At 58.7% G+C, this 113149-nt stretch carries 111 protein-coding genes, 1 tRNA gene, 2 pseudogenes and 1 riboswitch (1 of these 115 only partly in view); of the genes and pseudogenes, 55 read left to right on the top strand and 59 right to left on the bottom strand.

Annotated elements, in window-relative coordinates:
• Positions 1–435: the start of a malate synthase G gene (locus LA304_RS17175; protein WP_224504410.1), read on the bottom strand. The gene continues 1707 nt to the left of window position 1, outside the view; the window shows 435 of its 2142 coding nt (coding positions 1–435); it begins with the start codon at positions 433–435; its stop codon lies beyond the left edge, outside the window.
• Positions 436–556: 121 nt separating this feature from the next.
• The gene (locus LA304_RS17170) at positions 557–745 is read right to left on the bottom strand and encodes a hypothetical protein (RefSeq protein WP_224504409.1); all 189 of its coding nucleotides are present in this window, start codon (positions 743–745) and stop codon (positions 557–559) included.
• Between the two features lie 110 nt (positions 746–855).
• Between LA304_RS17170 and pepN the strand changes: the two genes are divergently transcribed.
• From pepN to LA304_RS17155, 3 genes are all read left to right on the top strand, one after another.
• Positions 856–3405 (top strand): aminopeptidase N, encoded by a 2550-nt coding sequence (gene pepN, locus LA304_RS17165; RefSeq protein WP_224504408.1) that lies wholly within the window; start codon positions 856–858, stop codon positions 3403–3405.
• Between the two features lie 197 nt (positions 3406–3602).
• Positions 3603–4061, top strand: a complete 459-nt coding sequence (locus tag LA304_RS17160) for a c-type cytochrome (protein WP_224504407.1) — start codon at positions 3603–3605, stop codon at positions 4059–4061.
• 22 nt (positions 4062–4083) lie between these two features.
• Positions 4084–4680 carry a cytochrome b/b6 domain-containing protein gene (locus LA304_RS17155; protein WP_224504406.1) on the top strand — a complete coding sequence of 199 codons (597 nt, stop codon included), beginning with the start codon at positions 4084–4086 and terminating at the stop codon, positions 4678–4680.
• Positions 4681–4722: 42 nt separating this feature from the next.
• On the opposite strand, the gene LA304_RS17150 is transcribed toward LA304_RS17155, so the two are convergent.
• From LA304_RS17150 to LA304_RS17140, 3 genes are all read right to left on the bottom strand, one after another.
• On the bottom strand, positions 4723–5502 hold the full coding sequence (locus tag LA304_RS17150) for a dioxygenase family protein (protein ID WP_224504405.1): 780 nt from the start codon (positions 5500–5502) through the stop codon (positions 4723–4725).
• 88 nt (positions 5503–5590) lie between these two features.
• Positions 5591–6046: an Lrp/AsnC family transcriptional regulator gene (locus LA304_RS17145; protein ID WP_224504404.1), complete on the bottom strand. Its 456-nt coding sequence runs from the start codon at positions 6044–6046 to the stop codon at positions 5591–5593.
• Positions 6043–6498, bottom strand: a complete 456-nt coding sequence (locus tag LA304_RS17140; protein ID WP_224504403.1) for an Lrp/AsnC family transcriptional regulator — start codon at positions 6496–6498, stop codon at positions 6043–6045. The genes LA304_RS17145 and LA304_RS17140 overlap by 4 nt, the downstream gene beginning before the upstream one ends.
• A 238-nt stretch (positions 6499–6736) precedes the next feature.
• Between LA304_RS17140 and LA304_RS17135 the strand changes: the two genes are divergently transcribed.
• From LA304_RS17135 to LA304_RS17120, 4 genes are all read left to right on the top strand, one after another.
• Positions 6737–7867 carry a Hint domain-containing protein gene (locus LA304_RS17135; protein WP_224504402.1) on the top strand — a complete coding sequence of 377 codons (1131 nt, stop codon included), beginning with the start codon at positions 6737–6739 and terminating at the stop codon, positions 7865–7867.
• 155 nt (positions 7868–8022) lie between these two features.
• Positions 8023–9045 carry a ketol-acid reductoisomerase gene (gene ilvC, locus LA304_RS17130; protein ID WP_224504401.1) on the top strand — a complete coding sequence of 341 codons (1023 nt, stop codon included), beginning with the start codon at positions 8023–8025 and terminating at the stop codon, positions 9043–9045.
• Positions 9046–9114: 69 nt separating this feature from the next.
• Positions 9115–10038: a DMT family transporter gene (locus LA304_RS17125; protein ID WP_224504400.1), complete on the top strand. Its 924-nt coding sequence runs from the start codon at positions 9115–9117 to the stop codon at positions 10036–10038.
• 56 nt (positions 10039–10094) lie between these two features.
• On the top strand, positions 10095–10493 hold the full coding sequence (locus tag LA304_RS17120; RefSeq protein ID WP_224504399.1) for a hypothetical protein: 399 nt from the start codon (positions 10095–10097) through the stop codon (positions 10491–10493).
• Between the two features lie 51 nt (positions 10494–10544).
• Here the strand turns inward: LA304_RS17120 and glmM are convergent, their stop codons facing one another.
• From glmM to LA304_RS17080, 8 genes are all read right to left on the bottom strand, one after another.
• Entirely contained in the window at positions 10545–11894 is a 1350-nt protein-coding gene (gene glmM, locus LA304_RS17115) for a phosphoglucosamine mutase (RefSeq protein WP_224504398.1), read from the bottom strand.
• On the bottom strand, positions 11884–12912 hold the full coding sequence (gene folP / locus LA304_RS17110; RefSeq protein WP_224504397.1) for a dihydropteroate synthase: 1029 nt from the start codon (positions 12910–12912) through the stop codon (positions 11884–11886). Before folP ends, glmM begins: the two co-directional genes overlap by 11 nt.
• A gap of 3 nt (positions 12913–12915) precedes the next feature.
• On the bottom strand, positions 12916–13824 hold the full coding sequence (locus tag LA304_RS17105) for a dihydroneopterin aldolase (RefSeq protein WP_224504396.1): 909 nt from the start codon (positions 13822–13824) through the stop codon (positions 12916–12918).
• 153 nt (positions 13825–13977) lie between these two features.
• Positions 13978–14655, bottom strand: coding sequence for a cell wall hydrolase (locus tag LA304_RS17100; protein WP_224504395.1), 678 nt, complete (start codon positions 14653–14655; stop codon positions 13978–13980).
• A gap of 210 nt (positions 14656–14865) precedes the next feature.
• A complete protein-coding gene (locus LA304_RS17095) occupies positions 14866–17409 on the bottom strand; it encodes a putative PEP-binding protein (protein ID WP_224504394.1) in 2544 nt (847 codons plus the stop codon).
• A 109-nt stretch (positions 17410–17518) separates the two neighbouring features.
• The gene (gene glyS / locus LA304_RS17090; protein WP_224504393.1) at positions 17519–19747 is read right to left on the bottom strand and encodes a glycine--tRNA ligase subunit beta; all 2229 of its coding nucleotides are present in this window, start codon (positions 19745–19747) and stop codon (positions 17519–17521) included.
• A gap of 2 nt (positions 19748–19749) precedes the next feature.
• Positions 19750–20277 carry a DUF6446 family protein gene (locus tag LA304_RS17085; RefSeq protein WP_224504392.1) on the bottom strand — a complete coding sequence of 176 codons (528 nt, stop codon included), beginning with the start codon at positions 20275–20277 and terminating at the stop codon, positions 19750–19752.
• Positions 20277–21218 (bottom strand): glycine--tRNA ligase subunit alpha, encoded by a 942-nt coding sequence (locus LA304_RS17080; protein ID WP_224504391.1) that lies wholly within the window; start codon positions 21216–21218, stop codon positions 20277–20279. Before LA304_RS17080 ends, LA304_RS17085 begins: the two co-directional genes overlap by 1 nt.
• A gap of 229 nt (positions 21219–21447) precedes the next feature.
• Between LA304_RS17080 and LA304_RS17075 the strand changes: the two genes are divergently transcribed.
• A complete protein-coding gene (locus LA304_RS17075) occupies positions 21448–23187 on the top strand; it encodes a trypsin-like peptidase domain-containing protein (RefSeq protein ID WP_224504390.1) in 1740 nt (579 codons plus the stop codon).
• 70 nt (positions 23188–23257) lie between these two features.
• Here the strand turns inward: LA304_RS17075 and LA304_RS17070 are convergent, their stop codons facing one another.
• The 3 genes from LA304_RS17070 to metZ all read right to left on the bottom strand — a co-directional run bounded on the left by LA304_RS17070 (position 23258) and on the right by metZ (position 27131).
• Positions 23258–24706, bottom strand: a complete 1449-nt coding sequence (locus LA304_RS17070; RefSeq protein ID WP_224504389.1) for a TrkH family potassium uptake protein — start codon at positions 24704–24706, stop codon at positions 23258–23260.
• A 56-nt stretch (positions 24707–24762) separates the two neighbouring features.
• The gene (gene folE2 / locus LA304_RS17065) at positions 24763–25866 is read right to left on the bottom strand and encodes a GTP cyclohydrolase FolE2 (protein ID WP_224504388.1); all 1104 of its coding nucleotides are present in this window, start codon (positions 25864–25866) and stop codon (positions 24763–24765) included.
• 80 nt (positions 25867–25946) lie between these two features.
• Positions 25947–27131, bottom strand: a complete 1185-nt coding sequence (metZ, locus tag LA304_RS17060) for an O-succinylhomoserine sulfhydrylase (RefSeq protein WP_224504387.1) — start codon at positions 27129–27131, stop codon at positions 25947–25949.
• A gap of 73 nt (positions 27132–27204) precedes the next feature.
• A riboswitch (SAM riboswitch) is annotated at positions 27205–27284 on the bottom strand.
• Between the two features lie 185 nt (positions 27285–27469).
• Here metZ and LA304_RS17055 point away from each other — a divergent pair.
• The gene (locus LA304_RS17055) at positions 27470–28180 is read left to right on the top strand and encodes a glutathione S-transferase N-terminal domain-containing protein (RefSeq protein WP_224504386.1); all 711 of its coding nucleotides are present in this window, start codon (positions 27470–27472) and stop codon (positions 28178–28180) included.
• A gap of 21 nt (positions 28181–28201) precedes the next feature.
• Here the strand turns inward: LA304_RS17055 and LA304_RS17050 are convergent, their stop codons facing one another.
• The 4 genes from LA304_RS17050 to ftsY form a co-directional block, all read right to left on the bottom strand.
• Positions 28202–28831: an inner membrane-spanning protein YciB gene (locus LA304_RS17050; RefSeq protein ID WP_224504385.1), complete on the bottom strand. Its 630-nt coding sequence runs from the start codon at positions 28829–28831 to the stop codon at positions 28202–28204.
• A gap of 11 nt (positions 28832–28842) precedes the next feature.
• Positions 28843–29745, bottom strand: coding sequence for a DMT family transporter (locus LA304_RS17045; RefSeq protein ID WP_224504384.1), 903 nt, complete (start codon positions 29743–29745; stop codon positions 28843–28845).
• Positions 29746–29832: 87 nt separating this feature from the next.
• On the bottom strand, positions 29833–30264 hold the full coding sequence (locus LA304_RS17040) for a hypothetical protein (RefSeq protein ID WP_224504383.1): 432 nt from the start codon (positions 30262–30264) through the stop codon (positions 29833–29835).
• Positions 30264–31478 carry a signal recognition particle-docking protein FtsY gene (gene ftsY, locus LA304_RS17035; protein WP_224504382.1) on the bottom strand — a complete coding sequence of 405 codons (1215 nt, stop codon included), beginning with the start codon at positions 31476–31478 and terminating at the stop codon, positions 30264–30266. The genes LA304_RS17040 and ftsY overlap by 1 nt, the downstream gene beginning before the upstream one ends.
• 347 nt (positions 31479–31825) lie before the next feature.
• Between ftsY and LA304_RS17030 the strand changes: the two genes are divergently transcribed.
• Positions 31826–32875 carry an alkane 1-monooxygenase gene (locus LA304_RS17030; protein ID WP_224504381.1) on the top strand — a complete coding sequence of 350 codons (1050 nt, stop codon included), beginning with the start codon at positions 31826–31828 and terminating at the stop codon, positions 32873–32875.
• Positions 32876–32930: 55 nt separating this feature from the next.
• On the top strand, positions 32931–33323 hold the full coding sequence (locus tag LA304_RS17025) for a hypothetical protein (protein WP_224504380.1): 393 nt from the start codon (positions 32931–32933) through the stop codon (positions 33321–33323).
• Between the two features lie 10 nt (positions 33324–33333).
• Here LA304_RS17025 and xseA read toward each other — a convergent pair whose 3' ends face one another.
• A complete protein-coding gene (xseA, locus tag LA304_RS17020; RefSeq protein WP_224504379.1) occupies positions 33334–34926 on the bottom strand; it encodes an exodeoxyribonuclease VII large subunit in 1593 nt (530 codons plus the stop codon).
• A gap of 76 nt (positions 34927–35002) precedes the next feature.
• On the opposite strand from xseA, the gene purD reads away from it, so the two are divergent.
• Together purD and LA304_RS17010 are read left to right on the top strand one after the other, a co-directional pair.
• Positions 35003–36265, top strand: coding sequence for a phosphoribosylamine--glycine ligase (purD, locus tag LA304_RS17015; RefSeq protein ID WP_224504378.1), 1263 nt, complete (start codon positions 35003–35005; stop codon positions 36263–36265).
• Between the two features lie 14 nt (positions 36266–36279).
• Positions 36280–36696 (top strand): hypothetical protein, encoded by a 417-nt coding sequence (locus tag LA304_RS17010; RefSeq protein WP_224504377.1) that lies wholly within the window; start codon positions 36280–36282, stop codon positions 36694–36696.
• Between the two features lie 418 nt (positions 36697–37114).
• Here the strand turns inward: LA304_RS17010 and LA304_RS17005 are convergent, their stop codons facing one another.
• The 7 genes from LA304_RS17005 to rpiA form a co-directional block, all read right to left on the bottom strand.
• The gene (locus LA304_RS17005; RefSeq protein ID WP_224504376.1) at positions 37115–37828 is read right to left on the bottom strand and encodes an FG-GAP repeat domain-containing protein; all 714 of its coding nucleotides are present in this window, start codon (positions 37826–37828) and stop codon (positions 37115–37117) included.
• Position 37829: 1 nt separating this feature from the next.
• Complete coding sequence (locus LA304_RS17000) at positions 37830–38153, bottom strand: 2Fe-2S iron-sulfur cluster-binding protein (RefSeq protein ID WP_224504375.1); 324 nt, start codon at positions 38151–38153, stop codon at positions 37830–37832.
• A 206-nt stretch (positions 38154–38359) separates the two neighbouring features.
• Positions 38360–39832, bottom strand: coding sequence for a Do family serine endopeptidase (locus LA304_RS16995; RefSeq protein ID WP_396022207.1), 1473 nt, complete (start codon positions 39830–39832; stop codon positions 38360–38362).
• Between the two features lie 290 nt (positions 39833–40122).
• Positions 40123–40998, bottom strand: coding sequence for a protease modulator HflC (gene hflC / locus LA304_RS16990; RefSeq protein ID WP_224504374.1), 876 nt, complete (start codon positions 40996–40998; stop codon positions 40123–40125).
• Positions 40998–42146, bottom strand: a complete 1149-nt coding sequence (hflK, locus tag LA304_RS16985; RefSeq protein ID WP_224504373.1) for an FtsH protease activity modulator HflK — start codon at positions 42144–42146, stop codon at positions 40998–41000. The genes hflC and hflK overlap by 1 nt, the downstream gene beginning before the upstream one ends.
• Before the next feature lie 142 nt (positions 42147–42288).
• Complete coding sequence (gene gor, locus LA304_RS16980) at positions 42289–43650, bottom strand: glutathione-disulfide reductase (protein WP_224504372.1); 1362 nt, start codon at positions 43648–43650, stop codon at positions 42289–42291.
• 131 nt (positions 43651–43781) lie between these two features.
• The gene (gene rpiA / locus LA304_RS16975; protein ID WP_224504371.1) at positions 43782–44567 is read right to left on the bottom strand and encodes a ribose-5-phosphate isomerase RpiA; all 786 of its coding nucleotides are present in this window, start codon (positions 44565–44567) and stop codon (positions 43782–43784) included.
• Positions 44568–44760: 193 nt separating this feature from the next.
• Here rpiA and LA304_RS16970 point away from each other — a divergent pair, with 193 nt between their 5' ends.
• Entirely contained in the window at positions 44761–45126 is a 366-nt protein-coding gene (locus LA304_RS16970) for a YbaN family protein (RefSeq protein WP_224504370.1), read from the top strand.
• A 52-nt stretch (positions 45127–45178) separates the two neighbouring features.
• Positions 45179–46096: a DMT family transporter gene (locus LA304_RS16965; protein WP_224504369.1), complete on the top strand. Its 918-nt coding sequence runs from the start codon at positions 45179–45181 to the stop codon at positions 46094–46096.
• Here LA304_RS16965 and LA304_RS16960 read toward each other — a convergent pair.
• The gene (locus LA304_RS16960; RefSeq protein ID WP_224504368.1) at positions 46093–46755 is read right to left on the bottom strand and encodes a thiamine diphosphokinase; all 663 of its coding nucleotides are present in this window, start codon (positions 46753–46755) and stop codon (positions 46093–46095) included. The genes LA304_RS16965 and LA304_RS16960 overlap by 4 nt on opposite strands.
• 137 nt (positions 46756–46892) lie before the next feature.
• Between LA304_RS16960 and LA304_RS16955 the strand changes: the two genes are divergently transcribed.
• Positions 46893–47492, top strand: a complete 600-nt coding sequence (locus LA304_RS16955) for a hypothetical protein (RefSeq protein ID WP_224504367.1) — start codon at positions 46893–46895, stop codon at positions 47490–47492.
• A gap of 4 nt (positions 47493–47496) precedes the next feature.
• Here the strand turns inward: LA304_RS16955 and LA304_RS16950 are convergent, their stop codons facing one another.
• Both LA304_RS16950 and LA304_RS16945 read right to left on the bottom strand, forming a co-directional pair.
• Positions 47497–47730: a DUF2842 domain-containing protein gene (locus LA304_RS16950; RefSeq protein WP_224504366.1), complete on the bottom strand. Its 234-nt coding sequence runs from the start codon at positions 47728–47730 to the stop codon at positions 47497–47499.
• A gap of 4 nt (positions 47731–47734) precedes the next feature.
• Positions 47735–49030: an adenylosuccinate synthase gene (locus tag LA304_RS16945; RefSeq protein ID WP_224504365.1), complete on the bottom strand. Its 1296-nt coding sequence runs from the start codon at positions 49028–49030 to the stop codon at positions 47735–47737.
• Positions 49031–49217: 187 nt separating this feature from the next.
• On the opposite strand from LA304_RS16945, the gene secG reads away from it, so the two are divergent.
• Both secG and LA304_RS16935 read left to right on the top strand, forming a co-directional pair.
• On the top strand, positions 49218–49580 hold the full coding sequence (secG, locus tag LA304_RS16940) for a preprotein translocase subunit SecG (protein ID WP_224504364.1): 363 nt from the start codon (positions 49218–49220) through the stop codon (positions 49578–49580).
• 170 nt (positions 49581–49750) lie between these two features.
• Positions 49751–51394 (top strand): CTP synthase, encoded by a 1644-nt coding sequence (locus tag LA304_RS16935; protein ID WP_224504363.1) that lies wholly within the window; start codon positions 49751–49753, stop codon positions 51392–51394.
• 65 nt (positions 51395–51459) lie between these two features.
• Here the strand turns inward: LA304_RS16935 and LA304_RS16930 are convergent, their stop codons facing one another.
• Entirely contained in the window at positions 51460–52092 is a 633-nt protein-coding gene (locus tag LA304_RS16930) for an FMN-binding negative transcriptional regulator (protein WP_224504362.1), read from the bottom strand.
• Positions 52093–52391: 299 nt separating this feature from the next.
• Here LA304_RS16930 and ppk2 point away from each other — a divergent pair, with 299 nt between their 5' ends.
• The 11 genes from ppk2 (at position 52392) to LA304_RS16875 (ending at position 62901) form a co-directional block, all read left to right on the top strand.
• Complete coding sequence (ppk2, locus tag LA304_RS16925; protein ID WP_224504361.1) at positions 52392–53303, top strand: polyphosphate kinase 2; 912 nt, start codon at positions 52392–52394, stop codon at positions 53301–53303.
• Between the two features lie 67 nt (positions 53304–53370).
• The gene (locus tag LA304_RS16920; protein ID WP_224504360.1) at positions 53371–53811 is read left to right on the top strand and encodes a tellurite resistance TerB family protein; all 441 of its coding nucleotides are present in this window, start codon (positions 53371–53373) and stop codon (positions 53809–53811) included.
• Between the two features lie 9 nt (positions 53812–53820).
• Positions 53821–54603, top strand: a complete 783-nt coding sequence (locus LA304_RS16915; protein WP_224504359.1) for a phosphate/phosphite/phosphonate ABC transporter substrate-binding protein — start codon at positions 53821–53823, stop codon at positions 54601–54603.
• 131 nt (positions 54604–54734) lie between these two features.
• Complete coding sequence (locus tag LA304_RS16910; RefSeq protein ID WP_224504358.1) at positions 54735–55526, top strand: ABC transporter ATP-binding protein; 792 nt, start codon at positions 54735–54737, stop codon at positions 55524–55526.
• 30 nt (positions 55527–55556) lie between these two features.
• The gene (locus LA304_RS16905) at positions 55557–56276 is read left to right on the top strand and encodes a transporter substrate-binding domain-containing protein (protein WP_224504357.1); all 720 of its coding nucleotides are present in this window, start codon (positions 55557–55559) and stop codon (positions 56274–56276) included.
• A gap of 67 nt (positions 56277–56343) precedes the next feature.
• Positions 56344–57234, top strand: a complete 891-nt coding sequence (locus tag LA304_RS16900; RefSeq protein WP_224504522.1) for an ABC transporter permease — start codon at positions 56344–56346, stop codon at positions 57232–57234.
• Positions 57231–58037, top strand: coding sequence for an ABC transporter permease (locus LA304_RS16895; RefSeq protein ID WP_224504356.1), 807 nt, complete (start codon positions 57231–57233; stop codon positions 58035–58037). The genes LA304_RS16900 and LA304_RS16895 overlap by 4 nt, the downstream gene beginning before the upstream one ends.
• Positions 58034–59377, top strand: a complete 1344-nt coding sequence (locus LA304_RS16890) for a glutamine synthetase family protein (protein ID WP_224504355.1) — start codon at positions 58034–58036, stop codon at positions 59375–59377. The genes LA304_RS16895 and LA304_RS16890 overlap by 4 nt, the downstream gene beginning before the upstream one ends.
• Before the next feature lie 97 nt (positions 59378–59474).
• On the top strand, positions 59475–60170 hold the full coding sequence (locus LA304_RS16885; protein ID WP_224504354.1) for a type 1 glutamine amidotransferase: 696 nt from the start codon (positions 59475–59477) through the stop codon (positions 60168–60170).
• Positions 60167–61522 carry a glutamine synthetase family protein gene (locus LA304_RS16880; RefSeq protein ID WP_224504353.1) on the top strand — a complete coding sequence of 452 codons (1356 nt, stop codon included), beginning with the start codon at positions 60167–60169 and terminating at the stop codon, positions 61520–61522. Before LA304_RS16885 ends, LA304_RS16880 begins: the two co-directional genes overlap by 4 nt.
• A gap of 176 nt (positions 61523–61698) precedes the next feature.
• On the top strand, positions 61699–62901 hold the full coding sequence (locus tag LA304_RS16875; RefSeq protein ID WP_224504352.1) for a DegT/DnrJ/EryC1/StrS family aminotransferase: 1203 nt from the start codon (positions 61699–61701) through the stop codon (positions 62899–62901).
• Positions 62902–62956: 55 nt separating this feature from the next.
• On the opposite strand, the gene LA304_RS16870 is transcribed toward LA304_RS16875, so the two are convergent.
• The 4 genes from LA304_RS16870 to LA304_RS16855 form a co-directional block, all read right to left on the bottom strand.
• Positions 62957–63901: a LysR family transcriptional regulator gene (locus LA304_RS16870; protein ID WP_224504351.1), complete on the bottom strand. Its 945-nt coding sequence runs from the start codon at positions 63899–63901 to the stop codon at positions 62957–62959.
• Between the two features lie 99 nt (positions 63902–64000).
• Positions 64001–64531 (bottom strand): polyhydroxyalkanoate synthesis repressor PhaR, encoded by a 531-nt coding sequence (gene phaR, locus LA304_RS16865; protein WP_224504350.1) that lies wholly within the window; start codon positions 64529–64531, stop codon positions 64001–64003.
• A 296-nt stretch (positions 64532–64827) separates the two neighbouring features.
• The gene (locus LA304_RS16860) at positions 64828–65271 is read right to left on the bottom strand and encodes a phasin family protein (protein ID WP_224504349.1); all 444 of its coding nucleotides are present in this window, start codon (positions 65269–65271) and stop codon (positions 64828–64830) included.
• A 190-nt stretch (positions 65272–65461) separates the two neighbouring features.
• A complete protein-coding gene (locus LA304_RS16855) occupies positions 65462–67264 on the bottom strand; it encodes a PHA/PHB synthase family protein (protein ID WP_224504348.1) in 1803 nt (600 codons plus the stop codon).
• Between the two features lie 143 nt (positions 67265–67407).
• Here LA304_RS16855 and phaZ point away from each other — a divergent pair, with 143 nt between their 5' ends.
• On the top strand, positions 67408–68691 hold the full coding sequence (phaZ, locus tag LA304_RS16850; protein ID WP_224504521.1) for a polyhydroxyalkanoate depolymerase: 1284 nt from the start codon (positions 67408–67410) through the stop codon (positions 68689–68691).
• Positions 68692–68750: 59 nt separating this feature from the next.
• Here the strand turns inward: phaZ and LA304_RS16845 are convergent, their stop codons facing one another.
• From LA304_RS16845 to LA304_RS16830, 4 genes are all read right to left on the bottom strand, one after another.
• Positions 68751–69449, bottom strand: a complete 699-nt coding sequence (locus LA304_RS16845; RefSeq protein ID WP_224504347.1) for an alpha/beta fold hydrolase — start codon at positions 69447–69449, stop codon at positions 68751–68753.
• Between the two features lie 85 nt (positions 69450–69534).
• Positions 69535–70278 (bottom strand): alpha/beta hydrolase, encoded by a 744-nt coding sequence (locus LA304_RS16840; RefSeq protein ID WP_224504346.1) that lies wholly within the window; start codon positions 70276–70278, stop codon positions 69535–69537.
• Between the two features lie 85 nt (positions 70279–70363).
• Positions 70364–71035 carry a DNA-3-methyladenine glycosylase I gene (locus tag LA304_RS16835; RefSeq protein ID WP_224504345.1) on the bottom strand — a complete coding sequence of 224 codons (672 nt, stop codon included), beginning with the start codon at positions 71033–71035 and terminating at the stop codon, positions 70364–70366.
• Between the two features lie 154 nt (positions 71036–71189).
• Positions 71190–72494: an MFS transporter gene (locus LA304_RS16830; protein WP_224504344.1), complete on the bottom strand. Its 1305-nt coding sequence runs from the start codon at positions 72492–72494 to the stop codon at positions 71190–71192.
• A gap of 107 nt (positions 72495–72601) precedes the next feature.
• Between LA304_RS16830 and thrS the strand changes: the two genes are divergently transcribed.
• The 5 genes from thrS (at position 72602) to LA304_RS16805 (ending at position 77345) form a co-directional block, all read left to right on the top strand.
• Complete coding sequence (gene thrS, locus LA304_RS16825) at positions 72602–74548, top strand: threonine--tRNA ligase (RefSeq protein WP_224504343.1); 1947 nt, start codon at positions 72602–72604, stop codon at positions 74546–74548.
• Between the two features lie 343 nt (positions 74549–74891).
• Positions 74892–75197: a BufA1 family periplasmic bufferin-type metallophore gene (locus tag LA304_RS16820; RefSeq protein WP_224504342.1), complete on the top strand. Its 306-nt coding sequence runs from the start codon at positions 74892–74894 to the stop codon at positions 75195–75197.
• 60 nt (positions 75198–75257) lie between these two features.
• Positions 75258–76106, top strand: a complete 849-nt coding sequence (bufB, locus tag LA304_RS16815; protein WP_224504341.1) for an MNIO family bufferin maturase — start codon at positions 75258–75260, stop codon at positions 76104–76106.
• A complete protein-coding gene (locus LA304_RS16810; RefSeq protein WP_224504340.1) occupies positions 76103–76825 on the top strand; it encodes an HvfC/BufC N-terminal domain-containing protein in 723 nt (240 codons plus the stop codon). The genes bufB and LA304_RS16810 overlap by 4 nt, the downstream gene beginning before the upstream one ends.
• 1 nt (position 76826) lies before the next feature.
• A complete protein-coding gene (locus tag LA304_RS16805; RefSeq protein WP_224504339.1) occupies positions 76827–77345 on the top strand; it encodes a DoxX family membrane protein in 519 nt (172 codons plus the stop codon).
• Here LA304_RS16805 and LA304_RS16800 read toward each other — a convergent pair.
• A complete protein-coding gene (locus LA304_RS16800; RefSeq protein ID WP_224504338.1) occupies positions 77337–77651 on the bottom strand; it encodes an arsenate reductase family protein in 315 nt (104 codons plus the stop codon). The genes LA304_RS16805 and LA304_RS16800 overlap by 9 nt on opposite strands.
• A gap of 229 nt (positions 77652–77880) precedes the next feature.
• Here LA304_RS16800 and LA304_RS16795 point away from each other — a divergent pair, with 229 nt between their 5' ends.
• Both LA304_RS16795 and LA304_RS16790 read left to right on the top strand, forming a co-directional pair.
• Complete coding sequence (locus LA304_RS16795) at positions 77881–78087, top strand: cold-shock protein (RefSeq protein ID WP_224504337.1); 207 nt, start codon at positions 77881–77883, stop codon at positions 78085–78087.
• Between the two features lie 70 nt (positions 78088–78157).
• Positions 78158–78793, top strand: a complete 636-nt coding sequence (locus LA304_RS16790; protein WP_224504336.1) for a GDSL-type esterase/lipase family protein — start codon at positions 78158–78160, stop codon at positions 78791–78793.
• A 7-nt stretch (positions 78794–78800) separates the two neighbouring features.
• Here the strand turns inward: LA304_RS16790 and LA304_RS16785 are convergent, their stop codons facing one another.
• Positions 78801–79274, bottom strand: a complete 474-nt coding sequence (locus LA304_RS16785; RefSeq protein ID WP_224504335.1) for a dihydrofolate reductase — start codon at positions 79272–79274, stop codon at positions 78801–78803.
• 9 nt (positions 79275–79283) lie between these two features.
• Entirely contained in the window at positions 79284–80078 is a 795-nt protein-coding gene (locus LA304_RS16780; RefSeq protein WP_224504334.1) for a thymidylate synthase, read from the bottom strand.
• 139 nt (positions 80079–80217) lie between these two features.
• Between LA304_RS16780 and LA304_RS16775 the strand changes: the two genes are divergently transcribed.
• Complete coding sequence (locus LA304_RS16775; protein WP_224504333.1) at positions 80218–80640, top strand: VOC family protein; 423 nt, start codon at positions 80218–80220, stop codon at positions 80638–80640.
• Between the two features lie 13 nt (positions 80641–80653).
• Here LA304_RS16775 and LA304_RS16770 read toward each other — a convergent pair whose 3' ends face one another.
• Both LA304_RS16770 and LA304_RS16765 read right to left on the bottom strand, forming a co-directional pair.
• Entirely contained in the window at positions 80654–81151 is a 498-nt protein-coding gene (locus LA304_RS16770; RefSeq protein ID WP_224504332.1) for a MarR family winged helix-turn-helix transcriptional regulator, read from the bottom strand.
• Positions 81152–81239: 88 nt separating this feature from the next.
• The gene (locus tag LA304_RS16765; protein ID WP_224504331.1) at positions 81240–81518 is read right to left on the bottom strand and encodes a succinate dehydrogenase assembly factor 2; all 279 of its coding nucleotides are present in this window, start codon (positions 81516–81518) and stop codon (positions 81240–81242) included.
• 123 nt (positions 81519–81641) lie between these two features.
• Here LA304_RS16765 and LA304_RS16760 point away from each other — a divergent pair, with 123 nt between their 5' ends.
• The gene (locus LA304_RS16760) at positions 81642–82844 is read left to right on the top strand and encodes a pyridoxal phosphate-dependent aminotransferase (RefSeq protein WP_224504330.1); all 1203 of its coding nucleotides are present in this window, start codon (positions 81642–81644) and stop codon (positions 82842–82844) included.
• On the top strand, positions 82841–83251 hold the full coding sequence (locus tag LA304_RS16755) for a hypothetical protein (RefSeq protein ID WP_224504329.1): 411 nt from the start codon (positions 82841–82843) through the stop codon (positions 83249–83251). The genes LA304_RS16760 and LA304_RS16755 overlap by 4 nt, the downstream gene beginning before the upstream one ends.
• 20 nt (positions 83252–83271) lie before the next feature.
• On the opposite strand, the gene LA304_RS16750 is transcribed toward LA304_RS16755, so the two are convergent.
• From LA304_RS16750 to LA304_RS16735, 4 genes are all read right to left on the bottom strand, one after another.
• Positions 83272–84630, bottom strand: coding sequence for an MATE family efflux transporter (locus LA304_RS16750; protein ID WP_224504328.1), 1359 nt, complete (start codon positions 84628–84630; stop codon positions 83272–83274).
• 82 nt (positions 84631–84712) lie between these two features.
• The gene (locus LA304_RS16745; protein ID WP_224504327.1) at positions 84713–85207 is read right to left on the bottom strand and encodes a lipocalin family protein; all 495 of its coding nucleotides are present in this window, start codon (positions 85205–85207) and stop codon (positions 84713–84715) included.
• Entirely contained in the window at positions 85195–85545 is a 351-nt protein-coding gene (locus tag LA304_RS16740) for a hypothetical protein (protein WP_224504326.1), read from the bottom strand. The genes LA304_RS16745 and LA304_RS16740 overlap by 13 nt, the downstream gene beginning before the upstream one ends.
• 11 nt (positions 85546–85556) lie before the next feature.
• Entirely contained in the window at positions 85557–86597 is a 1041-nt protein-coding gene (locus LA304_RS16735) for an aldo/keto reductase (RefSeq protein WP_224504325.1), read from the bottom strand.
• A 210-nt stretch (positions 86598–86807) separates the two neighbouring features.
• On the opposite strand from LA304_RS16735, the gene metG reads away from it, so the two are divergent.
• Positions 86808–88526: a methionine--tRNA ligase gene (gene metG / locus LA304_RS16730; RefSeq protein WP_224504324.1), complete on the top strand. Its 1719-nt coding sequence runs from the start codon at positions 86808–86810 to the stop codon at positions 88524–88526.
• A gap of 188 nt (positions 88527–88714) precedes the next feature.
• On the opposite strand, the gene LA304_RS16725 is transcribed toward metG, so the two are convergent.
• A tRNA-Leu gene (locus LA304_RS16725) sits at positions 88715–88801 on the bottom strand.
• A gap of 88 nt (positions 88802–88889) precedes the next feature.
• Between LA304_RS16725 and LA304_RS16720 the strand changes: the two genes are divergently transcribed.
• The gene (locus tag LA304_RS16720; RefSeq protein ID WP_224504323.1) at positions 88890–89636 is read left to right on the top strand and encodes a rhomboid family intramembrane serine protease; all 747 of its coding nucleotides are present in this window, start codon (positions 88890–88892) and stop codon (positions 89634–89636) included.
• 58 nt (positions 89637–89694) lie between these two features.
• Here LA304_RS16720 and LA304_RS16715 read toward each other — a convergent pair whose 3' ends face one another.
• From LA304_RS16715 to LA304_RS16705, 3 genes are all read right to left on the bottom strand, one after another.
• On the bottom strand, positions 89695–89883 hold the full coding sequence (locus LA304_RS16715) for a hypothetical protein (protein WP_224504520.1): 189 nt from the start codon (positions 89881–89883) through the stop codon (positions 89695–89697).
• A gap of 221 nt (positions 89884–90104) precedes the next feature.
• Entirely contained in the window at positions 90105–90893 is a 789-nt protein-coding gene (locus LA304_RS16710; protein ID WP_224504322.1) for an inositol monophosphatase family protein, read from the bottom strand.
• 130 nt (positions 90894–91023) lie between these two features.
• Positions 91024–91929, bottom strand: a complete 906-nt coding sequence (locus LA304_RS16705; protein WP_224504321.1) for a LysR family transcriptional regulator — start codon at positions 91927–91929, stop codon at positions 91024–91026.
• Positions 91930–92022: 93 nt separating this feature from the next.
• Here LA304_RS16705 and metF point away from each other — a divergent pair, with 93 nt between their 5' ends.
• Positions 92023–92856, top strand: coding sequence for a methylenetetrahydrofolate reductase [NAD(P)H] (gene metF / locus LA304_RS16700; protein ID WP_224504320.1), 834 nt, complete (start codon positions 92023–92025; stop codon positions 92854–92856).
• Here metF and LA304_RS16695 read toward each other — a convergent pair.
• Together LA304_RS16695 and LA304_RS16690 are read right to left on the bottom strand one after the other, a co-directional pair.
• Entirely contained in the window at positions 92853–93890 is a 1038-nt protein-coding gene (locus tag LA304_RS16695; RefSeq protein WP_224504319.1) for a DUF2235 domain-containing protein, read from the bottom strand. The two genes, metF and LA304_RS16695, sit on opposite strands and share 4 nt — an antisense overlap.
• A gap of 138 nt (positions 93891–94028) precedes the next feature.
• Positions 94029–95171: a type III PLP-dependent enzyme gene (locus LA304_RS16690; RefSeq protein WP_224504318.1), complete on the bottom strand. Its 1143-nt coding sequence runs from the start codon at positions 95169–95171 to the stop codon at positions 94029–94031.
• Between the two features lie 297 nt (positions 95172–95468).
• On the opposite strand from LA304_RS16690, the gene LA304_RS16685 reads away from it, so the two are divergent.
• The 3 genes from LA304_RS16685 (at position 95469) to LA304_RS16675 (ending at position 100376) form a co-directional block, all read left to right on the top strand.
• Positions 95469–95900 carry an Lrp/AsnC family transcriptional regulator gene (locus LA304_RS16685; protein WP_224504317.1) on the top strand — a complete coding sequence of 144 codons (432 nt, stop codon included), beginning with the start codon at positions 95469–95471 and terminating at the stop codon, positions 95898–95900.
• Between the two features lie 134 nt (positions 95901–96034).
• Positions 96035–99163 carry a valine--tRNA ligase gene (locus LA304_RS16680; protein WP_224504316.1) on the top strand — a complete coding sequence of 1043 codons (3129 nt, stop codon included), beginning with the start codon at positions 96035–96037 and terminating at the stop codon, positions 99161–99163.
• A gap of 109 nt (positions 99164–99272) precedes the next feature.
• Complete coding sequence (locus LA304_RS16675; RefSeq protein WP_224504315.1) at positions 99273–100376, top strand: pyridoxal phosphate-dependent aminotransferase; 1104 nt, start codon at positions 99273–99275, stop codon at positions 100374–100376.
• 46 nt (positions 100377–100422) lie between these two features.
• Here LA304_RS16675 and LA304_RS16670 read toward each other — a convergent pair whose 3' ends face one another.
• Complete coding sequence (locus LA304_RS16670; protein ID WP_224504314.1) at positions 100423–101622, bottom strand: pyridoxal-phosphate-dependent aminotransferase family protein; 1200 nt, start codon at positions 101620–101622, stop codon at positions 100423–100425.
• A gap of 231 nt (positions 101623–101853) precedes the next feature.
• Between LA304_RS16670 and LA304_RS16665 the strand changes: the two genes are divergently transcribed.
• Positions 101854–103785 (top strand): ABC transporter ATP-binding protein, encoded by a 1932-nt coding sequence (locus LA304_RS16665; protein ID WP_396022206.1) that lies wholly within the window; start codon positions 101854–101856, stop codon positions 103783–103785.
• Here LA304_RS16665 and LA304_RS16660 read toward each other — a convergent pair.
• Positions 103712–104329: pseudogene (locus tag LA304_RS16660) on the bottom strand (glycosyltransferase); the annotation flags it as partial. The gene LA304_RS16665 and the pseudogene LA304_RS16660 sit on opposite strands and share 74 nt — an antisense overlap.
• Positions 104330–104408: 79 nt before the next feature.
• Here LA304_RS16660 and ygfZ point away from each other — a divergent pair.
• The 5 genes from ygfZ (at position 104409) to LA304_RS16635 (ending at position 108760) form a co-directional block, all read left to right on the top strand.
• Entirely contained in the window at positions 104409–105143 is a 735-nt protein-coding gene (gene ygfZ / locus LA304_RS16655; protein WP_224504312.1) for a CAF17-like 4Fe-4S cluster assembly/insertion protein YgfZ, read from the top strand.
• A gap of 102 nt (positions 105144–105245) precedes the next feature.
• Positions 105246–106091: a BKACE family enzyme gene (locus LA304_RS16650; RefSeq protein WP_224504311.1), complete on the top strand. Its 846-nt coding sequence runs from the start codon at positions 105246–105248 to the stop codon at positions 106089–106091.
• 1 nt (position 106092) lies between these two features.
• A complete protein-coding gene (locus LA304_RS16645) occupies positions 106093–106887 on the top strand; it encodes a fructosamine kinase family protein (RefSeq protein WP_224504310.1) in 795 nt (264 codons plus the stop codon).
• Positions 106888–106980: 93 nt separating this feature from the next.
• Positions 106981–108084, top strand: a complete 1104-nt coding sequence (locus tag LA304_RS16640; RefSeq protein WP_224504309.1) for a GSCFA domain-containing protein — start codon at positions 106981–106983, stop codon at positions 108082–108084.
• Positions 108074–108760 (top strand): hypothetical protein, encoded by a 687-nt coding sequence (locus tag LA304_RS16635; RefSeq protein ID WP_224504308.1) that lies wholly within the window; start codon positions 108074–108076, stop codon positions 108758–108760. Before LA304_RS16640 ends, LA304_RS16635 begins: the two co-directional genes overlap by 11 nt.
• A 72-nt stretch (positions 108761–108832) precedes the next feature.
• On the opposite strand, the gene efp is transcribed toward LA304_RS16635, so the two are convergent.
• Positions 108833–109396 (bottom strand): elongation factor P, encoded by a 564-nt coding sequence (gene efp, locus LA304_RS16630; protein ID WP_224504307.1) that lies wholly within the window; start codon positions 109394–109396, stop codon positions 108833–108835.
• A 235-nt stretch (positions 109397–109631) separates the two neighbouring features.
• Between efp and LA304_RS16625 the strand changes: the two genes are divergently transcribed.
• From LA304_RS16625 to LA304_RS16615, 3 genes are all read left to right on the top strand, one after another.
• Positions 109632–109952 (top strand): DUF6280 family protein, encoded by a 321-nt coding sequence (locus tag LA304_RS16625; RefSeq protein ID WP_224504306.1) that lies wholly within the window; start codon positions 109632–109634, stop codon positions 109950–109952.
• 92 nt (positions 109953–110044) lie between these two features.
• The gene (locus tag LA304_RS16620; protein WP_224504305.1) at positions 110045–110536 is read left to right on the top strand and encodes a cupin domain-containing protein; all 492 of its coding nucleotides are present in this window, start codon (positions 110045–110047) and stop codon (positions 110534–110536) included.
• A 60-nt stretch (positions 110537–110596) separates the two neighbouring features.
• The gene (locus LA304_RS16615) at positions 110597–112045 is read left to right on the top strand and encodes a cobyric acid synthase (RefSeq protein ID WP_224504304.1); all 1449 of its coding nucleotides are present in this window, start codon (positions 110597–110599) and stop codon (positions 112043–112045) included.
• A 2-nt stretch (positions 112046–112047) separates the two neighbouring features.
• On the opposite strand, the pseudogene LA304_RS16610 reads toward LA304_RS16615, so the two are convergent.
• Positions 112048–113149 (bottom strand): annotated as a pseudogene (locus LA304_RS16610) (hypothetical protein); the annotation flags it as partial.

Raw genomic sequence — 113149 nt, 5'->3', positions numbered from 1 at the left:
ATCCGTGCCGTAGAGCGCATCGTAAAGAGACCCCCACCGCGCATTGGCGGCGTTGAGGGCGTAGCGTGCATTCGTAATCGGCACCACGAGCTGCGGGCCCGGTTTGGTGGCGAATTCCGGATCGATGTTCGAGGTCTCGACAGTGAAGTCGGGGCCCTCTTCAACGAGGTAGCCAATCTCACGCAGGAACGCGGCGTAGGCCTCGGGATCATGATCCTGCCCCTTGCGGGCGAGGTGCCATTCGTCGATCTGGCTCTGGATCGCGTCGCGTTTAGCGAGGAGCGCGCGGTTCTTCGGGCCAAGCTCATGCACGAGCGCCGACAAACCCTCCCAAAACGCCCCGACATCCACACCCGTGCCCGGAAGGGCCTCGGTCTCGATGAATTGGGCAATCTCGGGGGCGACCTGGAGGCCGAATTTGTCGATACGCGTCATATGGGAATCACCTTCTAAGGGCTGTATTTCAGAAGGACTTTAATCAGTTTCCTATCGGAAACCAAACGCCCCGTCCTGATGCCCCCTGCAAAGGCCTGCCGCACATCTGCGCGGGTCCCGATTATTCCGCGATCGGGCTCGCGTCACCTTCGGTTACGACGGGCGACGGCTCCGTGGACTCGTCGTCAAATGCGAGGTTCATAACACCAAAGAGCATCAACAGACCGACGAGCACCGCGGAAATAATCCCGATCAGGGGAACTTTGTGCTGCTTTTCTTGCGTTTCAAGATTTGTGTCAGGAGCGGACATGGTCTCTTCCTTTCATCTCTATTTCTCATCACGGGGGCATGAGTTGCAGCCCCCTGCTCAGAGGACTAACGTCCGAGACGAATACAGGTTCCAATTCCAAAGGGTCACCAATGAAAGACAGCGCACCGCAAACCATCTACCTCGCGGATTACACCCCGTTCGGGTATGAGATCGAAAGCGTCCACCTCACATTTCAACTTGCCCCGACCGCGACGCGCGTCCTGTCGAAAATTGCCTTCACACCAAACCCTGCCGCCACCGACAAACGGTTCTTCCTGCACGGCGAAGAACTCAAACTGATCTCGGCCAAAATCGACGGCGCAGAGATCACGCCACGCATGGTCGAAGGCGGGCTTGAGGCCGATGTGCCCGACGCGCCGTTCGTGTGGGAGGCCGAGGTCGAAATCTCGCCCGAAACCAACACCGCGCTCGAAGGGCTCTATATGTCCAACGGCATGTATTGCACCCAGTGTGAGGCCGAAGGCTTCCGCAAGATCACTTTCTACCCCGACCGCCCCGACGTCATGGCAACCTTCACCGTCCGCATCGAGGGCGACCTGCCCGTCATGATGTCGAACGGCAACCCGCTCACCAAAGGGGAGGGTTTTGTCGAATGGCAAGACCCGTGGCCAAAGCCCGCCTATCTCTTCGCCCTCGTCGCGGGCGATCTGATCAACCACCCCGGCACCTTCACCACCAAATCCGGCAAGGACGTCGAACTGAACATCTGGGTCCGTCCCGGAGATGAAGGCAAATGCGCCTTCGGGATGCAGGCGCTCAAGGACTCGATGAAGTGGGACGAGGACACCTACGGACGCGAGTACGATTTGGACATTTTCAACATCGTCGCCGTCGATGACTTCAACATGGGCGCAATGGAGAACAAGGGTTTGAACGTCTTCAACTCGTCCTGTGTTCTCGCCTCTCAGGAAACTTCCACCGACGCGAACTTCGAACGGGTCGAGGGCATCATCGCCCACGAGTATTTCCACAACTGGACCGGCAACCGCATCACCTGCCGCGACTGGTTCCAACTCTGCCTCAAAGAGGGCCTGACCGTCTACCGCGACCAGATGTTCTCCGGCGACATGCGCAGCCATGCGGTCAAACGCATCGAAGAGGTGATGATCCTCCGCGCCCGCCAGTTCCGTGAGGACAACGGCCCCCTCGCCCACCCTGTGCGCCCCGAGAGCTTTGTGGAGATCAACAACTTCTACACCGCGACCGTCTATGAGAAAGGCGCAGAGATCATCGGCATGCTCCGCCGCCTGATCGGGGATGAGGCCTATTCGAAAGGCTGCGATCTCTACTTTGACCGCCACGACGGTCAGGCCGTCACGATTGAGGACTGGCTGACCGTGTTCGAGGACGTGACTGGCCGCGACCTGTCCCAGTTCAAGCAATGGTATAGTCAGGCCGGCACCCCGCGCCTCAAGATGACCGAGACATGGGAAGATGGCACCCTCACGCTCACCTTTACGCAGACGACGCCCGCAACCCCCGGCCAGACAGAGAAGAACCCGCAGGTGATCCCGATTGCCGTCGGCCTGATCGGTCCGAATGGCGACGAAGTGGTGCCGACCACCGTGCTCGAAATGACCGAAGCGGAGCAGAGCTTTACCTTCGACGGTCTCGGCGCGCGTCCGGTGGCCTCTGTGCTGCGCGACTTCTCCGCGCCTGTGATTTTGGAGCGCGAGATGGACGCGGAGACTCGGGCCTTCCTTCTGGCCCACGACACCGATCCGTTCCAGACATGGGAGATGGGTCGGATGCTCGCGAAGGACACACTCATCGCGCTGATCACCGAGGGCACGGAGCCCGCCGCTGCCTATCTCGACGCAATCAAGTCGGTTGTCGCAGACGACACCCAAGACCCTGCCTTCCGCGCTCTGGTCCTCGGGCTGCCATCGCAGGACGATCTGGCGCAGACGCTGTTCGACGCGGGCGTGACGCCTGATCCGATGAAAATTTACGAGGCCCGCGAGAGCCTGCGCCGACACCTTGCCCGACACTTGTCCCACGTTTTGCCGACAGTGTTCCGACCCACCGAACCGGGCACTTATAAGCCCGACGCAGAGGGCTCCGGTCGTCGCTCTTTGAGCCTCGCCGCGCTGTCTCTTTTGACGCTCAATGACGGTGGAGAGGCCGCGAAACAACTCTTCGCGCAGGCCGACAATATGACCGAACAGGCGGGTGCCTTGCAGGCGCTTTTGTCCGCTGATCTGGGCACAGAGGAGCTCCAAGCTTTTGAAACGCAATGGAAAGAGGACCGTCTCGTCATGGACAAATGGTTCATGATGCAGGTCGCCTCCGCCGCCCCTGAGAAGGCGGTGCAGGTTGCAAATGATCTGACGCAGCATCCAGCGTTTACAAACAAGAACCCGAACCGCTTCCGCGCAGTCTTCGGCGCGCTGACGGCGAACCATGCGGGCTTCCACCACGCGAGCGGCGCGGCCTATAAATTGCTTGCAGATCAATTGATTAGCCTCGACGCACTGAACCCGCAAACGACCGCCCGCATGTCCGGCGCGTTCGAGACGTGGAAGCGCTACGACGCCGATCGTCAGGCCATGATCAAGGCGGAACTGGAGCGCATCCTCGCCACGCCGAAGCTCTCTCGAGATACCACAGAGATGGTCACACGCATCCTGTCGGCCTGATAGAAAAGAGAGCGCCGCACAGGCCCGCCTGAGCAGGTTTGCGCAACCATAACAAAGATTTGACCGCCTTCGGGCGGTCAAATGCGTGTCATCGCCAGATTGTCACATTCAATTTTCCATATCCTATGGCACACTCAAGGAACCGCGTGAGCGACAAGCCATTTCTTTTTGTGTGACCAGACAGGGAAACCTCTCAAATGCGTAAACTTCTTATTTCCACCGTAATTGCGGCAACCGCCGCCACCGGCGCTTTTGCCCAATCGCCCTCCGACACCGCCAAAGCCCGCCGCGCCTTCTTCACCCTCGTCGGTTTCGAGATGAGCACCCTCGGCGGCATGGCGCAGGGGAAAATCGACTATGACGCGGAACTCGCCTCACAAACCGCGCAAGACCTGATGACGCTGGGCGGATACACCATCACTGATCTCTTCGCACCGGGCACGTCCAACGACGACCTGATGGGTGAAACGCGTGCAGAAGCGGCCATCTGGGAAGACATGGACGGCTTTCAGGAGAAAGGGATGGCATTCTATGAGGCTGTCGTGGCCCTCAATGAGGTCGCCGGAGACGGCCTCGACGCCCTTCGCCCTGCCGTTGGCCAACTCGGCGGGACTTGCAAAGCGTGCCACGACGATTACCGTGCCTCCGATTTCTGAACTGGGCACGAGCACGTAATTCATGTCTGACCATCTCGAAAATACCTACGTGTGGGACCCGGTTGTACGGGTCCTTCACTGGGCGCTTGTGATCTCTTTCGCCACCGCGTGGGGTCTCGGGAAATTCGGCCCGAACCAGATGACCCTGCACTTTTACGCAGGCTATACGGTGGCGGGGATTGTGGTGCTCCGTGTCCTATGGGGACTCTTCGGATTTCACACTGCGAAGTTTGTGAATTTCGTCCGGGGGCCAAAACAGGTCATCTCCTACGCAAAAACGCTCCCGCTGAAAGAGCCCTCGCGCAGCTTCGGCCACAATCCTGTCGGTGCGCTCTTTGTTGTTGGCGTTCTGGTCGTCCTCGCGATGCAAATTGCAAGTGGCCTGCTCGCCGATCCGGAAGACTACATCAACGTCGGACCGCTCGCTCAGTATGTGTCGGCGAGCACCGCACGTAAGGCCCTCTCGCTACACGAACCGCTTTCGACCCTCTTGCTCCTGATGGTCGTCGCGCACATTGGCGCGATCTTCTGGTATAAGAAACGAAAAGGCGAAAATCTCGTGAAACCGATGGTCACGGGATATGCGGATCTCCCTCAGAGCAAGACTGCGGGAGAATGAATAGAAGGGCGCCAACCAACGGCGCCCTTTTCTTTCATGGACTTACGCTACGGGGATTGTCACGCGACCGCTAATTTCGCCGACCGCACCCTCAGTCAAAGTCATGGTCTGCTGTTTCAGTTCTTCGGCACTGTTGTTCCGGAAAATGCCGTCACGTTCGAGCGGGATATTCGCCAAGTTCTGGATCGAACGCGCGTAGACCGTCCCGTAGGCCTCGTAGATGTCCCCGATCTCAGCTTCTGGAAGAGCGATCTGCGACGTGAGCATCGGACGCGCACCGGAGATCGCCGCTTCGACATTCTCGAACACTTCGAAATGGATATGCGGCCAACGCCCTCGGTAGCACCCGGGGACAGTCGTCTCGAAGGTCACGACCCCGTTCTCATCCGCAACACCCAATCCGCGAAGCCAGTTTGCCCCAGCGACGTTATACATCGAATAGGCCCCATCCGCGTCACAGTGCCAGATGTAAATCGCAGCCCCCGCGAGCGGCATGCACCCCGGATAATCTTGCAACTCTATGTCCAGCGTCACCTTGCTCCCGCCAGCGGTGCCACTGTAGGGGCCGAAAGACGTGGTGATATCGCGACGGATCACCCCCTCTTGGCGCAAGATATCGACGATTTGACCATCCTTGCGGTTGGTTCCATCGGCCGGAAATGGCCCCGCAGTCTCACGCGGCACGGCAACACAGTCGAGCGCAGCCGCAGGAAGACCCGATCCGACGGCTACCCCCAAGCCGCCAAACAGCCCCATAAAACGGCGGCGGCCGAGCAGGTTCGGAAGGTCATGTTGAAACCCGTGATCGTCGGAATGTGGCATCTGCAATTCTCCATTGAATGTCGTTACTCATGTAACGCATGGAGATGAAAAGCCGTCGTCATACCGCATAAACTCTGCGTGAGGCCGTTTAGAGAGGCCCCGGCAAGAGTTCTTCAGACAAAACCACGTTAGCCTCGACGTTGCCCACCCCGGGGAGTGTCATAATCCGCCGACGCAACACGCGCTCGAAATCGGGCAAGTCCTGCGCCACCACGCGAAGCCGATAGTCAAAAAGCCCAAGAACGTGCTGCACTGTCTGCACTTCGGGGATCGCGCGCACAGCGCGCTCAAAGTCTTCAAGCGACACACGGCCTTTTGTGGCAAGCTTCACACCGAGAAATACCGTGACGCCAAACCCGAGGGCCTCAAGGTTCAGATCAACACGACGCGGCCCGAACACGCCCGCGTCCTTCAGGCGCTTGATCCGTCGCCACGTCGCGGGCTGGCTGAGCCCCAATTCACGACCAAGCGCACCTGCGGATTGCGTCGCATCCTTGCACAGCGCGAGCACAAGTTGGCGGTCGATATCATCAAGTTCGATCATAGCGGCACCGATTGTGCATCTTTGATGGTCGCGACCTGCATCAGGGCCTCAATATCTGTCATGTGTGGCAGAGTCAGGATATGTTCGCGGTAGATCCGTTGGTAATCCGGCAAGTCCCGCGCGATGACGAGCAAACGGGCATCTACACGCCCGAGGAACGTCCCGATCGAGATCACCTCCGGCACCTCACGCGCCGCTGCGATGAATTCGTCAAAGGCGCGCGGCTCGGTCTTGTCGAGGGTCACACGCAGGGACACCTCGACACTATACCCGAGCGCTTGCCAGTCGACCTCTTCGCGAATGGCTTTGACGACACCCGCCTTTCGCAGGCGTTCCAGCCGACGAATGAACGTCGAATGCGTCATCCCCGCACGTTCCGCCAGATCTGCGACAGAGTCCTCTGGCGCCGCCTGAAGTTGGCGCAGCAGGCGCCTATCCGCATCGTCTACCATAAAATTTCCAGTTATTTTGCCCTCTCTGCATAATTAATAAATTGATTGATCCAATTCAAAGAAAATCATTCACCAGCCTGCACGGATGAAACCGCAAAAGACGACGTCGCGTAAACGAGCGAGAACGACGCAACTAAACCAGTCGGGCGCCATTAAATGGTCGAATTTCACACCCAAAAGTCCCGCAAAACAAGAACGCACGCGACAGGAAAACAGGCAACCCACTGAGAGCGGTCCGATGAGCGAAACCACGATCTACGTATATGAGGTCGATGACATCACTGTGGAAACCACAGACGGCAAAGCCGTGAAGGATGTTCTCGAAGACTCTCTGTGGGGGGACGCTTTCAGCTGGGAAAATCCGGACGATCTCGTGCTGACACTGCCCGACACGCCAACCGCTGTGACCTACGAGGACTCCGACGGCTTTTTGCAAGACGACCCGTATTCGGGCAGCAACGTCACAGATCAGATGCTGACCAGCGAAGTCCGGCTCAACAACACGAAATACAGGCCGAGCACCGGAACTGTGAGATGGGACAAGCCGACACCGGTGACCGTCGAGAGTGAATATAGCGTCGACCTCATCGGGTCGGACGGCATTACCTACACACTTGTCGGCATTTCGATCACCGAAGGCTACGACACAGAGATTGTCGGCGTTGCCTTTGACGGCGCGCAACCGCCTCTGGGGGTCACGCTCACCTACTTTCAAGGCAATACGACCTATAATTCCTCGGGTCCGTCTCTTGATCCGGCGCCGACCGTTCCCTGCTTTGCCGCAGGGACCAAAATCCAGACGCCCAGCGGCGAGGTACCTATTCAACACCTGAAAGCCGGCGATCTTGTCTCGACGCTCGACCACGGCCCTCGCCCGATCCTGTGGATCGGCCGCAGCACCGTCGACGGTCGCGCAAACCTCGCCCCGATCGAGATCGCGAAAGGCGCACTCGGAAACCGGAACAGCCTGAAGGTCTCTCCGAACCACCGCTTCCTCCTCCAAGGCGCAGAGATCGAAATCCTGTTTGCAGAGGATAGCGTCTTCGCACCCGCGAAGGCCCTCGTGAACGATCATTCCATTCGCCCCGCCCCCTGCCCACGAGTGACATACTTCCACATCTTGCTGAGCGGCCATGAGGTGATCTTTGCCGAGGGGATCGCCACGGAGAGCCTATTCACCGGGCCGATGGCGATGGAAGCGCTGGACGATGATGCGCGCACCGAGATTCACAAGATTTTCGAGGGCAACCACGCGAGCAAACACATCTTGAGCCGCCCCGAAATCACGATGACAGAGGCCGCCGCGCTCCAGCACAACTTCAATTACGCTCCCGGGCATCAGCCAGCGCGATTCACCTGCCTTGCGTAACGGCGCCGGGGCGAACCTCGCCGGAATGATTTTTTCACATTAGTTCGAATTGAATTATAAATTATTCGAAAAATTTGAAATTTGTATTCCTTTTGCGTTCCAATTCAGGCGCTAACGCGTATTTTCCCCTCAACACAAACGAGAAGGAATGCGAAATGCGCGTTTATTACGATCGCGATTGCGATGTGAACATCATCAAAGACAAAAAAGTCGCCATCCTCGGCTACGGCTCCCAGGGTCACGCCCACGCGCTCAACCTGCGCGACTCCGGTGCGAAAAACCTCGTCGTTGCTCTGCGCGAAGGTTCCCCGTCCGCGAAAAAAGCTGAAGCTGAAGGCCTGCAAGTCATGGGTATCGCCGAAGCCGCTGCTTGGTGTGACGTAATCATGTTCACCATGCCCGACGAACTTCAGGCAGAAACCTACAAAAAATACGTTCACGACAACCTCAAGCCGGGCTCCGCAATCGCGTTCGCCCACGGCCTGAACGTGCACTTCGGCCTCATCGAGCCGAAAGAAGGCGTTGACGTGATCATGATGGCTCCGAAAGGCCCGGGTCACACCGTGCGTGGCGAGTACACCAAAGGCGGCGGCGTGCCGTGCCTCGTGGCTGTTGACACCGACGCAACCGGCAAAGCCCTCGAAATCGGCCTGTCCTACTGCTCCGCCATCGGCGGCGGCCGCTCCGGCATCATCGAAACCAACTTCCGTGAAGAGTGTGAAACCGACCTCTTCGGCGAACAGGCTGTTCTCTGCGGCGGTCTCGTCGAACTGATCCGTTGCGGTTTCGAAACCCTCGTCGAAGCTGGCTACGCTCCGGAAATGGCCTATTTCGAGTGTCTGCACGAAGTGAAGCTCATCGTGGACCTGATCTACGAAGGCGGCATCGCGAACATGGACTACTCCATCTCCAACACCGCTGAGTACGGCCAGTACGTCACCGGCCCGCGCATCCTGCCGTACGAGCAGACCAAGAAAGCCATGAAAGAAGTCCTCACCGACATCCAGCAGGGCAAATTCGTGCGCGACTTCATGCTCGAGAACTCCGTTGGCCAGCCGACGCTCAAAGCGTCCCGCCGTGCAAACGACGAGCACCTCATCGAAGAAACCGGCAACAAGCTGCGCGGCATGATGCCGTGGATCACCGCCGGCAAAATGGTGGACAAAGAGCGCAACTAATTTGCGCCACATGTTGTAAAATCAAAGCAGGGTCGGCACAGTCGGCCCTGTTTTCTTTTGAGGCCTTTGATGCGCGACGCCCTGCCTGACATTACGCCCGCGAGTTGGATCATGGTTGGCATCCTCGGTTTTGTCTGGGGATCGACCTTTATGGTCATCGAAATTGCCCTCGAAGGCATCACGCCCTTCTGGCTCGCCACTTTCCGATTGGCGATTGCCGCGATGGTCATGACGGCGCTTTGGGCACGCGAAGGGTTTCGCATGGGAACCGACCCCGACAATCCGCCAACAGCCCTCGCCCTGATCTGGACCGGCGCGGTGTCTTCGGCCATTCCCTTTCTCCTGCTCAATTGGGGGCAACAGTATGTGACGTCCGGCTTCGCAGGCACGGCGATGGCCGCCGTTCCGCTTGTCGTTCTTCCAATGGCGCATTTCATGGTGGCCGGTGAACGGCTGACGATCCGCTCTATCATCGGAGTCACGGTGGGGTTCGGCGGGGTCTTCCTCCTCGTGGGGGATGGCGCGTTTGACAGCTCCGGCGCCGATCTGGAGCTGTGGGGGCGTCTCGCCTGTCTGACCGTTGCGTTTTGCTACGCCTTCAACTCCATCACGATCCGCCGCCTGCCCCGCATTCATCCGACGGCCCTAACGACGATCATGATGATTACAGCGACGGTCATCACCCTGCCCTTCTCGCTGATCCGCGAGGGCATCCCCGATGTTCCACCGACAAAAGCCTTCTTCGCGCTGATCTTCCTCGGTGTCGTCTCGACCGCTGCGATGAACCAATTGCGCGTGCTCGTGATCCGCTCGGCGGGGCCGACCTTTATGACCCTCGTGAACTATCAGGTCCCGGTCTGGTCGGTGACGCTCGGCGCGTTGATTTTAAGAGAGCAACTTCCGCCCACGCTCCTCATCGCTTTGCTCATGATTTTGTCAGGTGTCGCGATTTCGCAATGGCCTGCGGTGAAGCGACTCTTTGTCCGCCCTTGAGAACTTGCGCAGCTTTGCAGGATCGCGCTAACTGCCAACGCAAAGGAGCCACAAATATGACAGAGCAGCACGACGAGCACCTGCCGAAGGACATGACGCCGGTCAATGAGGCCAGCATCCGCGAAGAACGCGCGCGTATGTTCACGTTGGGCTTCTGGAAAAGCCTTCTGGCCGGAAAAGAGGGCTTGGGAGACACGTTCTGGGCAGGCAACTATCTCGCAGCACTTTTCTTTATTCCGGTTTACGTCATCCTACTGGCGATCCCGCCGCTCTATGGGCTTTTCCCCTATGTTTTTGGCGCGTTCGGGATTTACCTGCTCTTCGTTGCGCGTGCGGTCGCAAAGGCCAAACCGAAGGGCAATTCCGGTTTGGGGCTGAAAATCGTCGGTGTTCTATGGACCTTGATGAACGCAACCATGTGTTTGACAATGTCGCCCTTCACCGGCGGGGTCTAAAACAAAAAGCGGCCACTTGGGCCGCTTTTCTTTTAGGTTCTCGCGCCGCGCTTACGCAGTCGCCTCCTCGACCGCAGACACGACGCTATCGACCGCATCGACCATCGTGGCCTCGGACACACTCTCCGCCATCACGCGAATGAGCGGCTCCGTCCCGGATTTACGAATTAGCAAACGCCCGTTGCCATTCAGCTTCTCTTCCGCCGCCGAAATAGCCGCTTTGACCCGAGCGTCCTCAAGCGGGGTCTGCCCAGTCACGTAACGCACGTTCTTCAACAGCTGTGGCACGGGCTCGAAGACCTTCGTCAGCTCCGACGCTTTCTTACCCGTCTCGACCATAGCCGCTAGGAATTGCAGACCCGCGAGCAGACCATCGCCCGTGGTGGCATAATCGGTCATCACGATATGGCCGGACTGCTCACCGCCGAGATTGAAGCCGCCTTGACGCATCCGCTCGACAACATATCGGTCGCCGACGGTGGTACGTTCGAGGCGCAGACCTTCTGCCTCCAAAAACCGCTCAAGGCCGAGATTGGACATCACCGTCGCAACCAGCGCGCCGCCGGCCAGACGACCCTGATCGGCCCAGGACTTTGCCATCAGCCCCATGAGCTGATCCCCGTCCGCCACGGCACCCGTTTCATCGAGGATCATCACACGGTCCGCGTCACCGTCGAGACAAATCCCGACATGCGCACCATGGGCGACAACCGCCTCGGCGGCGGTCTGGACATAGGTCGATCCGCAGTGATCATTGATATTGCGGCCGTTTGGGGCGGTGCCGACCTGAATGACCTCTGCACCCAGTTCCCAAAGCACCTCCGGCGCGGTCCGGTAGGCGGCGCCATTGGCGCAATCGATGACGACCTTGAGACCCTGTAGGTTCATCCCGCGCGGCAGTGTAGACTTCACGCGCTCATTATAACGGAAACGCCCGTCATCAATCCGTTTTGCGCGACCGATCTTCGTCGCCTGCGCGGGTTCGACACCCTCTTCCATCAAGCGCTCGATCTCGGCCTCGGCCTCATCTGAAAGCTTGAACCCGTCCGGCCCGAAAAACTTGATCCCATTGTCCTCTGCCGGATTGTGCGAGGCAGAGATCATCACGCCGACATCCGCGCGCATTGAGGTCGTGAGCATCCCAACTGCAGGGGTCGGCACAGGGCCGAGAAGGAATACATTCATCCCCGTGGAGGTGAAGCCAGCCGTCATGGCGGTTTCGAACATGTAGCCTGACAAGCGCGTGTCCTTGCCGATCACGACGCGGTGCTCAGTCCCGCCATCCTTGCGGCGGAAATAGCGACCGGCGGCGGCTCCGAGTTTGAGCGCCATTTCCGCAGTCATTGGATAGGTGTTCGCGCGCCCGCGCACGCCGTCCGTTCCAAAGAATTTACGCGTCATAACTGCTCTCCTCACCATGAACCGCCTGCCAAAGCGCAAGCGCTTGTCGTGTTTCTTTTATGTCGTGCACACGGGTGATCTGCATTCCCTGCGCGATGCCGCCAAGTGCGACTGCAATAGACCCGGGCGCGCGGTCCTGCGCATCGGGGACTTGCCCGATTGTTCCAATGAACCTTTTGCGCGACGCCCCGAGCAGCACGGGACAACCGAGCGCGTGGAACAGCGATAGGCGCTCAAGCAGCGAAAGATTGTGCGCAACGGTTTTCCCGAAGCCGATACCCGGATCGACGATGATCTTCTCCCGCGCAATTCCCTGCGCCACGGCAAAGGCGACGCGCTCTTCGAGGAAGTCATACACGTCGAGCAGGACATTCTCGTAATTCGGATTTTCCTGCATCACTTCCGGATCACCCTGCGCATGCATCAGACACACACGCGCACAGGTTTCCTTCGCCACCGCGACGAGTTTCGGATCATGGGTGAACGCATAGACATCGTTGATGAGCGTGGCACCGGCGGCGACAGCCTGATCCGCAACGCGGGCCTTGCGCGTATCAATCGAGATCGGGACGGAAGAACCATTACGGATCGCCGCGATCACGGGGGCCGTCCGCCGGATTTCCTCATCTTCGATCACATAAGCCGCCCCGGGACGTGTGCTTTCGCCGCCAACGTCAATGATATCCGCGCCATCGGCCACCATGCCAAGCGCATGTTCCAGCGCCGCCTCCGGTCGCTCGAACTGTCCACCGTCGGAAAAGCTATCCGGCGTTGTATTCAGGATGCCCATTAGATTGGGGCGCGCCATATCCAGTCCGGCGACGATACCACGCGGGGCCGTCAGTCGCGTGAGGACCTCCGCAGGCACCTCAGATACAGGGATGATGCGCGGAGCGTCGTCTCGAGAGAGCACTTCGACGCTGTCAAACCACAGCCAGCCACCTGCGAGAGACAACGCGGTCTCAGGTCGCGCCGGATCAGAACACGGGATGGGACGGAAATAGAGTTTCTCAGACATGGATTACCCGAGCGTCACTGGTCCAGACAGATCGAGCACCTTCGCGCCTTCGATCCCGGCTTCACCAAGGCTCAGCACCTCTGTTGCGGACAATTCCTTTCCCAACCACGCAACCATATCGGCAACGTCATCGTTCGGGCCGTGCACTGCATCGAGGACGAGCTTTGACGGCGCCCAGAGCGAGATTTGCCCCTGCTTCATTGCCCAGTCTAGTTCCGTGCGCGTCGCGCGGACCACGCAGCGTGCGTCGCGAGCGGCGAGGCACCATGCGTTCTGTTCAATCGCCAAGAGATCAATCCGACGCTGCGCTGCCGGATGATCGGCCTTCGGCCACTCGCCCTCCGGCAATCCCACGGTCAGGATCACAGGGCGCGGATCGTCGGCCAGCACATCAATCCATTGCGAGAGGTTCGGCGCGGCCAACGCCGCTGGCGTCAGGTGCACGATCAGCGGGTGCGGAACCGGTGCCTCAAGGGCCTTCGCCTGCGCGCCGGCCTGACCGAGGCTGCGCACGATCTCGACACCCAAGGCACCGGGGCCGCGGTCCAGCTTTTCGACGCGCACAAACACGCGGAAGGCCCGCGGCTCGGACAGAATACGCTCCGCGATACGCTCCGCGAGCGTTTCGAGCAGGTTGAGGCGCTCTGCCGCCAGCTCGATTTGAATGGCTTCGGTCAGGCGATCATAGGACAGGATCCGGTCCACATCGTCGTCAATCGGGCCGGTGAGCGGGGTCAGTTCAACAACGATATTGAACGACACGCGCTGTCGCACTCCGCGCTCCGCCTGAAATGCGCCGATTTCCACCTCAACGATATGATCGCGGAGGGAGATGCGGTCCAACGGCATCGCGTCCGCTGTTGCCGCGGCGCGCTCTTCCGGATGCTCGAATGCTTGGCGGATTTCCGACATATCGTCCCTCACTAGAATTGGTTGGCCATTGCTAGCCTCTTGACGCATCGGGGCCAAGACCAATTTGGGATGAACGCAGGCGCCCCTCAAGAACGGCAAAACCCTGCCGTTTCCGCAGCAGGGTTTGCAACAATCTCGTGATCAGAGGTGCGATCAGGCCTGCGGCATCCGATAGAACTTGTGCACACCGATCTGAGCCGTGCGCGCAAATTGGCGCGCCCAACGCGGATTCACAGCGTTCGTGTGGTAGTGCGTTGCGCCTTGCGTCAGAGTGCGCGGCGCTCCGTCGATCATCAGCTTTGCCACCTTGCCGACCTGCTCATAGGCGGAGGGCTCGCGGATCACCTCAGCGTGGCCGTCACAGGTATAGGTGAACTGGCACTGGTATTTCTTGCCGGTGCCCTGATTGACGACACCGCAAATGGTGTTCGGAAAGCGGGAAGAGCTCACACGGTTGAGGATCACTTCGGCAACAGCAAACTGGCCTTTGACGCTCTCGCCACGGGCCTCGAAGTAGAGCGCCTCGGACAGGCATGCCCACTGCTCATCACCTTCTGCAACCGGGAGATCAGCGAGGAAGGCTTTGGTGTAGGAGATCGTCGGAACCGTCGGTTTCGGAGCGAAGCTTTGTAGAAGGCGTTCGATCGCCTCGGAACCGTTCTCCATCCCGCTGCGTTCCTGTTTCAGAAGCGCGTTCAGTTCAAGACCGAGCGCCTGAGACGGATCGTTCGAGTGGCTCAGCGTCACTTCAGCGTGCGACGGGCCTGCGACAGCAGAAACGCACAACGAAGCCGCAAGGGCAAAAGCCTCGAGCCGGTTAAAGGGTGTCATTCTCTATTTCCTTCCATTGCGCCCCTATGCGCAGGGGCCTCACGGGCGGTATTTCGAGCGGGGAGATAGGACAAAATGCCCAAAGCGTCCACCCTTGGGCGTTCCGAGCGGTTTACGACACGTCAAGAGAAGAGCGAAATAACGCTCAGTCAAACCCACACATAAGCCACAAGCCGCCTTTAATTTCAGCAGCTTGTCATATTTCTGTGATTATTTTGCATCTGCAGCAACAAGTTGCGCAGCCGCGAGGCGCGCAACGGGCACCCGGAAGGGCGAACAGGACACATAATCGAATCCCGCGGCCCGACAGAACGCGATTGATTCGGGGTTGCCGCCATGCTCACCGCAGACTGCCACAGTGAGATCGGGGCGTGTTTTGCGACCCCGTTCCGCGCCGATTTGGAGCAACTCACCGACCCCCTCGAAGTCGAGCATATGGAACGGATCTTCCGGATAGACGCCTTGCTGAACGTAGGCCCCCATGAAGCGCCCGGCATCATCTCGGGACAGACCGTAGGCCATTTGGGTCAGGTCGTTTGTGCCGAACGACAGGAAAGCCGCATTGTTCGCAATATCTCCCGCGCGCAAGGCCGCGCGCGGCGTTTCGACCATGACGCCGAGGCGGTAGGTGAAATCTTTCCCCGTCTCGTTCCGCACAGCCGCAGCAACGGCGTCGATGCGCGTTTTCACGAGCTCGACCTCGCGCTGCGCAGACACCAGCGGGATCATCACCTCAGGCACAACAGCATCCCCAAGTTTCGACGCCTCAATCGTGGCCTCGAAAATGGCGCGGGCCTGCATCTCGTAGATTTCCGGGAATGTAATCCCGAGCCGCACGCCACGCATCCCAAGCATCGGGTTGTATTCGGACAGCCAGTCAATCCGCCGCGTCACATCAGACAGCGGCAAGTCGAGCGCCTCCGCGAGTTCCTTCACCCCTTCGCGGTGCGCGGGCAGGAATTCGTGAAGGGGCGGGTCAAGCAGACGGATGCAGACCGGCAGGCCCTCCATGATGCGGAACAGTTCGATAAAGTCGGAGCGCTGCATCGGCAATAGACGCGCGAGCGCCTCTGCGCGGTCTTCGTGCTGAGAGGCGAAGATCATTTCACGCATCACGGTCAGACGATCACCTTCGAAGAACATATGCTCTGTCCGGCAAAGGCCGATGCCTTGCGCTTTGAAGTTCCGAGCGAGCGCTGCATCCGCAGGCGTGTCGGCATTCGCGCGCACACCGATGTCGCGAATTGCGTCAGCCCACTCCATCAACTGCAGATACCAGTGATCCTTCACAGGCGGCATCAGTTTGACCTCACCGAGGAGCGCCTCACCGTTGGACCCGTCCAGGGTCAGGAGTTCGCCCTCCGAGAGCCGACGCCCATCCGGCAGGCTCAAACGTTTGGCGCGCGAGTCGATGCGGATGGATGCGCCCACAACACATGGCACCCCCATCCCGCGGGCGATCACGGCTGCGTGCGACGTCACACCACCTCGTTCGGTCAAAATCCCGACCGAGGAATGCATGCCGCGAATATCTTCCGGCGTGGTCTCGCGACGCACAAGAATGCAGGGCTCGCCGCGCGCTTCATAGGTTTGCGCGACAGAGGAGCTAAAGACGATGCGACCAACCGCACCGCCCGGCGAGGCGGCGATCCCTTTGGCGATGACCTGGCGCTTCGCGGACGGGTCGACCTGCTGGTGCAAAAGCTCGGTCAGCGCACGTGCAGGCACGCGACAGATCGCTTCTTCGCGCGAGATGACACCCTCTTCGGCCAATTGCACGGCAGCACGAAGTCCCGCACGTGTCGATCGAGGCACACGAACGGCGTCGAGGATCGAAAGTTTGCCATTGGCGACTGTGAACTCGACCTGCATCTCCTCACGTAGGCGCGCACGACACAGGCGGGTCATTTCGAGGACCTTCGCAAAAAGCTCCGGCTGCTCGTCTTCAAGGGACAGACCGCGCGGATCTTTCGTCAGGAACATCGCCTTGGAAGACATGTCGAGTGCAGCGCGGCCTTGTGACTGGCGCAGATAGCGCCCCTTGATTGTCGGCTCACCCGTTCCGGCGTCAATGAGCTGCATGACACCAGCTCCGCTTTCCCCCGGCCCGAGGCCGAGAGACATCGCTTGAACGATCAAACCTAGGCCAGCATCTGCAGGGGCGCCCTTGGCCTGCCGCAGCAATCTTGCCGTCGTCCCCTCCCAAGCCCGCGCCATGGAGCGTAGCACCTGACCGAGTTGCACATGCGCCTCTTGCGGGAAGGGCTCTCCGGTCTCGTCCTCATGCGCATCAAGCGCGGATTTCAGCGCCTGTGCGGCCGGCACATCGGCATCAAATTCGAAAAGTTCGGGATCGAGGCGCTCGACATGCACCGCATAGGTTTGGACAAAGCGCAGATAGAGTTTGTCTGCCGTATCAGGCCCGTGGGTATTGGTCAGCTCTGCATGCCGCTGATCGTTCATCCCGATATTGAGCACGGCGCCGGGGCCGCCCCAATCGGGATCCTCCGAGGACGGGCGCACGGATAGGAGCGTCCCATCAGGGAAAACGCGCAGGAGAGACTTCATATCAAAAGACTGCCCCTCGGCGAGCCTGTGAACAGCATCAAAGGAGAGAGCAACGGTTTCAGGTACCGGCAGATCAAGACGGATCAAGCGCTGCAAACATTTTGCCCGCCCGCCATGGGTCTCTACGGCAATTGGCGCCACGCGCCGGATTCGGGTAAACCCGAGGATATCGCTCTCTTGCTGCACTGCGGCACTCCCTTTGGTGCAGATTACTTCCCTGCCCTATGAGAGCGCAACCGTTAACCTTAACGCGCGCTAAATTGAAGCGGGGCCCGCCAACCTGGCAGGCCCTCAATCAGCTTTCAATCTTCGTCAGGTCGGCGACCGACAGACAAATGTCCCGAATGCGGCCCAAGAGGTTAAGGCGGTTCCGACGCACGATATCGTTGTCTGCGTTCACCTGAACGGCCTCAAAGAACGCATCGACTGCAGGGCGCATCTCGGCCATTGCAGCCATCGCGTCGGTGAAGTTCTCGTCTGCCATCGCCGGAGAAATCTTCGCCTCTGCTGCGTCGAGTGCTGCAAAGAGAGCTTTCTCTTCTTCGGTTTCTGCAAACTTGATATCCGCACCGAAGCTGTATTCAACGCCGTCCTTTTCCTCAGCCTGCGTGAGGATGTTGTTCGCGCGTTTGAAGCCTTGGATGAGGTTGGTGCCGTCTTCGGTATCAAGCATCGCCTGAAGCGCAGTCGCACGCTTGACCAGTAGCGTGATGTCATCGGACGACGGCATTGCGAGGCAGGCGTCGATCACGTCGTGGCGGACACCCTGATCACGGAGGAAGACCTTCAGACGGTCGTGGAAGAACGAAAGCAAGTCCGCAGACGCGCTCGGCAGATCGCCTGCTGCTGCATTCACGGCGTCGACGGAGTTCTCGTCGAGCTTGTCGGAAATGGCCTCAAGCGCGGCCCCGAACACACCATGCTCTGCAATCTCGTCGAGGATTTCTTTCAACGTATCGATCACACCATCGTTCTCATCCGCGACAGCAATCTTGTGCGCGAGGAGTTGGGTGTCGAAGAAACGGCTCAGAGACACGCGCACGTCGTTGGTGATCAGGAGACGGATCACACCGAGCGCGGCACGGCGAAGGGCAAACGGGTCTTTGGAGCCCGTCGGTTTTTCGTCGATGGCCCAGAAACCGGTGAGCGTGTCGAGTTTGTCCGCCAGAGCGACGGAAACAGAGACCGCTTCGGTCGGCACATCGTCGCTCGGACCGAGCGGCGAGTAGTGATCGCGGCAAGCGTCGGCGACGGCATCGGACAGACCGGCTTTCTTGGCGTAGTAGCGGCCCATGATGCCTTGCAGCTCGGGGAACTCATAAACCATCTCGGAGGAAAGGTCGGCTTTCGCCACTTTCGCGGCGAGCGTGGCCTCCTTCGCGTCCGCACCCACGACCGGCGCGAGTTGTGCAGCCAGCGTTGCGATGCGGGAAATACGCGCACCTTGCGAGCCAAGCTTGTTGTGGAAGGTCACGTTGGCGAGCGGAGCCGACATAGCTTCGAGGCCATGGCGCTCAACGGTGCGAATGTCGTTTTCCCAGAAGAACTTGGCGTCCGAGAGACGTGCGGAGAGCACTTTCTGGTTCCCCGCGAGGATCGTCGCGCCGTGGTCCGCAGTTTCGCGGTTGGCAACGGTGACGAATTTCTCGATGCGGCCCGTTTTCGGGTTCTTCACGGAGAAGAACTTCTGGTGCTCTTTCATGGAGGTCTGGAGCACCTCTGGCGGCAGTTCGAGGAAGTCGGCACCGATATCGCCCATGAGAACGACCGGCCACTCAACAAGCCCTGCAACCTCGGCCAACAGACCTTTGTCCTCAACGACTTCGAGACCCTGCGCAAACGCTTGGTTCGTCGCGTCATGCCAGATGTGATCCGCGCGTTCGGCGGGATCGAGGACGACGTAGTTCTTTTTGAGCTTCGCCGCGTAGTCGTCAAACGAGTTCACGGTGAATGTCACTGGCGACATAAAGCGGTGCCCGAACGCGGTGTTGCCCGATGTGATCCCGTCGATATCGACAGGAACGACCTCAACACCATCCTCAGCGGAGAGGATGCAGAGGATCGAGTGCAGCGGACGCACCCATTTCAGGCTACCGGAGCCCCAGCGCATGGATTTCGGCCACGGGAAGTTACGGACGTTTTTTTCGAGCACTTCGGAAATGATCTCTGCGGCGGGGCGGCCCGGCTTGGTGATCTTTGCGAAGTAGACCTGACCTTTTTTCTCGTCGCGGATTTCGAGGTCGTCTTTAGACACGCCAGCACCACGCAGGAAGCCTTCGAGCGCTTTTTCCGGTGCATCGACGCGGGGACCTTTGCGTTCTTCGACCGTGGTCGGAGATTCTGCGAGCAGTCCTTCGACAGACAGAGCCAGACGGCGCGGGGTCGCGAAGGCGCCTGCGGAGGCATAGGTCAGACCGGCCTCGACCAAACCGTCGGTGATGAGTTTTTTCAGGTCCTCGGACGCGCGTTTTTGCATGCGCGCCGGGATTTCTTCGGAGAAGAGCTCAATCAGCAAATCGGGCATGGTCAGTTTCCTTCAGGAGCGGGCGGACAGCCCACGGGGGCGGGATCGCCGTCAAATACGGCCTCGCCACAAGAGTTAATCTGGTTCCAGGCATACCCGCGGCCATCCGGATAAACGGCGATCACGCGGTCAATGCCATAGGTGAAATTCTCAGCGCCCATGAAGGCGACGGCTTTGCCTGCCTCCAGATCGGCACCAATCGCTTTGGCGTCGAAACATTCGAACCAGTTCGGCGCGATCAGCGGCGCGGGCTTGTCATAGGGCACGAAGGTTTCGGTCATCATTGCCAAAGAGAGCGGCGTTTCAAAACAGGCGCGGTATTTGATCGGGCTGCTGGAGCCGTCGATGCCGGTGAGAGCTTCGGCCAACAGGTCTTCTTCGAGACCTTCGAACGTGGTCACAGTGATCCGCGAGGACTCCAGAGAGGCGTCCAGCGGCTCATAATGGGCATAGACCGTGCTGTAATATAGCCCGATCCCGAAGACGGTGGCTAACACGACGATCCCTCCTGCGACCAGCTTGCCGTTCATTACTCGGCTGCCTCGGCGGTGAACCCGCCCGCTTCGGTCTGAACGAACGCATCCGCGCAGGCTTTCGCGAGCGCGCGCACGCGACCGATGTAGGCCTGTCGCTCGGTCACGGAGATCACACCGCGCGCGTCGAGCAGGTTGAACAGGTGGCTGGCCTTGATGCACTGGTCATAGGCCGGGTGCGCCATGATGATGCGCTTGCCGGTTTTCGGATCGTCCGCTGGTTCGGACAGAAGCGCATGACACTCTGCCTCGGCGCGTTCGAACTCGGTCAGCAGCTTTTCAGTGTTGGCCGCATCGAAGTTATGGCGCGAATATTCTTCTTCGGTCTGCTTGAACACGTCCCCGTAGGTGAGCGCGATCGGCGCATCCGGATCGTTGAACGGCATGTCCATCACGTGGTCAATGCCGAGCACATACATGGCCAGACGTTCGAGACCGTAGGTCAGCTCGCCGGAGACCGGTTTACAGTCATGACCGCCGACCTGCTGGAAGTAGGTGAACTGGCTGACTTCCATCCCGTCGCACCAAACCTCCCAACCGAGACCCCATGCGCCGAGCGTCGGGCTCTCCCAGTCGTCTTCGACGAAACGGATGTCGTGCAGATCGGTGTCGATCCCGATGGCTTTGAGCGAGCCAAGATAGAGCTCCTGAAGATCCGGCGGCGACGGTTTGATGAGCACTTGATACTGATAATAGTGCTGAAGACGGTTCGGGTTTTCCCCATAGCGCCCGTCCGTCGGACGGCGCGACGGCTGCACATAGGCTGCGGCCCACGGGGTCGAGCCCAAAGAACGCAGGGTCGTGGCAGGGTGAAAGGTCCCGGCCCCCACTTCCATGTCATAGGGTTGAAGGACAGCGCAGCCTTTTGAGGCCCAATAGGTCATCAGGCGAAGGATGATCTCCTGAAAGGAGCGCGGTTTGTCGACGATCTCGGACATGACGGGCCTTCGAATGGGGGCGTGAATTGCGGGGCTATCCCTATCCAAGCCCGACGGGAGCGTCAATCACAACAGGGCGCCTGCGACAGAAATGCGGCACCGCTGCGAAACCCTGACGTCGATCCTGCGCAAATATTGACCTGATCCTCAAATCTGTATTGTTTGCTTTTTAGAAACGAACAATGGGCCACCATATGTTGAGGTGTGCCGAATAATTTAAAGGGTATACATGAAAAGGTCTTTTCACGTCGCCACGCTGGGTCTGAGTGCCTCGCTTCTTCTGTCGACCGCACTGCACGCAGAACAGTGGATTCAAATTGAAGCCCAACCGAGCCTGACAGCGGCAACCGAGGCCGCGCGTCGCTATGCGACCGAACTCCCGAATGTTGTCGGCTTTGAGCTCCCAGGTCGTTGGCACGCCATCGCGGTTGGCCCCTACGCGACCGAAGTAGAAGCCGAGGCCGCCCGTCAGCAGTTGCGCATCCAACAATTGATCCCGGGTGACGCCTACCTCACAGATGGCGAACGTTTTGGTGACGCCTATTGGCCTGTTGGCGCGAACATCGGAACACTTGTCACTCCTGCGCCGGAAACGCCGAGCGTTGCCACAACCGCACCTGTTGAAGAAGTTGTCCAAGAGGCCATCATCGTTCCTGACGAAACTCCGGCAGAAGCACGTCGGTCCGAGCGTGAGCTTGATCGCCCAGCGCGAGAGGCGCTTCAGGTCGCGTTGCAATTCGAAGGGTTCTACACATCCGCCATCGACGGCGCATTCGGCCCCGGAACGCGCCGCTCCATGTCGGATTGGCAAACCGCGAATGGCTATGAGCCGACGGGCGTTCTGACAACGCGTCAACGCGGTGAACTCCTCGCGGCCTACAATTCCGTGATGGAAAGCCTCTCTCTCAGCCCGATTTCCGACGAGACGGCGGGCATCGACATCACTTTGCCGATGGGTATGATTGCGTTTGACGCCTACAACCCTCCATTCGCGAAATACGCGGCGAAGGACGGATCTGGCGTTCAAGTGATGCTGATTTCCCAAACCGGAGACGCCGCGACGCTCGGCGGACTCTACGAAATCATGCAGACGCTCGAAATCGTGCCCATGAACGGCCCGCGTGGTCGTAACAGCGATAGCTTTTCGCTGACCGGCACCAACGCGGAGTTCACCTCCCACACCGAAGCACGTCTGGTGAACGGCGCAGTCAAAGGCTGGACACTCATCTGGCCAACAGGTGACGAAAAGCGGCACCAGATCGCGCTCAACGCGATGAAAGCCTCTTTCACACCGACGGATGGTGTCCTGCCGGATGCCTATGGGAACGGCGCCGCACAGGACATCGACCTGATGGCCGGCCTTGAAATCCGCCGTCCGGAAAAGGCTGGCACAGGTTTCTATGTCGATGCGAAAGGCTCCGTTCTGACGGATGCGTCGCTGGTCGATAGCTGTGAGAAGATCACGCTGGATGACGGTGTAGAGGCGACTGTCACGATGGCTGACGGCGGCATGGCCCTCCTGACCCCCTCTGCGTCGTTGGCCCCGATGGCCTACGCTAAATTCGACAGCGCCCTGCCGCGTCTTCAGTCCGAAATCGCCGTCGCTGGCTACGCCTACGAGGGCCGCCTCGGCGCACCGACACTCAACTACGGGCTGATGGCAGAGCATGAGGGCCTCGCAGGCGAGCAGGATGTGCTGCGTCTCGCAATGACGGTGCTGCCGGGCGAAGCTGGCGGTCCTCTCCTCAACGGGGCAGGCTCTGTGATCGGAATGCTTGCACAGGCTGACGACACCGCACGCACCCTGCCAGAAGATGTGGCCTTTGCCTACGACATGGAGAAGATTGCGGAATTCCTCTCTGCGAATGGCATCGTCATGACCGCGACCGAAGGCATGTCCGAAATGTCCGACGAGGAGCTTGTCTCCGTTGGCCGCGACCTCGCTGTTCTCGTGAACTGCTGGAACTGAGATCGCGCTCTGAGATCGTCATCTTTATAAGATCAAAGCCCTGCCTTTCGGCGGGGCTTTTTTGTGCGCCTTAGCCGCGCCAGAACCGGATCGTGAACAGCGCGAAAACGGACATGACCTCAAGTCGCCCGACCAGCATCGCAATCGCCAGAATCCATTTGGCCGGATCGTTAATGGTCTCGAAATTGCCAGCGGGGCCAATAATATCGCCAAGCCCTGGCCCCACACAGGCGAGAGCCGTGGCAGCCCCCGAAATCGCCGTCACCACATCAAGACCCGTGGCCGCGAGCAGCACAGAGGTGACGCCGAGGCTCACAATGAAGAGCGAGAAGAAGGCCATCACGGAGGAGAGAACATCCTCTGTCACAGGGCGCCCCTGATAGCGGGGCGTAAAGACACCATGGGGGCTGTGGATTTTGCGGATCTGTGCCCGCATGGAGGCCCAGAGGAGCTGGTAGCGGAACACCTTCACCGAGCAGGCCGTCGACCCCGCGCAGCCGCCGATCAAGCCGATGAAGAAGAAGGCAACCGCGGGAAACGCGCCCCAGAGCTGATAATCGACGGAGGCGTAGCCTGTGCCGGAGATGATGGACGTGACGTTGAACAGCCCTTCGCGGAAGGAGTGTTCAAAATGGTCGTCATTCACGATGAGGCGGTAAATCGCGAATGCGATGGTCAGCGCAAAGATGATCCCGAGATAGGCGTGAATTTGCGTATCGCGCCAGAACGGCTTGGCCGTCCCCGCCAAGAGCTGGACGTAGCGCACGAAAGGCAGGCTGGCGAGGATCATAAAGAAGGCGGACACATACTCCGCCGGCCCTTGAAATGCGCCGAAGGACGCATCGCGCGTCGAGAAGCCGCCCGTCGAAAGCGTCGTGAGCGCGTGGTTGATCGCATCGAATACGCCCATCCCTACAAGGAGATAGGCGAGAAAACACAGCACAGTCAGCGCCACATAGATCACGGAAATCCGCGAGGCGATCTCGGCTGCGCGCGGGAGGACTTTGCCATCCGTATCGAACGCCTCGGAGCGGAACACCTGCATCCCGCCGATCTTGAGTTCCGGCAAGAACACCATCGCCACAACAATGATCCCGACCCCGCCAAACCACTGCAACATTGAGCGCCAGAGCAGCAAACCCTCCGGCAAATCATCGAGACCGGAGAACACCGTGGAGCCTGTCGTGGTCATCCCGGACATAGCCTCGAAAAAGGCATCCGTTACAGAGGCTTCGGTAGCGCCGAGGATAAAGGGGATGCCGCCGAACATCGGCAGCACGAGCCAGATCACGGATGTCAGGATGAACATCTGCTGGATCGACAGACCTTTTTGGTGCGCGTTCTGCGTCGCGAGTGCGAGAGCGGCACCGAACATGAAGGTAAAGATGCCCGCCTCAAAAAAGACGTGCCACTCGTCAGTGCCGTAAAGCAGATCGATGCCCAACGGGATGATCATTGTCATCCCGAGAAAGGCGACAAGAACACCGATCACATATCCGATTGGGCGAAAGTCTGTCATGGCGCCAAGGCTTGGCTGCGTGAGCACATCAAGTCAAGCGCACCTTTTCAATACGATCAGCCGACGTGGAAAAGCGTTGCAAAAAGCTTCGGATCAAAGCTTTGCGCCGCAAAGGTAGACCCTTCAGTCAGGACAGACACCGCGTCGTGGGAGTGCAAGCTTTCCTGATGCGACGCGATCACGCGGAAATCGCCAACACGCGGATCACGCTCCAGCCCTTCTGCAAAGAGGCGGGCGGCATCTTCGACAAAGATCGGGTTCGCCGCGTTGAGTTCCGCAAACGCCTGCTCATCCTCGCGTTTCACCATAACTTGCGTCTCGGTCGGCACGGCCTCGCGGCACAGATCGATCAGGTCTTCGAACCACAATGTGTCTGCGGAGCGATCCACCACGACGGAGATGCGCGCAACAGACCGCTGGGAGTGCGGGGTTGCCAGTTGGTGACGGGTGCGCCGCGCGTGTTCGGACAGTTCGAGAGAGCACGGGCACGTCGAGCTATAGACATAGTCGAGATGCATGATCTCTTTCATCTCTCTCGCCTGATCCACAAGCTCCAGCGCGATGTCGTAATACTGATATCCCTCGAGGCCCGAACGCAGCGACTGACGCTTCACCGGGAAGGAAAAGCGCATCTGGATGCGTGCATCGAAGCTTTCGAGATCGCTTTGATAGTCGCGCAGAGCGGCTTCGATCACCTCGAACGAAAAGCTCGCCTCGGCGTGTTTATAGAAAGAGCGCATGATCCGAGACATGTTGATGCCCTTCTTCTCCGCCTCCAAAGACACCGTGCCGGTCACAGAAGTTTCGAGAGAGAGATCGCCATTGTCGCGCGTCTTAAAGCGGATCGGCAGACGGAAATTCGAGATGCCGACATGCTGAATCTGACGTTTCGCGCCTTTGATGAGGCTTTCCGGTCCGTTTTGCAGATCCGGCAGGCCTTCTTTGTATTCCGGAGATACCTCGAAGTCCTCGGGATAGGCGCGGCGCAGTGCAGGATAGTTGGCAAAGCTGTCCGCTTCGGGAAGCAGGCGCGCAATCGCCGGATCGAGCTCGGCCACCTCGGTTGGCGTGGCCGTCTCTGCCCACGCGCGCAATGTAGCCAGAGCCGCCTCGGCAGCAGCTCTGTCATTCTTTTCCATATCACTCGGGTGCATGTTCATCGCACTCTCCCGTTGTTCGGACTCAATATAGGCCTAACCGCGCCTTTTCCCAAGTGATACGGCCCGCGTTCCGGCTTGGATCAAAGCTGATCAAGCGCCTGTTTGATGTCCGCAATGATATCTGCCGGATCCTCAAGACCCATCGACAGACGCACGAGACCATCGGTAAGACCGACTTCCGGACGCTTCTCAACCGGCACGTTTTTGTGCGTAGTGGTGCACGGGTGGGTCGCGATGGACTTGGCATCGGCGAAGTTGTTGGAGATCCTGAAGACCTCCAAAGCATTCAGGAACTTGAACGCCGCATCTTTGCCGTCCTTCAGATCAATGGTGATCACGGTGCCCGCCGCCTCGGATTGCGATAGTGCAAGTTCGTGCTGCGGGTGAGATTTGTAAGACGGGTAGCGCACGGAAGCGAGCGCAGGGTGCCCGTCAAGCGCCTCACACAGCGCCATCGCGGTGCGCGCCTGTTGTCGCACGCGCAGATCGAGCGTTTCGAGGGATTTGAGCTGAACCCACGCGTTGAACGGAGAAATCGCGCCGCCGGTGTGCTTGATATACATCTCGATCGGGCCGCGGATGAGCTCTTTGGAGCCACAGATGATACCGCCGAGGCAACGCCCCTGCCCGTCAACGTGTTTCGTGGTCGAGTAGACCGAGAGATCAACACCGCACTCTTTGGCGTAGGAGAAGATCGGCGTGCACATTGCGTTGTCCACGATCACGAGCGCGCCGACGGCGTGGGCCATCTCAACGACGGCTTTCAGGTCGATCACTTCAAGCGTCGGGTTCGAGATGCTCTCGAGGAACACAGCTTTGGTATCCGGGCGGATCGCTTCCTTCCACGCGTTCAGGTCGCGCCCGTCGATCATCGTGGTCTCGACACCGAACTTTGGCAGCACTTCGGCCACGATGTAGTTACAGGAGCCAAAGAGTGCTCGGGACGACACGAGGTGATCACCCGCCTTCAACAGTGAGAGCAGCGCGCCGGACACAGCGGCCATACCGGAGGCCGTCGCAAACGCGTCCTCATAGCCCTCGATCTCGGCCATGCGGTCTTCGAACATGCGGGTCGTCGGGTTGCCGTAGCGGGCATAGATGAACTCGTCATCGCCCTGATTGACGAAACGCGCCTCTGCGTCTTCCGCCGTTTCATAGACAAACCCCTGCGTGAGGAACAACGCTTCGGACACTTCGCCATACTGGCTGCGACGTGTGCCGTGGTGGATCAGTTTGGTTTGTGCTTTCCAGTTATCTTTGCTCATCTGATCAGCCCTTTCGCCAACAAAAAACCCCGTCTCGATCAAGAGCCGGGGCGCTGGGGCGGGTCCAATGACCCTGCGTCTCGTCCTGACCTCTTTAGCGGCATATTTATATCGTGGCCCGCAATCCGGAGACAAATCGCCACGCCCGCTTGGCTACAAACCGAATCCGGCACTGTCAATGCCGTGCTGTCGCCTCCACGTCGAATTCAAGGATATGCATGAGACAGCGCTCCCCATTCACGAAACGGGGATGTGCGCGGCTTGCCCTTGTTATCACTCCCGAAAACCGCATTCTTTTTCCAAACGGTTCACGGTTCCACAGGAAGAGGCGATATTCGATGAGCGACGCACCCATTTCTCTCTATTACTGGCCCACGCCGAACGGCTGGAAAATCTCCATCGCGCTTGAAGAAATGGAGCTGCCGTATGAGGTCAATCTCGTGAATATCGGTGCAGGGGAACAATATGACCCCGACTCTCTCAAGATCGCCCCAAACAACCGGATGCCAGCCATTGTGGATCCCGAGGGGCCTGACGGCGCGCCGATTTCAATCTTTGAATCCGGCGCGATCCTGCAATACCTCGCGCGCAAGACCGGCAAATTCTACGGCGAGACGGAGCGTGACCGCATCATTGTCGATCAGTGGCTGATGTGGCAGATGGGTGGAGTCGGCCCGATGGCCGGACAGGCGCACCATTTCCTGTCCTATGCCCCGACGATGGACCCGCCGCAGGTGCTCCCCTATGCGCAGGACCGCTACCGCAACGAAACGGGCCGCCTCTACCGCGTGCTCGACAAACAGCTCTCCGAGAACGAATTCGTCGCGGGCGATTTCTTTTCCATTGCGGATATGGCGATCTGGCCCTGGGCGTCGTCTTGGGAAAAGCAGGAACAGACGCTCGACGACAAACCCAATCTGAAACGCTGGCTCGCAGCGGTCGGTGCCCGTCCCGCTGTGCAGCGCGGCCGTGCACTCGCCGCGGAAAAGCGCCGGACCGGTCCGATGGCGAAGGAAGAGCAGGCCGTGCTCTTCGGCAAAAAAGACTAATACGAAAAGCCGTGGGCGGGGTTATTCCCCGTCTTTTTCTTCAGTCGAATGCCGGCTCATCAAACCCGACTGCGCCATGAAGAAGGCGAGCATCGCGATCGGCAGGCCGAAGGTTTTGAACTTCACCCATGTATCCGTGGTCATGGTCCGCCAGATCAGCTCATTCGCGACCGCGAGGCCGAAGAAGAACAGCATCATCCGGAATTCCATCTTCCGCCAGCCTTCAGCATCGAGAGGCATGACCTCCCCCAAAACAAGCGACAGATAGCTTTTGCTCCGGAGCAGCCCGACGCCCAGAATGCCGCCGAACATCACGTAGATCATCGTCGGCTTCATCTTGAAGAACCGCTCGTCATTGAGCCAGATCGTCAAGCCGCCGAAGACGACCACCAAGACGAGCGTCATGATCTGCATCGCAGAGAGCTTGCCCGTCAAACGCCACAGCGCGAGCGTGGACAGCGCAAGGATCGGAATGAAGAGCGCCGTCATCACGATGAAGCCGGAATACTCCGAGCCAGCGATCTCGAAGGTGCGATCCTTCAGCAAGACATAGCCCGCAAAGAACGCAAGGATCGGCCCCATTTCCAAAGCCGTCTTCACAGCCGGATTGAGCTTTTTCTCTTGAACGGTGATGGGGGTATCTTCTGGCATCTGTTTTCCTTCTATCCGCCCATCTCAACTATGACCGCGCCAAGCGCAATCAAGGCCATGAGGGACAATCGGCGCGGTCCGACCTTTTCACCCAAAACGATCCAGCCAATCAAGGCCGCAAATACGGTCGATGTTTCGCGCAAGACTGCGGCCTCACCGACATTGTCGAGGCGGGTCGCCAACATGATGCACCCAAAGGAGAAATAGGCGACGATCCCGCCGAAGAAACCGCGCACGGCCAAGGGGCCGAGGTCGGGTTTGAATTCCATATTTCGGTAGCGGAGAAAGGCGACCACCGGCATCACAAGGCCGTCAAGAAAGAAGAACCATGCCAAAAAGGTAAACGGATCCGCCGTCGCGCGGATGCCATAGGCGTCATAGGTCGTGTAGAGCGCCACGAACCCGCCTGTGATAACGGCGAGCATCAGCGCAGGCACCATCGTCTCGCGTCCGACCGTGATCGTGCGTAGATTGTAGACCGCGAGGCCGAAAATACCGGAAATCAGGACAAGCACACCAAGCCACTGGACCAGCGTGAAATGTTCGCCGAAGACGAGTCCCGCACCAATGACCGCAAATAGCGGACCGGAGCCACGCACAACGGGGTAAACGACGGTGTAAGCGCCTTTGGTGTAGGTATACCCCTGCGCGGCCTTATAGGCCGTGTGGATCACGAACATGCCGAGGAAGATGATCCACATATGCGGCTCTGGCCACGGCACAACGAAGAGTGCGAATGGCGCCGCCATCAGACCATAGAAAAAATCCATGGCGCCGCGCGAGAGCCATGGATCATGCCGCCCCTTTTGCAACGCTCCGAACAGCGCATGCAAAAACGCAGCCATCAAAGCTAGGATGAGGGCGGCGTGATGGCCCGCTTCGGTGCCTTCAAGGGAGATCAGATATTCGCTCATGGCATCCTGCTACAGATCACCCGTTGAAAGGTCCAGTGAGACGAAACGCACACCCCACACAGCAAATGGGCCGTCATACGTGGCCGATTACGCCGTCCGGGGGAATTCAGAACGCAGATAATCTCCGAAATCCGCATTCGGATTCGGCACCAACATCCCGTCGGTCGCCTCGACAAACGGATAGGCCGCATCGAGACAGGCGGCACGGATCAGCGCCTCTTCGAGAGAGCGGATCAGGAATTCCGTCTCGTAGCCCGGCAGGACACCCATGCCCCAGATACGGGCCGGACGGTCCTCGCGCTCCGGGTCCACGACCAACATGGCGGACGCTACGAGCAGATCGCCGTCGACGATCACCATCTCGGCGTAGAGTTCACGATCTTCGGGCCAATCCTCACCTGTTTCTTCAGGGCAGATAGGGTGATCGAAAAAGAGATCCTGTATGGCTTCGCGCCGCGCAATAGCGTGTTCGCCCGACACCCAACTGTCAGGACCGATTGCATACTGAATTTCGAGCATCAAACCTCCAGACCCGTCAGGGCCGCGGCAAATTCTTCTGGATCGAACGGCGCGAGGTCGTCGATCTGTTCTCCCACACCGATGGCGTGGATCGGCAGACCAAACTTGTCTGCCAAGCTGACGAGCACACCGCCACGGGCCGTGCCGTCGAGTTTCGTCATCACAAGGCCGGAGACATCCGCGAGTTTCTGGAACGTCTCGACCTGAGAAATCGCGTTCTGCCCTGTTGTGGCGTCGAGCACAAGCAGAGTGTTGTGCGGCGCGCTCTCATCCTTCTTGCGGATGACGCGGACGATTTTGGCGAGTTCTTCCATGAGATCCTGACGGTTCTGCAATCGTCCGGCCGTGTCGATCATCAAGAGATCAGCACCGCTTTCCTGCGCCTTCGTCATCGCATCGAACGCGAGAGACGCGGGATCGGAGCCCTCGGGCGCCGTCAGTACTGGCACACCCGCGCGTTCGCCCCACACCTGAAGTTGCTCAACAGCCGCCGCGCGGAATGTATCGCCAGCTGCGATTACAACGGATTTTCCCGCTGCTTTGAACTGAGACGCCAGTTTGCCGATGGTCGTCGTCTTGCCGGAGCCGTTTACACCGACCACGAGCACCACCTGCGGCGTCTTCGCATAGATTGGCATCGGCTTTGCCACCGGTTCCATGATCCGGGCAATTTCCCGCGCCATAAGGCGTTTGATCTCTTCGACAGAAAGCTTTTTGCCGAACCGCCCCTCGGCCATCGCCGCCGTCACACGCATGGAGGTCTCGACGCCCATATCTGCGGTGATCAACAGTTCTTCGAGCTGCTCGAGCATATCGTCATCGAGCACGCGGCGCGTGACGGTTTTCGTCTCTTTGCGACCGATCAGACGTCCGAGAAAGCCCGGCTTTGTGGTCTCAGGAGCCGCCTCGACGACCTCTTCGATCTGGCTCGTCGGAATCTCGATCGGTGCAACCGTCTCCTGCGGCATCTCGGCCGGAATGTTTTCCGGAATTTCCGTCGGGGTCGGGGCAGGCATCGGTTCCTGCATCACAGGCGCTTCGATCGGCGTCGTCGCGGGAATTTCATCCGGCACATCCGGCGTCGTCACCTCTTCCGCAAAGGCCTCATCCGCGCCACTCTCTTGCCCACCATCCTCGACAATAGCTTCGAGACCCTGATCGAGTTTCGAAGAGGATTTGGTCAGGCGGGATTTGAGTTTTGAAAATAGCGACATTGGGCCTCCGTTTCCCGTGACTTAATGACTCTTGATCGAAGAAGAAAGCCCCCAGCGCCCGCTCATACGACGAAGGGCCTAAGGATCAGCCCCTGCCCTACAAAATATAGCGCCCAATGCGCATATCCGACCGATTTGGCGAGCGCGGTTGCGGGGCAAATACTGAAGATTTGAAGCGTGAGAATCAGAGCAGAAAGGTCGTCGAACTCAGCAACATCGGGAGATAGGCCACACCGAAACTAGCCGAAATGCATGCTAGTCCGATCAAAACCTTTCTCGCCCCGCTCCTATCGCTTGCCCCGCCGGACGTGCTCCGTATAGTCCGAGCGAAAGGCAGGAAGTCGCCCATGTCCATGAAAATCCCGCATATCATCCGGTATTTCGCCGTTTCCACACTCGTGCCGGTCGCTCTCTTGGCCCTTGGCGCGGTGTTTGGCGGAGTTTGGGCGGTGTGTGCGTTTCTCTATATGACCGCACTGGCCTATTCGCTCGACCAACTCGTCGATCTCGCGCGCGACCCTTCCAATCCGGAGGCAGAATTCCCTGACGCCAACGCCCTTTCCGTCGTGCTCGCCGTGTCACACTTCGGCCTAATGCTGCTTGCCGTTTGGGCGCTTTCGGTGAATGTCCTCGCGGTTTGGGAGCGGGTTTTCATCTTCCTCGGCATGGGCATGTTTTTTGGGCAGGTCTCGAACTCAAACGCCCATGAGCTTGTCCACCGCTCCGACGCGACACTGCGCCGGTTGGGAACGTGGGTCTATATCACGCTCCTGTTCGGGCACCATGCGACGGCGCATGTGAAGGTCCACCATACCTATGCGGCGACAGGGAAAGACCCCAATTCCGCCCCGCTCGGGATGAGCTACTACCGTTTCCTGCCCCGCGCATGGATCGGGTCTTTCAAGTCCGGACTACGCGCCGAAAATGCGATGCGGGCGCGGCGTAAAACAACCGATATCCACCCCTATCTGATCTATGTCGGGGGCGCGTTTGCCTGTCTTCTCGCAGCCTTCGCGATTGGCGGTTTTGTCGGGGTTTTCAAGTACATCCTGCTCGCAGGCTATGCGACGTCGCAACTATTGCTTGCGGATTATGTCCAGCACTACGGATTGCGTCGCAAATCGACCGCGGACGGCAAATACGAACCCGTCGGCCCAAAGCACAGTTGGAACAGCCCTCAGTGGTTCACCTCTTTCCTGATGCTCAACGCGCCACGTCATTCAGATCACCACAGCCACCCGATGAAGCCCTACCCAGCGCTCACGATTTCCGACGACATGGCGCAACTGCCGCGCTCGCTCCCCGCAATGGCGACCCTCGCCCTCATCCCACCACTTTGGCGCAAGGTCATGGACCCCCGCGTGGCACGTTTGAGCGCCTCGGATGCGTCATCTTAACCAAATCTTAAGATTGTGAGTGGAGCGACTCACTCGAAAATGACATGGTGCGCGCATGATGAAGACCGCTCTGATATCCGCCCTGTGCTTGTTCGCCACGCCACTGGTCTCCGCCCCCCTCTCGGGCGAAGAATTTGACGACTATGCGACGGGAAAGACGCTCACATTTGCCGAAAACGGAGAGCCATACGGCGCAGAGCAGTATCTCCCCGGACAGCGCGTTCGCTGGGCCTTTGATCAGGACACCTGCCGCGAAGGCGTCTGGTTCGAGCGGGAAGACAACATCTGCTTCCTCTACGAAGATGGCATGACGCCGCAGTGCTGGCAGTTCTTTGTCGAAGAAGACAAACTCCGTGCTGTGTTCCAAGGCGACAGCGGCACGGAGCTCTATGAAGCTTGGGCCTCTGAAGGCCCTCTGAGCTGTACCGGACCGTATGTCGGCGTCTAACCAGACCCTCTTAGAAGAGACTGCCCTGCCCCGATCCGCTGTCTTTTGGCGCGGCCGTTTTTTGTGACTTTGCCTTCTTGGGTTTCACCGCGCCTTTTGGCAGAGCCACGCCCCCGCTCATTTGAACGTCGCCGTCCTTGAACTCAATCCGGTGGATTGACGCCGCGCCCTCGACAGAGGTCACGATGCCACCCGCCGCGTCATGCACGACAGCATAACCGCGTTCGAGCGTCTTACGGTACGACATCGCCTCCAACATCCCCGCACTGCGTTCGAGCGCCGCCGTCCGACGTTCCTGCTGTGTGAGAGCAGCGCGGGACAACCGCGCGGTTAGGGCGTCGAGCCGCTCGCGCGATTGCGCGACCCCGCGCGATACACGCTCAGGCGCAAGGCGTCTGGACAGCTTGTCAAGATCGCGCCGCTTCTCAGCGGTGCCGCGAGACAGGGCGGAAGGCAGACGGTCGGACACCATCGAAATCCGTTCCCGCCCGCGCCCGATCCGGTCTCGTAGAAGTGTTGGACGCAGCACAGATGCCGCCTCCGAGAGGTGAAGCCTCCGATTCCGCACACCGTTGATCAACGCTTGGTTCAGTCGGGCGTCAGCCTGATCGACACGCTGACGCGGCCCGTCCAAAAGTTGCTCGGGACGGGGCAACGCACGAGACAGGTCCGTCAGGCGCTGCCTACGTTGATCCATGCGACCGGATAGAGCCCGATCGATCCGCGCACGCATATCCTGAATTGTGACCCAAAGCTCGCGCCGCACAGGCACCGCCATCTCGGCCGCAGCCGTGGGTGTCGGCGCGCGTCGGTCAGATGCGAAGTCAATGAGCGTCGTATCTGTTTCGTGCCCGACTGCGGAAATCAGCGGGATGTCAGACGCCGCAGCTGCCCGCACGACGATCTCCTCGTTGAACCCCCACAAGTCTTCAACCGAGCCGCCACCACGGGCGACGATGATCAGGTCGGGTCGCGGGATTGGCCCGCCCTTGGGAAGGGCGTTGAATCCTTTGATCCCCGCAGCGACCTCAGCCGCACAATTCTGGCCCTGAACAGCGACCGGCCACAACAGCACATGACGCGGGAAACGGTCCCGCAAACGATGCAAGATATCGCGGATCACAGCGCCCGAGGGCGATGTCACGACCCCGATCACCTCCGGCAGCCACGGAATCTGCCTTTTGCGCCCCGCATCAAAGAGCCCCTCTGCCGCGAGCGCCTTTTTGCGCTTCTCCAACATCGCCATGAGCGCGCCCGCGCCCGCGACCTCGATCTCGTCGACATTGAGGTTGTATTTCGACTGTGGACCAAAGGTGGACAAACGGCCCGTGACAATCACCTCCATGCCTTCTTCCGGTTGCACGGAAAGCTTGGAGGCCTGCCCCTTCCACGTGTTGCAGGCGATGACGTTCTTGTCGTCCTTCAGGTCATAGTAATAGTGACCTGAGCGCGCATGCATCACACGCCCGATCTCCCCACGCACACGCACACGACCGAAGGCCCCTTCAAGCGTGCGCTTGATGGATCCAGTGAGATCGGACACGGAAAATTCCGGCGCGTTGGAGCTACCCTGTGGCTCATCATCCTCGAAGAGTTCCGACATTATCCTGCTCGTGCTTGTGTCAAAGTCGAAGTGACCTTAGAACGCCCGCAAGCAAAGGTGAAGCGGGAGAGCTTTGATGAATATTCTGATCCTCGGCAGCGGCGGACGTGAACATGCTCTGGCATGGGCCGTGATGCAAAACCCCAAATGCGACAAACTCATCGTCGCGCCGGGCAACGCCGGGATCGCGGCCATCGCAGAATGCGCCACCTTTGACATCAATGACGGTGCGACGGTCGTGTCCTTCGTCGAAGAAAACGCGATCGACTTTGTGATCATCGGGCCGGAAGCCCCGCTCGCCGCCGGTGTTGCCGACGATCTGCGTGCCGCTGGCGTTCTGACCTTTGGCCCGTCCAAAGCGGCCGCCCAACTCGAAGCCTCGAAAAGCTTTACCAAAGAAATCTGCGACGCCTCCGGCGCACCGACTGCCGGATACGCCCACTTCACCGATCCCGAGGCCGCGAAAGCTTACATCCGCGAACAGGGTGCCCCGATTGTGGTGAAAGCCGATGGCCTCGCCGCAGGTAAAGGCGTGATCGTTGCCATGGACCTCGACACCGCCCTCGCCGCCATCGACGACATGTTCGGCGGTGAGTTCGGCGCGGCAGGTGCAGAAGTCGTGATCGAAGAATTCATGGACGGTGAAGAAGCCTCCTGGTTCATTCTCTGCGACGGCGAAAACGTGCTGCCAGTCGGCACCGCGCAAGACCACAAACGCGTGGGCGATGGCGACACCGGCCTCAACACCGGCGGCATGGGCGCCTACTCTCCCGCCCCTGTGATGACCGACAGCGTGGTCCAGAAAGCCATGGACGAAATCGTAAAACCAACGGTCGCGGAAATGGCAAAACGCGGGATGCCCTATCAGGGGGTGCTCTATGCTGGCTTCATGATCAAGGACGGCCAACCGCGCCTCGTGGAATACAACTGTCGCTTCGGCGATCCGGAATGTCAGGTGCTGATGATGCGCCTCGGCGCGCAGGCGCTCGACCTGATGCTCGCCACGGCTGATGGCACGCTCGATCAGGCGCAGGTCAACTGGGCCGACGATCACGCCATGACCGTGGTGATGGCCGCAAACGGTTATCCTGGCGCCTATGAAAAAGGCTCCGCCATCCGCGGCCTCGACGCCCTTCCGGAAGACAGTAAGAACATGGTGTTCCACGCAGGCACCGCCGAGAAAGACGGCCAAATCGTCGCCGTTGGCGGACGTGTTCTGAACGTCACCGCACGCGGCGATAGCCTTCAGGAAGCCCGTGACCGTGCCTATGCCATGATCGACCAAATTGACTGGCCCGAAGGCTTCAATCGGTCAGACATCGGCTGGCGCGCGCTGTAATGGGCAGGAGGGGCGTGCCCCGCCTCTCGCTGCTCTACTGCGGCAGTCTTGCAATTGTCGTCGCCAATACAATCCTCTGGCCATTGGACGGGACCGGCTTCATCGCTGGCCGGGTGAATCCCGCGTCCTACTGTTCCGTTCTCATGAGCTCGGGCGGTGATGACGATGCGATGATATTCGCCCTGGTCATCTTTGCTCTTCCCATGGCACTGAGGATTGCGCGATTTCATAGACCCTGGACGCGGATTGAAAGCGTGCTTTATGGCTTCAGCTGGCTTGGGGCGATATTTGCGTATTTCCTCGCAACAATGGACTGTGCGGCTCCTGTCGCAACTGCCGTCATCGATCACGATCTGCAACTCATTGCGATTTTCACGGCTCTTGGCCTCAACTGCGTCGCTGCCGCCTCGCTATTCCGAGGCGCAACTTAATCGGATGTTAACCTTACGCATGCGATAACCAACGCGCGAAAAGCAGTTCAGGCTCGAAAGGCCGCCGGGTTCAGAATCTCATGCTCTATCGCGATATGCATAGAGGCGCGCTCGAACGGCGCGCCTTTTTCAATTTCGCTCCGAAACTTGAACGCGCGACGCACGGGGGCCAGCCCCGCACCCCCGGGATATTTCTGGACAAAAGAAGGCGCGTTAGGAACACGTTAATCGAAATACGGAATGATCGAAGCACGGTACAGGCGGGAACGCCGATGACCGTGACGGAAGAAACCCTCTGTTCCGGTTTTCGGGGCAGAGGGACATTCGGTCGTGCCCAAGCGGCAGGCATTCTTTTGTCGAAAAATATCCCGGGGTGAATGGCCTAAGGCCAGAGGGGCAGCGCCCCTCCTTCTAGCTCCTAGGAACAGGTCAAGAATGGCAAGAAAGAGGCCGCGCCTTCATACGTTGCCAACGTTTTTGTGACGAGAGCCCCGTTTTGCCAGCGGGTTTCCAAAATGTTTTGCCAGTTGGTGTCCGCAGTCAGAATGACGGGTGCGTCACCTTTACAGGTTCTTACTCCACCCTCGATCTCGGGGGCACCGAGGTGATGGTTGGTAAGCCCTTCAAGACGGGCAGTAGGAACCAGCATGCCTTCTTCCCCCAAAGCGACGGGCATCAGGAGCAAAGTTTTGGCGAGATGCGGACGATCAACATAGGCGATCTCATCGATGCCATCCCCGTCAAAATCCGCGATCCCGGCAATGGACAGCCATCTGTGCCGCTGTCCGATCGGCGCGGAAGCTCTGGCTGGAACCAGACGATCCTCAAAATCCAGTGTCCAGACCTGCACCCAAGCGCCCGTGTTGAAACCACTCACGACGGTGACAATCTCGGGCGCGCCGTCGCCGTCAAAATCGTGCAGGCGCGGGGCGGTGTCCTCAAAGACGCTTTTCTTGAAAGACGCTGACAAAGAGCGCCCGTCATCCAGAGTCACTTTCAAACGCGCGTACTCGCCGTTCGCGATCGCACCATGTCCGTAGACGGAAGTCGGCTCTTCATAGGTCGCAGAAACGATCTCGGCCGCGGCTAGAGGGCTGGCCGCCAGCACACATGCAGCAACCAGCGCCTTCATCTTAGATCTGCTTCTCAGGCATGTTGACGACGAGGCCATCAAGCGCCTCGGTCACTTTGATCTGGCAGGTCAGACGCGAGCGCACAGGGTCGGGTTCGAAGGCGAAGTCGAGCATATCCTCTTCCATGTCGTCCTTTTCAGGAATCTTGTCGAGCCACTCGGGCGCGACATAGACGTGGCATGTCGAACAGGCGCATGCGCCACCACAGTCCGCATCAATACCCGGGATACCGTTGTCACGCGCACCTTCCATGACGGTCCGCCCCAAGGGCACGTCCACGACGTGCTCGGTGCCGCCGAATTCGATATAGGTGATCTTGACCATGGGGTATTCCTTCTTTCGCGAGCTTTTGTCGGCAAAATGCTTAGCCCGCTGGTCGCGCCGTGAAAAGGGCGATTTCGTCACAGTTGAGCGACACCCGCGCACAGCGATGCAAATTTGTGCGACGCGTGGCGGCTTGGGCATCGGGGATGTCTTAAATAAAAAAGGCGGCCACGAGAGCCGCCTTCTTTAGCGTTCTTAAAGTCACATTACTCGGCGACGCCGAGCGCGACGAACCTTGGTTCACCTGCGCGACGTACGAGCAACAGAACTGTCTTGCGACCGGCCTCTTGCGCCTCAGCAATGCGCGCTTCGAGATCGGAAACGTCTGCGACCGGCTGTTGCCCGGCTTCGGTGATCACGTCACCTGCGCGCAGGCCTTTCATGAAGGCTTCGGAGGTTTCGTCCACTTCAACGACGGCCAAGCCGTCCATCGCTGCAGAGACGCCAAGTTGTTCACGAAGCGCATCATCAAGCGGCTGGAGCGTCAGCCCCATCAGTTCGCGGGTTTGCGGCATTGCGTCCATCGGAGCGTCTTCCGTCGGGAAGGCCACGTTTTCCGCCTCTTCGCGACGACCGAGCGTCACCATGAGAGTTTGTGTCTTGCCGTCACGGAACACAATGACGCGCACCGCTTTGCCGACCTCGGTTTCACCAACGGTGCGCACAAGCGAACGGGTGTCGGTCACTTCGGTGCCGTCGAACGAGAGGATGACGTCACCGCTCTCGATCCCGGCGTCCTTGGACGGACCATCAGGTACATCTGTGACCAGCGCACCTTTTGCTGCGTCGAGGCCCATTGCCTCAGCCACATCATCGGTGACATCCTGAATGCGCACGCCGAGCCAACCGCGGCGGGTTTCGCCGAATTCCTTGAGCTGTCCTACAACTTTCGACACAACGTTCGAGGCCATCGAGAACCCGATGCCGATTGAGCCGCCGTTTGGTGACAGGATCGCGGTGTTCACGCCAATGACTTCGCCGTCCATATTGAAGAGCGGGCCACCGGAGTTACCACGGTTGATGGCTGCGTCAGTCTGGATGTAATCGTCATAGGCACCAGAGAGGGCGCGGCCGCGTTGCGACACGATACCGGCAGACACAGAGAAGCCCTGACCAAGCGGGTTCCCCATTGCCATCACCCAATCGCCGATGCGCATCTCGTCGCTGTCACCGAAGGCGACAAACTTGAGCGGGGTGTCGCTCTCGACTTTCAGCACAGCAACATCGGTTTTCGGATCGGTCCCGATCAATGTGGCCGGAAGGGTGAAACCTTCGAAGAATTCAATTTCAATTTCGTCGGCCCCTTCAATCACGTGGTTGTTCGTGACGATGTAACCATCCTCAGAGATCACAAAACCGGAGCCAAGCGCGGACGAGCGACGCGGCCCCTGTGGCCCTTGGCCGTTGCGGTCCATGAAGTCGCGAAAGAAATCTTCGAACGGGGAGCCCTCTGGCACCACAGGTTGCTGATCTGTGGAGGCCTCCACGACAGTGGTGGTCGTGATGTTCACCACGGCAGGAGAGACCTTTTCCGCGAGATCCGCGAAGCTTTCGGGCGCGGCGCGCGCTTGTGCGGCGACTGTGGTCAGCATGACGGCGAGTGCGCCCAAAAGGGCGACGACCATCGCACGAAAATCAACACTCCGGGCGGAAAGGGTGACGGCGCGAGCCTGTGTCATGAGTTTGATATCCTCCGTGTGAAGCGCCTTTTGGTCGGCAAGGCAGCCGACGGGGCGCGGGTGTGCTCTTTGGTTACAAATAGGAACGAAAAGGCACAACTCAATGTCAGTCGCGTTCAGTCAACAGCATGTGAGGGGGGTGTGACAAGCGCAAAGCCCCCTCACATGACGCGGAAGTGAAAGGGAAAACTCGCTTTGAAACAAATGGCATCCGATGAAACAGCGGAGGCACAAAAGAAAAAGGGCCAGTCAACGACCGGCCCTTTCAAATGAGTTTCTTTCGTTGGCGCTTAGCGGCCAGCGTCAGACTTCAAGTAGTCGAAGAATTCACTGTCCGGCGTGAGCACCATCGTCGTGTTGGAGCCTTTCAAGCCCTCACGATAGGCGTCCAGCGACCGATAGAATTCAAAGAACTCCGGATCGGCACCGTAGGCTTCTGCAAAGATGCGGTTTTTCTCAGCGTCGGCTTCACCGCGGGTGATCTCCGCCTGACGCTGTGCGTCAGATTCAAGCTCGACAACCGTACGATCCGCTTGCGCGCGAACACGTTGCGCAGCTTCTGCACCACGCGCCCGTTCGTCTGCCGCCTCGCGTTCACGCTCTGCGCGCATACGGTCAAAGGTTGCATCAAGGTTCTGATCCGGCAGGTTGGTCTGTTTAAGACGCACGTCGACCACTTCGATACCAAGCTGTTGCGCCTGAGCGTTCGAAGCAACGGTGATACGATCCATCAGAGCGGAGCGTTCCGAGGACAGGATCGTGTTCGACGTCACACCGTCAGAACCAAGCACGGCACGGATGTTCGGGTTGATGAAGCCAGCAAGACGGCTTTCTGCGACTGCGATACCGCCAGCACCAACAGCCTGACGGAAGCGCACGACATCGGTGATGCGGTAGCGCGCAAAGGCGTCGACAACGAGACGACGGTCATCAGAGGGCGTAACCTCGATCTCCGGCGTATCCAGCGACAGAATACGGTCATCATAATAGATCACGTTCTGGATAACCGGCAATTTAAAGGCGAGACCCGGCTCTTCTTTCACGGCCTTGATCTGACCGAATTGCAGCACGAGCGCCTTTTGACGTTCGTCGACAATGTAGATCGAAGAGAGAACGCCGATCACGACAAGGAACAGAAGTCCTGCAAGGATAGGAAGTTTTTTCATCAGTTCGCCTCCTGATCCGAATTGCGGCGCAGTTCATTGAGCGGCAGATACGGCACAACGCCCTGCCCGCTACCGGAGCCATTCTCGTCAAGGATGATCTTGTCGAGGCCACCATAGACCTCTTCGAGAGTCTCGAGATAAAGACGTTTGCGCGTCACTTCCGGAGCGACTTGATACTCGGTCAAAACCGCGGAGAAGCGGCTGGCCTGACCTTCCGCGTCGTTCACGACCTGAGCACGGTAAGCTTCGGCTTCTTCGAGAATCTGGGCCGCGGAACCGCGTGCGCCAGCGACAACCGTGTTCGCGTATGCGTCCGCCTGACGCTGCAAGCGGTCGCGTTCCTGTTCAGCGGCCTGAACGTCGCGGAAGGCATCAATCACTTCACGCGGCGGGTCGGCCTTGTCGAGGTTGAGACGCACAATGTTGATGCCGCTGTCATAGCTATCAAGTGTCGACTGGATAGACGCACCGGCGAGATCGCGGATTTCTTCACGATCACGGTTGAGGATCGGTGCGAGTTCACGCGCTGCGATGATCTCGCGCATGGAGGCCTCGGACACGGCCTGAACCGTCTGCCGCGGATCGGCGAGGTTAAACAGGAATTTCGCAGGATCGTTGATGTTCCAGACAACCTGGAAATCGATGTCGACGATGTTTTCATCTGTGGTGAGCATCAGACCGGATTGGGTCGATCCCACACCGATGTTTTCCGTCCGCTCGGTCGTCGTCTGCACAACTTCGGCGCGGATGAACGGCCACCATGCAAAGTGCGGCCCGTCGTCAGTGGTGCGGTGATACGCGCCGAGGAAGGTCTCAACCCCGCGCTCATCCGGTTGCACGGTGTAGAAGGATGCAAAGAAATACGCGCCAACGGCCAACAGACCGCCAAGCACGAACACGCCCTTGCCCGGTCCTTCGCCGCCATCAGGGCCGCTCGGACGGCCAGTGCCGCCGCCTTTTCCACCCATCAGAACCTTGAGATATTCGTTGCCCTTGTTGAGCATCTCTTCGATTTCAGGGATCTGCGGCTGGTCACCCGGACGACGTCCGTTGTTTCCATTATTGCCGCCGCGATTGTCTCCTCCGGAGGGTCCTGTCGGGCGATTGCCACCGCCTCCGCCCCAGGGTCCGCCACTATTGCTGGCCATTCAGGTCATATCCTCTTTCGCGTATAGGTCTGGCCCGACAAACGTGCGTTGTCAGGCCAAGGCTCGGGTGTAACCTGTTCATTTCGGCCCCGCTTTTCAAGGGCCGAGGGCAGGTCTGTCCCGCTTTTCGTCGATATCACGCTCAGTTATGAACGCGCACGGGCTCTTTCATGAGAACGATCTCTTCGGCCATCGTCGGGTGCACCGCGACGGTCGCATCGAAATCTTCCTTGGTTGCACCCATTTTTACGGCCACACCGGCGAGTTGGATCATTTCGCCTGCATGCGGCGCGATGATGTGACAGCCGAGAACTTTGCGCGTCTTGGCGCAGACGATCAGTTTGAACATCACACGCTCGTTCTTCTCGATAAAGCTGTTCTGCATCGGACGGAAGGCGGCGGAGTAGACCTCGATCGGGCGCTCATCGCGGGCCTGTTCTTCGGTGAGGCCAACGGCGCCATATTCCGGCTGGGTGAAGATCGCGGACGGCACATTTGCGTGGTCCGGCTTCATCGGGTTGCCTTTGAACACGGTCTCGTGGAAGGCGACGGCCTCACGGATCGCAACAGGCGTGAGCTGAATGCGGTCAGTCACATCGCCCACGGCAAAGATCGAGGGGATGTTGGTCTGGCTGTACTCATCCACCTTGATCTCGCCCCAGCGACCCAGTTCTACACCCGCCTCTTCGAGACCTAGGCCGTCCGTCTTCGGCTTGCGGCCCGTCGCATAGAGCACGACATCGAAGACGCCTTCGCGCCCGTCAGTGGCCTTGACCCAAATCCCGTCGTCGCGCTTTTCGAGACGCTCGACATCTGTGCCGACGTGCAGGTTGATGCCCTGCCCTTCGATCAGTTCGGCGATGTGGCCGCGGGCCTCATCATCAAAGCCACGCAGGATTTGCGCGCCGCGGTAGTACTGGGTCACGTCAGAGCCGAGGCCATTGAAGATGCAGGCGAACTCACAAGCGATATAGCCGCCGCCGACAATCAGGATGCGTTTCGGCAGTTCCGGAATGTCGAAAATCTCGTTCGAGGTGATCGCATGCTCGATGCCCGGCACAGTATCCGGCACGAACGGCGTGCCACCGACGGCCACGAGAATATGGGCAGCGGTCTTTTCGGTTCCGTCCGCGAGCACCACAGTGTGCGGGTCTTTTACGGTCGCGCGCTGGTGCAGGATTTCAACACCGGCATTGCCTGCGTTCTTCGTGTAGATCCCTTCAAGACGCGAGAGTTCCGCCTTCAGGTTTTCCTGAAAAGACTGCCAATCGAACTGCCCGATGCGGATGTCCCACCCGTAGGCTTTGCCCTCTTCGGCGTAGCTAGAATACTGCGACGCGAAGACCATCAGCTTTTTCGGCACACAGCCACGAATGACACAGGTGCCGCCCATGCGGAATTCCTCCGCCATCGCGACCTTTTTGCCGCCTGCTGCCGTCAACCGCGCTGCGCGCACTCCGCCGGAGCCGCCGCCAATTACGAAAAGGTCATAGTCGAAATCCATCAGTCCCGCCTTTTGGAAGAATTCTAAAGTCGGCAACAGATGTAGGAGGTTTACCCCCAAAGGGAAACCCTGCGCCTAGGCACGGGGTCTTGTGCATATCTGTTCAGAAAACGTCGTCTGTCGAAGGTTTGTCAGCCGAGATCCGCGAAAATGTTCTCTTCTTCTTCGTAAGCGAACTGATCGATGGTCTCGTCACCGGACAAAAGGTCCTTGGTCGTCACGATCCCGTCGCCGTAGCCAATGATCACAGTGCTGCAGATATCGATGAACAATCCGTTCTCGACCACGCCCGGAATCTGGTTCAGCGCCAGCGCGAGTTGCGGCGCGTTTCCGATCCGCTCCAGATGCAGGTCGATGATATAATTGCCTTGGTCCGTCACATAGGGTGCATCACCGCTCATCCGCAGCGTTGCCTTGCGCCCCATGACATCCATGGACACAAGGGTTTCTTCGACGAGGGATTTGGTTGTCTGCCATCCGAACGGAATGACCTCGACCGGCAAAGGGAAATGCCCCAAGGTATCAACCTGTTTGGACACATCCGTGATGACGATCATCTGGTCAGACGCCGTCGCCACGATCTTTTCCTGCAAGAGAGCCCCACCGCCGCCTTTGATCAGATTCAGATCAGGGTCGAACTCATCGGCCCCGTCGATGGTCAAATCGAGCCATTTCGCCTCGTCCAGCGAAACAATCTTGATCCCTTCGTTCCGCGCCTGCTCAGCCGTGCGCGTCGACGTTGGCACACCAACAATGTCCAAGCCCTGCTCGCGGACCCGCTCCCCCAGAAGACGCACCATCCACGCAGCAGTGGACCCGGTCCCGAGACCCAACTTCATCCCGTTTTCCACGTAGTCGACCGCCTTTTTGGCGGCTGCGAACTTGGCGGTTTCGATCGGCGACAAGGGGTCGGACATGATGTGCTCTCCAACGGCGCGCGCTCGCGGCACCCGATTCAGAAATGTAAGGTTCCCTATCCGTTATAGGTGCGACGGGCGTATTTGCACACAAAAAACCTGCGCAAACGCGACCACTGTGACAGTCTGCTCTGGACAGCCGCAAAGATGCGCATACATGATCTGGTGAGGGAGAGATGTTAGAGAAAGACGCATGACCGAACGGCTGTCGAGATACATACACTTTTCCTTGGGAGCGCTTTGCATTGCGCTCGGGTTTATCGGCATTTTCTTACCGGTGATGCCCACCACGGTCTTTATCCTTTTGGCTGCCTTCTTTTTCACCAAAGGCTCCCCGCGCGTGCGTCAATGGCTCCTGGATCATGCCCATTTCGGACCGTCGATCCGCGCATGGGAAGAAACGGGCGCAATCCCGCGTCGCATCAAATGGATCGCGATCTCTATGATGGCCGTGACATTCGGGGTTTGCCTGTTTTTCTTGCCGCCACTCGTCCTCACGCTCCAAGCCGCTCTCATGATCATCGGCGCGCTATACATCCTGACGCGCCCTGACGCCTGATCGGCGCTCACTCTCTGCTTGCACGTCGACATACCAGTCGTGAAAAGGAGGGATGACAAACGACAGACCCACGCTCGGCATCTTTTTTATGGTCGCATTTTGCGCCATTGCACCGCTCATAGATGTGAGCGCGAAACTCGCCTCTGGCGCGCATCCGGCGGGACAAATCACTGTCGGGCGGTTTCTGATCCAGGGACTTCTGCTGATCCCGGTGAGCCTCGCGCTCCGCGAGAGCTGGCGCATCGGCCTGCGCGACTGGGGGCTCATCCTCTTGCGTGCGGTTTTCACTCTCCTCGCCACGCTATGCTTTGTCTGGGCAGTCATGGTCATGCCTATCGCAGACGCGCTTGCCATCACCTATATCGAGCCCTTTGTGATACTGCTGCTCGGCTGGCTGTTTTTCTCCGAAGAGATCGGGCCGCGACGCATCCTCGCAGCACTCGTGGGGTTCATTGGCACTCTGATTGTCGTCCAGCCGGGCTTCGCAGCTTTTGGCCCTGTCGCCTTCCTCCCCTTCGCAGCAGGCCTCTTCTTTGCCTGCTACATGCTCGTCACCCGCGCCTTGCGACACCACCCACCCGTTCGAATGCAGGCAATGACCGCCCTGCTCGCCTGCGCAATCGGCCTTCCGGTTCTGGTTATCGGCGACGGCTCAGACGGGCTTTTTGACCCCGTGATGCCGGAGGGGATCAATTGGGTCTGGCTCTTGGGCGTCGGTCTCTTTGCGACGATCTCTCACCAATGCCTGACGCTCGCCCTGCGTCATGCTCCGTCGGCCACACTTGCGCCCCTCGCCTATCTCGAACTCGCGTTCTCTACCGTGGCGGGTCTCATCGTATTCGGGGATTTCCCGGCGCCAACCGTCTGGCTCGGGATTGCCGTGATCATCGGCTCAGGCCTCTACCTGATCCACCGTGAGCGGGTGAATGCGCAAAGGCCAAGCGTGACGGCGGGACCAACGGCGTCCTAGCGCAAAAGCCCGTCGACGAGCGACCAAAGTGAGTCTTTCGGCAGGATCAACAACATCCCCGGCCCGTCAAAGGACACTCGAACACGGGATGCGGTGGCCTCGTTCGACGTGCCGACACGGAGATCGGGGGCAAACTCAATTCCGTCAATCGGCCAGCGTAGCCCCTCGGATCGCCCTGTAACGGCCCCCATCGGGAACAGCGAGACACGACTCCCCAGCTCAACGTCAAATTCGATATCGCCGGCGACGTGCGCGCAGACATCTTCCTCTCCGACAATCACGCAGCGCTTCGACGGGTATTTCGTGAGCACATGGTAGACCGCCAGCTCATGGTCGATCCGCGCGCCCGTGAAGCCAAGGCCGAGTATCATCGGCGCATCAATCCGCGTCAGGCATTTCTCGAAGTCGGTGCTGTCCTGTTCGGGGATGTGATGAAGGCGGTCTGCGGGAATTTCCGAGCGGGCCAGATCGGAAAGACTATCGAAGTCGCCGATGACAGCGTCGGGGATTACCCCATGCCTGAGCGCCACATCTCCACCACCGTCCGCGGCGACAAGATGCAGAGTTCTCTCCCGCACGGCACGCAGGTCTTCTGCACGAAGCGCACCGCCTCCGAGCAAGACTGTCCACGCCTCGGAATTCACGATCGTTTGGCCCATTTTCATCCCTGTTTTTCAGCTTGGCAGTCGTGTCCAGAAACGACGCGCACACACTGTTTCGCGCCTTTTATGTCGAAATTTGACCATTTCATCCAAAAATATGCTTAAATAAGCAAGGGGAGAAAATGGGGGGAACTATGGGAAACGATCGACTGATTGTGTCGGTCTCCTGTGGACCGTTTTCGTGTATTATTGAAGGTTTTGACGATCCGTATGCAACACTGCGTGCGATCGCCGCGTATCTTGAGGCACGAAATCAGGACATTGGGGGACACGAAGCTGCGGAAACTGCACCTGATCCGCAAGCCATTGTATTAATTGCAGAAAAACAGCTAGGGGAACGGATCGAGAGCGTATTTAAAGAAAATACGCTCCATATAGAGCCATACGGACATCGCGCTGAGAGAGCCAAATCTGCCTCTTCGGCATGGAAGAATTTGCCGGTGCCGGTGACGCGTCTTATGGATGACGCAGAGCGTAAAATGTCAAAACAGGATACGACTCACCCCCACATTTCGATCCGACAAATCAAAGCGGCAATGGGTCGGATTCTACCTAGAGGCGAGGAAAACAGCCTCAGCGAAGAGGCCGCGAAGCAAGAAATTTACAAAAAAGATCTCGCGCGCGTGATCAAAAAGCGTGTCAACGAAGGGCGCCCTCCGGCGTCGCAGTCAAAGAGTCACGCGCCGCGACCACAGGACATTCGAGAAGGGCGCGGCCCAAGGTCTGCGAAGTAAACGTTCAGTCCTCTTCTGACGTCGTCGTTTCGGGATCCGGTTGACCGATCCCCTTGAACACAGCTTTCAAGGGGAACGCCCAGAGCACGCCCATGCCGACATAGATCGCCAACTCCACGAGGATCGACGGTCGGTCAAACTGGGCAACGATCACAACGCAGAGCGTGATGTAGGCCGGCAGCCCCAGCACCAGAACCAAAAGCGCGAGACGCCGACGGGACTTGTAGCTGAGAGCCATCGGTTCAATCCGCGAACGGGTCGGTGACGAGGATGGTGTCCTCGCGTTCCGGGCTCGTGGACACGAGCGCGACCGGGCAATCGATCAACTCTTCGATGTGGCGCACGTATTTGATCGCGTTTGCTGGCAGATCATTCCAAGTGCGGGCACCTTCGGTCGACTCGGACCAGCCCGGCATTTCTTCGTAAATCGGCGTGCAGCGTGCTTGATCTTCGGCTGCGGTCGGCAGGTAGTCGTGCGTCTCACCGTCGAGCTCGTAACCGACACAGATTTTCAGCGTCTCGAACCCGTCAAGAACATCGAGCTTGGTCAGGCAGATGCCGTTCATACCGGAGGTTGCGCAGGTCTGGCGAAGCAGAGCCGCATCGAACCAACCACAGCGACGCTTGCGGCCCGTCGTGGTGCCGAACTCATGGCCGCGCTCACCGAGGCGCTGACCATCGTCGTCCAGAAGTTCGGTCGGGAACGGACCTTCACCCACACGGGTGGTGTAGGCTTTCACAATCCCGAGCACGTAATCGATCGAGCCCGGGCCGATGCCGACGCCGGTCGCAGCCTGACCTGCGATCACGTTAGACGAGGTCACGAACGGATAGGTGCCGAAGTCGATGTCGAGAAGTGCGCCTTGGGCCCCTTCGAAAAGGATACGCTTGCCAGCTTTGCGCTTCTCGTTGAGCACTTTCCAGACCGGACCTGCATAGGGCAGGATCTTCGGCGCGATGGCTTTGAGTTCTGCAATCAGGGCATCACGGTCAACTTCTTCGAAGCCGAGACCTTTGCGCAGCGGGTTGTGGTGCTGGAGCGCGCGGTCGACACGGGCTTCGAGCGTCGCCTCATCGGCGAGGTCCATCACTCGGATGGCGCGACGGCCTACTTTGTCTTCATATGCCGGACCAATGCCGCGACCGGTGGTGCCGATCTTCGTGCCTTTTGTCGCCGCTTCCTCGCGGGCGCGGTCGAGTTCGCCGTGGATCGGAAGGATGAGCGGAGTGTTTTCCGCGATCATCAGGGTCTCCGGTGTGATCTCGACACCCTGTGCACGGATCGTCTCGATCTCGTTCAGCAGGTGCCACGGATCAAGGACAACACCGTTGCCGATCACAGAGAGCTTGCCACCGCGAACAACACCGGACGGCAGCGCGTGCAGTTTGTAGACCTTGCCGTCGATTACAAGCGTGTGGCCCGCGTTATGCCCGCCCTGAAAACGTGCGATCACATCCGCACGCTCCGAGAGCCAGTCCACAATCTTGCCTTTCCCCTCGTCACCCCATTGGGCGCCGACAACGACGACGTTAGCCATGATGAATCCTTTTGAGAATGGATTGAAACCGTAGGCTCTATAGCGACCCACCCCGCGTGAGGAAACCCGAATCTGCGTTCCGCTTTCAACTCTCCGGCCGAAATGGGACAAATCCAGCCAATTGCGGGTTGCGTGATGGAGCGAGAGCTTTTAAGTAGCGCCATCGAACGACCCAAGAGATTTATCCATGGAAAACGTCATCCTCGTCATCCACCTGATCCTCGCGCTCTGCCTTATCGGAGTCGTGCTGCTGCAGCGTTCGGAAGGCGGCGGCCTCGGAATGGGCGGCGGCGGTGACGTCATGACGGGCCGTGCGGCAGCAACTGCGCTCGGCAAACTGACATGGATTTTCGCAATCGGTTTCATCATCACATCCGTGACACTGACCGTTCTTGCGCGCAAAGATGCGGCGAACTCCTCTGTAATGGACGGCGTTTCCGTTGATACCGTTACTGAGACGGAAGAGAACGCCCCTGCGCTACCGCTTGGCTCGGACCTGCTACCGCCGTCCTCTTCGGACGCTCCGGTTGCACCGCCGCGCGCCGACTAAACATCTCGAAAATGTCAAAACCTTGAAGTTGAGGAGGAAAGCTCCTCAACATCTTGCGGTTTGGTTGCGCGGGACGACCGAATCTGATAACTCTTAAATCCCGTGAACCACGGCATCAAAAGTGCCGTGAACGAACTATTTTTTGGACTATCACGGGAGCCTCTCCAGCCATGGCACGTTACGTTTTCATCACCGGCGGTGTGGTTTCTTCGCTCGGCAAAGGCCTTGCGTCCGCCGCTCTCGGCGCCTTGTTGCAAGCTCGCGGATACTCCGTCCGCCTGCGCAAACTCGACCCCTACCTGAACGTCGATCCGGGCACGATGTCCCCGTTCGAACACGGCGAAGTGTTTGTCACCGACGACGGTGCAGAAACCGACCTCGACCTCGGTCACTATGAGCGCTTCACCGGTGTGTCCGCCCGCATGACCGATTCCGTGTCGTCGGGTCGCATCTACACCAACGTGCTCGAAAAAGAGCGCCGCGGTGATTACCTCGGCAAAACCATTCAGGTGATCCCGCACGTCACGAACGAAATCAAAGATTTCATCGAGATTGGCGACGACGAAGTCGATTTCATGCTCTGCGAGATCGGTGGCACTGTGGGCGACATCGAAGGTCTCCCGTTCTTTGAGGCCATCCGCCAGTTCGCGCAGGACCGTCCGCGCGGTCAGTGTATCTTCATGCACCTGACGCTGCTGCCCTACATCTCTGCATCCGGCGAGCTGAAAACCAAACCGACCCAGCACTCCGTGAAAGAGCTGCGCACGATCGGCCTTCAGCCGAACGTGCTGGTCTGCCGTTCCGAACACCCGATCCCGGAAAAAGAGCGCGAGAAAATCGCCCTGTTCTGTAACGTCCGCAAAGAGGACGTGATCGCAGCGCCTGATCTCAAATCCATCTACGAGGCCCCGCTCGCCTATCACCGTGAAGGTCTCGATCAGGCTGTGCTCGATGCGTTCAACATTGCTCCTGCTCCGAAACCGGACCTCAGCGTTTGGAACGACGTGGCAGATCGCGTGTTCAATCCGGAAGGCGAAGTCAAAATCGCCATCGTCGGCAAATACGTCCAACTCGAAGACGCCTACAAGTCCATTGCAGAGGCCCTTACCCACGGCGGCATGGCCAACCGTGTGAAGGTCAAAGTCGAATGGGTTGATGCCGAAACTTTTGATCGCGAAGACGCTGCCCCCTATCTCGAAGGCTATGACGCTATTCTCGTGCCGGGCGGTTTTGGCGAGCGCGGCACTGAAGGCAAGATCAAAGCGGCCCAATTCGCCCGCGAGCGCAAAGTGCCGTATCTCGGCATTTGCCTTGGCATGCAGATGGCCGTGATCGAAGCGGCCCGCAACCTTGCAGGTATCGAGGCCGCAGGCTCCGAAGAGTTCGACCACGAAGCAGGCAAGAAACGCTTTGAGCCGGTTGTGTATCACCTCAAGGAATGGGTGCAGGGCAATCATACCGTGCGCCGCAAATCCACCGACGACAAAGGCGGCACCATGCGCCTCGGCGCTTATACGGCGACGCTCAAAGAAGGGTCCAAAGTGGCCGAGATTTACGGCACGACCGAGATTGAGGAACGTCACCGTCACCGCTATGAGGTGGACACGAAATACCGTGAGAAACTCGAAGAGTGCGGCCTGATCTTCTCCGGCATGTCGCCGGATGGACGTCTGCCGGAAATCGTCGAGGCGAAAGATCACCCGTGGTATATCGGCGTGCAATATCACCCGGAGCTGAAGTCCAAACCCTTCGCCCCCGCCCCGCTCTTCCGCGATTTCGTGCGCGCGGCGAAAGAGAACTCGCGGCTGGTGTAATCACCGACCAGAAATCAAAAAAGGCGCTCTTCAGAGCGCCTTTTTCTTTGGTCATGTCTCTGATCTCAGTCGAGCGGCGCGGGAAAGCTCGCCAAGGCCTGCGCGAGATCCACGCCCTGCTCGCCCGATCTCATCAGGCCCTCATAGGTGCCTTGGCGGTCCTGCTCGGACTTGTGCTGGTTCACCTTCCACTTGCCTTCTAATTTCGAGACGGTCAGCCGCATCCCGACAATCCCGCGTTTAAGCGCGGCGACAAATGGCGCGGGGGCATCAGCAACTTTCCACGGCTCTTCACGCCCCGCCTCGTTCCGGTCGGTGAGTGCGTTGAGGTGGGCCCCAAGCTCCGCTGAGTCAGAGAACGTCTCGAACACCCCGTGCGCATGGACCACAATATAGGCCCACGTCGGGACGGCTTTGCCGTGTTCCTGTTTCGACGGGTAGAAGGACGGCGACACATAGGCGTGCGGCCCCTGAAAAATCACGACAGACGAAGCTCCGGCAAGCTTCCAATGCGGATTAGCCCGCGCGACGTGGGTTTCGAGGATCGTCTCGCCATTCTCCTCGCGCACGACGAACGGCACATGCGAAATCTCGATCCCCTCAGCATGCGGAGTCACGAGCGCACCGAACGCGATTTGGTCCATCGCGCTGCGAAGAACCCTCGGATCGTCAATTGCGGAATTATTCGGTCGATACATGGGAGGACTACCTTGTTAATGCATCCCGCGTAACACGGGCCTCGCCTAGGTGCACGATGTTTCCCAGTCCGTAAGCGCCTTTCCCCCGCCGCTAGGGCCCCTGTCCCAGTCAGAAAATCCGTCGTTTTTTAGCCAATCCCCGCCGATTGACGGCGTTTAACTGAACATTGACTGCGCTTTTGGTCGCGTCTTTGCTGCCGATCCTTTTCCATCAAGAAACCGTCATGTATGCGTGATTTAACGCGGCAAACTTATGGCCGCGAAAACCGGCATGACCTACGTGGAAGACGGAGCAGAGAATGAGCTTTGACAAAGACGCCCAAGACTGGCTGGAAGCAGAACTTGCAGACGCGCTGGACGAAGAATGGGAGATCGAGCTCGAGGACTCTATCCTGTCGCGGGAAATCAAGAAGATTTACCTGAAAGAGCATCCAGACATGCTCGAACGCTCGGTCTATTTCCGCGAGTTGCTTCGCCTTCAGGCCGAACTCATCAAGTTTCACGACTGGGTGCAGGCAACCGGTCAGAAGGTCGTCGTCATTTTCGAAGGTCGCGATGCCGCAGGCAAAGGGGGCGTGATCAAGCGCATCACCCAGCGCCTGAACCCGCGCGTCGTGCGCGTTGTGGCTCTGCCCGCGCCGTCCGAGCGCGAAAAATCGCAATGGTATTTTCAGCGCTATGTCCCGCACCTGCCGGCGGCGGGCGAAGTCGTTCTCTTCGACCGTTCCTGGTACAACCGCTCAGGCGTCGAGCGGGTCATGGGATTTGCCGATGAGGATCAGGTCGAACAGTTTTTCCAGGACGTTCCGGAGTTCGAACGGATGCTCGTGCGTTCCGGCGTGAAAGTGGTGAAATACTGGTTCTCCATTACGGACGAAGAACAACAGATGCGCTTCCTCATGCGTATCCACGACCCGATGAAACAGTGGAAGCTTTCGCCGATGGACCTCCAATCCCGCGTGCGTTGGGAGGATTACACCAAGGCGAAGGAAGACACGTTCTTCCGCACCAACATTCCCGAGGCGCCGTGGTACATCGTGGAGGGCAACGATAAAAAACGCGCCCGTCTCAACTGCATCGACCACCTCTTGTCCCTGTTCGATTACGGGGAGATCGAGCACGAGGAAGTCTATCTTCCTGAGCGGATTTACAAAAAGGACTATGAGCGGGCCGTTTTGCCGCCCGAACTCTACGTCCCCCGCAAATATTAAGCGAATGTGATAGGCCGCCACCGCAGGCGGCCTTTTCCTTTTGGGGCACCTCCCCTATATCGACCCTATGTTTGGTGATTTCCTGAAAACGCTCCTTCAGCCGGAGCCCGCCCCGCTCGCAGATACAGATGCACGTCTCGCTTTGGCAGCCCTCTTGGTGCGGGTTGCACGTGCCGACGGGCGCTATGACCCTGAGGAGGCGGATCGGATCGCCAAAGTTCTAAGCACGCGTTACGGTCTCTCGCCGTTTGAGGCGAGCAAACTGCGTGGTGACGCTGAACAGCTTGAAGCAGAGGCTCCGGACACCGTGCGATTTACCCGCGCGATCAAGGATGCGGTTCCTTATGAAGAGCGTATTTCGGTGATCGAGGGATTGTGGTCCGTCGTGCTCGCCGATGGCGAACGTGATGAACACGAGGACGCCCTTTTGCGCCTCGTCGCGAACCTGCTGGGGATCAAGGACCAAGACAGCGCGAAAGCACGCCAACGCGTTGCCGCAAAATCCTGACGCGCGCGCATGATCGCTCAATTGCCTATGTATCTGCGTTCGGGAAACCTCGACGCGCACATCGCGCTTTGGGAGTTGATCCGAGATGAGTTGCGGTCCGCTGGCCTCTCGGCGCCCGATGCGCTCGACCTGACCACTGAATACGACGAGGTATGGAGTGACCGCGACCTCTGCCTGTCTCAGGTCTGCAACCTCCCGCTCCGCGACACACTCAAGGACAAACTTACACTCATTGGTGCGTGTGACTACGGTCTCGAAGGATGTGAGCCCGGCTATTACCGCAGCCTTTTCGTCGTCCGCGAGGACCATCGCGCAGAGGCCCCCGAAGCGCTTGATGGCCTCACGATGGCGTATAACGATGCGCAATCGCATTCGGGTTGGGGGGCTGCATGGTTTTGGGCCTCTCGGCGTGGCCTGTGGTTCAATCCGGCCCTACGAACGGGCGCGCATCACGGCTCGCTCATGGCCGTTGTAAACGGCGACGTGGATTTCGCAGTGATCGACGCCCAGAGCTTTCGCGAATTCCTCATCGATACACCTGAAGCCCGTCAGGTCCACGTGATCGGCGCAACAGAAACCTCACCGGGGCAGACCTTTTGCACCCGCGCGGGAGTGGAACCGCGCCCCTATTTCGAAGCGATATCGTCCGCAATCGACGCGCTACCTGCGGCCCATAGATCTCGTCTCGGCCTTCGGGGAATCGTTGCGCTCCCACGGGAGGCATACGACCTGCCTGTCCCTCCTCACCCGACCGAATGGCACAGAGCGGCGGTGAAATCCTGCACAGCCTGACGGCGACACGCCCCGAGTTCCGCCCAAGCCATAGGCGTCGCCCCAATATTTGATCAAAAGTTTCAAGGAACGTCGCGGCATTTCGCCAAAGATCATTGCATCTGCCGAAATTCTAGCCCTAACTCGGGGCGATGTTGACCAATGAATCAAATCCCGCGACACCCGTCATCGAAATCCGTGGATTGCATAAATCCTACGGCGACCTCGAAGTCTTGAAAGGTGTTTCGATGACCGCGCCGCGTGGTCACGTGACCTCTCTCATCGGGTCCTCCGGATCGGGCAAGTCCACACTTTTGCGCTGCGCGAACCTTTTGGAGGACAGCCAACAGGGCGACATCCTGTTCAATGGCGAACCGATCATCTGGAAAGGTGAAGGCCTGAACCGGCGGCCTGGCGACAGCAAACAGGTCATGCGCATTCGCACGAACCTGTCGATGGTGTTCCAGCAGTTCAACCTCTGGTCCCACATGACGATCCTTCAAAACGTCATGGAGGCGCCCGTTACCGTCATGGGCCGTGATCGCAAAGAGGTTGAGGAAAAGGCGCGCATGTATCTCGACAAGGTCGGGATCGGCGACAAATGCGACGTCTACCCCGCGCAGATGTCCGGCGGCCAACAGCAACGCGCCGCCATCGCCCGCGCACTCTGCATGGAGCCGCAGGCACTCTTGTTCGACGAGCCGACCTCGGCACTCGATCCCGAGCTAGAGCAAGAGGTGATCAAGGTGATCAAAGCGCTCGCCGAAGAAGGTCGCACGATGATCATCGTGACCCACGACATGCGCATGGCGGCCGATATTTCCGACCACGTTGTGTTTCTGCACAAAGGTCTGATCGAAGAGGAAGGTCATCCGACCGAACTCTTCGGCAATCCAAAATCCGAACGTCTGAAGCAGTTCCTGAGTGCAACTGCTCCGGCATAAATAATTAACGATTTCCAAGGGAGATATCTTATGAAGAAACTGATCCTGACCGCTGCAAGCCTCGCCCTTCTGGCTGGCGCTGCTTCGGCTGAAACCGTCCGCCTCGGCACCGAGGGCGCTTACCCTCCATACAACTACCTGAACGACGATGGCGAAGTTGACGGGTTCGAGCGGGTGCTCGGCGACGAACTTTGCAAACGTGCAGAGCTTGACTGCGAGTGGGTCACCAACGATTGGGATTCCATCATCCCGAACCTTCTCTCCGGCAACTACGACGTCATCATTGCAGGCATGTCCATCACCGAGGAACGTGCAGAGAAGGTCGACTTCTCGCAAAACTACACCCCGCCTTCGTATTCCTCCTACGCTGCGACCGCTGAGGGCGTCGATCTCGAAGGCGGTGTGATTGCTGCGCAATCCTCCACCATCCAGTCACAACACGTTGTAGACACCGGCGCGACCCTGTTGGAGTTCCCGTCTTTCGAAGATAGCCTTGCCGCCATGCTCTCTGGCGAAGCCGACGCTGTTTTCGCTGACAAAGACACGCTGGTTCCCGTTGTCGAAGAAGGCACCGCCATGTTCGCAGGTGACGATATCGCGCTCTCCGTCGGCATCGGCATGGCCTTCCGCAAATCCGATCCGGAACTTCGCGAGAAATTCGATGCAGCCATCGCCTCTGTAAAGGCGGACGGCACTCTCAACGAGATGATCAAAGAATACCTCGGCGAGGACAGCCCTGTCTTCGAATGATCGTCTGGCATAACATCCATCGGGCGGGGCCGCGAGCAGTGGCCCCGCCCTACTCGAGAGGTGTCCCATTTTTTCCTTCTGCGCCGAACCTGATACGCTCGATGGCCTCGCTTGGCTGAGTTGCTATCTGACGACCGGAAAGCACATGGCTTTCTACACCTCCTTCGGGACGGTTCTGTTGCTCTTGGCGATCACAGCCCCCCTTGCCTTGGGTTTCGGCTTTTTCGCGGCGGCTGGCTCTCGCTCTCATATCCCGCCACTCAAGTGGCTCTCGAACATCTATATGGCGATCGTCCGTGGCGTGCCCGACATCGCATTCTTCCTGTTTTTCGTCATTGCCTTGGACCAAGGGTTCGAATGGATGCGCCATCAGGTGCTCTGTTCCGACTGGGATCAACCGATCCGACAGGGCAATGACTTTATCGTATGTGCGGCCGCGAAGCTTCCGAACAACTCCGCGCCGGAGATTATTCACCAAATCTACGGTTTTGCCCTCGCGGTTCTGACATTTGCGATCGTTTTCGGCGCATTTGCTGGCAACGTCCTTGCCGGCGCTTTTCGGGCCGTCCCGCATAGCCAGATCGAAACCGCAGAGGCCTATGGCATGACCAAGCGCCAGACCTTCTGGCGCATCATGGTCCCGCAGATGTGGACCTATGCCCTGCCCGGCCTGTCGAACCTCTGGATGGTTTTGATCAAGGCCACCCCACTCCTCTTTCTGCTCGGCGTTGAGGACATCGTTTACTGGGCCCGTGAACTCGGCGGCACAAAAACGGCACGCTTCACTGACTACCCGCACGGCGACTGGCGGATGTATTACTTCTTCGGGCTTCTGGTTTTCTACCTCCTGTTCACAAAGGTTTCCGAAGCCGTTCTGTCCCGGATCACCCGCAATCTGTCTCATGGTCAGGCCACAGCCGCCGGAGAGAAAATGCGTAAAGCGGGGGCAAAGGCATGAGCTGCGTCGATACCATCTCCAACTACGCTTTCCGCTCCATCGGAATTGGCGAGCGCCTGTTGCCGCGCACGGATATCACCGTCTGTGATCAAGTGGTCCTGATCGGCTCCGGTATGCTCTGGAACATCTATTTCGGCTTCCTCGCCATCCTCGCGGGCTTCTTCACCGCACAAGCCGTCGCACTCGCCAAAGCGTCGCCGAGCCCGTTCGCGCGCAAGCCCGCCGAGTGGTTCATCTTTGTCTTCCGCGGGTCGCCGCTCTTCATCCAGTTCTTCTTCGCCTACTTCCTGTTCCTGAGCCTCAAGAAAGCCGTTCCGGGTCTCGACAACCTGACGGACGCATGGCTCGGCGCGGGGATTGTTCTCTGGCTCAACACGACCGCTTACTCCGCAGAGATCTTCTACGGCGCTCTCATGGCGATCCCGAAAGGTGATCTGGAGGCCGCCGATGCCTACGGGTTCACAGGTTTCAAACGGTTCCGCCGCATCGTCTGGCCCACCATGCTCCGCCTTGCGTGGCCGGCCTATACGAACGAAGCGATCTTTATCTTCCATTCGACGACGCTCGTATTCTTCTCCGGCTTCCCTGCGCTCAAACAGCAGGGCGACGCGCTTTATTACGCTTCTTACTTTGCGGACAAGACCTTCAACCCGTTCATTCCCTACCCGATCCTTGCGGGCTATTTCGTGCTCGTGACTCTTTGCATCATCACGATTTTCTCGCTGGTCGGAAAACGGCTTAACCGCCACCTCCCTCAGGCGCGCGTCAAGCGGCCTAAATTCTCAGCACAAGTGTTCAGATGATTACCCCCCATAGCTGGCTCGCCCAGAACCCCGATGTCAAAACCATCCGTGTCGCCGCCGCAGACCTGAACGGTCAGGCCAGAGGCAAACGGATGTCCGCGCGATACGCCGATAAGGTCGAAGTGGAGGGCACACGCTTTCCGCTCTCGGTGCTCAATCTCGACATCTGGGGCGAAGACATTGAGGACAGCCCGCTCGTGTTCGAGTCCGGCGATCAGGACGGAGTGCTTCTGCCAACCGAACGCGGGTTCCTCCCGATGCCTTGGCTGGAGGGGCCGACCGCCCTCCTCCCGATGTGGATGTTCCATGAGGACGGCCGCCCCTTTGACGGCGACCCGCGTCAGGCGCTTGCCCGCGTTCTGGAGCGGTATAAGACGAAGGGCCTGACCCCCGTCGTCGCCACAGAGCTTGAGTTCTACCTGATCGACGACAGCTCCCGTCAGCTGCGCATCCCACGCTCACCGCGCTCTGGCAAACGTCGCCCAGGGGCTGAAACCCTCGCGCTTCGTGCGCTCGACGCGTTCGACCGTTTTTTCACTGACCTCTATGAGGCCTGCGAAGCAATGGACATTCCCGCCGACACTGCGATCTCCGAGGCGGGCCTTGGACAATTCGAGATCAATCTCGTCTACAGCCCTGACGCCCTCAAAGCCGCCGACGACGCGTGGCTGTTCAAGCTTCTCGTCAAGGGGCTGGCTCGCAAGCATGGATTTGCCGCATCGTTCATGGCGAAGCCCTACGACGATTACGCGGGCAACGGGATGCACACCCATTTCTCGATGCTCAACGAAGATGGCGACAACATCTTTGACGATGGCACGGAAAAAGGCACGGACATGATGCGGCACGCGATCGCGGGCTGTCTCTCTGCGATCCCGGACTCAACGCTTTTGTTCGCTCCGCACGGCAACTCCTTTGACCGCCTTGTCCCCGGCGCCCACGCACCAACGCGGATTTGTTGGGGGTATGACAACCGGACAGCCGCAGTCCGCGTTCCCGGCGGGTCCCACAAAGCGCGCCGGATCGAACACCGAGTCTCTGGTGGCGACGTGAACCCGTACCTGATGATCGCGGCAATCCTCGGCGCAGCCCTGATCGGCATGGAAGACGAAATGGTGGCCCCGCCTGCGATGACAGGCAACGCCTATTCCCAAAAGTTTCCGGAGATGCCGGGCGACTGGGGCACGGCCCTTGCGCATTTTGAGACCTCGGAAATCATGCGCCGGATTTTCCCCGATGAATTGGTCCGCAACCTGACGCTCACGAAACGGCAGGAACTCCGCGACTCCACGGAATTGACACCGGAAGAGCAGGTCGAGCTTTACCTCGACACGGTCTAGTTTTGTGCTCGAAAATATTTGATCAAATTATCGCGCCCCTCTTGTTTGGGCGCGATGGCATCGTTACCTTCGCGGCATAACCTAGATTTGGTGACTTATGAAAATCGGCATTCTGCAATGCGGACACGCGCCCGACCCCGTCGCGCTTATTCACGGGGATTTCTACTTGATGTTCCAACGGCTCTTTGACCGTGACGATTTCGACTACAAAGTCTGGAACGTCGTGGACATGGAATTCCCCGAGAGCCCGTCTGATGCGGATGCTTGGCTTTTGACCGGCTCGAAACATGGGGCCTATGAAGATCATCCGTTCATCCCCCCACTCGAAGATTTCATCCGCGCGAGCCACGCGGAAGGCAAACGGATGCTCGGCATCTGCTTCGGCCATCAGATCATCGCCAAAGCCATGGGCGGCAAGGTCGAGAAATTCGCAGGCGGTTGGGCTGTGGGGCGTCGCCCATACTCCATCGCACCGCTCGGCGACATCCATCTCAATGCCTGGCATCAGGATCAGGTGACTGAGGCTCCACCCGGCGCAGACGTTCTCGGCGGCAATGATTTTTGTGAAAATGCAGCGCTGGTCTATGATGATCGCATTCTGACGATTCAGCCCCACCCCGAGTTGTCGAACCCCATTATCGCGGACTACCTCAAGGCCCGCGCGAATGATCCGGCCTATCCTGCAGACCTGATCGCCCTCGCGCGTGACGAGAATACGAAACCCACCGATGACAAGCGCTTTGCCGATCTGATGGCGGAGTTCCTGATCCAAGGCAGAGAGGCCCTCAAATGAGCGACTATTTGGACAAGATTCCCGAAGCGGCCATCGAGTTCATGGACGGACGCAAGGTCGACGAAGTGGAATGTATCGTCGCGGACCTCTCGGGCATCGCCCGCGGCAAAGCCATGCCGGGGCCGAAGTTTGCCAAGCAGAGCCATTTCTATCTGCCGAACTCGATTTTTCTCCAGACGATCAACGGCGATTGGGTTGATGACGCGGATGCGCCGTTCACCGAACCCGACATGGTCCTCGTGCCGGATTTCGAGACCGCAACGGCGGCACCTTGGACAGCGGACTGCACTTTGCAGGTGATCCACGACGTCCTCGACCAACAAGGGGGAATGGTCCCCGTCGCGCCGCGGAACGTGCTCAAACGCGTGGTGCAACTTTACCATGAGCAGGGCTGGGACCCGATCGTTGCACCGGAGATGGAATTCTTCCTCGTGGCGCGCAATACCGACCCGAACCAACCCGTCGAGCCGCCCATCGGTCGCACCGGTCGCCGCGCAGCCCAACGTCAAGCCTATTCCATGTCGGCGGTCGATGAATATGGCCCTGTCATTGATGACATTTACGATTTTGCCGAGGCACAGGGCCTCGAGATCGACGGCATCCTCCAAGAAGGCGGCGCAGGTCAGATCGAGATGAACCTCCGCCATGGCGATCCGGTCAAACTCGCCGATGAGATGTTCTACTTCAAACGCCTGATCCGCGAAGCGGCGCTCCGCCACGACTGCTTTGCGACCTTCATGGCCAAACCGATTCAGGATGAGCCCGGCTCCGCCATGCACATCCACCACTCGGTCGTGGATCTCAAAACCGGAGAGAACATCTTCTCCACGGCAGACGGATCTGAGAGCCCCGAGTTCCACTACTTCATCGCAGGCCTTCAGAACCACCTGCCGTCTACGATTGCCATTCACGCTCCCTATGTGAACAGCTATCGGCGCTACGTTCGCGACTTTGCCGCGCCGATCAACCTCGAATGGGGCCGCGACAACCGCACGACGGGCCTACGCGTGCCGGTGTCCGGTCCAGAGGCGCGTCGCATCGAAAACCGCCTGCCCGGTATGGACGTGAACCCTTACCTGTCGATTGCGGCTTCTTTGGCCTGCGGCTACCTCGGACTGATGGAACGCCGTGAACCGCGCGACGAGTATGTGGGCGATGCCTATGCCTCTGCGGATGGCATTCCGGATACGCTCTCCGGTGCGCTCGATCTCCTCGAGGAGGCAACCCAGATGCAGGAGGTCCTCGGACCGGATTTCGTCCGCGTTTACCTTCAGGTCAAACGCGCGGAAAATGATGCCTTCCTACAGGTCATTAGCCCGTGGGAACGTGAGCACCTCTTGCTCAACGTCTAAGGCGACGAAACACCAAACAAACGGGGGCCGTCGCGCCCCCGTTTCGCATTTAGGGACAAAAATTCAGATTCATGACGTTTTTGCGAAATTTTGCCGCCCAATGGGCAGGCCTATAGATTTTCGGCCTCCCCTTATTTACAGTAAATCCGAAAATAGAATTTCAAAAAGGTGAAATCATGAGTCTCGGGCCCAACGTCTACGATGCCGAACCGATCCCCGAAGAAGCGCGAGAAATTGTCGAACAGCTTCTGAAATCCGGCGACCTGTTCCGCTACACCCGTCCCGAGAACGCGCCTGTGACGCTCCTCGAACAGGAATTTGCCGAGATGCTTGGCGCGAAATACGCGCTCGCCGTGGCGTCATGCTCCGCCGCGCTCTTCCTGTCGCTCAAGGCTCTGAACCTGCCGCGCGATGCGAAGGTCCTGATACCCGCCTTCACCTTTGCCGCTGTGCCCTCCTCCATCGTGCACGCCGACTGCAAACCGGTTCTCGTCGAATGTGGCGACAACTACCGCATCGACCTCGACGATTTCCACGCGAAGATCGAAGACGCCGATGCCGTGATGATCTCCCACATGCGCGGTCACACCTCCGACATGGACGCGATCAAGGCCGCCTGTGATGCGAAAGGAATTCCGCTCGTTGAAGACGCAGCGCACAGCCTCGGCACTGTTTGGGACGGTCAGAACATCGGCACGATCGGCAAGATCGGCTGTTTTTCCTTCCAGTCCTACAAACTTCTGAACGCAGGCGAAGGTGGCATCATGATCACCGACGATCCGGAGATCATGGCCCGTGCCGTGATCATGTCCGGCGCCTACGAGCACAACTGGGGCAAACATAACCCGCAGCGCGACAACGCGCTCACGGAGGCCTTCGCGAAATGGCAGAACCAGCTGCCGCTCTATAACACTCGCCTCTCGAACATGTCCGCCGTTCTCGTGCGCCCGCAGCTCAATGAAGTGCCGCGCCGTGTCGCAGACGGTCGCCGCAATCACGATTACACCGCCGCGCGTCTCGAAAGCTCGCCGTATCTGACCGTGCCTGCGAAGCTCGAAAAAGAAGTGCGCGCGCCAGACAGCCTGCAGTTCAACCTCGTGGACTTCACCCCTGAGGAAGCCATCGCCTTTCAAGCCGCTGCAAAAGCTCGGGGTGTGTCGGTTCAGGTGTTCGGCCTCTCGACAGATAACGCGCGTGCCTTCTGGAACTGGCAGTTCCTCGGCGAAACGCCGGAGCTTCCGAAAACACGCGAGATGCTCTCGAAAGCCTGCGACACCCGCCTGCCTGCGCGCCTCACCGAAGAGGATTGCGATTTCATCGCGGACGCGCTGCTGTCAGCAGCTCAGGAAGTAAAAGCCGTGAAGGTCGCCGCCGAATAAGACGGCTTCGTCTTTTGACTTTCAAACGCCGCTCCACTCGGGGCGGCGTTTTTTGTTAGAGAACTTTGAGATATCCGCCGAGCCACGGATGGCGGTCCACCATGATGTCGACCACCTGTTCCTGAAGCAGCGGCGTCAATTGTTCCGCAACCTCGCGCGCCATCTCGGACATACCATCCCGCCTGACGGTGAGGCTCAAACGACGCGACAGAGGCGCAACTGGCAGAGGAAGCACATCCACCTCATCCGCATACCGCCCCGCATTGAGCACACCGAGAGAAGACAAGATCGTCCAACCCGCCCCACCCGCCACCATCGCGATGATCGCGCGGTAGCTGTCGAGTTCGAACCGATGTGTGAGGGCGATCCCGTGCGTGGTCAGATGTTCGAGCAAAAGACGCCCCATCGCATGACGACGCGTGTACTGAATAAGGGGGAGCGTTTTGCTCGCCTCCTCGCTGCCTTTCGGCACAACAGCGACGAACGGATCCTGCAGCAACGGATATCGATCACACCAGTCCGCACCTCCATCGAAATCCGCCGCAACGATAACGTCGAGCGCCCTGTTTTCCAGACGATCAAGCAAACGGTGCGACGGCCCTGTTTCCAACTCAAAGCGCGTGTTGGTTAACCGACCAGCCATGGCCGTGATCAGTTGCGGGGTCACAGAGGCCTCAAAGTCTTCGACCATCCCGAGGCGCAGTTGTCCGAGATGGCTCAGGTCCAGCCCCGCGATTTCGGACCGAGCGCGCGCAGCCTCCACGAGGATTGCCTGCGCCCGTCGCCGCATAACGCGCCCCGCTGGCGTAAGACTCATCGGGCGTTCGCGCCGGTTGATCAACTCTGTTCCAAGGGCGGTTTCAAGATTGGAAATCTGTTGGGAGACAGCCGACGGAGATGCGCCAAGCCGTTTGGCCGCAGCAGACACCGACCCCTCTTCTGACACGGCGAGAAAGACCTCGACGCCCCATAGGGTCAATTTGCCGACCTTATCACTCATACTGCGCTCCTCCCGCTACCTAGCCTTGATATCCGATCCATGCGACAGACAAAAGAAAACCCCGCGTATTGCGGGGCTTTCTCAAACTCTTGTTTTAGCTCACTGCAACTTGGACAGCTTGTCCTGTAGTTCAGCGAGCTGTTTCTTTATATCGCTGAGATCCTCGCTGCCTTCCGCCTCCTCTTTCGAGGGGCCGGACCAGTTTTTCCCCATGCCACCGGTCATGGCCTTGAGGAAGGCCTCTTGTTGCGCCTGAAGCGCTTCGAAGCCAGGAATCTGCGTGCCGAAGTTCTGCATCATCTGTTCCTGACCCTGGCGGAGCATTTCAAAGCTCTGCTCCAGGAATTGCGGAACAACCGATTGAATGTCTGTCGTGTAGCTGCGCACGAGATCGGTGAGCACATCGAGCGGCAAAACGCTCTCACCGCGGCTCTCATGTTCGGCAATGATCTGAAGCAGGTATTGGCGGGTCAGGTCGTCTCCGGATTTGAGATCGACAATCTGCACGTCGCGACCTTCGCGGATGAATCCGGCGATATCTTCGAGCGTGACATAATCGGACGTCTCGGTGTTGTAGAGACGACGTGATGCATAACGTTTGATCAGCAAAGGATCAGTTTTTTCGGCCATTTGGGCTCCCCTCCCTAAGGCGTTAAACGAAACAGGCAGAAGATACGAAACAGGCAAGCTTTCGACATCTTTTGCGCATTTCGCACATGAACCGCAGACTCGTTTCAGCACAGCGGTTTTATTCGCAATGCAGCAAGCCTATGCGAGCGATTTTGCAAAAGCAAAGGCTTTCCGCAGCACAGCATCATCGTAAATGTTTCTCATAACTAGAAAAACGAAAAAACGGGCTCTCGCGAGGAGAGCCCGTTTGCGATCCACGTTTTCCAGGGAGGTCGGAAAACCGCGGTGAGGTTCGATTACTTAGCAGTCGCTTTTTTCGCTGCTTTGGACATCTCGGTCGTCGCTTTTTTGGCAGCGGCGGTCATGTCTTCGCCCATGTCTTTGCCAGCAGCGAGCATCAGTTCGATGGTTTCCATCTGAACCTTTTTCGCGATTTCAGCGAAAGCAGCGATGTTTTCAGCTGCGAGTTCAGCTTGAGCGGACGCGAAGTCGGTCATCGCTTTCGGGTAGTCAGCCGGCTCTTCTTTCACGGTGGCGACTTCCGTCACTTTTGCGAGGGTGTCTTTGGTCCACTTGGAAGAGATCTCGGAGGATTTCTCAGCAGCTTCGATAGCAACTTTGGAGAGTTTCTCGGCGAAGGACGCCTGGGTTTTGAAACCTTCCTGCATTGCAGACATATCAAACGGCATGTTGCCCATCATGTCTTTCATCATCTTGGTGAAGTCGTCGGTCTTGGCCATGTCACATATCCTTTTCAGTTTGCCGTTAGGCAGTTGTTGCGAAAGCGGCAGAGGGAGGAGTCTCGGGCTGGCTTTCGCATTGGGTAACGCCGAGCCGTTGCTGCGCTTGCACTAAGAATATGTATGCTGCAGTGCAGAAAATCAATGGATTTTTGCTGCGCTGCAGAATAAATTTTAAAATCCCGCTATATCAGACAGTTGCAACAACCGTCGCGTAGCTACCTGGCGCAGCCCCGAGCGTTTTACGCCCCGAATCTCCGGGAACGCGCGCCGGAATCTGCTTTCCAGAGCGGGTCGACAGCCATTCTTCCCAACGCGGCCACCAAGAGCCTTCATGGAAAACAGCGCTGTCTTTCCATGCCTGAGGATCGAGAGTCAGATCCTCATTCGTATAGTGTCCATACTTCTTCTTGGACGGCGGATTCACGATGCCCGCGATATGGCCACTCTGGGAGAGCACAAAAGTTTTGTTGCGCGATCCCATCTGTTGAACACCAGTATAGGAAGATTTCCATGCGGCAATGTGGTCGGTCTCGCAGCCGATCGCATATAGCGGAAGCGACACTTCAGAGAGATGCACCCGCGTGCCGCAGATCGGGAAGCCAATCGTCGCCAGTTCGTCACGCTGACACAGGCCGCGCAGATACTCGACGGCCATCTTGCCCGGCAGGTTCGTTGCGTCCCCGTTCCAATACAGAAGATCAAAGGCCGGAGGCGCTTCACCCATCATATAGCTGCGGATGGCAGGCTTATAGATGAGATCATTCGACCGGAGATAGGAGAATGTCCGGTTCATGTAGAGAGACTTCATCAGTCCCGTCCGCTTGGCCTCTGCCTCGATCCCGTCGACGAAATCGTCATCAAGGAAAACGCCAACCTCACCCTGATCAGAGAAATCCGTCAGCGTCGTGAAGAAAGTCGCGGATCGCACCGAGTGGTTCTTGCGCTGCTTCATGAGGCCGAGCGTGATCGATAGCGTCGTCCCCGCGATGCAATAGCCAATGGCGTTGATCTTTTGTTCGTTGGTGATCTCTTTCACCTGTTCGATCGCTGTCAGGAACCCCTCTTCGACGTATTCGTCCATTCCGACTTCGGCATAGCTCTCGTCCGGATTGACCCAGGACACGATGAAAACCGTGTAGCCCTGATCGACGACCCATTTGATGAAGGAGTTCTGCTCACGCAGATCGAGAATGTAGTACTTGTTGATCCACGGCGGGAAGATCAGCAGCGGTATGCGATGGACCGTTTCCGTTGTCGGCGCATACTGGATGAGTTCGAACATCCGGTTCCGGAAGACCACCTCACCTTTGGAGGTCGCGATATTCTCGCCCAGATGGAAGGCCGATTTATCCGAGAGATTGACGATCATCTCGCCGTGATGCTCTTCGAGATCGTTGACGAGGTTCTCAAGCCCTCTGACGAGGCTCTCCCCGTTGGTATCGACCGCCTGCTGCAATGCGTCCGGATTGGTCGCTAGGAAATTCGTAGGTGCCATCATGTCGATGATCTGGCGGGTGAAGTAATCGACGCGCTGGCGATCACGTTCTTCGATACCCGAGAGACCCCCGACGGCAGTTTCCATAGCTTCGGAATTCATCATGTATTGCTGCTTGATGAAGTTGAAGAACGGATTGCTGTCCCAAACCGGATTGTCGAAACGCCGGTCCTTCGGCGTTTCGTCCTCAGGCGGCGACATATCCCCATGCATGAGGCGATGCTGAGCATCCACATAGTGTTTGAGTGTCTTGCCCCAGTATCCAACCTGATGTTCGATTATACGGGCCGGATTGTTGACCATCTCTGAAAGGTAGGCCGATGCGGCCTTGAGAAACAGTTCCTGACCTGGGCCCTGCAGGCTCTGAGGAATCGGTTTCTTTTCTGCAAGTGCAGCAACCAAACGCGCCGAGAGTGCTTCGATCTTCGAGATGTTCTCATTCAACTTGTCGAGATCCTGCAAATTATCTTGCGTTTTGATGTCTCCGTCTGCCACTTTCGTGCCCTCTCCCTCACTTTGCACTTGCAGCACTATGGTATGCTGTAAGATTATGTCACCAACGATAGCGACAGAGTGACCTCGACGTAAAGGGCTTCGAGGACGAGCTCATGCGCAAACATTATACTTTGGAGAGTTACATGCGCTACATGGCGACCTATGACCTCATGGAGACCATCCGCAACACGAACCAATGGCTTGGCGCAACCGCGAGCGCTCTCGGTTCCTATCCTGCGATGGCGATGGTGCCGTCTCCGGTCGTTTCCTGGATGCGCGCATGGGGCGAAGTTACGGAGCGGTCTTTCGCGCGTATGGTGACAAAGCCCGATTGGGGCATCGGTTCCGTCGTTGGTGAAGACGGTCGTGACCATCTAGTCGACATCGTGGTCGAAGTTGCGCGTCCCTTTGGTGACCTCATCCACTTCAAGGTCCAGGGCCGCGAAGAAATGAAACGCCGCGTGATGCTGGTGGCACCTATGTCGGGCCACTACGCGACGCTGCTGCGCTCTACAGTCATCTCTCTGTTGCCGGACTGCGAAGTCTACATCACCGACTGGCACAATGCGCGTGACATTCCGGTCTCCGAGGGCAAATTCGATGTGGAGGATTACACGCTCTATCTCGTCGATTTCATGAAATATCTCGGGCCGAATACTCACGTGATTGCTGTGTGTCAGCCTGCGCCGCTCACACTCGCGGCGACCGCATATCTCGCCGAAGAAGACCCGAAGGCTCAGCCGCGCTCCCTGACCTTGATCGGCGGCCCGATCGATCCTGACGCGACCCCGACCGAGGTCACCGATTTCGGCAACCGCGTCACCATGGGCCAACTGGAACAGGCAATGATCCAACGCGTCGGCTTTAAATACGAGGGCGTTGGCCGCAAGGTGTACCCAGGCCTGCTCCAACTCAGTTCTTTCATCGCAATGAATGCGGACAAACACGCCACGGCATTTTCGAACCAGATTCAGCGCGTCGCACAAGGCGAAGCGTCCGAACACGACAAGCACAACAAGTTCTACGACGAGTATCTCGCCGTTATGGACATGACTGCGGAGTTCTACCTGTCCACGGTCGATCGCATTTTCAAATCCTGTGAAATCGCGAAGAATGAGTTCGTCGTCGCAGGCCGCAAAGTCGACATTGGCAAAATCACCGACGTCGCCGTGAAAACGGTGGAAGGCGAAGAAGACGACATCACAGCACCTGGCCAGTGTGTTGCAGCGCTTGAACTCTGCACCGGCCTGCCGGACGAGAAGAAAGCCTCTCACTTGGAACCGGGCGCGGGTCACTACGGCATTTTCGCAGGCCAAAGCTGGCGCAACAACATTCGCCCGTTGGTTCTCGAGTTCATCGATCAGAACTCAGGCCCGCGCGTCGTCGGCGGCAAAGATACGGTCGCAAAGAAGTCCAAAGCGAGCTGATCTTTCATAGACAGATTGAATGATGAACGGCGCTTCGGCGCCGTTTTTCTTTGGCTTGCTTAGACCGCAGCCAGCCAAGCCTTCAGAGCGGCGGAAACGCTTTGAGGCGCTTCGAGCATCGGCAGGTGCCCCGCCTTTTCAATCACTCGCAATTCGCAACGGGGCATGAGTTCTGCGATAAACTCCTGTCGACGCGGCGGGCAAAGGCTGTCCTTCGCCCCTCCGATCACCAGTCCGGGAATGCGCGCACGTCTCAAAACATTCTGATGATCCGGCCTCCGCTGCAGAATGCGGGACTGATTTAGATAGGTCTCGAGCCCCGCCTCCAATGCCATATCAATCCAGTGATCGCGGATCGCGTTTCGGTAGGGGCTTTCGTGAAGCGCAGTTGACGGAAGTTCCTCCATAAGAACTTCACCAAGCCGACCGGTCTTCGCCTTGATCATTCGCGGTTCCCGAATGGCCGCTGACGCCGGTGTCTCGGGCTGCGCAGTTCCGCTGATGAGGGCAATGCGCGTCACCCGCCCCGGTGCACGCTTGAGAATTTCAGTGGCGACAGAGGCCCCAAGATCATGACCAACCACCGCAAATTTCGCTGGCGCAACAGAGAGGACGTGATCCGCCATATCGGTGAGGGTGGCGCCCTTTAGCGGTGCAACCATCACGGCATGATCGCGGCTGAGATCACTGACCTGATCCGCGAAGACGCGGCCATCGGCCAGAAAGCCGGGTAAAAGCACGACGCTCTCGAGTGTCACGGACCACCTGTGAAATGTTCTGATATGTCACGTTTGAGGGAGTATTTCCCCAATGATGCGACGGATGTGTTCGATTTGTATAGGCCTAAACCCTCGCGAGCACGTCGAAAATGGCGACTTCGATCGTTTTGAGGCAATCGACCGTCGAGAACGAATGATCCGCCCCCTTGACCAACGTCAGGCGGATATCCTCCCCTTCGGCGTGTTCAAAAAGAGCGAGCGCCGTCTCAACGGAGACCGACGTATCTTCGGTGCCCTGCAGGAACCGCACCGGAAACGGCAGAGGCAAAGACGAACGCAGGATCAGGTTCTCACGCCCGTCTTCGATCAGGCGGCGCGTGATCGGGTAGTCGTCCTCATAACCGGACGGGACCATGACGACGCCTTCGATCTCGAGCGCGGACCGCTGAGCTTCATCAAAGCCCGCCCAAAATCCGTCTTCGGTGAAATCGGGCGCGGCGGCGATTGTCACGAGGCCGGCAACGCGTTCCTGCATGCGTTGGCACAGAAGGAGGGAAATCCAGCCGCCCATGGACGATCCCACGAGGATTTGCGGACCGTCCGTCAGCGCCTCGATCACCGCCTGCGCATCTTCGGCCCAATCCCCGATACAGCCGTCCCGAAACGCGCCATCGCTCTCGCCATGACCAGAGTAATCGAAACGGAGGAAAGGACGCCCTTGTAGCCGCGCCCAATCTTCGAGCGCGACGGCCTTGGTCCCGGCCATATCCGACATGAACCCACCGAGAAACACCACGCCTGTTCCATCCCCGTCGAGACGATTATAGGCGATCCGGCGACCGGACGGGGTATCGAGATAGTCAGTCATAGCAGGCTCCCAAAGGCATTCCGTGACCAACATAGACCCGAGCGCGGCAAAGCCAACCCCTTGAAAAGGCATTGCGCGCCTGTCTTCAGGCGTCGATGCTCTGGGCCAAGACGCGCGAGATGGTGTTCAGGGTCTGACCGGATTCGGTGCGCCAAGCGTTGAACGCCTCCTGCACCGCTTTCTTCGCGGCTTTCGACGTCGGCGCCTTTTCCACAATGCCTTCTTCGATCAGACGCGCGACCACATCCTTCGTCATAATGAACCCATCGCGCCCGCTCCAACGCATCGCTTGAGCGCCGGTATTGCCTCCGAGGCGGGAGCCTTCTTTCTTGAGCCAGTCGAGCAGGTCAAAATACTCTTCTGCGGGCCAATAGGCGATCTTGTTGCCGAAGCCACCGCTCTCCTCGCTCACCTTCATGATGAACTCGGCGTTCTCCTGAATGGCCTTAATCTTGGGCGCAGAGCGGATGATGCGGGTGTCTTTGAGCAACTCGTCGAACCAGTCCTCGGACATGTTCGCGAGCTTTGCGACATCAAAGCCAGAGAAGGCATCTTCAATGTCATCCCATTTTGAATTCACCACCTGCCACGACATGCCCGTCTGGAAAATGTGCCGCGCCATCTCGGACAGCCAGCGATCATCCGGCGTCGCCGCCATCTCATGTGGCAGCTTGGGAATGTAAACATCGGCCAACACGGCCTCGACACCACCTTTACGCTCGGCCGCGATGGCCAGAATTTCCTCGTAGCTTCGCATCGCACGACTCCCTGATTGGTCGCCCCCAGAGTGCAAAGCACAGCTTGCTCCGATCAAGAGAAACGACACCCGTGAGCGCGATCATCGCGTGATTTGGGGAATTTCGAGGCAGAAATGCTGCCCTATCCGCTGAGAAAAACGGCATTTCCTCCGCTTAGTCTTTTTCCATTGCGAAAAGTGTCACCCCCGTCTCGACCTCTTCGAGCCGAAGCGCGACCAACGCACCGAAGAACGCGAGGACCGCAAAGGCGACCAGCGACGCATGCGGACCGATGACTGCGGCGGCGGCCCCGATGACGCCCGAGAAGAGGAGAATACCTCCGATGACCGTATTCGCGACCGCCGTATAGGCCGTGCGTTGATCTTCGGGCGCGAGGTCTACGAGGTAGGTCGACCGCCCCTGCCGCACACCGTGATAGCAGATCATCAAAAAGAAGAGAGACAGCGGGATCGCCCAAGCCGTTGACGACAGGCCGAGCAAGTCGAGCACAACGCCCAACACCAAAGCCCCCGCGCCAAAGAACCCAGAGAGCGCGAGCACGGTTTTCGACGACTTATCTGCAAGCCGCCCCCAAACATAGGACGATAGAAAAGACGCCAAAGCCGACGCCAAGACAGACGCACCAAGCGCCTCAAACGCGCCATTTCCGGCAGTCGAACCGAGCACGATCAGATACGGCGGGGCGAGCGCGGTTCCGGTCAAAAGCCCGCGCGCATAGATAAAGCGACGCAGCATCGGCTTTTCCCGTAGCAAATGCATCTGGGTAAAGATTTCACCACGGGATTTTCCAGGATCAGCCTCTTCGTCAATGGTCGAAAAGAGAATGAACGCCGCGCCCCAAAGTAGCGCCGACACAGCGAGCGCCCCGATGACCAAGGCAAAACGCTCAACCGGTGCGAGCATGAGCAAGAGCGCGAACACGACGACGATGGTCGCGGAAACCGAGGCGGATGTCCCAGTGACGGCCCCGCGTCGCGTTTTGGCGATGGTCTTGCCGAGGATGTCTTTGTAACTCACCGAAGCGACGGACCGCGACAGCGCCAAAAGCGCCACCGCGAAACACGCAGCCATCCCTGCGGCCCATCCAGTGAGCGTCAGTCCGATGAGCACGAGAAGCGCGGCGGCAGCCCCCTGCCCGAGGCACGCAAAGGCCCATGCCCATTTCCGACGCGGCATTCTATGAATGTAGGGCGCGGTGAAAAGTTGCGGCAATAGCGCACCGGCCTCGCGGATCGGAACCAACAAACCGATCAGGGCTGCAGGCGCGCCCAGATGCGACATGAGCCAAGACAATACGAGCTTCGGATCAAACAGGCCGTCTGCGGATTTGGTCATCGACAGTGAGCCGATATGACGAATGAAATTCGCGGGTTCGGCCGTCTGCGCGTGCTCTGTGAGGCCATTCGCGTCTCCGTTCGCACCCGAAAGGCGGCGAAACGCGTCATTTACCCAGCTCATGGTGATCCTTTCACATTGACTTACCCCGCCCAAAGAAGGACATAGGGCGCGAAACATAACCCGCAACCGGGCGTTCCGTGGGCGCCAAACTGACGAGGAGGACCGTGATGTCCCAGATCTCTCTCACTTTCCCCGACGGCAATGCACGCGACTATGACAAGGGTATCACCCCTGCAGAAGTCGCTGAAAGCATTTCCAAGTCTCTCTCCAAAAAAGCCATCTCCGCGACCGTGAACGGTGCCCACTGGGACCTTCAATGGCCGATCGAAGACGATGCAACCGTCGCGATCCACACGATGCAGGACGACGAGCAGGCGCTCGAACTCATCCGCCACGACCTCGCCCACGTCATGGCGCGTGCGGTTCAGGAAATCTGGCCGGACGTCAAAGTGACCATCGGGCCGGTGCGTGACAACGGCTGGTTCTATGACTTCGACCGCGCAGAGCCGTTCACGCCCGAAGACCTCGGCGCGATTGAAGCGAAGATGAAAGACATCATCAACGCCCGCGACGCTGTGAAGACCGAAGTTTGGGGCCGCGACGAAGCCATCGAATATTACGAGTCCCGTGGCGAGAGCTTTAAAGTCGAACTCGTGAACCGCATTCCCGAGGGCGAAAACATCCGTATGTACTGGCACGGCGACTGGCAGGACCTTTGCCGTGGCCCGCACCTCCAGCACACCGGTCAGCTTCCGGCAGATGCGTTCAAACTGACCCACGTGGCAGGTGCCTACTGGCTCGGCGACAGCGATCGTCCGATGCTTCAGCGTATCTACGGCGTTGCGTTCAAAAACCGCAAGGACCTCAAAGCATGGGAAACCATGATGGAAGAGGCCGCCAAGCGCGATCACCGTAAACTCGGCCGAGAAATGGACCTGTTCCACATGCAGGAAGAGGCCCCGGGTCAGATCTTCTGGCACCCGAACGGCTGGAAAATCTACACCACGCTGCAGGACTACATGCGTCGCCAGCAGGAACGCGACGGCTATGTCGAGGTGAACACCCCGCAGGTCGTGAACCGCAAACTCTGGGAAGCGTCCGGTCACTGGGACAACTATCAGGAAAACATGTTCATCGTCGAAGTGGACGAAGACCATGCCCGCGAAAAGACCGTCAACGCGCTCAAGCCGATGAACTGCCCGTGTCACGTGCAGGTCTTCAATCAGGGCCTGAAATCCTACCGTGACCTGCCGCTGCGCATGGCAGAATTCGGTTCCTGTAACCGCTATGAACCGTCGGGCGCGCTCCACGGCATCATGCGTGTGCGCGGCTTTACTCAAGATGACGCGCATATCTTCTGCGAAGAGTCGCACATCGAAAGCGAAACGAAGAAATTCATCGAATTTCTCGCAGCCATCTACGCCGACCTCGGGTTCCACGACTGGTCAATCAAACTCTCCACCCGTCCGGAAAAACGGATCGGGACTGAAGAGAGCTGGGATCACGCAGAGGAGTCGCTCGGCAACGCGTGTAAAGCAGCTGGCTACGACTATGAAATCCAAGAAGGCGAAGGTGCGTTCTACGGACCGAAGCTTGAGTTCGTTCTCACCGACGCAATTGGCCGTGAGTGGCAGTGCGGCACGCTTCAGGTGGACCCGAACCTGCCGGAGCGTCTCGACGCGAACTTCGTCGGCCAGGATGGCGCAAAACACCGCCCTGTCATGCTGCACCGCGCGGTTCTTGGATCGTTTGAACGCTTCATCGGCATCCTGATCGAGTCCCACGCAGGCAAACTGCCCTTCTGGCTCGCCCCGCGTCAGGTGGTCGTGACCACGATTATCTCCGAGGCCGACGGTTACGCGGATGAGGTCGTCGCAGCCCTCAAAGCCGCCGGTGTGCGTGCAGAGGCGGACACCCGCAACGAGAAGATCAACTATAAGGTCCGCGAACACTCGCTTGCGAAAGTGCCGGTGATCCTCGCCGTTGGCGCGCGTGAAGTCGAAGAAAAGACCGTCTCTGTCCGTCGTCTCGGCGAAAAACAGACCGCAGTTATGTCACTTGATGACATCGTGGCTGAGCTGAAAGACGCCGCTCTCGCGCCAGATCTGAAATAAACAGGCCAAAATCTGAAATATGAAAGCCCCCGCCCAGGGGGCTTTTCTTTTGCTCTACACCGAGTGCGTGAGCACGCGTGAGAATTGTTACAGCGCCAGTTTTAGAGAGATCACTCAAAAACACCCACGTTTTCGCGGATCACAGCGCTTGCATTCGGAAAATCGTATATTTTGCGACCGTCCGCGCCACCGCCGCACGCCAGATCAAGTCACAAAATCGTATGTTTCAAATCCTGACACACGCGTCATGTGACGCGCCCGTGAATGGTCTGTGAGCTAACCTGTCTGCCATCGTTGTGTCACCGCCCCTCACGGCGGAAACGCATGAAACGGAGACACACACATGAGCACTCAATCCAAAACCCTCGCCCTTCTCGGCGCAATGACAACTGCACTTTCTTTCGCTGGCGTGGCCCACGCAGACGGTCAGGAAAAATGCTTCGGCGTCGCTCTCGCCGGTGAGAACGGCTGTGCGGCAGGTCCGGGAACGACCTGCGCAGGCACATCGAAAGTCGACTACCAAGGCAACGCATGGACCCTCGTTCCCGCCGGCACCTGCATGGACATCGAACTTCCCGCGATGGCTGACGGCTCTGAACGCATGGGCTCTCTCGAAGCCCTCGATCGCGACCTGCCGATGGAAAGCTAATCAAACTCTGGTCCGGCATCTCCCCACGATGCCGGACCCAATTCAAAGAGGGAGAGAAAGATGTTGGACCAACACAAATTCCTGCCGACGGCGGTTGGCGTCGGATACAAATCCGCGCACTTTTCGAACATTATGAGCGGGAATACCCCTGTCAAATGGGTCGAAATCCATGCGGAAAACTACATGGGCGCGGGTGGACGCCCTCTCGCGCAATTGCGGAGCCTTTATGAGAAATTACCGATCTCCGTCCATGGGGTCGGCCTCTCGATCGGCGGCGAAAGAGACCTCGACGCGGACCATCTGAAGCGCCTTAAGCACCTGATCGACTGGCTCGAGCCCGCATCGTTTTCCGAACACCTCGCTTGGTCCACGCACGACGGCGGCTTCTACAATGACCTTCTGCCCCTGCCCTATACGGACGCCACGCTGAACCGCGTTTGTGACCACATCGACCACGTGCAAGAGACCCTTGGACGACGAATGCTCCTCGAAAATCCCTCCTCCTATCTCGCCTTCGCGGAGAGCACATATGGCGAGGTCGATTTCCTCAGAGAGATCGTCAAGCGTACGGGCTGCGGCCTCCTTCTCGACGTCAACAACGTCTTTGTGTCAGCAACAAACCTCCGGCTCGACGCGTTCGAATATATCGACCACTTCCCCCATGACGCCGTCGGAGAGCTACACCTCGGCGGGCACAGCGAGGACGAAGATGAAAACGGTGCGCCGCTTCTGATTGACAGCCACGGGCAGAAAATCGTCGACCCGGTCTGGCATCTCTACACCTACACCCTCGCGACAGGCGGCCCAAAACCGACCCTCATCGAATGGGATACGGATGTCCCCGAATGGCCGGAACTGGAGGGAGAGGTCATCCGCGCGGCCGAGCGTCTTGAAAAGGTGCCCGCATGACACAGGCAACTTTCATCAAAGCCGCATTGGACCCGACCGCGCCCCTCCCTGCAGGCCTCGTGACACCGGAAGGAGCCCCTGCGACCAAACGATTTGCGGTCTATCGCAACAACATCGTCGTCGGCTTGAAAGACGCCCTCGCACAGGGGTTTCCGGCAGTCAAATCGCTCGTCGGCGACGAGTTCTTCTCCGCACTAAGCGACGCATTTCTCAGATCGCACCCACCGTCCGCCCCCCGGCTTCCGCTCTATGGCGCAGGGTTCGCAGAGTTCATTGCAGGCTTCGCCCCTGCCCAACCGGTCCCTTATTTACCCGACGTCGCTCGGCTCGAATACGCGCTCCGCGAAAGCTACCACGCGGCGGATAGCGCGCCTGTCGATGCCGGAGACCTGTCCGATCCTCTGCTCTTTACCCGCGCCGTCAAACTCGCGCCCAGTGTTCGGTGGATGTCGAGCGACTTCCCGATCACCTCGATCCACGCCTTCGCCCTTGGCGGGCCAAAGCCGGAGGGAGGAGCAGAGGACATTCTGATCACACGCCGCGCGTTTGATCCAGTTGCGACCTCATTTCCGCGCGGAACCATCAATGTTTTGGAGAAGCTGGCGGCAGGAGATGCGCTCGAACACGCGATTGAGGCCGCTCCAAAACAACTCGATCTCTCACTTTTTCTCCGCGCCCTTCTCGACGGCGCGGCAATCACCGCCATTCAGGAGGTCTGACATGTTTGCCCCGATCACCCGCGCATCCGTCCACGCATTGCCGCTCCTCGCCAGATTGACCTTCGCCGCTGTTCTCCTGCGCTATTTCTGGTCGTCAGCGCTCACGAAACTCGACGGCCCCTTCACCCCGACCTTCAACGCCTATGCGCAGATCTTTCCGCGACAGATGGAGGCCGCAGGGTACGACATTTCCGGTTTTGGCCTCTGGCATTGGGCGGTGATCATGGCCGGTAGCTACGCAGAACTTGTCCTGCCGCTCCTCATCCTCTTGGGGCTCGCGACGAGGCTTGCCGCCCTCGGCATGATCGGCTTTGTCATCGTCCAATCTCTGACGGACATCATCGGGCATGGCGTTGGCGCGGCCACAATCGGCGCCTTGTTTGATCGCGCCTCAGACGGCCTGATCCTCGACCAACGCGCACTTTGGATGTTCCTCCTCCTATCCATTGTGGGGCTAGGTGGTGGATGGTTCTCTTTAGATCGGGTGATTGCGAAGCGACTGCCCGGTCTGTCAGCCTAGCAATTCAGCCTGAACATCCTTGCCCCATCCGAGCAAAAGTTTGCCGTCCCGCTCGATCACCGGACGTTTCATCAAAGTCGGGTGCGCCATCAGGAGAGAAATCGGGTCTTCGTCGCGCTCCGCCTCCGAGAGACCACGCCATGTCGTCGAACGGGTATTCACCAAAGCTGCGCCAAATTCCCTATGGAATCGCTCAATCTCCGCGCGTGACAGCGGCTCTATGCGAATATCGTGCAGCGCAACACCGAGTGCTTTCGACGCTTTACGGCAGCTGTCACAGGTTTTGATTCCATAAATTTTGGTCATTTTGCCCTCACAAGTGGCGCAAATTATGGACATTCCCCGAAAAAATGGTGTGTCCAGATGCGTTACGATATTGTCGCTTGCCTTTATATCGAACTGCGGCAAACTCGAAAGTGTGACTGCTGACTTTCTAGAACGATTGCTCCTCACGGAGCAGCTAGCTGACTTGGAAGACCTGGCTGCACCGGACCTGCCGCACGTAGCGGCCGAACAAAATAGGAGACTTCGGACTATGCCCACCGGCACCGTCAAATGGTTCAACACGACCAAAGGTTATGGTTTCATCGCCCCTGACGAGGGCGGAAAAGATGTTTTTGTACATATTTCTGCCGTAGAACGTGCGGGCATGACTGGCCTCGCAGACAACATGAAAATCGGCTACGAACTTCGCGAAGGCCGTGATGGCCGCGCGTCCGCGACCGAACTTCAGGCGCTCTGAGAAATCTTTTTCTTGAAAGTCGGCGGTTCCGGACGCACGTTCGGAGCCGCTTTACTTTTTGGAGAGACCCATGCCTGTGATCCTCACTTTCGGCGACAGCAACACCCACGGCACCCAGCCGATGGAGACGCGGCCCTCTGATCGCCCGAGACACGCCCGTCGTTGGCCTGTCGTAATGGCGGAAAAACTGGGCTGGGATCTCGTAGAAGAAGGTCTCCCCGGTCGTACCTTTGCCTTTCCCGATCCCGAGATGGGACCGCATATGGATGGCCGTCTTGGGCTGTTCATCGCGCTCGAAAGCCACGGGCCGATTGATGCACTGACAATCATGCTCGGCACCAATGATCTCAAAGCGCACTTCGAGGCAAGTCCTGAGGAGATCGCCGCCGCGCTCGGGTTCCACCTCGACGTCGCGCTCTCTGAAGAGATGCAGACGCGGCACGGCGGCTTTGAGCCGATTGTCATCCTGCCGCCTCGTGCACAAGGCGCGGGTGTTCTCGAAGAAATTTATGTCGGCGCATCAGCAAAGGTCGATGCGGTTCAGGCCGCCATGTGTGCTGAGGCCCAGGCTCGCGACGTCGCTGTTTTCGATGCGAATTCCGTGATTTCCGTGTCAGAGACCGATGGCGTGCACTTCGACGCCGCCGCGCACGAAACACTCGGCAAGGCCATCGCAGAGTTCATTCTCTCCGAGATTGAGGAGTGAGGTCCGCTTAGCGAACCCATTCCACAACTTCACAGCGCGGGCTGGCGTCCCGCACCACCATCCGTGAGACCTCTCGCCACTCCGCCGGGTCAAAGGTCGGGAACCATGTGTCCGGCTCATGCACCTCTGTATCCACTTCGGTGATCACCAAACGGTCGGCAAGTGGCAACATGGCCTCATAAATGCGAAAGCCCCCCATCGCATATATCCGAGCGCGCCCTTCGGACTGCGCGAATTCAATCGCTGCCTCAACGGTCGGGAAGACGTGCTCATGGTCGACACCTTGGCGCGAGACGACGATGTTCAGGCGGTTTTTCAAAGGTTTGAACGGCAGGCTATCCCACGTATGACGCCCCATGATGACCGCGCCCCCCATGGTTTCGCGCATGAAGAACTTCAAATCCTCAGGCGCTTCCCACGGGATTGTGTTGTCTTTGCCAATGGCGCCATTGCGGTCGCGTGCAGCGATAAGCGTAATCATCGTTTGCCCTCAGACAGCGACAGGCGCTTTGATCGCACCGTCCGGATCGTAGTCGAGAATTTCGATGTCGTCATAGGTGAACGCGAAGAGGTCTTTCACGTCCGGATTAAGACGCAGTTTCGGCAAGGTTTTCGGCGTGCGCGACAGTTGCAGATCCACCTGCTCCATGTGGTTGGAGTAGATATGCGCATCGCCGATGGAGTGGACGAAGGTGCCTGCTTCGTAGCCAGTCACCTGTGCGAGCATGGCGAGCAGAAGAGAATAGGACGCAATGTTGAACGGCACGCCGAGGAACATGTCGGCAGAGCGTTGATAGAGTTGGAGATGCATTTTGCCGCCGAGGATTTTCACCTGCCATAGCGTATGACACGGCGGCAGCGCCATGTTGTCCACCTCGGCGGGGTTCCATGCGGACACGATCAGACGACGGGAATCGGGGCTTTTCTCTATGGAGTTCAAGAGTGTCTTGATCTGGTCAATCGAGCCACGCTCACCACCTGGCCATTTCCGCCATTGTGCGCCATAGACCGGCCCGAGATCGCCATTCTCATCGGCCCACTCGTCCCAGATCGAAACACCGTTCTCTTTCAGATAGCGGATGTTGGTGTCACCAGAGAGAAACCACAAAAGTTCATGGATGATCGACCGCAGGTGGAGTTTTTTGGTCGTGACCATCGGGAATCCATCAGCGAGGTCATAACGGGCCTGCAAGCCGAAATAGGAGCGGGTTCCGGTCCCTGTGCGGTCAGTCGTATCAACCCCATGCGCCAAGATGGTTTTCAACTGCTCGTGGTACTGATGCATGCCTGCCCCCAAGATATAGTGGTCATCCTCCATCTATACGAATGCAACGGGGGATTCGCAAAGGTGCATCGACGTCCGAATTGAAATCAGGCCCCCTTGCTTTAGACTCGGGAGGAAATGCGACAGAGGAGAAACTCACATGCGCTATTTACACACGATGGTCCGCGTCAAGGATTTGGAAAAATCGATGGCGTTCTACGAATTGCTTGGCCTCAAGGAAACCCGCCGGATCGACAACGAGGGCGGCCGTTTCAGCCTCGTATTCATGGCACCCGAGGGACAGGAAGAATGCCCTGTCGAGTTGACATACAACTGGGATGGTGACGACGGCCTCCCGTCAGACAGCCGCCATTTCGGCCACCTCGCCTATGAGGTCGAAGACATCTATGCGCTCTGTCAAAAGCTCATGGACAATGGCGTCGTGATCAACCGTCCGCCGCGAGACGGGCACATGGCCTTCGTCCGCTCGCCCGATAACGTGTCCATTGAACTGCTTCAAAAAGGTGAAAACCTCGCTCCGGCGGAGCCGTGGGCGTCGATGGAAAACACTGGCCACTGGTGAGCACAGGCTGTCGTCAGTAGATGTAGCGGATCTGGTCGGTCCAATAGCGCTCGACCCGTTTCAGAGCGGCATTGATCGACTCGATACCCTCTGTGCTGATGACATTCTTCGCCAAGAGGCCCTCAGCGTGGCGGGAAAACAGTTCCGCCACGGTGCGCCGCACGAGATCGCCTTTATCCGTGAGTTTCACACGCACGGAACGGCGGTCGATCTCGCACCGTTGATGGTGCATGTAGCCCATCTCCACCAACTTCTTAAGATTGTAGGAGACATTCGAGCCCTGATAGTAGCCGCGCGTTTTCAATTCGCCGGCCGTCACCTCGTTTTCACCGACATTAAAAAGTAGCAGGGCCTGAACGGCATTGATTTCGAGAACGCCGATCCGCTCAAACTCGTCCTTGATCACATCAAGAAGAAGCCTGTGCAGGCGCTCCACAAGAGACAGCGCGTCGAGGTATTGCACCATAAACGGGCTTTCCACGGGCGCTGGAAATGCTGAATGGATGCTCATCTGTCACTCCGCATAATGGTTCGTCGGAGGACAGATTGGGCGAAATATCCGAAGATATCGTTAAGTGCCTTGAACTGGCGTGAAGCTGTTAGCCTTTCACACCCCAGCTCGCGTGATCAGCGGACGCAATCAACTTATCGAGCATCGGTTTGATCGGCGCAGGCGTCGGCTTGAGGCCCGTTGCATAAGACAGCAAGTCCTGATCGTGTTCGTCCATCAGACGCTCGAACTCATCGAGTTCCTCTTCGGTCATCGTTGGGAGATGTTCGTCAGCATAGCCGCCGATCAGAAGATCCATCTCTTTGATCCCACGGCGCCATGCGCGGATTTTCAGACGCTTGCGACGGATTTCGATGGTCTCGGTCATGCGATACTCCCTTTGATCGGTGGCTTTTTGCACCCATCAGGCGTTTATCGCAAGGGACGTCTTGGCCTCGGTCGATCTTTGCCGTTATCTCTACCGCAAACACCCTCTTCTCGGAGCCCTCCCATGTCTTTTCTGTCCGAAACCCTTTCCCGCGTAAAACCGTCTCCGACCATCGCAGTCACGAACAAGGCCGCTGAACTCAAGGCGGCTGGCAAGGACGTCATCGGTCTCGGCGCGGGCGAGCCGGATTTCGACACGCCGGAGAACATCAAGGCCGCGGGCATCCGCGCCATTGAAGAGGGCAAAACCAAATACACCGCAGTTGACGGCATTCCGGAACTCAAGAAAGCCATCTGCGCAAAGTTCAAACGCGACAACGGGCTGGATTACACGCCTGCACAAGTGTCCGTATCCAGTGGCGGCAAGCAGGTTCTCTTCAACGCCTTGGTTGCGACTCTAAATCCAGGTGACGAAGTAATCATCCCGGCGCCCTATTGGGTTTCTTATCCTGACATGGTCCTGCTTGCGGGCGGGACGCCGGTGGCCATTGAGGGCACGCTGGAAAACGCGTTCAAGATCACGGCGGAACAGCTCGAGGCAGAGATCACGCCCAAAACCAAATGGCTGATCTTCAACTCGCCGTCCAACCCGACTGGCGCGGGCTATTCCAAATCCGAACTCAAGGCGCTCACAGACGTGTTAATGAAGCATCCACATGTCTGGGTTATGACCGATGACATGTATGAGCACCTCGCCTTTGACGGCTTTGAATTCTGCACCCCGGCCGAGATCGAACCAGGCCTCTATGACCGTACGCTTACGGTGAACGGGGTTTCCAAAGCCTATGCCATGACCGGCTGGCGCATCGGTTACGCGGCAGGTCCCGTCGAACTAATTGCGGCCATGCGGAAGGTGCAGTCGCAGTCCACCTCGAACCCCTGCTCGATTTCCCAATACGCAGCAGTTGAGGCTCTAAACGGACCGCATGATTTCATTGCGGAAAACAACAAAGCTTTCGTGCGTCGCCGGAACCTTGTCGTCGAGATGCTGAACGCCGCCGAGGGGATCAAGTGCCCGACGCCGGAGGGGGCCTTCTACGTCTATCCGGACATCGCAGGGTGCCTTGGCAAGACCTCTGCCGGCGGTGCAAAGATCGAGACCGACGAAGATTTCGCGACGGCGCTCCTCGAAGAAACCGGCGTCGCCGTCGTCTTTGGGGCGGCCTTCGGATTGTCGCCGAACTTCCGCGTGTCTTACGCGACCTCCGACGAGACCCTGAAAGAGGCCTGCACACGCATCCAAAACTTCTGCGCGGGTCTCAAATGAGCGTAGACCTGCCTGAGTTCTACTTCCGTGTCCGCGAAAACGGGGCCTTTGTGTTTCGCGTGGATACGGAAAATCGGCAGCGCCGGATCGAGATGCAGCAGATCGCTGTGCTCAATATCAAGAACGGCGAGATCAAACCGCAGGGCGGCCGCGAGTTGTCGGACTCGGAAATGAAGGCGATCACAGAATGGATGGCAGAACGCCGCGAGACGCTCGCCCGTCGTGACATGGATGATATCTTCCGCGCGATTGATTACCTGAACTTCACCGCACACTGGGCGCAGTCAAAGGCGACGGATGATCAGCTAGAGGACGTGACTGATGATCTTCTTCTTGCCATGCACGACTTGCGCACCGTTCTGGTGCGGAAAAAGTCGGAGCGGCTGCTCAAAAAAGCGCGCGACTGAAACGCGGCGCGCGAGCGTGATCAAGCGCTCCGCGAGATGCGCGACTTATACTTCCAGAACCGGAAGCTCATCGTCAGCCATGCAGTTGTGAGGCCGAAGACAAAGCCCATCCAGATGCCCTTTGCGCCCCAATCGAGGACAAAGCCGAAGACGTAGGACGCGGGCATCCCGAGCGCCCAGTAGCTGAATGCGGCGAGCCACATCGGCACGGCTGTGTCGTGCAGCCCGCGTAGCAGCGACAGGGCGACCACCTGTCCACCGTCCGAAAACTGGAGCATCGCGGCGATCACAATCAGCATGCCGCCGATGGCAAGAACTTCATCCCGCGCGGGTTCATCCGGCGCGATGAACAGCCCGATGAGAAAATCCGGAAAGAGCAGGAAGAGCGCCGAAGAGATCGCGGCCATACACAACGAAAGTCCGACGACGACAATGGCCCCCTTGCGAAGATCCGCCTCGTCCTCGCGCCCCATTGCGTTTCCGGCCCGAATGGTGCCCGCCTGAGACAGCCCGATCTGGGTCATAAACGCGATGGCTGTGAGTTGCAGAACGATCCCGTGCGCGGCGAGTTCGGCAGTGCCGATCCACCCCATCATCAGGGCAGCAGCGTTGAACAGGCCCACCTCGGACAGTGACGTGATCCCGATCGGCACGCCCATCCGAAAGACCGTTGCGAACATGGACCAGTCTGGCTTGAGCGGATTACGGAACAGATCGTTTTCGGGCGTGGCCTTTGCCGCATAGACCGCGAGCACGATGAGCATCACGAAATTGACGATCAGTGAGGCAATCGCAGACCCGAGAACCCCGAGTTCCGGCGCACCGAAATTGCCGAAAATGAAAATGTAGTTGAGGCCCGCATTGAGAATGACCGCACCAATCACGGCAATCAGGACGACCCGCGTGCGCTCCAGCGCGGAAAAGTAGCTCCGGAACACAGCGACGATCAGGGCAGGCACCATCTCGATCCCCGCCACCGCCAGATAGGGCCGCGCCTGGGCCGCGATGTGGGGCTGTTGGCCCAGAGCCACAAGGATGTCATCCGAGAAGCCGAAGATCGGATAGATCACAATCGCGGCCAAGATCGAAATCCAGATCGCCATCCGCGTCGCGCGGCGCACCATCGTGGAATCCCCCCGCCCCGCAGCAGTTGCGACGAGCGGCATCACTGCGAACGCAAAGCCCGCGAGCAGGATGAATAGGATAAACCAGAAACCGGACGCGAGCACCAACGCTGCAAGCTCATCAAGGCCATACCAGCCCATCATGATGACATCGGTCATATGCACAGCAAACTGCGCGATCTGGCTTCCCGCCAGCGGCAGGCCAAGAATGAGAACTTTCTTGGCGTGTTCGAAGTATGTGCGCTCCATGGTCATACCTTGGCCTATAGGGTGCTTTTCTTCGACCGCCTAGTCAAATTTGAGGGAGGCCCTCATGCCAAACTGTGATCGATCGTGCCTAGCGACGTCTGGACGGGCGCAATTTGGAGACGTCGAAGCCATTCCACGCCAGGATTTCATGAACCGCAATTTGGCGGTCCGGCGGCAGCGTCAGCTCACGCGAAAGCACATGCGCCGCCCCGCTTGGTGTCCCGATCACTGCGGTGTGGTAAGTCGCATCAACCCACAACACCCACAATTCATCCCCCGCGAAGGCAAACCGGCCCGGACCAATCGACCGCGCAAGACCGGAGCGCGGCGCTCCATCGGCGCACGGACCTTCCGTCACGGTGAGATCACCATTCTTTTGGCGGGTGAAAGTCACCGCCCCAATCACACAGGATTTTCCGTCCGGCACAAAGGCCTCAACCTCATACCAACGACCGGAGAACTGGATCAGGTCGAGCGTCACGATTGAGGACATCGGAACATCTTGGTCTCTGAACCCGGTCGCCGTCGGAGAGAGACATCCGCTCAACGCGACAAGGGCCAGAGCCGCAATCAATCCACGCATAGCGTCACACGGCGACCCGCGGCATCGAGCACTTCGTTACACCCGAAGAGGGGCGAAATCGGCGAGCAGGATTTGGACCGAGCGAGACACATGTTGGTCGAACAATCCGTAGACCGCTCACACGATTTCCCTGCGTCTCGCGGGGTTTCGATGCAGGTCATGAATCCCGCAACGCCGCCCGTCCCCCAGCGTCCACCACGGGCCTCACAGGCGGCGCGCTGGGAATCCATCACGCTCATCTGCGAGGAAAAGCCCCCGACCTCCTCTTGCTCTGCGTCTGTCGGCTGACAGGCCGCCAGACCGAGGCAGAGGATCGTGAATAGGCCGAGGTGCTTCATGCGGGTTTTCCTTAGAATGGAAGCGGATGTGCGCGGTGCACCACTTCAATCTCTTTCAGAAGGTCTTCTGACAGAGTGAGCTCAGCCGCATCAAGCGATTTTTCGAGTTGCTCCACCGAAGTCGCCCCGATGATCGGCATGACATCAAACGGCCGCGTCATTGTCCAGGCGACAGCCATTGTCGCCGGATCAAGACCATGTTTCTGAGCGAGCTCCACATAAGCCGCGACAGCAGGCCACGCGCGATCAGTAACACGTCCGCCCAAATTCCCATTCAAATCCATGCGCGATCCTTTGGGAACCACGGTGCCGCCCTTGTATTTATCGGTCAACAGACCGGCAGCGAGGGTCGAGTATGCGAGCAGCGTGATGTCTTCATGCACGGCGAGTTCCGACAGATCGACATCATACAAGCGGTACATCAGAGAATATTCGTTCTGGATGGACTGCATCCGCGGCGCACCCATTTCAGTGGCCAGACGCAGCCACTGTGCCATCCCCCAAGCGCTCTCGTTCGAGGTCCCGAACTCGCGCACTTTGCCCTTTTTCTGGACCTCGCCCATGACCTCGAGGACCCCACGCATGTTGTCCTCAATCTCTGCTTTCGACGGCTGTTTCGACGGATCGAATTTCCAGTTTTGGCGGAACGCATAGGAGCCGCGGTTCGGCCAGTGCAGTTGGAAGAGATCGACGTAGTCCGTTCGCAGCCGCTTCAGGGTCTCATCCAGACGCGCCTCGAAATTGTGCGCATGGATGCCGTCCTCATTGATGTTCCCGCCGCCAGCGATTTTGGATGCGATGATCCAATCCTCACGACCGCCACGGTCGGCGACGTAATTCCCGATAATCGTTTCCGTGTCACCCGCCGTTTCTTTCTTCACCGGGTTCACCGGATACATCTCGGCCGTATCGATAAAATTGATCCCGACCTCTTTTGCACGGTCGATCTGATCGAAGCCTTCTTGTTGGGTGTTCTGGCTGCCCCAAGTCATAGAGCCGAGACAAATTTCGGAAACCAGAAGGTCACTCTGGCCAATTTTGCGCATTTTCATGGAATTTTTGTCCTGATCTTGATTTGGGCACACACTAGCGGAGCCCCCTCCGAGGGCAACCCCGTGGGCTGCACACCCACCTCCCACAAAAATGCCAGCGTCGATTTGGGGTCTTTTTAGGCAGGCACGCCCCTCACCTCTGGCCCTTTGAGCGCGGGCGCGATAGAGAAGCTGAAACCCTCATGCAACGGACGTTCGGACGAGACCCTCATGGCACGCACGCTCATCACTTCCGCCCTGCCTTATATCAACGGCATCAAACACCTCGGCAACCTCGTTGGCTCGCAATTGCCAGCCGATCTCTATGCCCGCTACCGTCGCTCTCGCGGTGATGAGGTGTTGTTCCTCTGCGCAACCGACGAACACGGGACGCCTGCAGAGATCGCCGCACAAAAGGCTGGCAAGCCCGTCGCGGATTACTGTCAGGAAATGCACGACGTTCAGTCCGAAATTGCCGCTGGTTTCCGCCTGTCCTTCGACCACTTCGGACGCTCCTCGGCTGCCGCGAACCATGCGCTAACGCAGCATTTGGCAAAGCGCCTCTATGATGCGGGCCTCATTGAGGTCGTTGAGGAGACGCAGATCTATTCCAACACCGACGGTCGCTTCCTGCCCGACCGCTACATCGAGGGCACCTGCCCGAACTGCGGCTATGACTCCGCCCGCGGGGACCAGTGTGACAACTGCACCAAACAGCTCGACCCGACCGACCTGATTGAGCCGCACTCGACGATTTCCGGCGCGACGGACCTTGAACAGCGCAGCACGAAGCACCTCTACCTCAAGCAGTCCAACATGCGCGATGCGCTCAATGAGTGGATCGACAGCAAGACCGACTGGCCGGTTCTGACGACCTCCATTGCGAAGAAGTGGCTCAATGACGGTGACGGCCTGCAAGACCGCGGCATCACCCGCGATCTGAGCTGGGGTGTGCCGGTACAATTCGAGGGCGCACCTTGGGACGGCATGGACGGAAAAGTCTTCTATGTTTGGTTCGATGCGCCGATTGAATATATCGCATGTGGGGCTGAGTGGGCGCAGGCTCAAGGGCTTTCGGATGCGGATTGGGAACGCTGGTGGCGAACCGACAAAGGCGCGGACGATGTTCGATATGTTCAATTCATGGGCAAGGACAACGTGCCGTTCCATACCCTCTCCTTCCCGGTCACGATGCTCGGCTCGGACGAGCCGTGGAAGATGGTCGACTACATCAAATCGTTCAACTATCTGAACTATGATGGCGGTCAGTTCTCTACCTCTCGCGGTCGCGGCGTGTTCATGGATCAGGCCCTTTCGATCCTGCCGTCTGATTACTGGCGTTGGTGGCTCCTGAGCCATGCGCCGGAGAGCTCTGACTCCGAGTTTACTTGGGAAAACTTCCAACAGTCCGTGAACAAAGACCTCGCAGACGTGCTTGGCAACTTCGTCTCGCGGATCACGAAGTTCTGCCGCTCCAAGTTTTCTGAGGCCGTACCTGAAGGCGGCGAATACGGCGAACAGGAACAGTCTCTTATCGCCGACCTGACCGCGAAAGTTGCTGAATATCAGACACATATGGACGCCATCGAGGTCCGTAAGGGCGCAACAGCGCTCCGCGCCATCTGGGTCGCGGGCAACGAATATCTGCAATCCGCAGCTCCGTGGGCGACCTTCAAGGAAGACCCCGAGAAAGCCGCCGCACAAGTGCGCCTTGGCCTCAACCTCATCGGCCTCTACGCCCGTCTCTCCGCACCGTTCATTCCGGATGCGGCTGGCAAACTCCAGACCGCGCTCGGCCTCGACACCCTCGACTGGCCGGAAGATGTCGCAGCGGCTCTGAGCGCGCTGCCCGCAGGTCACACCTTTGCTGTTCCGGACAACCTGTTCACCAAGATTGCCGATGAGCAGCGCGAGGAATGGCAGGAAAAATTCGCGGGTACGCGGACCTAACACCCAGCCATACGCTATGTTCGAATGAGACAAGCCGCCTCTCCCACCGGAGTGGCGGCTTCTTTCGTAAAAGTCCCGAAAATTGCCGGTCGGACTTTCGTCGGGCAAGTGTCTGACTTTTGTCGGACTTTTTGTCGGGCACAAAGACCTTCCCCAATCGAGGAACACCTGCAAACTGATCTGAAAGGTGGTACCCGCGGCCGGACTCGAACCGGCACGGCCTATACGGCCTAAGGATTTTAAGTCCTCTGTGTCTACCATTCCACCACGCGGGCAACGCGGCTTGAGGACTATAGTCGAGAGGTCCCTGGTGTAAAGATCGGTTTTCCTTGACCTCTTCCAAAGCGCCCCCAAATAGAAGCCATGTTTCCGATCCGCGATCATAATCCCTCACGCAATCCGGCGTTCGTGACCTATCTGCTGATGGGCCTGAATATCGCGGTCTTTCTCGCGATGCTGCCGTCCTATGGCGATGATCGTGCGCTCGTGTCTGTGTTTTCGGACTGGGCCCTGATCCCTGCGCGGATCAGTTACGGGGAAGGATACTACACCTTCCTGACCTCAATGTTCATGCACGGCGGGTTCATGCATATCGCGGGGAACATGCTCTTTCTTTGGATATTCGGGGACAATCTCGAAGATGAGATGGGGCATCTTCGGTATCTCGGGTTCTATTTACTCTGTGGCATTGCTGCGGGACTCGCGCAGTATGCTGCTGCGCCGTCCGCCATGGTGCCAATGGTTGGCGCATCCGGCGCGATTGCAGGAGTTATGGGGGGCTATCTGTTGCTCTTCCCGAGAGCCCGCGTCGACGTGCTCTTCATCTTCATCATCTTTTTCAAAGTCATCCCCCTGCCCGCGTGGCTCATGCTCGGCGCTTGGTTCGCGTTTCAAGTGCTGGGCGAAATGGGGAACGGCGGCCAACTCGGCGGCGTGGCCTACCTTGCGCATGTGGGCGGCTTCGCAGCTGGCGTGATCGCTGCATTTCCGATCTGGAAACGTTTGGGAGGTGCTGCGTTTTGGGATCGCACACGTGGCCACCCGACACATGCAGAGGCTCGCTATCGCTTTTCGAAAACATCAGTTCCAAACGTAAGACGCCGCCGGTAAGCGAAATCTCAGCCGCGTATTGAGATCAACGAAAAGATCGATAGGACAGGCTGCTGTATCAGTGGACGAGAACCGAAATCTGCTGAATGTCAGCATCAAGCTGCTCAGTGAAGCCAAACGCGCCTTCCCAGATAATTCCGATAACCATAATACCCATACCGATAATTGCCGACGTCAGCACAACAAAATCGACGGTGACCGCGCCATCATCATCGTTCAAAAAGTCTTTAGAGTGTGATTTCAACATATTACGCACGCGGTTTTCTCCGAAGGTTTCGGCGTTGCAGCAAAATTTACAATGAAACTGGGCAACAATACGGCAAAATCAGGGGTTTTTCACCAAACAGCCAACACTAATCCGATTGCAGCGAGGTTAGGTTCGATTTTGGAAACGATCGGGCGGAATTATTGCGTAAAATTCGACAGAAACCGCCCAACACGTCTGCCGATCGCGGTGATCCTGCCGGATTACGCGCCGCGAATAACCTTAGAGAATCGCTCGAACATCACTTCGTTTGCGCAAACCACTTCGCCATCGGTGAGCGGGTTGCCTTCCGGGGTGATGGATTCGACGAAACCGCCCGCTTCTTTCACGAGCAGGATGCCAGCGGCCATGTCCCAAGCGTTCAAGCGACGTTCCCAGAACCCGTCGTAACGGCCAGCCGCAACATACGCGAGGTCGAGCGCAGCAGCGCCCCAGCGACGGACACCTGCGGTCGCGGGCAGGAGGCGAGCGAGGTCCTTGAGCGTTTCCGGCAGATCGGCACGGCCACCGAACGGCAGGCCGGTCGCGAAGATCGACTCGATCATTTTGGAACGGTCAGACACGCGGATCCGCTGGTCGTTCATCCAGGCGCCTGCGCCCTTTTCGGCCCAGAACAATTCGCCTTTTGCCGGATCGAACACGACGCCGGACACGATTTCGCCCTTGTGCTCAAGCGCGATAGAGATCGCCCAGTGCGGCAGACCGTGCAGGAAGTTGGTCGTGCCATCGAGCGGATCGACGATCCAGCGACGGGTCGGGTCCTGACCTTCTTTGGCCTTGCTTTCCTCGCCGAGCCAACCGTAGGTCGGGCGCGCTTCGGTCAGAATTTCGTAGATGATTTCCTCGGCGCGGATGTCGGCGCGAGACACGAAGTCGCCCGCACCTTTCGAGGAGACCTGAAGGTTCTCGACCTCACGGAAATCCTTGACGAGCGAGCGGCCTGCCGAACGGGCGGCTTTGATCATAACGTTGAGGTTGGCACTGCCTTGCATGGGACCGGTCTCCGGGCGGATGTGGGATGTTCAAAGCGGGCGTATACGCCGCCAATCCGTTTCTGCCAAGGGTCTCGGGGCAAAGAATTACCGTCTATTGCGCATTTCCCTCCGCACCTGTGGCCGGAATTCAGCCGCGTTGGAGCTTCACGGCTTCTGTTTTCGCAATCCGCAGGACGTGGGCCATGTAGGGTTTGGTCGCGTCGTCGCTCCGAACGGCCGCATACATGCGGCGGGTGACGCCCTTGGCCGTGAGTGGGCGGACGGCGTAATCAGGATGATTCCGGATGTCGCGCATGACCCAATCAGGGAGGACAGCCACGCCACGTCCAGCGGCGACCAGCATGAGGATGACGTCTGTCAGTTCGACTTGGCGCTGCTTCGCGGGTTCGACGCCGGCGGGGGTCAGAAGGTCTTTGAACACATCAAGACGGGAGCGATCCATCGGATAGGTGATCAACGTCTGATCGCGCAGATCCTCTGCCTCGATATACTGTTTCGCTGCGAGTGGCGATTTGGACGACATGACACACATCGGGGCGTAGTCGAACAGTGGGACAAAGGTGACGCCGTCGATGTCGTCGGGGTCCGAGGAAATGACGAAATCGACCTCTTCGCGTTCGAGCGCGGGAAGCGCCCCAAAGGCGAGGCGCAGGCGGATATCGACATCGACCTCGGGCCAGGCCTGACGGAATTTGTTAAGGACCGGAAAGAGCCAATCGAAACAGGCGTGGCATTCCATAGCAATGTGAAGGCGTCCGGTCGTGCCCTCTTCGATCCCGCGAAATTCGGCTTCTAGGGCCTCCACCTTTGGCAAGACCTCTTCGGCGAGCGCCAAGAGCTTCATCCCAGCAGCCGACAGTTTCAGCGGCTTGGAGCGGCGCACGAACAACTCGACACCCGCCTGATCCTCAAGCCCTTTGACCTGATGCGACAGGGCAGATTGCGTGATGTTGAGCCGGTCGGCGGCACGCGCGAGGCCGCCCTCCTCATGGATGGCCTTGATCGTCCGGAGATGTCGGAATTCGAGATGCATCTTGAACGCGCCTCATGTTGATCTTGAGAATTATGAATTTGTCTCACATGCCCCTTCGTGAGACAAGGGCCGCCGACCCAAGAGGATATGACAATGACCAATGCGCCCAAAATTTCGTTCGAATTCTTCCCGCCGAAGAATATCGAGGCCTGCTTTAGCCTGTTCGAGACTCTGCAGGTGCTTGGGAATATGTCACCGGAATTTGCATCCGTGACTTACGGCGCGGGCGGCACGACTCGGGAATTGACCCACGACGCGGTTGCTCTCCTCCATCGCAAATACGGCTGGAACGTCGCGGCGCACCTGACCTGCGTGAACGCCACGAAGGAAGAAACCCTCGCCATCGCGAACAGCTATAAAGAGGTGGGCGTTAACGAAATCGTGGCGCTGCGGGGCGATCCGCCGAAAGGTTCGGGCGGCTTTACACCGGCTGAGGGCGGGTTTGCCAACTCTATCGAGTTGATCGAAGCGCTTTCCGCGACCGGTGACTTCAAAATCCGCGTGGGCGCCTACCCTGACCCGCACCCCGAGGCCGCAGATTCGGATGCCGATATTTTCTGGCTGAAGCGCAAATTCGAAGCGGGCGCGGATTCCGCAATCACACAGTTCTTCTTTGAGCCGGAGAACTTCTTCCGCTTCCGCGAGCGCTGCGAACGCGCTGGCATCACCGGCAAGATCATCCCCGGCATTCTGCCGATCACGAGCTGGAAGGGCATTCAGAGATTCGCTTCGAGCTGCGGCACGCCGATCCCGATCAGCTATGAGGCGGCTTTCGAGCACTCTCAGGATCATCACCAGCTCTCGATCGACCTCTGCACCAAGCTCTGTGAAAAGCTGCTCGCAGAGGGTGTTGAGGACCTGCACTTCTATACGCTGAACCGCCCGACGCTGACGAAAGCTGTCTGCGAGAACCTCGGCGTGATCTAAAACTTCAGCGCCGGATGGAGCACTTCGGACGGGTCATGCCCGACCTTGCGCGTCCGGCGCATCATGAAGAACTTTCCCCAACCACGGTTCTGACCGACCGATGGACCATGCGGGTCCGCGAGAAAGCGCATCCGCCACCCCTCCGGCAATTGAAGTCCTGCGCCCTCGGCCTTGTCGAGCATCCAGACCAGTGAGGCGTTCGAGAGGCGGCGTTCAGGGATATAGCCCGAAAGCTGCCCGCCGACATCGCCATGCGTGCCGGGGAACCACATCTGTTGGAGCACCTGTTTGCGCCCGTCGAACATTGGTGGCTCAGGATTCGTCTCGAACAGAACGGGCGCATAGGCGCTCCGTCGTTCGTTGTAGGCGAGCGCGTGATAGACCTTCTTCACGTTTGTGGCGGGCATGTAGTCGTGGAATTCATGGAAGACCGTCGAATAGCGCCAGAGCACAGGCATGTGGAGACCGACCGCCGACACAGTGTCCCAGACCCCGAGGAATTCGATCGGCGTCTCGGGGTAGCAGTGCGTCTCTTTGAAACGCTGGGAAGAGTGGCTGTGCGGCGCCATTTGGTAGTGCCGATAGGCCACGCGAATGTTGCGTTCCGTCGCTTGATCGGGCGTGAGCAGCCCAATCATGTCGATGAAACCCGACAGTGAGCGCACGGCATAGGCTCCGCGCGAATATCCAAAGAGAAAGATACGGTCGCCAGGGCGGTAGCGAGAGGCCAGTGCGCCGTAGACACGACGGATTTGCCGGTTGATTCCACGCCCCTCTATCACGTCCATCGTGTCGCGGAGGCCGTTCCACTGAATGCCCGCCTCATAGCGCACGAGCATGTTTTCGTGCTGGGCAACTTCTGTGAGGAGTTTGTAGGCGAGGCCCGCGTTTGTCTCCAAACCGGGGGTGAGCGAGGACAACGTCCCATCCATGAGAATAACATGGGTGAGCGGACCACGAGAGTGATGGCCGCCTGAGGTGCGGACCCTCTGGCGGAATTTGAACAGCGGCCCAAGCCGCGACAAGACACTCATTCGCTCTTGCATCTCAATTAATTAGCACAAAAACGCGGAAAGTCCCCTCCCGAATTTCGGGAGGGGAGATGCGTCGTGGACACTTCGACGCAAAGGGGGGGAAATTGCGTCGTGGCTCTTCGACGGCAGGGAGGCCGATCAGATGTGGCGCTGAACGGTTTCGACGGTGATCTGACCGAAACCGTTGAATTTCGTAGCCGTCGCCACGGAGTAGGCACCGAGACCGTAGAACACGACGTGATCCTCTTCTTCCATGCTGAGCGGGAACGCGAGCTCGGACGGAAGTTTGTCGAGGCTGTCGCAGGTCGGGCCGAAAACGGTCCGGTCTACAGTTGCACCTTCGCGTTTGACGCCTTGCGGGCCGAACACGCCGATGCGGTCGATGACACCTACGAGGTGCAGCTCGGAGAGCGCGCCGTAGACGCCGTCGTTGAGGAACACGTGCGCATCGTCGCGGATCGCTTTGACGCGGGTCACGAGAGAGTAGCTCTCGGCCACGAGACCACGACCCGGCTCACAAACGAGCGCCGGCATGTCATCACCAAAAGCTTCGCGGGCGACGCGACCGATGAGGTCGAAGGTCGGCTCAAGCTGCGGGGTCACTTCGTTCAGGCGGTGGGACGGGAAGCCGCCACCGACGTTGAGACGTGCGATTTGAACGCCAGCCATCTGAGCAATCTCGGCCGCTGCACGGATGTATTTGTCCCATGCGTGCGGATCGGTGCACTGGGTGCCCGGGTGGAAGGTCAGAGACGGGGTGAAGCCGAGTTGGGACGCGAGGAGCAGAAGCTCAGCCGCGTTTTCGACGGTTGCACCGAATTTGGCGCCGAAGTTGTATGCAGCACCTTCAACCGGCAGTTTGAAACGCACGGAGATTTCCACACCATCGGCCGGAACGAGTTCGCCGAGTTTCACGAGCTCGGAGTGGCTGTCCACGGAGTAGGATTTCACGCCGACTTTGACGGCATGAAGGATCTCGGTGCGGGAGCGAACCGGGTTGTTGTAGTGCATGGCTGCACCGGGTGCGATACGGGCAATGGTGTCCATCTCAACAGGAGAGGCCACGTCAAAACCACGGATGCCAGCGGCAACGAGGTTGGCGAGCACTTCTTCGTCTGGGTTAGATTTCACCGCATAGGTGACGAGGCCCGGAAAGCCCTTTTGAAAGCGGCGTGCAGTGGCCTGCAGAATCGCCGGAGAGAAGAACAGCACCGGATGCTCGGGAGCATGAGTGCGCAGGTATTCGCTGGGCGATGCCCAGATGGTTTTTGAGAGCCCCATTGGTCGTGTCCTTTACCAACAGAGCGCAGCCACATCTTGCCCGGGAAAAGTCCGGTTGGGATTGCGCTTACGCGGTTATCCTAACCAGGCCAGGTGCGATTTGAGGGCCGATATTTGGCCGTCTCGCCGTCCTGTGTTCCTGTCATTTCATGAGCGCTATATGCGTGTTGAATTTGCCGATGAAAAGGGTAAAATCGTGCATACGGTCGGTCATTTTGACGAAATCCTCGGCTAAATTGACATCCGCATTCTCGGCGCCCCACGCGCGGCATTCTGGAACGAAACAGGCAGGCGAAAATGGACGAACTTGATCAAAAAATTCTGATGGCTCTGGCTGCCGATTCCTCGACATCCGTGTCGCGTCTTTCCCGCCGTTTCAAAGTTGCGCGCTCAACCGTGCAGGCCCGACTGGAGCGGATGGAGACCAACGGCACGATCGCGGGCTACACGATCAAGCTCGGGGACGTTGCTCTCGCCCGCCGGATCAGGGCCACGGTGCTCTTGCAGGTCGAGCCACGGTCCTCTGCCGGGATCGTGAGCAAGCTCAAGGCGCTGCCTGAGGTGGAAATGGTCGCGACTTCGACGGGACGGATCGACCTCATTGCTCAGGTCGCCTGTGACTCGACCGAAGAACTCGACCAAACCCTCGAACAGATCACGGCCATTACGGGCGTGCAGGACATTGAAAGCCTCCTGCACCTCTCGGTGAAATTCGACCGATCCATCTAAGACCCTGCGCACACGGGCCGAGATGCCCGATTCCAAGGTCTTTCACCCTTTCCCTTAAGCGTCCCAAAGGCTACATAGCGCGGGACCCTCCGCTCCGGCGGAGCGAGACGTATTTGTTTGGACGGAAAAGCGACATGGCACTGGAAAAGACGTTTGACGCACAAGAAGCGGAAGCACGCATCTACAAGGCTTGGGAAGAAGCCGGTGCGTTCAAGGCAGGCGCGCACAAAAAGCGTGATGAAACCTTCACCATCATGATCCCGCCGCCGAACGTCACGGGTGCCCTCCACGTCGGCCACGCGTTCAACAACACCATTCAGGATATCCTCGTCCGCTGGCACCGGATGCGCGGCTTCGACACGCTATGGCAGCCGGGTCAGGACCACGCAGGCATCGCGACGCAGCTCATGGTCGAGAAAGAACTCGCCAAGACGCAGCAACCGTCCCGCGCCGAGCTTGGGCGTGAAGCCTTCCTCGAGAAGGTCTGGGAATGGAAGGGCAAATACGGCTCCACCATCATCAACCAGCTCAAGCGCCTCGGCTCCTCCTGCGACTGGTCGCGCAACGCCTTCACCATGTCCGGCGCACCAGGTGCGCCCGCAGGTGAGGAAGGCAACTTCCACGACGCCGTGATCAAGGTCTTCGTCGATATGTACGAGAAAGGTCTCATCTATCGCGGCAAGCGCCTCGTGAACTGGGACCCGCATTTCGAGACCGCGATTTCCGATCTGGAAGTCGAGAACATCGAAGTCGCCGGTCACATGTGGCACTTCAAATACCCGCTCGCCGGTGGGGAAACCTACACCTATGTCGAGAAAGACGAGGACGGCAACGTCGTGTTCTCCGAAGAGCGCGACTACATCTCCATCGCGACGACCCGTCCGGAAACCATGCTCGGTGACGGCGCTGTCGCCGTGCACCCCGATGACGAACGCTATGCGCCGATCGTTGGCAAGCTCTGCGAAATTCCGGTCGGCCCGAAAGAGCACCGCCGCCTGATCCCGATCATCACCGACGAATATCCGGACATGACCTTCGGCTCCGGTGCGGTGAAAATCACCGGTGCGCACGATTTCAACGACTATCAGGTCGCAAAACGTGGCAACCTGCCGATGTATCGCCTCATGGACACCAAAGGCGCGATGCGTGAGGACGGTCTCTCCTATCAGGACAGCGCGCTCCTCGCCGCCGAAATCCTCGCGGGCAAACCGTTCACCGAGACCGAAGTGGATAGCATCAACCTCGTGCCCGACCACCTGCGCGGCCTCGACCGCTTCGAGGCCCGCAAACAGGTGATCGCAGAGATCAACGCCGAAGGCCTCGCCGTGATGACGACGGTGACGAAGAAGGTGAAAGACGAGGACGGCAAAGAATCCGAGGTCTCGGAAACCGTTCCCTATGTCGAAGACAAACCGATCATGCAGCCGTTCGGTGACCGCTCCAAAGTCGTCATCGAGCCGATGCTCACCGACCAATGGTATGTGGATGCCGAGAAAGTCGTCGGACCGGCCCTCGACGCCGTGCGCTCCGGCCGCACCAAAATCATGCCGGAAAGCGGTGAAAAGACCTATTACCACTGGCTCGAGAACATCGAACCGTGGTGTATCTCACGCCAGCTCTGGTGGGGCCACCAGATTCCGGTCTGGTATGGTCTCGACCTGTCCGCTCCGAACTTCCAGGACGACGAAGGCGACGGCGCGCTTGATGAAGTCGAACTGATCAAGCTTTTGACCGAAGGCGGCATGCTCCACTCCGGCACCGTGCACCACTGCGCGGCGGATTTTGAGGCCGTCCATGGCAAGTTCTTCGCAGACATGGCCGACCTGCCGACCCCGCTCAACCACTGCCGCGTTGTCGAGGTCGCCAACCGTCACGAGGCCAACGAACTGTTTGCCAGCAGCCTCGCGGAATACAACGTCACGCAGGATCCGACAAAACTCGTCTACCCGATCTGGCGCGATGCAGACGTGCTCGACACGTGGTTCTCTTCCGGCCTTTGGCCGATCGGCACGCTCGGCTGGCCGAACTGGGACGAGAGCACCTCGAAATACTTCCCGACCGACGTACTCGTCACCGGTTTCGACATTCTCTTCTTCTGGGTCGCCCGGATGATGATGATGCAGCTTGCGGTGACCGGCGAAGTGCCGTTCCACACAGTCTACCTGCACCAGCTCGTCCGCGACGAGAAGGGCAAGAAGATGTCCAAAACCACGGGCAACGTGATCGATCCGCTCGAAATCATTGACGAATTCGGTGCGGACGCCCTGCGCTTCACGAACGCATCCATGGCCTCCATCGGTGGCGTTCTGAAACTCTCCGTGGACCGCATCAAAGGTTACCGGAACTTCACCACGAAGATCTGGAACGCCGCGCGCTTTGCCGAGATGAACGAAGTCTTTGAAAACTACGATCCGACCGTGATCCCGACGCCCGAGGCAACGGTCAACAAATGGATCGTCGGCGAGACCGCGAAAGTCCTCAAAGAGGTCGACGCAGCCTTTGCGGATTACCGCTTCAACGACGCCGCCAACGCCCTCTATGCCTTCGTTTGGGGCAAGTTCTGTGACTGGTATGTCGAACTGTCGAAACCGCTGTTCTACGACGGCGACGACGCGACAAAGGCCGAAACCCGTCAGACCATGGGCTGGGTCCTCGACCAAGCGCTCACCATGCTGCACCCGATCATGCCGTTCATCACGGAAGAGCTCTGGGGCACGGTCCACGGCGCGCGCGACATGTTGGCGGTCTCCGATTGGCCGACCTATGGCGATGATCTGATTGATCCGGCCGCCGACGCGGAAATGAACTGGGTCATCGACCTCATCGAGTCCATCCGTTCGTCCCGCGCCGAAGTGCACGTGCCGGCGGGCCTCAAAATCCCGATGGTTCAGGTCGAACTGGATGACGCAGGCAAAACCGCCTGGGCCAACAATGAAGCGATGATCATGAAACTCGCGCGCCTCGACAGCCTCTCCGAAGGACCGATGCCGAAAGGCGCGATCACGATTTCTGTCGCCGGTGGCACCTTTGCCCTGCCGCTCGAAGGCGTGATCGACATCGCCGAGGAAAAAGCCCGCCTCGAAAAAGCGCTCGGCAAGCTGGCGAAAGAACTCGGTGGTCTGCGCGGTCGTCTGAACAACCCGAAATTCGTCGCCTCCGCGCCGGAAGAGGTTGTGGCGGAAGCTCAGGAAAACCTCGCGGCCCGCGAAGAGGAAGAGGCCAAACTCAAAGCGGCGCTTGCCCGCCTCGCAGAAATCGCCTGATCTTCTTCTTGGCAAAAATACTCATTCAAAGGCCCGCCCCTCCGGCGGGCCTTTTTCGTTGATACGAGGGCGCTTGCACGCCCCCGAAGTTTGAGGCAGGAAAGCCGTCATGACAGATCTGCGCCAAACCCCGCTCGCTCAAAGCCTTCCTGCAACCGTGCCCTTCGTGGCGCCTGAACGCATGGAAGAATTACGGGGCGAACCTTTTGCTGCCCGCATGGGCGCGAACGAGTTGCCCTTTGGTCCCTCGCCCAAAGCGATCGAGGCCATGCAAGAGAGCGTGACAGGGATTTGGAAATACGGCGAACCGGAAAACCGTGATCTGCGCCTCGCGCTCGCCGCGCATCACGGAGTAGCGCCCGAGGAGATCACAGTCGGCGAAGGCATAGACGGCCTGCTCGGAAATCTCGTGCGTCTCTATGTCGGTCAGGGCGATGCGGTCGTGACCTCGGCGGGGTCTTACCCGACGTTCAACTACCACGTCGCAGGCTTTGGCGGCGCGCTCCATACCGTGCCCTACAAAGGCGAACACGAGGACCCAGAGGCCCTCATTGCGAAGGCAACAGAGGTCGGGGCGAAGCTCGTCTACTTGTCCAATCCGAACAATCCGATGGGCTCCGTCCACTCTGCCGACACCGTTCAGAATATGATCGACGCTGTGCCGGATGGGTGTCTGATGATCCTCGATGAAGCCTATACGGAGTTCGCACCGGATAGCACGCACCCGGCGCTCGATACGTCTTCGAAGAAAGTCATCCGTTTCCGCACTTTTTCAAAGGCATACGGGATGGCAGGCGCGCGGGTCGGATACGGCATAGCCCATCGCGATATCGCCCAATCTTTTGACAAAATCCGCAACCACTTCGGGGTCAATCGCGTCGCCCAAGCCGGCGCGCTGGCGGCTTTGGGCGATCAGTCTTACCTCGCGCAAACCTTGGAATGCGTTCGAGAGGGTCGCGAGAAAATTGGACAAATCGCACAACAGAACGGATTCTCCCCGCTTCCGTCCGCGACCAATTTTGTCACCATGGATTGCGGCCGTGACGGGGACTATGCGCGTGCGATACTGAAGGCTCTCGACGCCCGTGGCGTCTTCGTTCGGATGCCCGGCATGGCGCCGCTCGACCGCTGCATTCGCGTCTCTGTGGGCCTGCCGCAGGAGATCGAGATTTTCGCCGAGACCCTGCCCAAAGCGATTGCAGACGTCGGATAAAAAAGGGGCCCCGAGGGCCCCTTAATTTCATCTGCTAAGGTCTGGTTCAGACCGACGCCGCGAGCAGCTTGGCCGCTGCAACTGATCCGCCCTCTTTATGCGGGATGTCCAGCGCAGTGAAAGCCGTCTCCATCGCCCCGATGATCCCGAGCACCATGTGCGCGTTGATGTGGCCCATGTGACCAATCCGGAAATACCCGTCCGACTCGGACGAGCCGATATCGCCAAAGCCGAGCGAGATGCCGAGGGTGATCCCGAGATGCTCGGTCAGCCAGCTCCGCAGGCGCGTGCCGTCCCCGTCGCCGAGGCTCAGGGTCGTCACTGCGTGGGAGCGATACTCCGGCTCCGCGATGTTGAACTTGAGGTTGCCACCCTGCCCCCAATGCTCGACAGCGGCCCAATAGGCGCGCGCAAGAATGGAGTGGCGGGACCAGACGTTTTCAAGGCCTTCTTCTAGAATCATGTCGACGGCTTGGCGCAAGCCGTAGAGGTGGTGTGTCGGCGGGGTGCCGTCGAAATATTCGTAGAGGTGGACCGGGTTCGCGCGGGTTTCCCAGTCCCAATATGGGGTGCGCATGTCGTTGCCCATGCCGACCGCGCGGGCCTTTTCCGAGAACCAGACAAAGCCCATGCCCGGCGGGGTCATCAGACCCTTTTGCGAGGCGGCGATCATCACATCCGCGCCCCACGCATCCATCTCAAAACGGTCACAGCCCAGAGACGCGATGCAGTCGACGCCAAACACGGCGGGGTGCCCAGCAGCATCAATCGCTTTGCGCATCGCGGCGACGTCGTTACGCACCGAGGTTGCGGTGTCGACATGGACGGTCAGCACGGCTTTGATTTTGTGGTCCGTATCGGCTTTCAAAGCCTCTTCGAGACGAGCGGGATCGACGGGCGCCTGCTTGCCAAAGTCGAGCACCTCAACATCCGCGCCAAGACGCCGTGCCACATCCGCCCAGCCGTGACCGAAGTTACCCGTCACACAGACCAGGACCTTGTCGCCGCGCGAGATCATATTGGTGAGGGACGCTTCCCAGAGACCGTGCCCGTTCGTGATGTAGAGCGCTACGTTGCCCTCGGTGCCCGCAATCGTTTTGAGATCGGGGATCAGGCCGTGGGTCAGTTCCACCAGTTCACCGGTATAGATGTTCGGCGCCGGGCGATGCATGGCCTGAAGGACCGGATCAGGGATCACGGAAGGACCGGGGATTGCGAGATAGTGGCGACCGTTGGCAAGAGACATGGAACAGACCTGCGAATGAGAAATGTTAAATCAATGGGACGCGCCCATCCTTTCCAAAAGTGGTAGCCTCGCCCAAGAAGCGGGTCAATCGCGCAGGTCGGGACACAAAGGCGCACAGGTTTTTGATCTACCGGAAAGTCTATGAGAAGCGTTTTCTTGCGGGAGACGCGCCGCTTCGGTAAACCGACGCAACATCAGTCACCGGACCCAGTGGTGATCATAGGAGCTTCAATGAACGCCGACACTCAGGCCCGAGACACACAGGATAGCCCGTCGCATGCGACGAAACAGGGGCTATTCCGTTGGTTTTTCAAGGGATATATGCGCCCTCAGAGCCCCAAACTCTTCGGCGCACTCTTCTTTATGGCTCTTGAGGGCTCGATGCTCGGCGCGCTCTCCTATCTGATCAAACCGATGTTCGACAGCATGCTCGTCGCCCAGCAAGGGCAATCGGTTCTCTGGGTCTCTCTCGCTGTTCTCGCCGTATTTTTCGTGCGTGCGACATCGTCCTATGCCAACCGCGTTCTGATGACGATGTTGCGTCAGAAAACGGCCGCGCATCTGCAAAAGGATCTCGTTGCGCATGTTCTCACACTCGATGGCGCGTTCTTTCACAAATATCCGCCCGGTGTGTTGCTCGAGCGCACGCGTGGCGATTGTCAGGCGGCGTCTTTTCAGTGGGGTCAGATTTTCTCCACGTTCATCAAGGACGTGATCGGGCTTTTGTCTCTGTTGATCGTGGCCATCACGATCGACTGGGTTTGGACGCTCGTGGTATTGGTCGCTGCGCCGCTGCTCGCGATGCCGATCTCGCGTTTGCAACGTCTCGTCCGGCGGAACTCCCGCGAGGCGCGGGAGTCCTCTAGCCTCGTTTCGAACCGGCTTGATGAGGTGTTCCACGGCTCAACACAGATCAAGCTCTCGGGGACAGAGGCGCGCGAAGCAGAGCGTTTTGGCAGTGCGATCAATACCTACGTGCGCAACGAATTGCGCGCCGTGCGGGGTCAGGCGGCGATCCCTTCTCTGATTGATTTCGTGGCAGGTCTCGGTTTCTGCGCGGTGCTTTATTTCGGGGCGCAGGAAATTCTTGCTGGCGAAAAAAGCGTGGGCGATTTCATGGCGTTCTTCACCGCGATGGGGCTCGTGTTCGAGCCCGCACGCAGGCTCGGGAACGTGTCCGGTATCTGGCAAATGGCCATGGCCTCCCTCGAGCGTGTGCATGCGATTTTTGAAGAGCGTCCCGCGATCACTTCACCACCTGTTCCGACCTCTCTGCCGACAGATCCGAAGGCTGCCGATGTCCGTCTGGACAACGTGCAATTCTCCTATACCGAGGCACCGGTTCTGCGCGGCACGAGTTTTGTGGCGGAGGCGGGCAAGACAACTGCTCTTGTCGGGGCATCGGGTGCAGGCAAATCAACTATCTTCCACCTGCTCACACGTCTCGTCGATCCGAGCGACGGACAGATCACATTTGGTGGCGTTCCGACCAAGAGTATCAGCCTCCCAGAGCTTCGCGACATGTTCTCTGTTGTCTCGCAGGATGCATTGCTCTTCGACGAGAGCATCCGCGACAATATCCTGATGGGTGCAGACGTTTCGGACGCGCAATTGAACGCCGCACTGAAAGCGGCCCATATCGACGATTTCGTCTCGCGTCTGGACCACGGCCTCGACACACCCGCTGGCCCACGCGGCTCCGCCCTCTCCGGCGGTCAGCGTCAGCGTGTGGCCATTGCCCGCGCCGTTCTGCGGGATCGTCCGGTCCTGTTGCTCGATGAGGCGACCTCTGCACTTGATGCGCAGTCGGAGAAAATCGTGCAGGAAGCGCTTGAGAAACTCTCCGAAGGGCGCACCACCATCGTGATCGCGCACCGCCTTTCGACCATCCGTGACGCGGACAAGATCGTCGTGATGGACAAAGGGCAGGTTGTCGATGAGGGCACGCACGAGGAACTGCTGGCGCGGGGTGGTCTCTACGCCGATCTCTATCGCCTCCAATACGCCGACGGTCGAACGGTTATCGACGGTAGTTCTTTGCCAGCGTCTCCGGATCAGCTCCAAGATAGAAGCGCAGAAGACGGAAAAGGTTCCGGCATCCTTGCCGCCACCAGCCGGATGTTTGGTAGCGTGATGGGTCTGTTTGGACGCTCAAGGGACTGAGGCGAATTTTGCCCTTCAAGCGCTTTGCGAGCTCGACATCTTCCATGAGCGGGATGTCTGCATACCCGCCGATCTCATCATAAAGCTCGCGGGAGATCAGGAGCGCTTGATCACCATAGGGCAGATTGAAGAGCTTCGTCCTCAGATTGGCCCATTTCGCCACGAGTTTTGGCCCCATTCCCTCCGCATCGCGGAATGAGAGCGAATAGACCAGCGCAGCATCATGTGCCTTTGCGAGGTGGCGCACGGTTTCCTCGGCCCAGCCCTCCGGCATCCAGGTATCGGCGTGCAGGCACAGAACCCAGTCCCCTTCGGAAGCTTCGACGCCGCGTTTGAGTTGGCCGCCCCGCCCCGCAGGGCCGGTAATCAACTCCGCACCGACGAAATCAGCCATCTTCTCAATGCCATCCGTTGAGCCGCCATCCGAGAGGATCAACTCCCGCACCAGTCCCGCGTCCAGCCCCTCCATCAAAGACAGCATCGTTGCGCGCAGCTTCGGCGTCGCATTCAGCGTGGGGATGATGACAGAAATTGGCGCGCGCATAGGCCCCTCTGCAGAGTTGTCGCTTCTCTTCGGTTCCCCCATTCCTATATGAAGGTGCGTAAATGAGGAAAGGGCTCAGATGACCAATCAGGCACGCAAAGTGATTGAAATTGCAGGCGAGGACCGCGTTCACTTCCTGCAGGGCTTGATCACAAACGATGTGAAACGCCTCGAAAACGGCGCTGTCTACGCCGCGCTGCTCACGCCGCAGGGGAAATTTCTCGTCGATTTCTTCCTCATCCCCGAGGGCGACGTGATCTTGCTCGATGCTCCCGCAAGCGAGGCAGAGATGCTCCTGAAACGTCTTTCCATGTACAAACTGCGCTCCAAAGTGACCCTGACCCCGACGGAGCGGAGTGTATCGCGTGGCGTCGGACCAGTCCCAGAGGGAGCGTTTGCGGACCCGCGTGCGCCCGAAATGGGGTGGCGTGCCTATGATGGCCGTCCGTCCGAGGAGGCCGATTGGGATGCGATCCGTGTCGAACACTGCATTCCGGAGTTCGGCGCAGAGCTGACGCCCGATACGTTTATCCTCGAGGCCGGGTTTGATCGTCTTCACGGCGTCGATTTCAAAAAAGGCTGCTACGTCGGTCAGGAAGTCACGGCGCGGATGAAGCACAAAACCGAATTGCGCAAGGGGCTCAAGACTGTCGCGATCGACGGCAGTGCACCCGTAGGCACGGAAATCGTGACCGAGAGCGGCAAAACGGCAGGCACGCTGTTCACCCAGTCCGGCGACAAGGCTATCGCCTATCTGCGGTTCGACCGTGCGAAAGGTCCGCTCACCGCGGGCGAGGCCAAGGTTAGCGCCTGACACCCAAACTCTTGCTTTCCAAGAGGGAATGGACGCGGCATGATGGCTTCGAACCAGACTGGGAGGAGCCAATGACCGTCAATCAGTGCCTCGGGGGATGCCATGAGTGAAGTCACCGGAAAGCCATGTATCATCTGCGTCGCGATCACGGGCTCTCTGCCCACGAAAGCCGACAACCCCGCCGTTCCGATCACCATCGCGGAGCAGGTCGAAAGCACGCAGGAAGCTTTTGAAGCGGGCGCAACCATCGCCCACTGCCACGTCCGTGACGACGAAGGCAAACCGACCTCGGACCCGGAACGATTTGCGCGCCTGAAAGAAGGCATCGAGGCAAACTGTCCGGGTATGATCGTGCAAATGTCTACGGGCGGCCGGTCCGGTGCGGGCACGACACGCGGTGGCATGCTGCCCTTGCGTCCGCCGATGGCGTCGCTCTCTGTCGGCTCGAACAACTTCCCGACCCGCGTTTATGAGAACCCGCCGGATCTTGTGGATTGGCTCGCCTCCGAGATGCTCACCTACGGCGTGAAGCCGGAGATCGAAGCCTTCGATCTGTCCCACATCTATCACGCCAAGCTCATGGCAGATCGCGGACAACTCAAAGGCACGCCCTATGTGCAGTTCGTGATGGGCGTGAAGAACGCGATGCCCGCCGAGAAGCGCGTGTTTGATTTCTATGTGGAGACTGTCAAACACCTCTTTGGCGAGGACGCGCCGTGGTGTGCAGCGGGTGTGGGGCGTCATCAGCTTGAGCTGAACTCTTGGGCCGCCGCCGCGGGGGGGCACCTGCGCACGGGGCTCGAGGACAACATCCGGATCAACAAGACCACATTGGCGCCGTCCAACGCGGCCTTGGTCGAGCTGGCTGTCAAAGAGGCCGAAAAGGTTGAGCGCCCGATCGCGACAGCGGCTCAGGCCCGCGAGATCCTCGGGTTGAGCGCTGTATAAAATGTCGTCGACGGACCTGAGAACCGCTCTTGAGCATCTTGGTTTTCAGGTCCGGTCGATTGCTCCGCTGCATGGCGGGGATCTCTCCGATGTTTTCCGTTTCGAGAGCGATCACGAGACCGTTGTCGCGAAATCAGGTCAGCACGTCGGGATAGAGGCGCGGATGCTCCGTGAGATGGCCAAGGCTGGCGCTCCGGTGCCCGCGGTTATCGCAGCCACCGATACCTTGATCGTGATGGAGCACCTCAGTGAAGTTCCGCCAACGGCACAGGGCTGGATCGAGGCAGGCGCAGCCCTGCGCACGCTGCACGAGACGCAATCACCGCAGAATGGTTGGACTGAAGACTACGCGTTCGGGTCAGTGAAGCTCAACAATCGTCCAGCAACAGACTGGCCGTCATTCTGGGCGGAACGGCGCCTCCTGCCCTTCGCAGAGCTATTCCCCGACATAGGGTCCCGTCTGGAGCGCGTATGCGACCGATTGCCGGAGCTTATCCCGCACAATGCCACTAACCTTCTGCATGGCGATCTGTGGAGCGGGAATCTTCTGTTCTCGACCCGAGGCGCACAGTTCATTGATCCGGCGTGCTACCACGGAGATGCGGAAGTCGATCTGGCAATGCTTCACCTCTTTGGCGCCCCTCCCCCTGCGTTCTGGGAAGGGTATGGAGAGCCCGCCTCGGATTGGCACGCGCGCCGCCCCCTCTACCAACTCTTCCCGGCCCTTGTGCACCTTGCCCTTTTCGGTGATGGATATCGCGGTCTCGTAGAGCGTTGCCTCGTTCCCTACCTGTGAGAAAAGCTTCATAAATATGCCCATGTTTCGGTTGCGTTCCGTCATTTTCTTTGCCGATACTGCTCGGGAATTTCATGTCCGGAGTTTTTGAGTATGGCACACAAATCAGACAAACCGGACAATCCTTATCGCGATTTGCCTCCCAGTGCCTTTTGGCGGACCGGGGTCGCCGAAGCAGGGCTTTTCGGCTACCGCAATCTCTGGTCCTCCGCTTGGAAACTGCCAAAAGACGCGCGATTTTCAACATTCGGCTCTTGCTTCGCCCAACATATCAGCCGCGCACTTCTGTCGCGCGAAATGAATTGGTTTAATGGAGAGCCCGCACCCGGAAAGACCCCTGACCATATCGCCAGTAAATACAACTACGGTGTTTTCTCTGCACGAACAGGAAACATCTACACGGCGGCCCAGCTTCTCGTCTGGGTTGAATTGGCGGCCGGCCTTCGGGACGCGGCTTCAGTCGAATACTGGGAGGACGGGAACGGGCGCTGGCACGACATGCTCCGCCCCAGAATCGAACCAAACGGATTTATCAGCAAGGAAGAGGCCCAAGCATCCGTCGCCTCTACTGCACGCTCTTTTGCGCGCTGCATTACACAGAGCGACGTGTTCGTATTCACGCTGGGCCTGACAGAGGGATGGATCAATTCGAAGACGGGCCAAACCTATTCGATCTGTCCGGGAACAGGCATCGGCACCTTCGATCCCGACGCCCATCAGTTCCATAATTACACCTACCCGGAAATCCTCGAAGGTCTCACGAAGGCCTTCGAAACGATGCGCGGGCTGAACGCGGATTTACGTGTACTTCTGACTGTCTCGCCCGTGCCATTGGTGGCGACGGCATCTGGCGACCATGTTCTGGTCGCGACGCAGTATTCCAAATCGGTTCTGCGAGCGGTGGCCGGTCATCTGGCGCAGACGGATGACACCGTTGATTACTTTCCGTCCTACGAGATTATCGCAGCGCCCCCGACCCGCGCCGCATTCTTTGAGCCGAACATGCGCTCGATCGCGCCACAAGGCGTCGAACTCGTGATGAAGCACTTCTTCTCCGGTCTTGATCTCTCCGGAAGCGCACGCCACAGCTCGGAAAAAGATGCCGTTGCGGAGGCACAGGCCGCCTCTGAGCGTGAACTGTCGCAAGAGGAACTCGTGTGCGAAGAAATGATTTTGGACAAGTTCAATGAGCGATAAGCCCTACGACTTTCTCATCCTTGGGGACAGCCATACGCTCGCGCTCATGAATGGCGCGGAAAAACTCGGGTATCGCGTCGCGACGATCCAGTTTTCCGGTGCAGGCTGGCACGACAAACGGTTTGTGATTGGCAACAACGGGTTCGAAATCCGTGCCGTCCCCGCAGCGAAGAAGCGCCTTGATGCGTTGCGGGCCGAACTCGGCGTGAAAGATGTGTTCGCGAGCGGCCTGCCTGTACTGTCTACGGTCGGATTTCACCTCGGACGCCTGACCGCGCCGATCGGCTGGAATAAACACCGCGTCTTTCAAGAGGATCTGGTCTATGAAGACGATCAGAATTTCATGTCCAAATCTATGCTTAGAGACATCGTGGTCGATGGTCGCGCGCGCCATTTTCGATTGGCGCGGCGCTTGATACGGCAGAAAGTGCCGTTGACCATTGTTGCGCCGCCTCGGGTAGCAAGAGCAACGAATGCCGATATGTCGCGCAACATCGTGATTGAGCACTATCGCGAACTAGGTGTGTCCGCCTACGATCCGCAGCAAGATATTTTCGACAAATCAACAGGCCTGTGTCCGCCAAGTTATATCCTGGCAGACGGGCATCATGGCTCGACCGCCTATGGCGCGAAGGTCATTGAGAAGCTGATCAAACGGAAACTCTTGGTGCTTTGAAAGCAAAAAGCCACTGCAAACAAAAAGGCCGCCCGATGAGGCGGCCTTTGTCATTCATTCCGTGCGACGCGATTAGGCGCGCTCGGAGTATTCCATCGTTTCGGTGTTTACGACGATGTCCTCGTCGGTGCCAACGAAGGGCGGAACCATGACGCGGACGCCATTATCAAGGATCGCCGGTTTGAAGGAGTTCGCGGCAGTCTGACCTTTGACGACCGGCTCGGTTTCCACGATCTTGCAGGTGACTTTCTGCGGCAAAGTCGCGTTAAGCGCCTCTTCTTCGTAGAACTCAACCACGATGGTCATACCATCCTGCAGGAACGGGCGACGCTCGCCGAGAATGTCGGCCGGGATCGTGACCTGATCGTAGGTCTCGGTGTCCATGATGTTCAGAAGGCCGTCGCTCTCATAGAGGAACTGCATGTCTTTCTGCTCGAGGCGCACGCGCTCGACTTTGTCGGCAGAGCGGAAGCGTTCGTTAAGCTTGCGACCGTCGCGCAGGTTCTTCATTTCGACCTGAGCAAAGGCGCCGCCTTTACCGGGCTTCACGTGGTCGACTTTCACTGCGGCCCAAAGGCCACCGTCATGTTCCAGCACGTTGCCGGGGCGGATTTCGTTACCGTTGATTTTGGGCATGTCACTAAACCGTGGGAATTGGTTGAAGATAGATTGGGGCACCCTATATCTGTCCAGTCGCCGGCTGACAAGGCGCTCGCGCGTCGTGGCATCCGTCTGGCTCATTTGAAGCTGTCGCCCAAGGCATGATGATATTGCATAATAGATATGCAAATGGATGGTATCCGAATCGTCACAAAAGTGCCATAAGGCCCCGCACGCCAGAAAGACAAGAGCAATAATACAAGGAAAAACCATGGCTGAGTTCGTGGATGGCACCGCATTCAATTACGAGCAAGGACAACGCGCCCGCAAACTGTTTGCGGCAGTTGTGTTGGCTGCTCTTGATGATGCGATTGCCGATGACAAGAAATATGGCAATGGTCCGGAGCAAATCGCCCGTTGGGCACGCTCCCGTGATGGCCGCGAAGTTCTGTCCTGTGCTGGAATCGACCCGTCTGAACGTGTTGTCTCCGGCCTGATGGAATTCGTCTCCAAAGGCATTCGTACCTCCGTCGCGCTGTCGCGCGAGGAAAGCGAACGCCGTCACGCATTGGAAGCTGCAGAAGCAGCTTAAAACGCACCTTTGCACATTAGAACAAGACGCGCCTGGCTGACTGCTGGCGCGTCTTTTCGTTTGCGTGCAGGATGGAGGGAAAGGAGCGTTTCATGAGTAAGAAAATTGATGTTGCGAGTATCACTCCGAAAGTCGGCACTCTTTATCCGGCGCCTCACCATCTCGGCACCCGCGACCGCATCAAGCGCGCCCTCGGCGATCAGGCGGGCCTCACCCAGTTCGGGGTCAACCTGACAACACTACCGCCGGGCTGCGCCTCTGCCCTGCCCCATTGGCATGAGAAAGAAGACGAGTTCGTCTACATCCTGGAAGGCCACCCCACGCTCGTTTACGGCGACACCGAGGAGCATCTGTCACCCGGTGACTGCGCGGGCTTTAAGGCAGGTGAAGAAATCGGTCACTGCTTGCGCAACGACACGAAGGCGGACGTTGTTGTGCTTGAGGTTGGTTCGCGCAGAGACGGCGAACGGGCCTTCTATCCGGGGCTTGATCTCATGGCGGATACCGCATCAGAGAACTTCTACAATCACCTCGACGGCACCCCCTACCCAGACATCCGCCGTCGTGGATCAGGTGAGGACTGATCCCCCTTTTCTCTCTCTCGTCACTCGCTTACTCATAAGCCCGACCAAGGGAGAGGCAGCATGACCAAGGCGATCATGATTCAAGGCGCAGGTTCCAACGTGGGCAAGTCCATGTTGGTCGCCGGCATCTGTCGCGCGATGACGCGTCGCGGTCTGCGCGTCGCCCCTTTCAAACCTCAGAACATGTCGAACAACGCCGCCGTGACCGTGGACGGCGGAGAGATCGGACGCGCGCAGGCGCTCCAGGCACGCGCCTGCCGTCTATCGCCGCACACAGACATGAACCCTGTCCTGCTCAAACCAGAGACCGACGTCGGCGCACAGGTCGTGGTTCAGGGAAAACGCCTCGCCACCCTCAAGGCGCGCGACTACGGCAAGATGAAATCAACGCTGATGCCGAAAGTGCTGGAGAGCTTCACGCGCCTCGCAGACACCGCCGACCTCATCGTAGTAGAAGGCGCCGGCAGCCCCGCTGAAATCAACCTCCGCACCGGAGACATTGCCAACATGGGCTTTGCAGAGGCCGCCAACGTGCCTGTCGTCTTGATCGGCGACATCGACCGTGGCGGCGTGATCGCGCAACTGGTCGGCACCCACGCAGTCCTGCCAGAGGGCGACCGCGCGCGGATCAAGGGCTTTGCGGTGAACAAATTCCGTGGCGATGTGAGCCTCTTTGCAGACGGCGCGCGCGAGATTGCGAGCCGTACCGGCTGGATCGATCTCGGTACGCTCCCGTGGTTCGATCAGGCCCACCGACTGCCCGCCGAAGATGTGATGGACATTTCCTCGCGCGGCACCGGCGAGATCAAGATCGCTGTCCCGCGCCTCTCTCGTATCGCGAACTTCGATGACCTCGATCCCCTGGCCGCAGAGTTGGACATCACTGTCGAGATCATTGAAGCCGGGCACCCGCTCCCCGGAGATGCCGATCTCGTGCTCATCCCCGGCACGAAATCCACCATTGGCGATCTGAAATTCTTCCGTGCGCAGGGCTGGGACATTGATCTCTTGGCGCATGTGCGACGTGGCGGGCATGTCCTCGGAATTTGTGGCGGGTATCAGATGCTTGGACGCTGGATCGACGATCCCGACGGGATTGAGGGCCATGCGGGGCGCCATGAGGGCCTGGGCCTACTCGACGTCGAAACGGTGATGAGCGGGGATAAGCGCCTCGCCGCGGTATGCGCCATTGATCTTGCGACGGGTCATGAGGTCAGCGCCTATGAAATACATATCGGGCGCACCTTCGGGCCGGATGCGCGACCTTGGCTGACAGTTGAGGGACGCAGCGAAGGCGCTATGAGTGCGGACGGAAAGGTGCTCGGGTGTTATCTCCACGGGCTTTTCGCGTCGGACGCGTTTCGCGCCGCCTATCTGGCGCGCCTCGGCGTCACGGACGGTTTGACCGATTTCGAAGGCGGCGTGGAAAAGGCCCTAGAGGCTCTAGCCGATCATATGGAGACCCACCTCGACCTTGACGGTCTGATGGGTCTCGCAGGTAAGATTTAGCGTTATTCCATCTCACGCAGATTGAGCGCGCGGAGCACTTCGCGACGGACGAGCAGACGGACATTGCGCGTGATGCGCTGGCCCAGTTCTCCCTGAAGTTCCTCACGGATGACTTGCGTCACGAGATCGCGGAGCGCGGCCTCATCCATGAAGTCCTCATCGGCAGTGAAGAGATTTTCGGCGTCCGCAGGTTCCTCTGTCGCGTCTTCAACCTCTTCCGCAATGGGGTCTTCAACGGCCTCTTCGGTCTCCGATGCGTCTTCGACAGTCTCCTCGTCAAAGTCGTGCGTCGGCTCAATGCTCGCGCCGAGCATTACCGAAGACAGGAGGCTTTCATCCTCGAAGTCGGCTTCCTCGCTCTCTTCCGCATTATCGGCGTAGCTTTCCGGATCATCGAAGGGCGCAGCCGCCTCGACGGTTTCCTCTTCGAAGTCTTCAATAGAGTCCGAAATCTCTTCCGAGGTGGTATCTAGCTCAATCTCGGCGTCATCTTCGGAGGTCTCTTCGACAACGACTTCTTCTTCCGCGGACTCCGCGCTTTCGATCTCAGCGACGGCTTCCGGCTCTGCCTCTTCCGCGACTGTCGCATCTTCCGACACTTCTTCGGCCTTGTCTTCAACGCCTTCGAAAGCGATCTCTTCAATCTCCACGTCGTCGAGCGCATTCGGCTCTTCCGTCAGAGCGGCGTCTTCTGGTGCGGCGTCCGTCTCTTCGATCAGGTCCGCAGTCTCGGCAGCCTCTTCAGGGAGGGCAGCTTCTGCCGCAGCCTCATCGTCACTGATCTCAAGCGCCTCCGGCTCGTCATCAAGAGCGGCATCTTCGACCGTCAGATCATCGGAATAATCTTCCGCAACTTCGGCGACCTCTGGCGCAGGCTCTTCCGCGGTGGCGACCTTTTCCGCGGCCTCCTCTCCGGAACCGTCTTCAACCGGCGGTGTGTAGCGCGCGTACGGGTTCTCAATTCCCTCGGGCTTCGGCGCGTCAACTTCGCTCTCAACGGCAAGTTCGGCTTCGGCTTCGGCTTCGGCTTCTGCTTCTGCTTCTGCTTCTGCTTCTGCTTCTGCTTCTGCTTCTGCTTCTGCTTCTGCTTCTGCTTCTGCTTCT

The sequence above is a fragment of the Celeribacter litoreus genome (assembly GCF_020165855.1).
Taxonomy (GTDB): domain Bacteria; phylum Pseudomonadota; class Alphaproteobacteria; order Rhodobacterales; family Rhodobacteraceae; genus Celeribacter; species Celeribacter litoreus.
Note: the sequence above shows the minus strand (reverse complement) of the source record. Positions and strands in the feature narration are given on the sequence as shown.

Excerpts from the sequence above, each read along its gene's own strand:
- LA304_RS17170 (WP_224504409.1), bottom strand. The coding sequence starts at position 745 with ATGTCCGCTCCTGACACAAATCTTGAAACGCAAGAAAAGCAGCACAAA.
- pepN (WP_224504408.1), top strand. The coding sequence starts at position 856 with ATGAAAGACAGCGCACCGCAAACCATCTACCTCGCGGATTACACCCCG.
- LA304_RS17160 (WP_224504407.1), top strand. The coding sequence starts at position 3,603 with ATGCGTAAACTTCTTATTTCCACCGTAATTGCGGCAACCGCCGCCACC.
- LA304_RS17155 (WP_224504406.1), top strand. The coding sequence starts at position 4,084 with ATGTCTGACCATCTCGAAAATACCTACGTGTGGGACCCGGTTGTACGG.
- LA304_RS17150 (WP_224504405.1), bottom strand. The coding sequence starts at position 5,502 with ATGCCACATTCCGACGATCACGGGTTTCAACATGACCTTCCGAACCTG.
- LA304_RS17145 (WP_224504404.1), bottom strand. The coding sequence starts at position 6,046 with ATGATCGAACTTGATGATATCGACCGCCAACTTGTGCTCGCGCTGTGC.
- LA304_RS17140 (WP_224504403.1), bottom strand. The coding sequence starts at position 6,498 with ATGGTAGACGATGCGGATAGGCGCCTGCTGCGCCAACTTCAGGCGGCG.
- LA304_RS17135 (WP_224504402.1), top strand. The coding sequence starts at position 6,737 with ATGAGCGAAACCACGATCTACGTATATGAGGTCGATGACATCACTGTG.
- ilvC (WP_224504401.1), top strand. The coding sequence starts at position 8,023 with ATGCGCGTTTATTACGATCGCGATTGCGATGTGAACATCATCAAAGAC.
- LA304_RS17125 (WP_224504400.1), top strand. The coding sequence starts at position 9,115 with ATGCGCGACGCCCTGCCTGACATTACGCCCGCGAGTTGGATCATGGTT.
- LA304_RS17120 (WP_224504399.1), top strand. The coding sequence starts at position 10,095 with ATGACAGAGCAGCACGACGAGCACCTGCCGAAGGACATGACGCCGGTC.
- glmM (WP_224504398.1), bottom strand. The coding sequence starts at position 11,894 with ATGACGCGTAAATTCTTTGGAACGGACGGCGTGCGCGGGCGCGCGAAC.
- folP (WP_224504397.1), bottom strand. The coding sequence starts at position 12,912 with ATGTCTGAGAAACTCTATTTCCGTCCCATCCCGTGTTCTGATCCGGCG.
- LA304_RS17105 (WP_224504396.1), bottom strand. The coding sequence starts at position 13,824 with ATGTCGGAAATCCGCCAAGCATTCGAGCATCCGGAAGAGCGCGCCGCG.
- LA304_RS17100 (WP_224504395.1), bottom strand. The coding sequence starts at position 14,655 with ATGACACCCTTTAACCGGCTCGAGGCTTTTGCCCTTGCGGCTTCGTTG.
- glyS (WP_224504393.1), bottom strand. The coding sequence starts at position 19,747 with ATGCCCGATTTGCTGATTGAGCTCTTCTCCGAAGAAATCCCGGCGCGC.
- LA304_RS17085 (WP_224504392.1), bottom strand. The coding sequence starts at position 20,277 with ATGAACGGCAAGCTGGTCGCAGGAGGGATCGTCGTGTTAGCCACCGTC.
- LA304_RS17080 (WP_224504391.1), bottom strand. The coding sequence starts at position 21,218 with ATGTCCGAGATCGTCGACAAACCGCGCTCCTTTCAGGAGATCATCCTT.
- LA304_RS17075 (WP_224504390.1), top strand. The coding sequence starts at position 21,448 with ATGAAAAGGTCTTTTCACGTCGCCACGCTGGGTCTGAGTGCCTCGCTT.
- LA304_RS17070 (WP_224504389.1), bottom strand. The coding sequence starts at position 24,706 with ATGACAGACTTTCGCCCAATCGGATATGTGATCGGTGTTCTTGTCGCC.
- folE2 (WP_224504388.1), bottom strand. The coding sequence starts at position 25,866 with ATGAACATGCACCCGAGTGATATGGAAAAGAATGACAGAGCTGCTGCC.
- metZ (WP_224504387.1), bottom strand. The coding sequence starts at position 27,131 with ATGAGCAAAGATAACTGGAAAGCACAAACCAAACTGATCCACCACGGC.
- LA304_RS17055 (WP_224504386.1), top strand. The coding sequence starts at position 27,470 with ATGAGCGACGCACCCATTTCTCTCTATTACTGGCCCACGCCGAACGGC.
- LA304_RS17050 (WP_224504385.1), bottom strand. The coding sequence starts at position 28,831 with ATGCCAGAAGATACCCCCATCACCGTTCAAGAGAAAAAGCTCAATCCG.
- LA304_RS17045 (WP_224504384.1), bottom strand. The coding sequence starts at position 29,745 with ATGAGCGAATATCTGATCTCCCTTGAAGGCACCGAAGCGGGCCATCAC.
- LA304_RS17040 (WP_224504383.1), bottom strand. The coding sequence starts at position 30,264 with ATGCTCGAAATTCAGTATGCAATCGGTCCTGACAGTTGGGTGTCGGGC.
- ftsY (WP_224504382.1), bottom strand. The coding sequence starts at position 31,478 with ATGTCGCTATTTTCAAAACTCAAATCCCGCCTGACCAAATCCTCTTCG.
- LA304_RS17030 (WP_224504381.1), top strand. The coding sequence starts at position 31,826 with ATGTCCATGAAAATCCCGCATATCATCCGGTATTTCGCCGTTTCCACA.
- LA304_RS17025 (WP_224504380.1), top strand. The coding sequence starts at position 32,931 with ATGATGAAGACCGCTCTGATATCCGCCCTGTGCTTGTTCGCCACGCCA.
- xseA (WP_224504379.1), bottom strand. The coding sequence starts at position 34,926 with ATGTCGGAACTCTTCGAGGATGATGAGCCACAGGGTAGCTCCAACGCG.
- purD (WP_224504378.1), top strand. The coding sequence starts at position 35,003 with ATGAATATTCTGATCCTCGGCAGCGGCGGACGTGAACATGCTCTGGCA.
- LA304_RS17005 (WP_224504376.1), bottom strand. The coding sequence starts at position 37,828 with ATGAAGGCGCTGGTTGCTGCATGTGTGCTGGCGGCCAGCCCTCTAGCC.
- LA304_RS17000 (WP_224504375.1), bottom strand. The coding sequence starts at position 38,153 with ATGGTCAAGATCACCTATATCGAATTCGGCGGCACCGAGCACGTCGTG.
- LA304_RS16995 (WP_396022207.1), bottom strand. The coding sequence starts at position 39,832 with ATGACACAGGCTCGCGCCGTCACCCTTTCCGCCCGGAGTGTTGATTTT.
- hflC (WP_224504374.1), bottom strand. The coding sequence starts at position 40,998 with ATGAAAAAACTTCCTATCCTTGCAGGACTTCTGTTCCTTGTCGTGATC.
- hflK (WP_224504373.1), bottom strand. The coding sequence starts at position 42,146 with ATGGCCAGCAATAGTGGCGGACCCTGGGGCGGAGGCGGTGGCAATCGC.
- gor (WP_224504372.1), bottom strand. The coding sequence starts at position 43,650 with ATGGATTTCGACTATGACCTTTTCGTAATTGGCGGCGGCTCCGGCGGA.
- rpiA (WP_224504371.1), bottom strand. The coding sequence starts at position 44,567 with ATGTCCGACCCCTTGTCGCCGATCGAAACCGCCAAGTTCGCAGCCGCC.
- LA304_RS16970 (WP_224504370.1), top strand. The coding sequence starts at position 44,761 with ATGACCGAACGGCTGTCGAGATACATACACTTTTCCTTGGGAGCGCTT.
- LA304_RS16965 (WP_224504369.1), top strand. The coding sequence starts at position 45,179 with ATGACAAACGACAGACCCACGCTCGGCATCTTTTTTATGGTCGCATTT.
- LA304_RS16960 (WP_224504368.1), bottom strand. The coding sequence starts at position 46,755 with ATGGGCCAAACGATCGTGAATTCCGAGGCGTGGACAGTCTTGCTCGGA.
- LA304_RS16955 (WP_224504367.1), top strand. The coding sequence starts at position 46,893 with ATGGGAAACGATCGACTGATTGTGTCGGTCTCCTGTGGACCGTTTTCG.
- LA304_RS16950 (WP_224504366.1), bottom strand. The coding sequence starts at position 47,730 with ATGGCTCTCAGCTACAAGTCCCGTCGGCGTCTCGCGCTTTTGGTTCTG.
- LA304_RS16945 (WP_224504365.1), bottom strand. The coding sequence starts at position 49,030 with ATGGCTAACGTCGTCGTTGTCGGCGCCCAATGGGGTGACGAGGGGAAA.
- secG (WP_224504364.1), top strand. The coding sequence starts at position 49,218 with ATGGAAAACGTCATCCTCGTCATCCACCTGATCCTCGCGCTCTGCCTT.
- LA304_RS16935 (WP_224504363.1), top strand. The coding sequence starts at position 49,751 with ATGGCACGTTACGTTTTCATCACCGGCGGTGTGGTTTCTTCGCTCGGC.
- LA304_RS16930 (WP_224504362.1), bottom strand. The coding sequence starts at position 52,092 with ATGTATCGACCGAATAATTCCGCAATTGACGATCCGAGGGTTCTTCGC.
- ppk2 (WP_224504361.1), top strand. The coding sequence starts at position 52,392 with ATGAGCTTTGACAAAGACGCCCAAGACTGGCTGGAAGCAGAACTTGCA.
- LA304_RS16920 (WP_224504360.1), top strand. The coding sequence starts at position 53,371 with ATGTTTGGTGATTTCCTGAAAACGCTCCTTCAGCCGGAGCCCGCCCCG.
- LA304_RS16915 (WP_224504359.1), top strand. The coding sequence starts at position 53,821 with ATGATCGCTCAATTGCCTATGTATCTGCGTTCGGGAAACCTCGACGCG.
- LA304_RS16910 (WP_224504358.1), top strand. The coding sequence starts at position 54,735 with ATGTTGACCAATGAATCAAATCCCGCGACACCCGTCATCGAAATCCGT.
- LA304_RS16905 (WP_224504357.1), top strand. The coding sequence starts at position 55,557 with ATGAAGAAACTGATCCTGACCGCTGCAAGCCTCGCCCTTCTGGCTGGC.
- LA304_RS16895 (WP_224504356.1), top strand. The coding sequence starts at position 57,231 with ATGAGCTGCGTCGATACCATCTCCAACTACGCTTTCCGCTCCATCGGA.
- LA304_RS16890 (WP_224504355.1), top strand. The coding sequence starts at position 58,034 with ATGATTACCCCCCATAGCTGGCTCGCCCAGAACCCCGATGTCAAAACC.
- LA304_RS16885 (WP_224504354.1), top strand. The coding sequence starts at position 59,475 with ATGAAAATCGGCATTCTGCAATGCGGACACGCGCCCGACCCCGTCGCG.
- LA304_RS16880 (WP_224504353.1), top strand. The coding sequence starts at position 60,167 with ATGAGCGACTATTTGGACAAGATTCCCGAAGCGGCCATCGAGTTCATG.
- LA304_RS16875 (WP_224504352.1), top strand. The coding sequence starts at position 61,699 with ATGAGTCTCGGGCCCAACGTCTACGATGCCGAACCGATCCCCGAAGAA.
- LA304_RS16870 (WP_224504351.1), bottom strand. The coding sequence starts at position 63,901 with ATGAGTGATAAGGTCGGCAAATTGACCCTATGGGGCGTCGAGGTCTTT.
- phaR (WP_224504350.1), bottom strand. The coding sequence starts at position 64,531 with ATGGCCGAAAAAACTGATCCTTTGCTGATCAAACGTTATGCATCACGT.
- LA304_RS16860 (WP_224504349.1), bottom strand. The coding sequence starts at position 65,271 with ATGGCCAAGACCGACGACTTCACCAAGATGATGAAAGACATGATGGGC.
- phaZ (WP_224504521.1), top strand. The coding sequence starts at position 67,408 with ATGCGCTACATGGCGACCTATGACCTCATGGAGACCATCCGCAACACG.
- LA304_RS16840 (WP_224504346.1), bottom strand. The coding sequence starts at position 70,278 with ATGACTGACTATCTCGATACCCCGTCCGGTCGCCGGATCGCCTATAAT.
- LA304_RS16835 (WP_224504345.1), bottom strand. The coding sequence starts at position 71,035 with ATGCGAAGCTACGAGGAAATTCTGGCCATCGCGGCCGAGCGTAAAGGT.
- LA304_RS16830 (WP_224504344.1), bottom strand. The coding sequence starts at position 72,494 with ATGAGCTGGGTAAATGACGCGTTTCGCCGCCTTTCGGGTGCGAACGGA.
- thrS (WP_224504343.1), top strand. The coding sequence starts at position 72,602 with ATGTCCCAGATCTCTCTCACTTTCCCCGACGGCAATGCACGCGACTAT.
- LA304_RS16820 (WP_224504342.1), top strand. The coding sequence starts at position 74,892 with ATGAGCACTCAATCCAAAACCCTCGCCCTTCTCGGCGCAATGACAACT.
- bufB (WP_224504341.1), top strand. The coding sequence starts at position 75,258 with ATGTTGGACCAACACAAATTCCTGCCGACGGCGGTTGGCGTCGGATAC.
- LA304_RS16810 (WP_224504340.1), top strand. The coding sequence starts at position 76,103 with ATGACACAGGCAACTTTCATCAAAGCCGCATTGGACCCGACCGCGCCC.
- LA304_RS16805 (WP_224504339.1), top strand. The coding sequence starts at position 76,827 with ATGTTTGCCCCGATCACCCGCGCATCCGTCCACGCATTGCCGCTCCTC.
- LA304_RS16800 (WP_224504338.1), bottom strand. The coding sequence starts at position 77,651 with ATGACCAAAATTTATGGAATCAAAACCTGTGACAGCTGCCGTAAAGCG.
- LA304_RS16795 (WP_224504337.1), top strand. The coding sequence starts at position 77,881 with ATGCCCACCGGCACCGTCAAATGGTTCAACACGACCAAAGGTTATGGT.
- LA304_RS16790 (WP_224504336.1), top strand. The coding sequence starts at position 78,158 with ATGCCTGTGATCCTCACTTTCGGCGACAGCAACACCCACGGCACCCAG.
- LA304_RS16785 (WP_224504335.1), bottom strand. The coding sequence starts at position 79,274 with ATGATTACGCTTATCGCTGCACGCGACCGCAATGGCGCCATTGGCAAA.
- LA304_RS16780 (WP_224504334.1), bottom strand. The coding sequence starts at position 80,078 with ATGCATCAGTACCACGAGCAGTTGAAAACCATCTTGGCGCATGGGGTT.
- LA304_RS16775 (WP_224504333.1), top strand. The coding sequence starts at position 80,218 with ATGCGCTATTTACACACGATGGTCCGCGTCAAGGATTTGGAAAAATCG.
- LA304_RS16770 (WP_224504332.1), bottom strand. The coding sequence starts at position 81,151 with ATGAGCATCCATTCAGCATTTCCAGCGCCCGTGGAAAGCCCGTTTATG.
- LA304_RS16765 (WP_224504331.1), bottom strand. The coding sequence starts at position 81,518 with ATGACCGAGACCATCGAAATCCGTCGCAAGCGTCTGAAAATCCGCGCA.
- LA304_RS16760 (WP_224504330.1), top strand. The coding sequence starts at position 81,642 with ATGTCTTTTCTGTCCGAAACCCTTTCCCGCGTAAAACCGTCTCCGACC.
- LA304_RS16755 (WP_224504329.1), top strand. The coding sequence starts at position 82,841 with ATGAGCGTAGACCTGCCTGAGTTCTACTTCCGTGTCCGCGAAAACGGG.
- LA304_RS16750 (WP_224504328.1), bottom strand. The coding sequence starts at position 84,630 with ATGACCATGGAGCGCACATACTTCGAACACGCCAAGAAAGTTCTCATT.
- LA304_RS16745 (WP_224504327.1), bottom strand. The coding sequence starts at position 85,207 with ATGCGTGGATTGATTGCGGCTCTGGCCCTTGTCGCGTTGAGCGGATGT.
- LA304_RS16740 (WP_224504326.1), bottom strand. The coding sequence starts at position 85,545 with ATGAAGCACCTCGGCCTATTCACGATCCTCTGCCTCGGTCTGGCGGCC.
- LA304_RS16735 (WP_224504325.1), bottom strand. The coding sequence starts at position 86,597 with ATGAAAATGCGCAAAATTGGCCAGAGTGACCTTCTGGTTTCCGAAATT.
- metG (WP_224504324.1), top strand. The coding sequence starts at position 86,808 with ATGGCACGCACGCTCATCACTTCCGCCCTGCCTTATATCAACGGCATC.
- LA304_RS16720 (WP_224504323.1), top strand. The coding sequence starts at position 88,890 with ATGTTTCCGATCCGCGATCATAATCCCTCACGCAATCCGGCGTTCGTG.
- LA304_RS16715 (WP_224504520.1), bottom strand. The coding sequence starts at position 89,883 with ATGTTGAAATCACACTCTAAAGACTTTTTGAACGATGATGATGGCGCG.
- LA304_RS16710 (WP_224504322.1), bottom strand. The coding sequence starts at position 90,893 with ATGCAAGGCAGTGCCAACCTCAACGTTATGATCAAAGCCGCCCGTTCG.
- LA304_RS16705 (WP_224504321.1), bottom strand. The coding sequence starts at position 91,929 with ATGCATCTCGAATTCCGACATCTCCGGACGATCAAGGCCATCCATGAG.
- metF (WP_224504320.1), top strand. The coding sequence starts at position 92,023 with ATGACCAATGCGCCCAAAATTTCGTTCGAATTCTTCCCGCCGAAGAAT.
- LA304_RS16695 (WP_224504319.1), bottom strand. The coding sequence starts at position 93,890 with ATGAGTGTCTTGTCGCGGCTTGGGCCGCTGTTCAAATTCCGCCAGAGG.
- LA304_RS16690 (WP_224504318.1), bottom strand. The coding sequence starts at position 95,171 with ATGGGGCTCTCAAAAACCATCTGGGCATCGCCCAGCGAATACCTGCGC.
- LA304_RS16685 (WP_224504317.1), top strand. The coding sequence starts at position 95,469 with ATGGACGAACTTGATCAAAAAATTCTGATGGCTCTGGCTGCCGATTCC.
- LA304_RS16680 (WP_224504316.1), top strand. The coding sequence starts at position 96,035 with ATGGCACTGGAAAAGACGTTTGACGCACAAGAAGCGGAAGCACGCATC.
- LA304_RS16675 (WP_224504315.1), top strand. The coding sequence starts at position 99,273 with ATGACAGATCTGCGCCAAACCCCGCTCGCTCAAAGCCTTCCTGCAACC.
- LA304_RS16670 (WP_224504314.1), bottom strand. The coding sequence starts at position 101,622 with ATGTCTCTTGCCAACGGTCGCCACTATCTCGCAATCCCCGGTCCTTCC.
- LA304_RS16665 (WP_396022206.1), top strand. The coding sequence starts at position 101,854 with ATGAACGCCGACACTCAGGCCCGAGACACACAGGATAGCCCGTCGCAT.
- ygfZ (WP_224504312.1), top strand. The coding sequence starts at position 104,409 with ATGACCAATCAGGCACGCAAAGTGATTGAAATTGCAGGCGAGGACCGC.
- LA304_RS16650 (WP_224504311.1), top strand. The coding sequence starts at position 105,246 with ATGAGTGAAGTCACCGGAAAGCCATGTATCATCTGCGTCGCGATCACG.
- LA304_RS16645 (WP_224504310.1), top strand. The coding sequence starts at position 106,093 with ATGTCGTCGACGGACCTGAGAACCGCTCTTGAGCATCTTGGTTTTCAG.
- LA304_RS16640 (WP_224504309.1), top strand. The coding sequence starts at position 106,981 with ATGGCACACAAATCAGACAAACCGGACAATCCTTATCGCGATTTGCCT.
- LA304_RS16635 (WP_224504308.1), top strand. The coding sequence starts at position 108,074 with ATGAGCGATAAGCCCTACGACTTTCTCATCCTTGGGGACAGCCATACG.
- efp (WP_224504307.1), bottom strand. The coding sequence starts at position 109,396 with ATGCCCAAAATCAACGGTAACGAAATCCGCCCCGGCAACGTGCTGGAA.
- LA304_RS16625 (WP_224504306.1), top strand. The coding sequence starts at position 109,632 with ATGGCTGAGTTCGTGGATGGCACCGCATTCAATTACGAGCAAGGACAA.
- LA304_RS16620 (WP_224504305.1), top strand. The coding sequence starts at position 110,045 with ATGAGTAAGAAAATTGATGTTGCGAGTATCACTCCGAAAGTCGGCACT.
- LA304_RS16615 (WP_224504304.1), top strand. The coding sequence starts at position 110,597 with ATGACCAAGGCGATCATGATTCAAGGCGCAGGTTCCAACGTGGGCAAG.